Source organism: Micromonospora sp. SYSU B005 (genome assembly GCF_055362685.1).
In genome coordinates this window covers 279,615-381,742 of the sequence record NZ_JAXCFU010000005.1, presented here as the reverse complement: position 1 = coordinate 381,742, position 102,128 = coordinate 279,615, and the positions used below count along the sequence as shown (strand labels likewise).

Below are 102,128 nucleotides of genomic sequence, written 5' to 3'. Positions count from 1 at the left end.
GGGTAGCCACGGCGTGCAGACACCGCGCCACCCTGCCCGTCTCGCCGGTGGAAGTCATGCCACCACGCCGTCCACAACAGACCTTCTCAAACACGCTCTCATGCCCCAGCTTCCGAGAAACGGGGCTTTGGTGAACTCGAGGCCGGCCCCGAGGCCCAGCGGGCTCGCCGAGATCGCGGCCGAGGAGGCGTCGTGAGCGTGTAAACGGGTTCTCGTCGTACCCAACGCCTACTTCCCTCACCGGCGCGGACCGGAGGGGAGGGCCTTCGTGCGTGCCGCGACAAGGGGTCGCGCGGGGGTCAGGTGACGACCGTACGCGGCCCTACGGGGTCCCATGCCGCCTCGGTGCAGGCTGTGCCGCCTGGACCCGTCCGGGACACTCGCGTCCCCTTTGGAGCAGCAGGGCTCGAAGCGCTGTAAGACTTTAGCTACGCAGCACGCGAAGGCGTTGTTGGACCGCGTGCCCGATTTCCGCGCGGCGAGGGGCGCACTACAGTTCCAGGCATGCCGGAGATGGTTCAGCCCGAGGTCAAGTTGATTGCGTGGACCCACTTCCAGGCGCCTGAAGAGGTGCCGTGGTCCACCGACGCAGACGGCGGGCACTAAGCCGGCTGAAACGATGACGGCACCCGCGCCAACGGGTGCCGTCATCAGAAGCGCTCGCGCCAACGAGCGCTGATCGTCAAGCAGCCCCAGCTTTATGTGTGTAGGGAGGAACTAGCTCGACATGACCACCATACGTGGCGGAAAGAGCCGACGTAAGAAGCCCCCTGGAAACCGTGACGTGTCGCCTCGCGGGCTTGCGCTCCTGGTCGCGGCAGTATTCGCCGCCTACCTGGCCCTTCAGCACCCCCACGCCGCAACCCCGGCGCTCGTCGGGGTGGGCGTGCTCACGGTGTTGAACCAGTTTGTGAGCCGAGACCGGGACCAAGACCGCGAGTAGGAGCACAAGAAGCCCTCGGCCACCGGATCAACTCCGGCGGCCGAGGGCTTCTTGCGTGTGCGCAACCCCCACGTCGTGCCGATGTGGTCTTCACCGACATAACCATGGTCCTGCACAAGAAGTTCATCAAGAAGAGCGTCTCCATCCACAACCAGTTGATAGACGGCCCCACCTTTCCTGATCGAGTTCATGCCCAGCGGCATCAGCCGGGTTGCTGGGCCAGGCCGCGTAGTCAACGCCGCGTTGCCGGGCCTCCGGCGGGTTGGGCTCACCGGTCGTATTCATTCGCGCATCGGTCAGTGATAATCACGCTGTGGCACGTCGAGGACGCCAGGCAAAGACGCCCGACGAACAGGCTCGGGCAACGGTTGAAGCTGCTTAAGTTGTCAGGGTCGGGGCTGTACGGGCGGCCACCATCAACCGGGACGGGGCGCTACGCGCCGGCAAGATGAACGTGCTCGCTGTGCTGGGGGCTGCATTGATAGCCGGCACCTGCGCCGTCGTGAACACAGGCGTCGATGGGTACTTCTCTCTTCAGGCGGCCCGTGTGTCGCAGAAACCAATACCCGCCGTTACACCGAGCGCGACGTTGGACGACATGGTTTGGATCCGAGTGTGCCCCGAGGCCGGGTGGAAGATCAGGCCCAGTTCGCAAGCCTGCCCATAGACGAGCCTCACGACCTCTATGCCCGTACAGACAGGGAGGAGCTATGTCGGGCCGGTCGGCGAGGGGGTCCTCCCCCCACACCCCGGTCGGCTGTAACTCACCGTGAACCAGACGCGATCAGTGATGCGCTTGGCCGTTACGTCCTCGGCGGTGGCTGGCGTGGTCGTGGCCGTCGGGCGCCGCCTGGCCGACGTCGTCCTCGCGGGCCTGGCCGTGGCCGATGGCACCGGGACGAGGACCGGGATGGCCTCCTCGGCCGGCGGCAGCGCGGCCTCCTCGGCCGCAGCGGGGCCTGCCTTTATGGGGGCCGGGCAAGGGGGTCAGTCGACCGGCGGGGGCGCGGGTTCGTCGGCCCACGTGAAGCGGAGGCGGGCGGCGGGATCGAACCTGTAGCCCCGGCGGCCGTTCGCAGGAAGGACCGTTACGGCGTTCAACGCCAGACCGAGGAAGCCCCGGCGGTCGGCGACCGAGGCGACGTCCCACGCCTCGCGGGCGAGGACCGGGTCGAGTAGCTGGGAGAGATCCGCCTCGGGCAGGGGGAACTCGGCGAGGTTGCGGCGTAGTCCGGCAACGCGGGCGGTCAGCCGTTCGTGTAGACGCGTCCAGCGCTGGACCGCCTCGGCACCGATGAACTCGCCGCGCAGGTAGCGGGCGTCTTCGAGGTCGACCAGGGCGGCGTTAGCGTCGTCGAGGGCGGCCGTGATGGTGGCGCGCTCCCGGATAACGTCCGGGTCATGGCGGGCTACCCATCGCTCGGCGACGGCGTCGAGCAGCGGGTCGCCGGGTTCGGTCGCGGCGAGGCGGGTGATGAACGCGTCGACCACGGCGCGGTCTACGGCGGTGATAAACGCGGTTGTGTGCGCCGGGCAGGGATGGCCGAGACGGCCCGCCTGACAGACGTAGGACTTGCCGAGGGCCGACATGCGGCGGGTGCATCCCCCGCAGCGGAGGAAGCCGGTCAGGAGGTGGGATATCTGCGCGCGGACGCCTCGGGCGCGGCCGAGCGGGCCGGCGGCGGTCCGGGCTTCCAGGATACGGGCGACCTGCAGTTGCTCGGCGGGGGTGATGATCCCTCGGCCAATCTCGACCGTCTCGCCGGTTTCGGGGTCGCGCCACGGGACGACCTTTCCCGTGTATTTCCCGTCGCGCTTGACGGTCTCGGGCAGCAGCCCGGCGAAAGCGGGAGCCTTCAGCAGTTGCGACATGGTCCCGACGCCCCAGTTTCCGCCGCGCGGCGAGGGGATCGCGCGGGCGTTCAGGTCGCGGGCGATCCTGACTAGCGGCTCGGCGGCGAGGGCACGCTCGGCGATCTCGCGAGCGGTAGGCGCAGTGCGGGGGTCATGATCTAGGCGGCCGTCCTCGGTGATGGCGAGCCCGTAGGGCGGCTGTCCGCCAATCCACCGGCCGAGGCTGCGTAGGTGGGCCTTCGCCGAGGCGACGCGAAGGCCGATGTTCGCGGATTCGCTGCGGGCGACCTCAGAGAGCAGGGCCAGGACTAGCCGGGACTGCTGGTGCGACGTGTCTAGGCCGTCCTGTACGAAGACGATTCGGCCTCCGGCCTTCTCGACGTCGTCGAGGACCTGCCCGACCTGTCCCATGCCCCGCCGGGACAGACGGTCGACCTTCCAGACGACCAGCGTCCCGACGGTGCCGGTCGTGAGGGCGGATATGGCGGCGTCAAACCCGGCGCGGTCTACGGCCTTGTAGCCGGACCGACCCCGGTCGATATGGACCGTGCGGACTTCCAGCCCGTTGCGCTCGCACCAGGCCCGGCAGTCGGCTTCCTGGCGTTCGATAGCGGTCTTTCCCTCACGGTCGAGGGACAGGCGTAGGTACAGGTCGGCGAGGTGTTCGTGGTGGGACATGCCGAGGACGCTAGGGCCCTGGCGGGACTAGATGCAAGCTCCTTTCAGGACTTACAGGAGTCGAGCAGGACGATCTTGCCGCGCAGGTCGGCCAGCGTGACGGCCTTGCCGCCGGTGTTCAGCACACCGATACGGCGCGGAGCGCCCACCCCGGCGAGGGGTGGGCGCTCCGCGTACGTGTGGTTACTGGCCGGCGGGCTTCAGGCAGAGCACCCGGGTGGTCCCGCCGCCCTCGACCGAGACCGAGGGCTGCGACAGATCGGCGCACTTGTCCTTGTTGTCCACCTTCGACACCACGCTGAACGCGCCCGGCTCGCCGCAGTCGGCGGCCACGGCGCTCGTGCCGGACTGCTTCACGCAGGAGCCGACGGCCGGGTCGAAGCCCGTCGACTTGTCGCCGCCGACCTTGCCGAGCAGCGTGAGCAGACCCAGCGGTACGGCGAGGATGAGCACCGCCGCGATCAGCACGGCGGCGAGCACCCGGCCGTTGCGCACCTTCGGCGGGGGCGCCTCGGTCTGCGACTCGGTGGCATCCGGCTTGAACGCGTCGAAGCGGCCCTGCTCCGGCTCGGTGCCGGGCCCGTCCTGCGCCCACGCCGGCGGGGCCTGCTGGGGCGGCGGGAAGGCGTTCGGGCCCGCCGGGCCCTGGCCGGGCACCGCGACCGAGGCGCGTCCCCCGGCGGACGGGCCGAACCGGTCCGGCTCGCCGAACGGCTCCGGCCGGCCGGCCGGGCTGCCGAACGCCGCCTGCTGCCCACCCGGACCGCCGAACGGGTCGGGCTGACCGCCCTGGTTGCCGTACGGATCCTGGTGACCGCCCGGACCGCCGAACGACTCCTGCTGACCGCCGGGACCGTACGGGTCCGGCCGGCCACCCGGGCCGCCGAACGCGTCCTGGCCGCCGGGAGCGCCGTACGGGCTCTGCGGGCCGCCGAACGGGTCACGGGCGGCGTCGGGCTGCTCGCCGCCCGGGTGCACGCCGTTTGCGGGGCGGGTGTTGCCGGGCGGGTCCACGAAGGACGGCACACCGACCGGGAACGACGGCGGCGCGGCGGGCGAGGAGGGTGCTCCGGCGTACCCGTGCGGTCCGTCGGCGTCCTCGGACCGCGACTGCGGGCCGGGGAAGCCGTTGCCGTGCGGCCCGTCCTGGCCGGGGAACCCGGACTCGTCCTGCTCGGGGGCGTCCTCGGGCTCCGGGCGGGCGGGTCGCCCGTACACGCGGGGCTGTGGCGTGGGGCCGCCGGTCGGCAGCGGCTGGTCGGACGGCGGGGTGACCCGGCTGGCCACCGGCACCGACGCGCTCGCCGTGACCGGGCCGCCCTCCGGGGAGGTACGCGGGCCGGGAACGGCGGGCGACTGCGGCTCCTCCGGGCGGGACGCGTTCCAGCCGCCGTCGCCACGCTCCGGCTCGTACCCCTGGGGTTCGGGGCCCGGGTGGTCGGCGGGCGACGACGCGGCCAGCGCGGCGCCCGGCACCCGCTGCTGCTGTGCCGGCAGCGGCACCGCGTTGCCGGGGGAGATGCCCGGCGCGGGCGCGGGCTGGTAGGCCGGGGCGGAGTCCTCGGACCGGCCCCACGCCTCGGCCTGCGGCCACGGCTCGGGCGACGGTGCGGCCGGACGCTCGTCCTGGTTGCCGCCCCAGCCGGCGGGCGCGTCTGACGACGGCGCGGACACGCTCGCGCGGGCCTCGACCGGCGCGGCGGCACCCCAGGCGGGCTGCGCCTGCTCGTCCGACGGCCGCGCGGGTTCGCGCTGCTGCGGTACGGCGGCGCCGTCGCCCCAGCCGCCGGACTGCCGGCCCTGGTTCGGCTCCCAGCCGCCCGGCTGTGCCGCCTCGGCCGGGTTCGCGGCGCGCCCGGCGGCCCAGCCGCCCGAGCGGTCCGGGTCCTCGGTGCGGGCCGGCTCGTCCCAGCCGCCGGACCGGTTCTCGGCCTGCGGGGCGGGCCAGCCGCCGGAACGCTGTCCCTCGTCGTGCTGCGGCCCGCCGGTCGCGCGCCAGCCGCCGCTGTCCTCGGCCGAGCGGTTGTCCTGATCGGACTGCTCCGGAGTGGACCAGGCGTTGTCCGGCCGGGTGGCGCCGGGCACCGAGACGGCTGCGGCGGCCCGGGCGGGCGGGTCGGCCGGCGGCCAGGTGGCGCCGGTCTGCTGACCCGGCGCCCAGGCCGGCTGGCTCTCCCGCGGGGTCCAGCCGCCCGAGCGGTTCGGGTCGTCGGACGCGGCGGGCTGCTCGTCGCGCGGGGTCCAGCCGCCCGAGCGGTTCGGGTCGTCCTGCTGCTGCTGCGCGGCGGCCCAGCCACCGGCGCGACCGGAGGCGTCCTCGTGCTGCCCGCCGGTGGGCGCGAAGCCGCCGGAGCGGTGCGGGTCGTCCGCGGGGGCGGGCGTGACCCAGGTCTCGTTCGGCACGGTGGCCGGTGCGGGCACGTAACCGGTGTCGCGGGCGGCCGGGTCACCGGACGGCGGCCAGCCCTGCTGCTGCTCGCCTGCGTTCCACCCCTGGCGGTTCTGCTCGGCGGCGGCCCAGGGGGCCTGCGACGGCTCGGCCGGGCTGCCTGGCGGCGTGGCGGACCAGGCGGGCGGCGCCTGCTCGGCGCCGCGATCAGGGCCGGGCTGCTCCTGGTTGCCCCAGGCGGGGCCACCGGAACCGGACCAGGCGGGGTTGCCCTGGTCGTTGCCGCCCCAGGCGGGCTGCGGGACCTGGGCGGTCGCCCGCCCGGTCACCGGCTGCCCGGCGGGCGGAGCCCATGCGGGTGGCTGGTCGTCGTTCGCGGCCCAGGCCGGGGCCGGCTGCGCGGGCCGACCGGCCGGCGGGGGCGGTGCCCAGCCGAGGTCGGGTGCGCCGTTGTACCCGTTGTCCTGCTGCGCCGGCTGATCGCCGTACGGCACCGGTCCGCCGGTGCCCGGCGACACCTCGCCCGGCTCCTGGCCGGGGCGGTGCGGAGCCTCGGACGTCATGGGTGCGCCTCCTCCATCACAGGTCGGCCGCCGATGCCGGTCGGGAAAACCGTCGGCACGACTACCGGCGTCGCCGGCGGGTACCGGCCGTGCGGGCTCCCCGCACCGTATCCGGTGGTCGCCCGAGGCCGCTCGGGGGAGCATCAGCGGTCACCGAAAGTCACCGGACGACGTCGATGGGTTTCGCTGTCTCGTATCCGTCCGGAGTCAGCCGGTTGGCGACCGTGCCAACCGTACCGGGCGGTGAAGCGAGGTGGAATCCCGGTGCCGACCGATACCGGTACGCCGAAGACCCGCCCGGAGTCGGGCGGGTCTTCGGACTGGAGGAGGTGAGAAAGGTCTGTGGCGTCAGCTCATGTGACGCTGGGCGATGGCGAGAAGCTCCTCGCGGACCGCGGGCGAGTTGGCGGAACGCAGCGCGTGCTCGATGGCGCGGGCGCGGCGGTTGGCGTCGCGGCGGGTGCGGATTCGCTCGATCATGCTCATCTTGGGTCTCTCCTCCTGGCTATTCGGTTGTCAGCCCCTTGATGTCTCTATTTAAGCGCACCGGGCCCGTCATCGCCATCGATTATTAGGTGAGCTGAACCACGTACCTACGGATCGTAGGTCCACCCACCCCTCGGTCCTATGATTCCGTTCCCAAAACGGTTACGGCCGGTGTGCCGGGCGTTCACCCTCGGCACACCGGCCGTAACCGGAGCGGTAGTTCGTCAGGTCCAGGCGAGCAGCGCCGCCTCCGGGTCGGCCAGGAAGTCCCCGATGTCGCGGAGGAACTTCGAGCCCAGCTCACCGTCGATGATCCGGTGGTCGAAGGACAGGCCCAGCGTGGTCACCAGGCGCGGCTTCACCTTGCCCTTGTGCACCCAGGGCTGCTCCCGTACCGCGCCGAAGGCGAGGATCGCCGACTCACCCGGGGGCAGGATCGGCGTACCGGTGTCGACGCCGAAGACGCCGACGTTGGTGATGGTGAGCGTGCCGCCGGACATGTCCGCCGGGGACGTCTTGCCCGACTTTGCGGTCTGCACGAGTTCCGTCATCGCGTCCGCCAGCTCGCGCAGCGAGAGCCGCCCGGCGTCCTTGATGTTCGGCACGATCAGGCCGCGCTCGGTGGCCGCCGCGATGCCGAGGTTGACGTACTCCTTCACCACGATCTCGTCGCCGGCCCAGGTCGAGTTGACCATCGGGTGCCGCTTGACCGCCAGGAGCACCGCCTTGGCGACCAGCAGCAGCGGCGAGACGCGTACGTCCCGCCACTCGCGCCGGTCGCGCAGCCGGTCCAGCGCCTTCATCGCCCGGGTCACGTCTACGGTCAGGAACTCCGTCACGTGCGGGGCGGTGAACGCCGAGCGGGCCATGTTCTCCGCGGTGAGCTTGCGTACCCCCTTGACCGGGATGCGCTGCTCGCGGTCCGCGCCGAAGCTCGCGGCCGACGCGGCCGGTGCCGCGACCGTCAGCGGCTCGGCCGCCGCCGGAGTCGCGCTCGCCGCCCGCTGTACGTCCTCGCGGGTGATCGAGCCGAGCGGACCCGAGCCGGTGAGCGTGGCCAGGTCGATGCCGAGATCCTTCGCCAGCTTGCGGACCGGCGGCTTGGCGAGCACCGGACCGGAGACCCGGCCGTTGCCGTTGACCGCCGGAGCGGGCGGCGCGGGCGCGACCGGCGCGGGGACGACAGGCGCGGGTGCCACCGGGGCGGCGGCCTGAGCCGGTGCCGCGGCCGGCGCGTCGCCCCCCTTGCGGGGGCGGCGCTTGGCTGGGGCGTTTCGCGGGCCGTAGCCGACCAGCACGGCGGTACGCCCACCCGGGGCCACACCACCGATCAGGCCCGGCTCGACCATGCCCTCGGCGGGCGCGACCTGGACCGCGGCGAGCGACGCCGCAGACGGTGCGGGCAGGTCCGACGCGGGGGTCGCGGTCGTCGACTCCTCGATCGGCCCGGCGTTCGGGTCGGTGTCGATCGCGATGATCGGCACGCCGACCTCGACCGTCGACCCCTCCGGGTGGAAGATCGCCTGCACCCGGCCGGCCCACTTCGCCGGGATCTCGACCGCCGCCTTGGCGGTCTCCACCTCGACGATCGGCTGGTTCAGCTCGATGTCGTCGCCGACCTTGACCAGCCAGGCGAGGATCTCGCCCTCGGTCAGGCCCTCGCCCAGGTCGGGAAGGTTGAACTCCTTGATCCGGGACATGCCGCTCACCAGCCGAACGTGCGGTCGACGGCGTCGAGCACCCGGTCCAGGTCGGGCAGGTACTCCTCCTCCACCCGGGCGGCCGGGTAGGGGGTGTCGAAGCCGGTCACCCGCAGCACCGGGGACTCCAGGGAGTAGAAGCACTCCTCGGTGATCCGGGCCGCGATCTCCGACCCGAGACCCAGGTTGCCCGGGGCCTCGTGCACGACCACGCAGCGGCCGGTGCGCCGCACCGACTCGTACGCGGCGGTCAGGTCCAGCGGCGAGATCGTGCGCAGGTCGATGACCTCCAGCTCGCGACCGTCCTCGGCGGCGGCGGTGGCCGCGTCGAGCGCGGTGCGGACCATCGGGCCGTACGCCAGCACCGTCGCGTCGGCGCCGGGCCGCGCGACCCGGGCCGAGTGCAGCGGGTACGCGTCGGCGATCGGCGCGTCCAGGTCCACCGGACCCTTCTCCCAGTAGCGCCGCTTCGGCTCCAGGAACACGATCGGGTCGTCCGAGGCGATGGCCTGCTGGATCATCACGTACGCGTCCTGCGGGTTCGCGCAGCTCACCACCTTGAGACCGGCGGTGTGTGCGAAGTACGCCTCGGGCGACTCGGAGTGGTGCTCGACCGCCCCGATGCCGCCGCCGAACGGGATGCGGATGACCATCGGGATCCGCACCTTGCCCTGCGAGCGGTAGTGCATCTTCGCCACCTGCGACACGATCTGGTCGTACGCGGGGTAGACGAAGCCGTCGAACTGGATCTCGCAGACCGGCCGGAAGCCGCGGATGGCCAGGCCGACGGCGGTGCCGATGATGCCGGACTCGGCCAGCGGGGTGTCGATCACGCGCTGGTCGCCGAAGTCCTTCTGGAGACCGTCGGTGATCCGGAACACGCCGCCGAGCTTGCCGACGTCCTCGCCCATGATGACGACCTTGGGGTCGTTCTCCAGGGCCCGCCGCAGGCCGGTGTTCAGTGCCTTGCCGAGGGTGAGCGTCTCCGTGGCCATCAGTGCGCGCTCCCCTCGAAGGACTCCATGTACTGCGTGAACCGGGCCCGCTGCTCGTCCAGTTCGGGAGAGCCGTTGGGGTAGACGTGGTCGAACATGGTCACCGGCTGCGGGTCGGGCATGGCGAGCACGCGCTCGCGCAGGTGCACCGACTCGGTGCGGGCCTGCTCGTCGACAGCGGTGAAGAACGACTCGTCGGCGATCTTCTGCTTGGTCAGGAACGCCTTCATCCGGGCGATCGGGTCCTTCGCCTGCCACGCCTCGACCTCGCTGGCGATGCGGTAGCGGGTCGGGTCGTCGGAGGTGGTGTGCGCGCCCATCCGGTAGGTGTACGCCTCGATCAGGCTCGGGCCCTGGCCGTTGCGCGCGTTGTCCAGCGCGTGCCGGGTCACCGCGTACGACGCGAGCACGTCGTTGCCGTCCACCCGGACACCCGGGAAGCCGAACCCGCCGGCCCGCCGGTACAGCGGCACGCGGGTCTGCCGCTCCAGCGGCTCGGAGATGGCGTACTGGTTGTTCTGGCAGAAGAACACCAGCGGGGCGTTGAAGACGCTGGCCCAGACGAACGACTCGTTGACGTCGCCCTGGCTGGTGGCGCCGTCGCCGAAGTAGGCGATGACCGCCTCGCCGTCCTCGCCGCCGGTCTTGCCGTCCATGGCGACACCCATGGCGTACCCGGTCGCGTGCAGGGTCTGCGCCCCGATCACGATCGTGTACATGTTGAACTTGAACTCGTTCGGGTCCCAGCCGCCCTGGTCGACGCCGCGGAACAGGCCCAGCGGCATGATCGGGTCGATGCCGCGGCAGTAGAGCACGCCGTGCTCGCGGTAGGTCGGGAAGGCCATGTCCTGCGTACGCAGCGCCCGGCCGGAGCCGACCTGCGCGGCCTCCTGGCCCAGCAGACTTGCCCACAGTCCCAGCTCGCCCTGGCGCTGCAGAGCGGTGGCCTCGGCGTCCAGCTTGCGGACCAGCACGAGGTCGCGGTACAGCCCGCGGTACTCCTCGTCGGTGAAGTCGACGCGGTACTCGGTCCCGTCCGGGCCGAGCGCGCTCTCGATCCGCTCACCCTCGGGGGTCAGCAGTTGTACGAGTTCCGGTTCACCGGTCGCGGCGGCGCGTCTGGTTCGGGGTGCGGCCCGCTTGCTGCGGGTGGCGGCCCCGGGGTCGCCCTTTGCCATCCGTCTCTCCCTGTCTGTCTGCGCCGGCGCCGGGGATTACCCGAGCCGAGCACCTCGTGCGCCCGCCCGGCTGGTGCCGGGTCGGTCCCTGGCGACCGCGCCTGACCCCGGTAGGGGTTGCCGCGCGGCGTGAGCCGGAGTCGGTCGGGGACAGACCCAGGCCCGGGAGCGCCGGCGCCGTTCCGCACCAGCCGCGGGGTACGCGGAGGTGGCGGCTGCGTTGCCGTCGTGTCTGAATGATTGCAGAGGAGGTGAGCGGGCCCACAGTATGGCCTCCCTCGCCGGTGAGGTTCGATCGGGTTCACGACGGATAAGCGCTTTTGTCCGCAGTGGTGGGTACGGCCGACGCACAAAATGTGTGTCGACACGCGGTTGCGGCTGGTGAACTGAGCGTCACTGGGTCAAGCTTGCGGTGAGCTGTTGCGCGGCATTTGTCCGAATATCCGCGCGTGCTCTTCGTCCATCCGTGCGTGAGGAGTGTGCCGGTGTCCGAACCAGAGGGTCCACCAGGTACGCCCTTCCTCGGCCGGCACCGGGCACTGCCCGCCTCCCCGTACCGCCGGGTCGTGGGCGCCCACCGCGCCACCGGGACCGGCGGTCCCAGCCGCGGCTACCTGCTCACCGTGGCGTTGCTCGCCGGCACCGCGTCGATGCCGATCCTCGCCGCGATCAGCACCGGATCCGCCACCGTCGGCAACAGTGCCCTGCCCGACACCAGCACCCCGTTCCTGCCGACCCCCTCGGTCGGCCCGGTGGTCATCCCGATGCCCCAGGGCACCCAGGCCCCGGCGCCGTCCACGGCCACGCCCGCCGTCGACGTGACCTCGGTGCCCCCGGCGCGACCGGTGCTCCCGGCGGCGCCGGCCCTGCCCGACGACAGCGACCTCGGCTCCCGGCACCGGTCCCGCCCGGTCGCCGCGCCCCCGCCGCCGGCCGCGCCGGTCCGGCCCACCCCGGTCCGCCCGCCGCGCCCGTCGCCGGTGCCCTCACCGTCGCCGTCGCACTCGCCGTCGGACCCGGCCACGCCGACGCCCGAGCCGAGCCCGAGCCCCGAGCCGTCGGTCACGACCGCCGAGCCGACGCCCTCGGCAGGTTCGTCCGAGCCGTCCAGCCCATCGGATCCGTCCGGCCCCGCCGACCCGTCGAGTCCCGCCGATCCGTCGAGTCCTGCTGATCCGTCGGGTCCTGCTGATCCGTCGGGTCCTGCCGGGCCGTCCGCCACCTCTGTTCCGTCCGGCCCGTCGGTGTCCCACACCTCATGATCGACACCACTCCGGCGTAGTGGTGTGGTCCCGCCCGGCCCGATGCAGCCACTTCGCCGAGGTGGTGTGGATCAACGAGGGCAGGGCCGAGGCCATCGGGTCGGTCACCCCGCATGATCGACACCAGTACGGCGTGGTGGTGTGGTCACGAGCGGCTTGATACGGCCACCTCGCCGACGTGGTGCCGATCATGCGAACGGGAATGCCTAGGCCGGGTCGTCGGTGAGGCGGTGGCGGTTCGCCTCGATCCAGGCGTTCAGCGCCTCCGGGTCGTCCGGGTCCACCCCGTCCGCCATGAGCTGCGCCACCGCCGCGGTGGCCGGGCTGCGCCGCTCACCGGTGCTGTAGAGCCGCGCGAACTCCGGGACCATCTCGGTGATCGCCTCGTCCGTCCGGGCGGCCGCCGACTGCGACAGCCCGCGCTGCCGGGCCGCGTACGCCGCCCAGGCGCGCAGCACCCGGGGCAGCATCGCCGCGTCGTCCATGTCCAGCACGGCCCGGCGGTGCACCCAGTCGAGCAGGAACAGCTCGGCCACCATCGGGCTCCACCGCATCGGGTCGGCATCCGGGAAGCTGGCCGCGTGGTCGAGCAGCAGGCCGAGGCAGAAGTGCAGCGAGGCCAGCTCGCCGTCGGCCACCTCGGGCAGCCCGAACCGGGTCGCCTCGGGTGAGTCGAGGAAGGCACGCACCAGGCGGGTGCGCTCCTCGTCGGTGGGCGCCGGCATCACGGCCGGACCGGCCGGCGGCGTCGGCCCCGGGAGTGCGGCCAGCCGGGCGCCCACGAGCGCCCGGTCGGTGGCCAGCGAGCCCTGTGCGGGCAGCTCGGTGAGGTCGTCGGTGACCGCCAGGTGGCGGCTCACCTCGGCGTGCATCCGGGCCGGGTCCTCGGTGCGGAACCAGGTGAACTCGTCCTCGGTGCAGATCTCCCGGGCCTGCTCGACGATCCGTCCGGCCGGGCCGCCGACGAAGACGTCCTTGGTGATGCCGATGTTGTGGTCGACGAGGGCTACCAGGGCGTGCTCCGGGCCGCCCTCCTCCTCGTCGTCGTACGCGAACGTGGCGAGGTAGGAGGTCTGGTCGCCGTACACGTCGCCGTACGCCCAGGCGCCGGTGACGCGCACCCGGCCGAGCTGGCCGGCCCACGACGGGGCGTACGCCCCGGGCCGGACCCGGGCGGCGCCCTCGGCGTCGGGCACCAGCGCGGCGAAGACGGCCCGCAGTGTGGTCGCGGCGGCGCTGCGGCGCCGGGACGTGGCGGCGAGGAAGCCGCTGACGAACTCGCGGACGGCCTGCTCCCGGTCGTGCTCCGCGGCGGCGTAGACGCTGCCCAGCAACGCGGCGCCGAGCATCTCCGCGTCCAGGGCCGAGTCGAGCCTCGTCACGTCGCGCGCGGCGTGCAGCACCGCGTCGTAGGGGGTCTGTGGCGTGGCCATGCATCGACCCTACGCCGCACCGGCCGCCCCCACACCGGTCAGCACGCCGGGTTCAGTGCCGTCCCGCCTCGCGCAGCGCGTCCCGGGCCGTGCCGTAGCGCGCCAGCACCGCCCAGACCGGGTCCAGCACGTACTTCTCGGAAACGCTGCCCACCGACGTGAGCAGGCGTTGCTCCGCCCGCGCCCGGGCCCGCCGGGCCGCCCACCCGATGACCGGCCGGGTCAGCGCCGCGATCAGCAGCCCGGCCAGCAGGCCGCCGAGCAGCAGGACCGTGGGCCAGGGCACCACGCCGAGCGTCGGATGCTCCAGCGGCGGCAGACCGAGCAGGCGCACCGCGTACCCGACGAGCAGCCAGACCAGGCCGGCCAGCGCGGCGAGGGTGACCACCCACTGGAGCGCGCCGACCACCCGCCACCAGGCGGGCCGCCGGTCCATGCCCAGGTCGGTCGCGGCGACCGCGTGGTCGAGCGCGCCCGGCAGGTCGGCCTGCCGGGCCCGGGCCGCGGCGGTCACCGCGGCGGGCCACGGCGCCGGCAGGCCGCTCGCGGACCGCTCGGCCACCGCGCGGATCGCCAGCGTGACGGCGGAGCGCTGCGCGGCTGTCGGATCGGGTACGGAGGTGGCAGCGACCAGGCTCTCCGCCGGCGCGTCCGGGTCCCGCCCGGACAGGTGCAGCCGGCGCAGCGGGTCCGGCCGCAGCTTGCGCCAGCTCCGCAGCAGCGGCCAGCCGGTGTTGCCGACCGCCCGGTGCCGGTACGCGCCCTCGACCGCCGCCGCCACGGTCGGCACCCCGGCCGCCCCGGCGAGTGCCCGGGTCAGCTCCTGAGCCGAGGCGTCACCGGGCCGGGTGCGCGGCGGTTCCGGCCCCACGAGCGGTTCGAGATCGGCCACCACGCCGTCCACGTCGCCGGAGAGCCGGCGCAGCGCGGCCTGCCGTTCGGCGACCGTACGCTCCAGCTCGGTCCGCAGCCCCTCCAGCCCGTTCGGGTCCACCGCGACGGTCGGCAGCAGCGGTACCCCGCCCAGCCCGTCGGCGTCGAGCAGCCGGCGCAGGTCGTCGAGGACCTTCGGCAGCTCGGTGGGGTGCAGCCGGTCGGCCTGGTTGAGCACCACGACCGTGACGTCCTTGTGCCTGTGGAACTCGCGCAGGTAGCTGGTGTGGATCACGCGGTCGGCGTACTTCTGCGGGTCGACCACCCAGACCACCAGGTCGACCAGGCCGAGCAGGCGGTCCACCTCCAGCCGGTGGCCGTGCTGCACCGAGTCGAAGTCGGGCAGGTCGAGCAGGACGAGGCCGTGCAGCCCGGACTCGTCGTCGGCGTCCAGCGGGCTCTCCCGGACGAACCGGTGCCGGGGCAGCACGCCGATCCAGTCGAGCAGGCGGACCGCGCCGTCGAGCGGGCCCCACACGCAGGCGTGCGCGACACCCGTCGTGGGCCGGCGTACGCCCACCGGCGAGAGGTCCAGCCGGGCCAGCGAGTTGAACAGGCTCGACTTGCCGCTGCCGGTCGCACCGGCGAGCGCGACCACCGTGTGGCGGCCGGAGAGCGCGAGCCGGTCACCGGCGCGCTCGACCACCGTGTGCGCGGCGACGAGCTGGGCGTCGGGCACGTGGCCGTCCACCGCGCCGAGGAACCGCTGGATCGCGGTGAGCCGTTCGATCAGGGTGTCCGGGTCGACCCGCTGCTCGCCCCGCATCGCCTCGCGCATCCGTCCCACGATGTTGCTCACGGTGCCTTCCTTGCTCGCGACTGCGGGGCTCGCAGACCCGGCTCACTCCTCGCGCTCACGGTGCCTTCCTTGCTCGCGACTGCGGGGCTCGCAGACCCGGCTCACTCCTCGCGCTCACGGTGCCTTCCTTGCTCGCGACTGCGGGGCTCGCAGGACCGGCTCACTCCTCGCGCTCACGGGCGAACTTCCTGCTCGGGGGCCGGCGGGAACAGGCCGCTGCGGTGCCGGGCCCGCTCGACCTCGACGGCGGCCCAGCGCAGCGCCGCGCCGGCGTTGGCGGCGGGGCGCTCGGCCTCGGTGCGGCTCAGGTAGCGCTCGGCCTCCTCGGCCAGCAGCTTGCCGACCCGGTCGAGCAGGTCGACGCGGGCCTTGCGGGCCAGGTTGCGGACCGCCTGGTCGCCGAAGATCGCCTGGAGCACCGTCTGCCCGGCCACCGCCGTACCGGTGCCCGCGGCCACCTCCAGGCCGGTCGGGATGAACGCGGTGGAGGCGAACACGCCGATCATGACGGCGAGACCGGTGGCGTTCACCGCGTACGCGGCCGTGCGGGCCACGAACCGCCGGTCGCCGCCCTCGACCCGGACCAGCTCCAGCACGCCGCGCTGCCAGTCGCGGACCAGCTGCTCGGCCCGCTCCGGCAGGTCGGCCGAGGGATGGGCCAGGTCCGGCTCCAGCAGCGCCGCACCCGCCGGGTGCGCCTTCCAACCGGTGTACGCGTTCTCCGCCGCCTCGGCCGCCACCCCGCGCAGCAGCGTGACGAGCTGGGACTCGATCGCGGTACGCAGTTCCGCGGCCGGCGCGGGCCGCCCGGTGACCGCCGCGACCACCCGGTCGCGCAGCCGCCCGATGCGGGCCTCCAGCCCGCGGAAGAAGTCGCCGGTGCCGATGAACTCCTGCCAGCGGGCAAGCACCTCACCGCGCAGCAGCCGGCCGTCCCTGAGCCCCTGGTCGACGCTGCGCTCCGCGCTCCGGTACGCGGCCTGGACCCGCTCGTCCAGCGCGTCGGCGGCGCTCACCTGCTCGTCGGCGGCCTCGGCCAGCGCCTCCACCACCGGGTGCAGCGCGGCCAGCGCACCGTCGAGCGTCTGCCGGACCACCGCGGCGCGGGCCTCGGCGTCGGCGGCGAGCCGGGCGAACCAGTCGCTCAGCGGCGCGGTGATCCGGTCCGGCAGCAGGCCCTGCCCGTCCACCCAGGTCTCCGGCAGCACGAACAGCGGGGAGGCGCCCAGCTCCTGCTCGGCGAGCATCTCGGACAGGTGGGCGGCGACCTCGTCGGCTGCCTCCGGGGGGACCCGGTCCAGCACCATCGCCACTGCGGTGCCCCGGGCCCGGGCGCTGCGCAGCAGTTCCCAGGGGACGGCGTCGGCGTACCGGGCGGCGGTGGTGACGAACAGCCAGAGGTCGGCGGCGGCGAGCAGCTGACCGGCGAGCGCCCGGTTGGCGTCGACCACCGAGTCGATGTCGGGCGCGTCGAGGAAGGCCAGGCCGGGCGGCAGCGCCGGCGCGGTGACCAGGTGCAGGGTGCCCGGCTGCTCGCTGGGCTCGGTGGTCCGGGTCAGGCCGGGCAGCAGCTCGCCCTGCCGGAACCAGGCCGCGTCGGTCGGGCTGCACACCAGCACCGGGGAGCGGGTGGTGGGGCGGAGCACGCCCGCCGCGCTGACCCGAGCCTGGACCAGGCTGTTGACGAGCGTCGACTTGCCGGCGCCGGTGGAGCCGCCGACGACCACCAGGAGCGGGGCGTCGAGCCGGGCCAGCCGGGGCAGCAGGTAGTCGTCGAGCTGGTCGGTGAGGCTGGTGGCGGCGTGCCGGGCCGGCTCGGCCGAGGGAAGGGTGAGCGGGAAGCGGGCCGCGTCGATCGCCGCGCGCAGGCCGGTGAGCGCGGCGGGCAGGCCGTCGGCGGCGTGAGCAGGCTGATCGTCGCCCGTGGTGGGCCCGGTGCGGGCTGCGACGGCGGGCGCGCCGGCACGGGTGGCGGAATCGCCATGCGTCGTCACCGCTAAAGCGTGCCCGACCGACGCAAGGTAAGACAACCGGACAGTAGTAACGGTCGGGTTGCGCCGGGTCGGCTCAACCCCGACTTGCGGATTGGCGATCGCGTGGCACTATTGAGTCAAGTTCACTCAACTTGTGGTGCGGTCGCTTCCCGGCGACCCGCCGGGCAGGCCGTCTGACCTGCTCACCCGTTACGAAGCGAGGAAGCGAACATGGCACGTGCGGTCGGCATCGACCTCGGCACGACGAACTCCTGCGTCAGCGTTCTCGAGGGCGGTGAGCCCACCGTCATCGCCAACGCCGAGGGCTCGCGTACGACTCCCTCGATCGTCGCGTTCGCCCGCAACGGCGAGGTGCTCGTCGGTGAGGTCGCCAAGCGCCAGGCGGTGACCAACCCCGACCGGACCATCCGGTCGGTCAAGCGTGAGATCGGCACCAACTGGACCGTCGACATCGACGGCAAGAAGTACACCCCGCAGGAGATCTCGGCGCGCACGCTGATGAAGCTCAAGCGGGACGCCGAGGCGTACCTGGGCGAGCAGATCACCGACGCGGTGATCACCGTCCCGGCCTACTTCAACGACGGGCAGCGCCAGGCCACCAAGGAGGCCGGTGAGATCGCCGGCTTCAACGTGCTGCGGATCGTGAACGAGCCGACCGCGGCGGCCCTGGCGTACGGCCTGGACAAGGGCTCCAAGGAGCAGACCGTCCTGGTCTTCGACCTCGGTGGCGGCACCTTCGACGTGTCGCTGCTGGAGCTGGCCGAGGGCGTGGTGGAGGTCAAGTCCACCAGCGGTGACAACCAGCTCGGTGGTGACGACTGGGACCAGCGGATCATCGACCACCTGGTGAAGACGTTCCGCGGTGAGCACGGCATCGACCTCTCGCAGGACAAGATGGCCATGCAGCGGCTCAAGGAGGCCGCCGAGAAGGCCAAGATCGAGCTGTCCGCCGCCACCACCAGCAACATCAACCTGCCGTACATCACCGCCGGTTCGGCCGGCCCGCTGCACCTGGACGTGACGCTCAGCCGCGCCGAGTTCCAGCGCATGACGCAGGACCTGCTGGACCGCTGCAAGGGCCCGTTCGAGCAGGCCGTCAAGGACGCCGGCATCAAGATCTCCGACGTCGACCACGTCATCCTGGTCGGCGGCTCGACCCGGATGCCGGCCGTGACCGACCTGGTCAAGCAGCTCACCGGCCGCGACCCGAACAAGGGCGTCAACCCGGACGAGGTCGTCGCCGTCGGCGCCGCCCTCCAGGCGGGCGTGCTCAAGGGCGAGGTCAAGGACGTCCTGCTGCTCGACGTGACCCCGCTGAGCCTGGGCATCGAGACCAAGGGCGGCATCTTCACCAAGCTGATCGAGCGCAACACCACCATCCCGACCAAGCGCTCCGAGGTGTTCACCACCGCCGACGACAACCAGCCGTCGGTGCTGATCCAGGTGTTCCAGGGCGAGCGGGACATCGCCGCCTACAACAAGAAGCTCGGCACCTTCGAGCTGACCGGTCTCCCGCCGGCCCCGCGCGGCGTGCCCCAGATCGAGGTCACGTTCGACATCGACGCCAACGGCATCGTGAACGTGCACGCCAAGGACCTGGGCACCGGCAAGGAGCAGAAGATGACGATCACCGGCGGCTCCTCGCTGCCGAAGGACGACATCGAGCGGATGCGCCGGGACGCCGAGGAGCACGCCGACGAGGACAAGCGCCGCCGCGAGGAGGCCGAGACCCGCAACGTCGCCGAGGCGCTCCAGTGGCAGACCGAGAAGTTCCTCGCCGAGAGCGGCGACAAGCTGCCCGGCGAGAACCGCGACCAGCTCAACGAGGCGCTCGGCGAGCTGCGCAGCGCCCTCGGCGGGCAGGACATCGAGAAGATCAAGTCCGCGCACGAGAAGCTGGCGCAGGTCTCCCAGCAGGCGGGCTCGCTGCTCTACGCCCAGCAGCAGGAGGGCGAGCAGACCGCACCGGGTGCGGCCGGGCCGGGTGCCGGCGCGGGTGCGGCCGGTGGCCCGAAGGCCGGTGGCGACGACGACGTGGTCGACGCGGAGATCGTGGACGAGGACAAGAAGTGACATCCGGTCCCGGACACGATTCGCACCGCAGAGGGATGAGGTAACCGCATGACGGACAAGCCACGAGCGGCCGACCCGGGTGCCACCGGGTCGGCGCCGGGCGCCGGCAAGGACACCGGCGACGAACCCCGGGTCGTCATCCGCGACAAGCGCAAGCTCGGCAAGGTGACCGAGCAGCCGGCGAACGACGCCTCGGCGGCCGACGCGGCCGCCGACGCGCCCGCCGAAGGGCTGGTCGAGGAGGCCGAGGTCGTGGTCGACGAGATCGGCGGCGAGGCCGAGGTCAGCGGTCCGACCGTGGTCGACTCGCCCGCCGAGCCGAACGGCGGGCCCGGCACGGACACGCCGCTCGGCGCCGAGCTGGAGTCGCTCCGCACCGACCTGGAGGAGCTCACCCGGGACCTCCAGCGGGTGACTGCGGAGTACGCCAACTACCGCAAGCGGGTCGACCGGGACCGCAACCTGGTCCAGGAGCAGGCCACCGGGGCGGTGCTCACCGCGCTGCTGCCGATCCTCGACGACCTGGACCGGGCCCGCGAGCACGGCGACCTGGTGGGCCCGTTCGGCAGCGTGGCCGAGCAGCTCACCGGCGCGCTCGCGAAGTTCGGCCTGACCGCGTTCGGTGAGCAGGGTGACCCGTTCGACCCGACCCGGCACGAGGCGGTGGCGCACCAGACCTCCGCCGACGTGACGGAGCCGACCTGCGTACAGGTCATGCGCCGTGGTTACCAGCTCGGCGAGCGGCTGCTGCGGCCCGCCATGGTCGCGGTCGCGGACCCGGAGTAGTGCCGACCCGTGACGTCCCGCCCGCCCGCACCGGGCGGGCGGGGCGACCGGGGTTCGACCCGTGGAAGGGGGTGGACCGGTGAGTTCCAAGGACTGGATCGAGAAGGACTACTACGCCGCGTTGGGCGTGGACAAGTCCGCCTCCTCGGACGAGATCAAGAAGGCGTACCGCAAGTTGGCCCGGGAGTCGCACCCGGACCACAACCCCGGCGACACCGGTGCCGAGGAGCGGTTCAAGACCGTCTCCGAGGCGTACGCGGTGCTCGGCGACGAGAAGAAGCGCCGCGAGTACGACGAGATGCGCTCGCTGTTCGGCTCCGGCGCCTTCCGGCGCAGCGCCCGCGGCGCGGGCCAGCCGGGCGGCATGCCGTTCGACGTCTCCGACCTGTTCGGCGGTGGCGCCGGCGGTGGCGACAACCGGTTCAGCGGCGGCGGCTTCACCGACCTGTTCAGCTCGATCTTCTCCGGTGGCGGGGGCGGCGGAGGCCCGGCGCGTCCGCGCGGCCCGGCCCGCGGCCGGGACGTCGAGACCGAGGTGGCGCTCGACTTCGACGACGCGGTACGCGGCGTCACGCTGCCGCTGACGCTGCGCGCACCCGGCGTCTGCGACACCTGCCACGGCAACGGCGCGAAGCCCGGCACCCAGCCGGTGGCCTGCCCGGTCTGCCACGGCGCCGGGGTGACCACCCGCAACCAGGGGTCGTTCAGCTTCTCCGAGCCGTGCCGCAACTGCCAGGGCGTCGGCACGATCGTCGAGGAGAAGTGCCCGGAGTGCCACGGCACCGGCGGTGTCACCAAGACCCGCACGCTGAACGTGCGCTTCCCCGCCGGGGTGGCCGACGGGCAGCGGATCCGCCTGGCCGGCCGGGGCGAGCCCGGCGAGCGGGGCGGTCCGGCAGGCGACCTGTTCGTGCAGGTGAAGGTCCGCCCGGACGAGCTGTTCGGGCGCACCGGGGACGACCTGACCCTGACCGTCCCGATCACGTACGCCGAGGCGGTTCTCGGCACGGACCTGCGCGTGCCGACCCTGGACGGGACGGTGACCCTGCGGGTGCCACCGGGTACGCCCAGCGGGCGGGTGCTGCGCGCCCGCGGCAAGGGCGTCGTACGCAAGGACGGCCGCGCCGGTGACCTGCTGGTCACGCTTGACGTGGTGGTCCCGGCGAAGGTCTCGGACGAGGCGCGGGCGGCGCTGGAGACCTTCGCGGCGCAGACTCCGCCCGCCGCGCGGGAACATCTCGAAGCGCGGGTACGTCGATTCAGTTGACGGCGGCACCGGAGGTGAGCGGGCATGTCGGAGGAGTACGTCGGCTCGGGTGACCCGGCCTACGAGGCCAAGGTCTTGATGATCTCGGTGGCCGCGCGGATGGCGGGGATGCACCCCCAGACGCTGCGCCAGTACGACCGGCTGGGCCTGGTGCAGGCCGGCCGGGCGTCCGGCGGCGGTCGCCGGTACAGCGTCCGGGACGTGGTGCTGCTCCGCGAGGTGCAGCGGCTCAGCCAGGACGACGGGATCAACCTGGCCGGGGTCAAGCGGATCATCGGGCTGGAGCGGCTGCTCGAAGAGGCGCAGCAGCGGGTGGCCCGGCTGGAGGCGGAACTGGACGCCGCGTACCGGCGGATCGCCGAGCTGGAGTCACTCGGCGGCTTCCCCCGCGGCGACCTCGTGCCCACCAACCGGACGTCCACCGCGCTCGTCGTCTGGCGTCCGCGCCGCGCTCCCGACCGCTGACCTCGTACCGGAAGGCCGGTGCGCCCCGCTCCCCCGGGGCTGCGCCGGCCTTCGTCGTTCCCCGGGCGGTCCGCCGCCCGGCTCGGGAAAAGCCGGGGTACGGCAGAGCAGGGTCGACTAGGCTTTCCGCAGGGCAAAAAAGCCTCAAATCGGACTCCGGGCTGGCGGGGGGAGCCATGACGGAACCGGCGAAGAAGGTGGCCGAGCGCGCGGAGGAACGGCTGGAGAAAGTGGCCGAGAACGTCCGCGAGCGGTTCGACAGGGTCACCGAGGGACGCTTCAGCGACAAGGTCAAGGAAGGGCGCTTCGCCGACCAGACGGACCACGGCGTGGACCGGGCGCGGGACGACGAGCGGCGCAAGAAGCAGGGCGGGTCGACCTAGACGGCCTGCCGACGTGCGGGCCGGGATCCACGGGGGATCCCGGCCCGTTCGTGTCCCGCCCCTCGCGGTCGATCATGAAGTTGGCGGAGACAAACCGGACACCAAACACCGCCAAGTTCATGATCGACCAGGCGGGTCGGGTCGAGGTGGCTGGGCGACGCTGATCCGGGGGGTCAGAGGCGGCGGTTCTCGCGGACCAGGCCGCCCTCGCACCAGTCCCGGTAGACGAAGACATCCGGCCGGGCGAGCAGCACCCGGCTGTTGTGCGCCCAGTTGCGCATCAGGTCGTCGCCGGACTTCTCGGCCTGCTCGACCAGCTTGCGGAACCGGCGCTTGGGGTGGGCGCGGAAGTTCGTCCGGATGCCGTCGGCGGCGTAGATGTAGAGGCAGTGCAGCGCGAACCGCCGCGCCGGGCAGCCCTGGTCCATCGCCAGATCGAACAGCGTCTGCACCAGGTGGTCACCGGCGACCAGCAGATCCCAGTCCGGCGGCATCGAGGTCAGCGGCACCGAATCCGGCTGATACGCCCACGACCGAAGCTCGGCGGGCGAGGGATCGACCGGGTTGGCGAAGCCGCGGAACGTCTCTTCCTGCACGCTCACCGGCCGACCTTCCGCTTGCGCTGGCGGGGGCGCAGGCCACCCGCGGACCCTGGCTGCTGGGCCGAAACGTTAACGCGGTTGGACAGAGCAGGGGTAGACCTTCCCGGGATCAATTTGACAACGCCGGGCCGGATCTGCCCTCGGCTGATCCGGCCCGGCCCGGTCAGTCGCCGGAGCCCAGGGGCAGCGGCGCGGGCGGACGAGCGGCGGCGGCGCGGGTGCGCAGCCACTGCTTGAACCACGGGCTGTCCGGCAGGCGGGCGAGCAGCGGCCCGGTCACCACCGTGATCAACACGTACGCGGTGGCGAGCGCGGCGAGCTTCGGCTCCACCGGGTAGACGGCCGCGACGGCCAGCCCGGCGATGACGATGGAGAACTCGCCGCGTGGAGTAAGCGCCAGGCCGGCCCGCCAGCGTCCGGGCTCGGCGATCCCGGCCCGGCGGGCGGCCAGGTAGCCGGTCGCCACCTTCGTCGCCATGGTCACCACTGCGAGCAGCAGCGCGGGCAGCAGCACCGGCGGCATGTCCAGCGGGTTGGTGACCAGCCCGAAGAAGACGAAGAAGACCGCGGCGAACAGGTCACGCAGCGGGGAGAGCAGCTCGGTGGCGTGGTGCGCCACCGGCCCGGACAACGCGATGCCCACCAGGAACGCGCCGACCGCCGCCGACACCTGGAGCTTGGCCGCGACGCCCGCCACCAGCAGGGTCAGGCCGAGCACCCCGAGCAGCAGCGCCTCCGGATCCTTGGCGGAGAGCGCGGCGGAGATCAGGTGGCCGTACCGGATCGCCACGGCCAGCACCACGACGACGGTGAACACCGCGATGGCGAGCGCGATGCCGCCCTTCATCAGGCCGACCCCGGCGAGCAGCGCGGTGACCAGCGGCAGATAGAGGGCCATCGCCAGGTCCTCGATCACCAGGACGGACAGGATCACCGGGGTCTCCCGGTTACCGACCCGGCCCAGGTCACCGAGCACCTTGGCGATCACGCCGGACGACGACACCCACGTGACGCCCGCGAGCACCACCGCCGCCACCCAGCCCCAGCCGAGCAGGAGCGCGAAGGCGAACCCGGGCAGCGCGTTGAACACCGCGTCGATCACGCCGGCCGGCGCGGCGGACCGGAGGTTGCCCACCAGTTCGTTGGCGCTGTACTCCAGGCCGAGCATGACCAGCAGCAGGATCACGCCGATCTCGGCGCCGACCGCGAAGAACTCCTCGCTGGCGTTGAGCGGCAGCAGCCCACCGTGCCCGAACGCCAGGCCGGCGAGCAGGTACAGGGGGATGGGCGACACGCCGAAGCGACGGCTCAGCCGGCCGAGCAGGCCGAGCAGGAGCAGCAGCGCACCGACCTCGATGAGCAGGATTGTGGTTTCGTGCATACGCGTCAGCCGTCCGGATCGGTCTCGGCGAGGATCGCGGTCACGCCGTCGAGCCCCTGACGGGTACCGACCACGACGACCACATCGCCGGCTTCGAACCGGAAGGTGGGATCGGGCGAGACGTTCACGGCGCCCTGACGCAGCACGGCCACGATCGACGCGCTGGTCCGGGTGCGTGCCTTGGTGTCCGCGAGCCGCCTGCCGACGTACTTCGACCCCGCCGGGATGGCGATCTGCTCGGTCAGCAACCCGGCGGCCTGCTCACGCAGACCGGAGAGCTGACCCAGCATCAGCGACGCGCCGAGGATGTCGGCGAGCGCCTCCGCCTCGTCGTCGGTCAGGGGTATGTCGTGTTGGCAGGAGTCGGGATCGTCCGGGTCGTAGAGGACCAGGTCGCGACGGCCATTGCGGTGGGAGACCACGCCGAGCCGGCGGCCGGACTCCGTCATCAGATCATGACGTACGCCGATCCCGGGCAGGGCGGTCTGTTCGACACGTACTCGCACGCCGGTGAGGCTACTCCGGGCACGCACCTGCCGCGTCCGGGGTGGATCGGGTGCCCGGTGGTGCGGGATCAGGGGGCGTCGTCGCGAGCGGTGACATAGGTGCCCTTGCCCTGATGCCCCTCGACCAGACCTTCGGCTTGAAGGATCAACAGCGCCGAGCGGACCGGCTCCGCAGACACCTGGTAGTGCGCGATCAGCTCACGCAGGGAGGGGAGTTTGTCGCCGGGGCCGTACTCGCCCGAAGCGATCTTGTCTCTGATGTCCTGCGCGATTCTCTGACGGTCCGAAACTCGGGGCATGGCGGCAACTCCTGGTAGGCCCCAAGATCTTCCCACGAGTCAGACCGGTCAGCCAACACTTCGCGTGCTAAGCATGCTCACTCCTTGTCATGCAATGCTTTGCATTGTATGTTCCTCGTGCGGATGCCTTCGGCGGAACGCCTGGTAGGCAAACCGGCCCTCCGGTTGGCACCCGTGGTCGGCGCGACTGGTCGTGCGCGGCCAGTCGTGTCGCCTCACCCGTCTCCTTTGGTCTCCAAGAAGGGACAGTGTCGTGCGCAATCTCCTGCGAATACGTCCGAAGCGGCGGAGCCTGACCCCGCCCAACTCCGCGCCGGTCGGCGCCTACCGCTCCGCGTCGTACCTTCCGCTGCGGCCCTGGCAGGTGCGGGGCCGCCGCTTCACGACGTGCCGTCGAGGGCTGGACCCGGCCGAGGTCGCGGCGTTCCTGGATCGCGCCGCCGGGGATCTCGCCGCCGCGTACGCCGAAGTCGCCCGGAGTCGTGAGGAGACGGCCCGGATCAAGGGTGCGTTGCGCGAGTGGCAGTCCCGGCAGGCCCCGTCGATGCGTGACCTGGCCGGGCGGCCGTGACCGGGCGGTACGTGATCCATCTGCCGGTGCGCGCGGCCGATCTGGCCCGGGCGAAGATGCTCGGCCGCACGGCCGGGCGGTCGTTGGCGTTCCTCGCGGTGGTGGAGTTGGGCGGGATCACCGTCTCGGCCGAGGACGACCAGGCCGTACGCCATTGGGTGTTCTGCGACCGCAAGCTGGACGGCGGCCGGCGTTGCGTGCTGCGCGCCGACCACGAGACCCCCTGCCTGGCGCGCCTGCCACGTCGCTGAGATCTTGGTACGAAACGGCCCCTCCAAGGGCCTTTTCGTACCAAGATCTCTCCGGCCGGACCGGATGAGGGTGACTCAGGTCACAGGGGTGGAGTTGAGCGGAATAGACTCAACTCTGGTTGTGTCATGTCCAGTGGACACGCCGATCCGGGGGAGCCCATGAACACGGAACGTCTCACCACCAAGAGCCGCGAGGCCATCACCGGTGCCGTCGCGCTGGCGAACCAGCGCGGTCACGCCACCGTGGAGCCCTGGCACCTGCTGCTGTCACTGCTGGACACCGAGGGCTCGACCGCCGCGGGCCTGCTGCGCGCCGTCGGGGCCGACCCCGCCGAGCTGCGCCGCGTCGCCCAGCGGTCGGTCGACGCGCTGCCTGCCGCACGCGGGTCGAGCATCGCCGAGCCGACCCTGGCCCGCGAGTTCGTCAACGCCATCGGCGCCGCCGAGCAGATCGCGCGGCCGCTGGGCGACGAGTACACCTCCACCGAGCACCTGCTGGCCGGGCTGGCCCGGGTCGGCGGCGCGGTCTCGGTCGCGCTGAAGAACTCCGGCGCCACCGAGGAGAACCTGGTCGCCGCGTTCCCGACCGTCCGGGGCGGCGACCGCCGGGTGACCACCGCCGACCCGGAGCAGACCTACCAGGCCCTCGCCAAGTACGGCGTGGACCTCACCGCCAGCGCCCGCGACGGCAAGATCGACCCGGTGATCGGCCGGGACTCGGAGATCCGCCGGGTGATCCAGGTGCTGTCCCGGCGTACGAAGAACAACCCGGTGTTGATCGGCGAGCCGGGCGTCGGCAAGACCGCGATCGTGGAGGGCCTGGCCCAGCGCATCGTGGCCGGCGACGTGCCGGAGTCGCTGCGGGACAAGAAGCTCGTCTCGCTCGACCTCGGCGCGATGGTCGCCGGCGCGTCGTACCGCGGTCAGTTCGAGGAGCGGCTGAAGTCCGTGCTGGAGGAGATCAAGAACTCCGACGGCAAGGTCATCACGTTCCTGGACGAGCTGCACACCGTGGTCGGCGCCGGCAAGGGCGAGGGCTCGATGGACGCCGGCAACATGCTCAAGCCGATGCTGGCGCGCGGCGAGCTGCGGATGGTCGGCGCGACCACGCTCGACGAGTACCGCGAGCACATCGAGAAGGACCCGGCCCTGGAGCGCCGCTTCCAGCCGGTGCTGGTCGGCGAGCCGACCATCGAGGACACCATCGGCATCCTGCGCGGGCTCAAGGAGCGCTACGAGGTGCACCACGGCGTACGGATCACCGACGCCGCGCTCGTCGCCGCCGCCGCGCTCTCCGACCGGTACATCACCGACCGGTTCCTGCCGGACAAGGCGATCGACTTGGTGGACGAGTCCGCGTCCCGGCTGCGCATGGAGATCGACTCGCGCCCGGTCGAGGTGGACGAGATCGAGCGGGCGGTACGCCGGCTGGAGATCGAGGAGATGGCGCTGGCGAAGGAGCCGGACGCCGCGTCCGCCGAGCGCCTGGAACGGCTGCGCAAGGAGCTGGCCGACAAGCGCGAGCAGCTCACCGCGCTCTCCGAGCGCTGGCAGACCGAGAAGAGCCACATCACCAAGCTCTCCACCGCCAAGGAGGAGCTGGAGCGCCTCGGCGGCGAGGCCGAGCGGGCCGAGCGCGACGGCGAGCTGGAACGCGCCGCCGAGCTGCGGTACGGCCGGATCCCCGCGCTGCGGACCGAGCTGAAGCAGGCCGAGGAGGAGCTGGCCCGGCTCCAGGCCGACGGCGCGATGCTCAAGGAGGAGGTCGGCGCGGACGACATCGCCGCAGTGGTCGCCTCCTGGACCGGCATCCCCGCCGGTCGGCTGCTCGAAGGCGAGACCGCCAAGCTGCTGCGGATGGAGGAGTCGCTGCGCGGCCGCGTGGTCGGCCAGGCCGAGGCGGTCGGCGCGGTCTCCGACGCGGTCCGCCGCGCCCGGGCCGGCGTCGCCGACCCGGACCGCCCCACCGGCAGCTTCCTGTTCCTCGGCCCGACCGGCGTCGGCAAGACCGAGCTCGCAAAGGCGCTCGCCGAGTTCCTCTTCGACGACGAGCGGGCCATGGTCCGCATCGACATGAGCGAGTACGGCGAGAAGCACTCGGTGGCCCGCCTGGTCGGTGCCCCGCCCGGGTACGTCGGGTACGAGGAGGGCGGCCAGCTCACCGAGGCGGTGCGCCGCCGGCCGTACTCGGTGATCCTGCTGGACGAGGTGGAGAAGGCGCACCCGGACGTCTTCGACGTGCTGCTCCAGGTGCTGGACGACGGCCGGCTCACCGACGGTCAGGGCCGTACCGTGGACTTCCGCAACGCGATCCTGATCCTCACCTCGAACCTGGGCTCGTCGGTGATCAGCGACCTGACGCTGACCGAGAACGAGCGCCGGGAGGGCGTGCTCGCGGTGGTCCGGTCGCACTTCAAGCCGGAGTTCCTCAACCGGCTCGACGACATCGTGGTGTTCGCCGCGCTCCAGGGCGAGGACCTGCGGTCGATCGTGGACATCCAGCTCGACCGGATGCGCCGCCGACTGGCGGACCGCCGGCTGGGCCTGGAGATCACCGAAGCGGCCCGCACGTGGCTGGCCGAGCACGGGTACGACCCGATCTACGGTGCCCGCCCGCTGCGCCGGCTGGTGCAGTCGGCGATCGGCGACCAGCTCGCCAAGGCGCTGCTGGCCGGTGAGATCCGCGACGGCGACACGGTCCGCGTCGACCTGTCCGACTCCAAGGAGTCCCTGGCGGTCACCGCCGCCTGACCCGTCCCATCCGCGAAGGCCCGGCCGTCCCCGGCCGGGCCTTCGCCGTCCCCGGCCGCGCCGGCCCGCGTGCCGCTGGTGCTGCGTGCTGCGGGTGTTAACAAGGGGCCCTTCCTCTACCGGAGGCGTTAATAGGGGGCCCTTCCTTGTGGTTGGAGGGGGTGGTGGGGTGGGCACATAGTGGGGCATGAGCGGGAGCTGGGAACGGGAACTGGACGCGGCCGTGCGGGAACTCGACCGCGCGGACACCCTCGCCTTCGGCGGGGTGGGGCTGGCGGGGCAGATCCTGCCCGCGACCGAGGCGTACCGGACGCTGGAACAGGGGCTGCGGGAGCACCCGGAGGCGGCCCGTAAGCGGGTCGACAGGTTGCTCCGCAAGGGCTCGCCGGCCGGCCGGGCGTACGCGGCCACGTTGCTGGAGGGGGTCGACCCGGCCGCCGGGCGGGACGCCTGGGCGCGGCTGCGCGGCGACGACGGCGAGTTCACCACGTTCTCCGGCTGCCTCATGGGCCGCGCCAAGCTGGGCGAATACGCCACCGACCGGCTCGCCGGTGCCGAAGGTAGCTGAGCGCACACTCAGCGAACGGGACTTCAGAAGGCGTGCGTGCGGTTGTTACCGTTCCCGCCGAGCGCGTTGGGGGAGGCGGCAGTGAACGGTTCGTTGGCGTACGTGGTGACCACGCTGGGGTGCCTCGTCGGGGTGGCCGGTGTGGTGATCGCCGTGATCGCGGTACGGAAGTCCCGGTCGGCGTCCCGCCCGAAGACGAAGGCGGCGCCGGGTGACCCGTTCCGGGACCGGGACGCCGACGCGCTGCGGGGTGACCCGCGTGCCCTCAAGCCCGGCGACATCGTCGAGATCCGCACGGTGCCGTACACCGTGCGCGGCTCGGTGCACCTGGTCGAGGGCGGCTGGAGCTGGGCGGAGCATCTGCTCGACGACGCGGGCGGCGTGAAGCGCTGGCTCTCCGTCGAGAGCGACCCGGACCTGGAGATGGTGCTCTGGACCAGCGAGCCGGGGGCCACCGTGACGCCTGGCGCCCCGACGCTGGAGATCGCCGGCCGCCGCTACAACTGGGACGAGTCGGGTCAGGCCCGCTACACCGCGACCGAGGGCACCGGCCTCGACCCGCACGGCACCATGCGCTACTACGACTACCAGGCGCCCGGCGGCGCACGGCTGTCGTTCGAGGCGTACGGGGAGGCCGGCTGGGAGGTCAACCTCGGCGAGGAGCTGCGCCGCGCCGAGGTGATGATCTACCCGCAGGGTGGCCCGGAGACGGTGCGCTGACGTGCTCGTCTGTCTGGACGCGCCGTACGTCGACACCAGCGCCGCCGATCTGAGCCTGGCCCTGGGCGGCCCGGAGCTGCCGGCGCTGGCCGTACGCGACATCGACCTGCCCGGCCTGCCCCGGCTGCGGCTGCGCCTGCTCGGCGCCTCCCACCAGGTGGTGCTCGGCACGCTCACCGAGACGGTCGCCTGCCTGCCCGGCCGCCCGCCGCACCTGCCGGGCACGCTGCACGACGAGACGGCCGGCTACCGGTTCCTCGCCACTGTGCTCCGGCCGGAGGGCGACGGCCTGCGTACCCGGGTCGCGGCGCTGCGCGCCGAGCTGGCCGAGGACCCGTACGCGCTGATCGGGGTCTTTCCCGGCGACGAGGACGCGGTCACCGCGCTCTCCGTGCGGCCCGGCCCGCCGGACGGCGCGCTCGCCTGGCGCACCTGGCACGCCTACCCGCAGACCAACGAGCTGGTCCTGACCGAGACGGTGGTGGAGGAGCTGTGACGTACCGACGGTGGTTCGTGGTGGGCGTGGCGGTCGCCGTCATCGGCGCGCTCATCGCCGCCTTCACGATCTTCTACGGCAACTTCTCGCCCCGCGGCTACGTGGAGGACAACTTCTCCCGCGCCACCGGGCGGGACATCGGCTCGAACGCGATCGCGTACACCTCGAACAAGGCGCCGAGCGAGGTGTCCAAGCAGATCACCGACGCCTGGAAGCCGGCCGACCAGTACGTCGACGGCAGCGGCGTCTACCTGCGCTACGACGACGACTCGGTGGTGATCCTCCCGCTCGCCGTCGGCTCGGTGATCCTGCTGGAGAGGATGACCACCGCCTACCCGCGGTACCACAGCGTCGTCGGCAACAGCTGGGGCTGGGGCCGAGGCAGCACGGTCCGGGGCGGCGGCCCCGGCTCCGGCAAGTAGCCCTGTCGATCCCCTCACCCTGGAGTCCTCTGTGCAGCATCTCGTCACCGACCTGCTGGTCACCCTCGCGTACGGCGCGGTCGGCGTCGTCCTGATGGCGATCGGCTACGTCCTGGTCGATCTGGCCACCCCCGGCAAGCTCCACGAGCTGATCTGGGCCGAGCGCAACCGCAACGCGGCGCTGCTGCTCTCGTCGAACCTGCTCGGGGTGGGCACGATCGTGGTCGCCGCGATCGTCGCCAGCGACGACGACTTCACGCTGGGGCTGGTCGGCGCCGCCGCGTACGGCATCCTCGGTCTGGTGATCATGGCGGCGGCGTTCGTGCTGCTCGACGTGGCCACCCCGGGCAAGCTCGGTGAGCTGCTCGTGGACCCGGAGCCGCACCCGGCGGTCTGGGTCTCCGCCACCGTGCACCTCGCCACCGGTGCGATCATCGCGGCCGCGATCATCTGATGAGCGGCAAGCCCGCCAAGCACCAGGTGGGGAAGGACAAGCGCACCCAGACGGTGATCTGGTCCGTGGTCGTGGGGGTCGTAGTCCTCGTCTGCGCCATCGGCGCGTTCGGCGGCGACTCGGACACCTCAGTCCCCGCGCCGGCCGCCGACGAGCGCTCCGGCACCGTGCCGATCCTCCGGGCCGCCGCCGACAGCCAGGGCATCTGCTACGGCTGGGAACTGCTCGACGTGTACGACGAGGTGAGCGTCGGCTCCAACCTCGGCGACGGCACCACAGTCGTCGACGCTCCCGGCTGCACCCGCTGGATCGCGGTCTCCGCGAACGTCAGGTACACCTCGTCCAGCAGCGAGTCGGAGGACTCCGCCACGATCCGGATCAAGGGCTCGGAGGACATCGAGTTCGCCGACCTCGCCGCGATCGAGACCCGGCTGGGCCGCTTCGGGCTGGACGAGGACGCGTTCGTCGACGACCCGGGCTGGGCCGTCACCCGGGCCGCCACGATCCTGCCGCTGCTCGCCGCCGAGCGCGGGCTCGCCGAGCCGGCCGCGACGCCCACCGCCGCGCCGTCGACAGCCGCCGCCCCGCTGCCGGACGCCGGAAACGACTTCTGGCGGGACCGCTGGATCTACGTGCTCAGCTCGGTCGGCCTGTTCCTGCTCGCCGCGCTGTTCCTCGCCGTGGGCGTGCGACAGCGCCGCAACCACCGGGTACGGGTGCCCGCGCAGCGCGCCGGGGCGGGAGCCGCCGGACGTACCCGGAGCAGACGGTGACCGCCGACGTGGCCGCACGGCCGCGGTGGCGCCTGGCCCGCTCGGCGGTCCTGCTCGCGGTCTTCGTGTGCGCGGCCTGCGGCCTGGTGTACGAGCTGGCGCTGGTCGCGCTCGGCAGCTACCTGATCGGCGACACGGTCGGCCAAGCGTCGATCGTCCTCGGCGTGATGGTCTTCGCGATGGGCGTCGGCGCGCTGGTGGCGAAGCCGTTGCAGTCCCGGGCGGTGGTCTCGTTCGCGGTGATCGAGCTGACGCTGGCGCTGCTCGGCGGCCTGTCCGTGCTCGGCCTCTACGCCGCGTTCGCCTGGCTCGACCTGTACGGCCCGGCGCTCGTCGGCACCGCGTTCGTGCTCGGCCTGCTGATCGGCGCGGAGATCCCGCTGCTGATGGTGATGCTGCAACGCATCCGGGAGCAGTCGGCGGGCAGCGCGGTGGCCGACCTGTTCGCCGCCGACTACGTGGGCGCGCTGCTCGGCGGGCTGGCGTTCCCGTTCCTCCTGATCCCGGTCTTCGGCCAGCTCAAGGGCGCGCTCGTGGTGGGCGCGGTGAACGCGGTCGCCGGCGTGGTGCTCGTCTTCACCGTGTTCCGCGCCGAACTAAGCCGCCGGGCGCGGGCCGCGCTGGGCGCGGCCACCGTCGTGGTCGGCCTGCTCCTCGGGTACGCGTGGGTGACCGCCCACGACTTCGAGGTGACCGCGCGTCAACAGCTCTACCGCGATCCGGTGGTGCACGCCGAGCGCAGCCGCTACCAGGAGATCGTGCTGACCCGCTCGGTGCGCGAGCCCGGCCACTCCGACACCGACCTGCGGCTGTTCCTCAACGGCGACCTGCAGTTCAGCTCGATCGACGAGTACCGCTACCACGAGGCGCTCGTGCACCCGGCGATGCGCGGGGCGCACGGCGACGTGCTGGTGCTCGGCGCCGGCGACGGGCTGGCCGCGCGGGAACTCCTCAAGTACCCGGACGTGCGCTCGGTGACGCTCGTCGACCTCGACCCCGCAGTGGTCGAGCTGGCCCGCCGCGAGCCGCAGCTGCGCGAGCTGAACCGGGAGTCGCTCACCGACCCCCGGGTACGGGTGCTCAACCTGGACGCGTTCGCGTGGCTGCGTACCGCCACGGACCGCTTCGACGTGGTGATCGCCGACCTGCCCGACCCGGACGAGACGGCCACCGCGAAGCTCTACACGATCGAGTTCTACACGTTGATCCGGCCGGTGCTGGCCCCCGGCGGGCGGCTCGTCGTGCAGTCCGGGTCGCCCTACTTCGCGCCCCGGTCGTACTGGTCGATCGAGCGGTCGATCCGCGAGGCGGGCTTCGCCACCGTGCCGTACCACGTCGACGTGCCGAGCTTCGGCGACTGGGGGTTCGTGCTCGCCGCGCCGGGTGACGTCGCGCCCGAACTGGCGTTGCCGGACGATCCCCCGCCGCTGCGTTTCCTCACCCCCGCGGTGCTGGCCGCCGCCGGCACGTTCCCCGCCGACCGGGCCCGGATCGACGTGCCCGCCTCCACGCTGTTGCGCCCGAAGGTGCTGGACTACGCCCGCGAGGAGTGGCGCGGCTACTAGGTTGCAAGGCATGCCAGGACCGTCACGCCACCGGCCGGGGATCGGCTGGCTGGTCCGGCTGCTACCGACCCGGGCGCTGGGCGCGGCCTCCTACCTTCAGGCGTTCGTGCTCTCCGGCGTGGTCACCGTGCTGGTCGTGCGGGCGTATCTCCAAGCCACCGGCTATCCGCAGATCGGCGGTGGCGGGCTGCACATCGCGCACGTGCTCTGGGGCGGCCTGCTGCTCGCCGTCGGCCTGGGCGTCACGCTGGTCTACCTCGGCGACGGCGCCCGGACGGCCGGAGCGGTGGTCGGCGGCATCGGGTTCGGCCTGTTCATCGACGAGGTGGGCAAGTTCGTCACCACCGGCACGGACTACTTCTACGCGCCAGCCGCCGCCATCATCTACGTCGCGTTCGCGCTGCTGGTCCTGCTCACCCAGGCGGTACGCGGACGCACCGGCCGGTCCCGGCTGACCCCGGCCGAACGCACCGCCAACGCGCTGGACGTGGTGCTCAGCGGCCTGCCCGGCGGGCTCACCGACCGGCGGCGGGTCGCCGTGCTGCGTCTGGTGCAGGGCACCGGACCGGCCACCGAGGCGGCGGTGGCGCAACTGCTGGACGCGGTGCCCCGCCGGGAGCCGCCGCCGGTGCGGATCTGGCAGCGCGCCGCGGACGGCGTCCGGCGTCTCGCCGCCTGGGCTGCCGGACGCCGCTGGCTGGTCTGGCCGGTGGTGGTCTACCTGGTGCTGGAACCGATGGCCGTGGTGCTGGCGGTGGTTCTCGACGGGGTGACCGGCGAGCTGGACCAGGAACACGAGTGGGGCGCGGTACTCGGCGTCACCGTCGCCGCGCTGGTCACCGCCGTCCTGAGTCTGCGGGCGGCGTGGCTGATGCGGCGCGACCGGACCGAGGCGTTCCGGTTCTTCAAGCTGGCGCTCCTGGTCGACCTGCTGTTCGGCCAGGTCTTCAACTTCACCGTGAACCAGTTCGGCGCGGTCTCCGCCGTCGCGCTCGATCTCGCGCTGCTCGGCGTGGTCACCGCCGAGCACCGCCGGTTGCGGCGCGCCGCCGAGAGGTGAGCCATTCCGGCGTGCTGACCTGGTGGAAGATCGCTACGGTGGGCATCTGATCCAGGAAGGGAGAATCATGGTCGATGCTCCGGGCACCCCGCCCCGCACGCGTCCCGGCGTGGTGACGCTCTCCAGTTGGCTGCTCATCCTCGTCGCCGCGATCCAGGTGCTGAACCTGATCGTGGCACTCGCAGTCGTCGGCAAGATCCGCGATGTTCTCGCCGACGCCTACGCGGGCACCTCGGCCGAGTCGGCCGCCGACATCGCGTACGCGTTCAGCATCATCACGGCGGTCGTGTCGCTGCTGATCGCGGCCGGCCTCGTCGTCCTCGCGCTGTTGAACAACCGGGGCAAGAACGGCTCCCGGATCACCACCTGGGTGCTGGGCGGCATCCTGTTCTGCTGCACCGGCGGCGGGCTGCTGACCGGTCTCACCGGCGGCATGACGGGCGGCGGCAACACCACCGGTGACGTGCCCAGCTCGGAGGAGATCCAGCGCCGGCTGGAGGACGCGCTGCCGTCCTGGTACACGCCGGTCAACCTGTTGCTGGGCCTGGTCGCGCTGCTCGCCCTGCTGGTCGCGCTGATCCTGCTGGCGCTGCCGCAGGCGAACGAGTTCTTCCGCAAGCCCAAGGCCGGCTGGGAGTCGCCGGTGCCCGGTGGCGCCTACCCGGCGTACCCGTCGCACCCGGGCCAGCCGGGCGACCCGGCGTACCCGGCGTACCCGCCGACTCCCGGCGCGCCGCCGTCGGCGCCCGGTGGTCAGCCGCCGTCCGCCGGTGGTCAGCCGCCGTCCGCGCCGGGCGGTCAGCCGGGTGAGCGCCGCGATCCGGAGCCGCCATCCGGAAGTTGACGTCCGGATTGCAGCGACGCCGACGATCCCTCCGAGTAGGTTGCAAGCCGACGCCTACCGGAGGGATCAGTCGTGTCGTACCCCGAACGGGCCGCACCCCGCCGGCCCGGCACGGTCGTCGCCGCGGCGGCGCTGCTGCTGGCGATGGCGGTCGGCGCCGTGGCGTACGCGGTGGTCAACCTGGCCGTCGGCGGCGGCACGGTGGACCGGTTCCGCGACGCGGCGGCGGAACGGACCGGCGCGAGCGGTGGCGACATCGACCAGGTGGCCGGCCTGCTACGCGGCTCCACAGTGCTGGCCGCCGTGCTCGGCGTGCTCGCCGGGCTGCTGCTCGTCGGGCTCGCACTCGGCCTGCTCGCCGGCCGCTCCGGCGCCCGCACGGCGACCTGGGTGGTGGCCGGGACCGGCCTGCTCTGCGGTTGCTGCGGGCTGGCGGTGCTGGTCGGCCAGCGCGCCGCCCCGCTGCGGCTCGGCGCGGACGACCGGATCACCGCCGAGCTGCTGGGCCTCGTCGGCGACGCCTACCCGTCCTGGTGGATCCCGGTGAACGCGGCGGTGTCGGTGGCGCAGATCCTCGGCTATCTGGTGGTCGCCGCGCTGCTCACGTTGCCGCCGTCCGGTGCGTTCCTGCGCCGCCGCACCGCGCCGCTGCGGCTGTCCGGCTACGGCGCGACGGTGTCCGGCGCGACCGCCCCCGGGCCGACGCCCTGGGGACCACCACCCGGCCTGAACCCGCCCGCCTCCGCGCCGCCCGCCTCCGGCCCGTCGCCGTACGAGCGGCCCGTGCCGCCCCCGTCCGCACCGCCCGCGCCGCCGCCGGGTGGGTTCCCGCCACCTCCGGAGGACCGCCGATGACAGGTGACACCGACCCCTCCCGGCGCCGTGCCCTGGTCACCGGCGCCAGCCTCGGCATCGGCGAGGCGTTCGCCCGCCGGCTGGCCGCGGACGGCTGGGACCTCGTCCTGGTGGCCCGGGACGCCGCCCGGCTCGACGCGCTGGCGGCCGAGCTGACCGGCCGGCACGGCGGCGACGCCGAGACGATCGCCGCCGATCTGTCCACCGAGGACGGCTGCGCGGCGGTCGAGCAGCGGCTGACCGCCGGTACGCCGATCGAGTTGCTCGTCAACAACGCCGGCATCAGTCTGAACACGTCGTTCGTCCGGTCGTCGGTGGCGGACGAGGCGCGGCTGGTGCGGCTCAACGTGCTCGCGGTGCTGCGTCTGACCCACGCCGCTCTGGGCCCGATGACCGAACGAGGGCACGGGGCAGTGATAAATGTCTCTTCCGTTGCGGGCTTCGGTGTCCCCATGCCGGGATCCACGTACTCGGCCAGCAAGGCGTGGGTGACGAATTTCAGTGAATCGATCGGCCAGTCCGTCGCGCCGCTGGGTGTGCGCGTGATGGCGCTCTGTCCCGGCTACACACGAACCGGAAATCACGAACGCGCGGGCATCGACATGTCGCGCCTGCCCGCCTGGGCCTGGCTGCGCGCCGACGATGTGGTCGCCGAAGGGCTGCTTGACCTGCATAAAGGTAAGTTCGTGAGTGTCCCGGACTGGAAGTACAAGGTGGCGGTGGCCGGGCTGCGGTACGCGCCGAAGCGCCTGTTGCGCGGCTTCCGGCGGGACACCCGGGGTGCGGTCGGCCGGCAGCGCGGTTGACCGGCGGTGGCCCGTGGGCGGGCCGCTTCGGCGGCCGACCGGGATGGACGGTCGCACAGCGTAGCCGCTCATCGCCACCCGTCGGTCGCCCGCAGGGTTGACCAGGGCGGACCCGAAACACGGCGCTCAGACTTGCGAAGTACGCTCTGGGGCCATGGGCGACCACGACGACCTGCGCAAATTCATCACTGACCTCGCTGTGGTGCACGGCCGGGTGGTGCTCTCGTCGGGCCGCGAGGCGGACTGGTACGTGGATCTGCGCCGCGTCACGCTCCATCACGAAGCGGCTCCGTTGATCGGTCGGGTCATGCGTGACCTCACCGCCGACTGGTCGTACGACGCGGTCGGCGGCCTGACCCTGGGCGCCGATCCGGTGGCCGCCGCCATGCTGCACGCCTCGGCGGGCACCGGCCGCGCGGTCGACGCCTTCGTCGTCCGCAAGGAGGGCAAGGCCCACGGTCTCCAGCGCCGGATCGAGGGGCCGGACGTCTCCGGGCGACGGGTGCTCGCGGTCGAGGACACCTCCACCACCGGTGGAAGTGTGTTGACGGCCGTCGAGGCATTGCGTGAGGCAGGGGCCGAGGTGGTGGGTGTGGCGGTTATTGTTGATCGAGGTGCCGGCGACACGGTGCGAGCCGCCGGATTGCCCTATCGGGCGGCCTATACGTTGGCTGACCTCGGCCTTGTGGCGTAAAAGTTTGCCGATTCGGATCTGCTGATATGCAGGCGGATCGATGCTGCTGGTGGAAGGATGGAATACGTGGGAACTGCGTTGGCTGAAATGACCATGCCTCAGATCTCGCCGCTTGCCGGCGAGCCGATCGAACGCGCCGACGCCGAGCGGCTTGCGGGGGTCCTCAAGGCCCTTGCTGACCCCGCCCGGCTGCGGCTGCTCAGCCTGATCCAGTCGGCTCCCGAGGGGGAGGCGTGCGTGTGTGACCTCACCGCGCCGCTCGGCCTCTCGCAGCCGACGGTCAGCCACCACCTGCGAATCCTCACCGAGGCCGGCTTGCTGGAGCGGGAGAAGCGCGGGGTCTGGGCGTACTACCGGCTGGTGCCGTCCGCGATCGCCACGATCGCGGATCTGCTCACCCCGCCGCGGAAGCGGGCCACCAAGAAGGCTCGCTGAAACCTCCGGGCCGGCCCGACCGAGGGTCGTCCCGACCGGGTGACCGGTGGCGTGCGAGGGGTGGCGCCATCAGCGCACGGTGACGGCTGTCGTCGTCCGTGTGACCCGGCTGGAGCAGTGATGTCGAAGGCCGGTCCTCGTCCGAGGGCCGGCCTTCGGTGTCCGTACGACGTGCTCAGCGCCGGTGCTGACCGCCGTGCCCGTCACCGTGCCCGGGCCGGTGCTCCTCAATGCCCTCCCGGGCCGCCTCCACAGTGCCGGCCACCGTCGCCGCGGTGATGACGGCGACCGCCTCGCCGCGCTTGCGCGCCCGCCGGTCGCGGAGGAACTCGAAGAAGATCGGCAGCACCGAGATCACGATGATCAGCGCGACCACCGGCAGGATGTACCTGTCGATCTTGTCGCCGATGGCGTCGTAGATCTGCCGGGCCAGCAGGTAGCCGACCAGCAGGATGCCGTCCACCCAGAGGATCGCGCCCACCACGTTCCACACGAAGAACTGGCGGGCCGGCATGCCGAGCACCCCGGCCACCGGGTTGAGGAACGTCCGCACGATCGGGATGAACCGGGCCAGCACCACGGCCTTCGCCGGGCCGAACTTCTGGAAGTAGTACTCCGCCTTCTCCACGTACTCCCGCTTGAACAGCCGGGAGTTGGGCTTCTCGAACATGCGGCGGCCGTACCGGGCGCCGAGCCAGTGCCCGAGCTGGGCTCCGACGATGGCGCAGATCGGACCGCCGATCAGCAGACCGGCCAGGGACAGGCGGGTGCCGTCGCCGAAGATGGCGTCGGCCACCGGTGAGGCGGCCACCCCGGCCAGGAACAGCAGCGAGTCACCGGGGAAGAAGAAGCCGACCAGCAGCCCCGTCTCGGCGAAGAGGATCACCCAGACGCCGATCATGCCGAAGGTGTGGATGAGGTCCTTCGGGTCGAGCGGGTTCAGTGCCACGCTCTCGGAGAACATCCGGGTCTTCTCTGCTGTGTCCACGGCCACACAGGGTACCCCGGCCCGGTCCGGCATATCGGCCGGACCGGGCGTCGTCGTCAGAGGCGGGGGTCCACCGGCTCGGACTCGCAGGCGAGGATCGCGAACACCAGCTCGTGGCGGCGCCAGAGCGGAGCGTCCTCGGCCAGCGCGTCCAGGGCGGCCAGGCCCAGACCGTGCTCCCGCAGGGCGAGCCCGCGCTTGCGCCCCAGCGACCGGCGGCGCAACGCGGCGAGCTGCGCCGCCTCGGTGTACCCGGGACCGTAGATGATCCGCAGGTACTCCCGCCCCCGGCACTTGATCCCCGGCTGGAGCAGCGAGCCCTTCGGCGAACGAGCGTTCAGGCCCGCGTAAGGCTTGACCACCATGCCCTCGCCGCCGGCCGCGGTGAGCGCCAGCCACCACTCGGTGGCGTCGGCCACCGCCGACTCGTCGGCCAGGTCCACCACCCGCCGCCGGGTCGGGGTGAAGAACTCCGGGTCGGCGGCGCAGAGCCGGTCGGCCAGCGCCAGGTGCCAGCCGTGGTCGCGGTCGGCGTAACTCACCCCGGCCCCGGCGAGCACCGCGAACGGCGCCAGCGTCACCCCGCGCAGCCCGTCCGTCGGCCGGACGTACGCCCGGTAGGCAGCCGAGTAGGCGGTGATTTCGGCGGCCCGCCCGGCCATCCGGTCGCGCAGCCCGGCCACCGGCAGCCCGCGCCCGGCGGCGGTGTCCAGCGCGGCGAGCACCGCCGGCAGCGCGGCCCGCCCGGCCGCGCCGACCCCGGCGTACTGCTCGCGGATCAGCCCGCCCGCCTTCGCCGACCAGGGCAGCAGCTCGGCGTCGAGCAGCAGCCAGTCGGTGCCCAGCTCGGCCCAGAGGCCGACGCTGGTGACCGCGGCGCGCACCCGGGCCAGCAGCTCGCCGTCGAGCGGCGGGTCGAAGAACGGCCTGCCGGTACGGGTGTGCACCACCCCGCCGCCGAAGCGGCCCGGCTCCCGTTCCACGAGCACCACCGCCCGTGACCCCATGTGCTTCTCCTCGCAGACCACCCGGTCGACGCCCGCCGCGCGGTAGTCGGCGAACGCCTCGGCCGGGTGCTCCAGGAAACCGTCCACGCTCGACGTGGAGCAGGGCGCCATGGTCGGCGGCAGCCACACCAGCCGGCCCGGGTCGACCGCGAACCGGCTCATCACCTCCAGCGCGGCGGCGGCGTTCTCGGCCGGCACTGTGAGCGACCCGTACGCGTGGCTGAGGTGCCGCCGTCCGGTCACGTCGGCCAGGTCCAGCACGGTGTCCGGCCGCGACGGCGTGACCGGGACCAGCGGGCGGGCCGGGGCGTACCACTCCTTCACCGCCGGGACCGCGACCAGCTCCTTCTCCGGGTAGCGCAGCGCGGTGAGCTGCCCGCCGAACACGCAACCGGTGTCCAGGCAGATGGTGTTGTTCACCCACTCCGGCTCGGGCGTCGGCGTGTGCCCGTACACGACCATCGCCGAACCGCGGTAGTCCCGCGCCCACGGGTAGCGCACCGGCAGGCCGTACTCGTCGGTCTCGCCGGTGGTCTCGCCGTAGAGCGCGAACGACCGCACCCGGCCGGACGCCCGTCCCTGGTACGCCTCCTTCAGCCCGGCGTGCGCCACCACGAGCCGGCCGCCGTCGAGCACGTAGTGGCTGACCAGCCCGTCGATGAACGTCTCCACCCCGGTGACGAACTCCGGCGGCTCGGCGGCGAGCTGCTCCATCGTCTCGGCCAGGCCGTGGGTCAGCTTGACGTCCCGGCCGCGCAGCTTGCGCAGCAGCTTCTGCTCGTGGTTGCCCGGCACGCAGATCGCGTGGCCGGCCGCCACCATGCCCATCACCAGGCGGAGCACGCCGGGCGAGTCCGGGCCGCGGTCCACCAGGTCACCGACGAACACCGCGGTACGCCCCGACGGGTGCGCCGCGTCCACCGGGCGGCCCGCGTCGTCGCGCCGCAGCACGTAGCCGAGCCGGGACAGCAGCGCCTCCAGTTCGGTACGGCAGCCGTGCACGTCCCCGACCACGTCGAACGGACCGGTCAGCTCGCGCCGGTCGTTGAACAGCTTCTCGTAGCGGATCTCCGCGGCGTCGATCTCCTCCACCCCGCGCAGCACGTGCACCTTGCGGAAGCCCTCGCGGGCCAGTCGCCCGTACGACTGCCGCAGGTCACGGCGCATCCGGTTCAGTACCTGCCGGCCGTGCGTGCGGTCGGCGCGCGCCTCCGTACGCTCCCAGGCCACCGCCTCCGGCACGTCCAGCACGATCGCCACCGGCAGCACGTCGTGCTCCCGGGCCACCCGGATCAGCCCGGCGCGGGCGTGCGGCTGGAGGTTCGTCGCGTCGACCACGGTGAGCAGGCCGCGCCGCAGCCGGATGGCGGCGACGTGGTGCAGCGCGTCGAACGCGTCGGCGGACGCGGACTGGTCGTTCTCGTCGTCGGCCACCAGGCCGCGGAACGTGTCCGAGGAGAGCACCTGGCTGGGCGCGAAGTGCCGCCGGGCGAATGTGGACTTGCCGGAGCCGGAGACGCCGACGAGCGCCACCAGTGCCAGCTCGGGGATGTCCAGGACGGTCATCGGTTCGTCGCCTCCTTCCGGTCGTTGTTGTCGTTCCGGTTGTTCCGGTCGGCCCGGTCGCGCCGGCCGGTGCTTTCGTCGCGGTCGGCGCGGGTGAGCACCGCCATCTGGGTCGGCGTGCCGACCTCCGGGTCGTCCTCGCCGACGCCCCCGAGCACCGCCGTGTAGCCGTGCGCCGCCGCCACCCGGTCCACCCAGGCGGCGAACTCGGCCCGGGTCCACTCGAACCGGTGGTCCGCGTGCCGGAGCCGGCCCGGCTCGAGCCCCTCGTAGCGCACGTTGTACTCCACGTTCGGGGTGGTCACCACCACCGTGCCCGGCCGGGCGTGACCGAACACCGCGTCCTCCAGCGCCGGCAGGCGCGGCGGGTCGAGGTGCTCGACGACCTCCATCAGCACCGCCGCGTCGTACCCCCGGAGCCGGTCGTCCCGGTAGGTGAGCGCGGACTGCCACAGCCGGATCCGGTCCCGCTGCCGCTCCGGAAGACGGTCCAGGCGCAGCCGCCGGGCCGCCAGGCCGAGCGACCGGTCCGACACGTCGACGCCCACCACCTCGGTGAACCGCCGGTCGGCGACCAGCGCGGTGAGCAGCGCGCCCCCACCGCAGCCCAGGTCCAGCACCCGGCTCGCACCGCTGTCCCGCAGCGCGGCGAGCACCGCCTCCCGACGCCGTACCGCAAGGGAGGCCCGGCGGACGTCCTCCGCCGTTCCGGCCCCGCCGCCCGACGACTCGGCCGGCTCTCCGGTCGACGGCTCGATGCTGTCGTCGGCGGGCGGCTCGTCGGCCAGCCGCAGCTCGGTCAGCCGGGCCATCGCCTCGCCCGCGAGCGCACGGCGGTGCGCCAGGTAGCGACGCGTGATCAGGCCCCGCTCCGGATGACCGGCCAGCCAGCCGGCGCCGGCGCGCAGCAGCTTGTCCACCTCGTCCGGCGCCACCCAGTAGTGCTTTGCGTCGTCCAGCACCGGCAGCAGCACGTACAGGTGGTTGAGGGCGTCCGCGAGCCGCAGCGTGCCGGTCAGCGTCAGGTCGACGTAGCGGCTGTCGCCCCATTCCGGGTACGTCTCGTCGAGTGGGATCGGAGTGGCAGTCACGGTCCAGCCCAGCGGGGCGAAGATCCGTACCGCCAGCTCGGCGCCACCCCGGCAGCGCAGCACCGGCACCCCTACGGTCAGCGGGATCGCGCTCGCGGCCAGCTCGGGACGGTCACGCGACTCGCCGCGCAGGGCGGAGCGGAACACCTTCGACAGCGCCGACGAGAGGAGGCTGGACGCCGCGTACGGCCGGTCGTTGACGTACTGCCCGAGCGCGAAGCCCTCCGGCGCGCGGTTCTTCCGGCCGCCGCCCAGCTTGAGCGGATCGACCTCGACCAGCAACGCCGCCGTGCAGCGCGCCTCGTCCGCCTCCGGGTAGAACACATGCGCGGAACCGGCGGGCAGGTCGAAGGTCTGCACGCGGTCCGGATGCTTCACCAGGAGGTGGCCGAGGTCGGTCGCCGGGCGGTGGGTCGTGGTGAGGGTCAGTAGCACTTGTCGATGATCTCGTTCTTCTGTGTTTTTTGTCGTGGGGGTTTCCGGGGGAGCCCGACCCGCTCCGGGCGGTCAGGCTTGATCCCTGCGCGGGTCGGGCTCCCCCGGAAACCTGACGTGGTCCCCGTCGCGTCGACCTGTGCTGCCTGGTGGTTCGGCCTAGATGTGGAGGTGCCCCGCCGACCGGGTGGTCGGCGGGGCACCGTTTGTGCTTCGGGTCAGGCGACGAAGCGGGTCTTGCGGCGGCGGGTCAGCACGTAGCCGACCGCACCGGCGGCGAGCAGCAGCGCGCCGATGCCGGCGATCAGGCCGGTGGAGGAACCGGTGATCGGCAGCGTGCCGCCGTCACCGCCGCCCTGGCCACCGTCGCCCGGGTTACCGGGCGTGCCGGGGGTGCCGCCGGCCGGGTTGATGACGATCGCGGCGGTGTCGTTCTTGCCGTTCGGGTCGCCGGAGAGCTTCGTGGTGAAGCTGCCCGCCGCGTTCGCGGTCACCGTGTCGATGCGCAGGCGGAACTCGTACGGGTTCTTCATGCCCTTGGGGCTCTCGGTGACCTGGCAGGCGTACTCCTTGGCCCCCGGCTCACCCCAGTTCGCGGTCCACGGGTCCCACTCCTTCGTGGGCAGGAACGGCACGCAGTCGTACGGCGCCTCGACGACGGTCGTGCCGGCCGGGACGGTGACGCGGACCGGCAGGTCCTCCAGGCGGATGCCCGGGGTGCCCTGGCCCAGGTACTCCAGCGTGGCCGGACCCAGGTTGGTGAAGCTCGGCGCGACAGTGACGACGTCGCCCTTCTTCCCGGTGGCGGTGGCGCCCTCGGCGGCGAGGTCGGCCGGGTTGTCACCGGTGACCTTCACGGTCGCGACGGTGAAGTTGTTCATCTGGTCCAGGTCGGTCTGCGGCACCCGCGCGGCCTGCACCGACTTCTCGACCAGGCGCAGCTCGGGGCCCGTGCCGGGCTTGACCTCGTCCAGCCAGTCCTCGAACGCCTGGTCGAAGTCGTCGGTGGTCCACCAGTCGAGGTAGACCGGGAACCGGGCGCCGGTACGCGTCTCCGGGCGCAGCGTGATCGGCAGGTCCTCGGAGAGCTTGTACGACCGGCCCGGCTCGATCTTCGTGTCGAAGGCGCAGAAGGCGTAGAACCCGTCCTCCTGGGCCCGGCAGTTGGAGAAGTTCCCGCCGTACGACGCGAGCCAGTCGGCCTGCACGACGAGCACCGCTCCGTCGACGGTGGTGTCGCCGCCGTTGCGGACGACGCCGGGCACGGCGGCGCGGCCACCCGGGGCACCGCTCGCCTCGACGGTCGGGTCGCTCACCAGGTCGACGCCCTCGGCGATGGTGACGCCGGCCGTACCGGTGGCCGTCTTGCCGCCCGACGTGACGCTGATCTTCAGTGCGCCCTTCTGGCCCGGCTCGGCGGTGTCCTTGCCGTTGACCAGGTAGTCGAACCAGGGCTCGTCGCCGTCGGCAAGGTCCGCCTCGCAGTGCATCTTGGTGGAGGAGACGTCGCAGGTCCAGTCCCACGCCGGCTCGACAGTGGCGAAGGCCGAGACCGCGGAGAAGTCGATGTCGATCGTGGTGCGGCCGAACTTGGGCTCCGACTCGCCGTCGGACATGTGCGCGAAGAGCGAGCCGTAACCCAGGTGGCCCGGGGCGACGAGCAGGTCGTGCGTGACGACCTCGAACGGCGCGTCCGCCGCGAGGGCGGGGGTGGCGGAGGCGGCGACGAACGCGCCTGCGACGCCCAACCCGGCGAACCAGCGCCGGGTGGAGTTGCTGAGCATGTGGGGGGTCCTCCCGTGGGGTGATCAGGTGGAGCCCACGGAGCTTAAAGATTCCTTAAAGGATCGCGTTGTCCCACATCATGAATATTGACCGAACGGATGATCGGCGCCACCGCAATGTTCCACCTGCCCGGAACCGTCCATCAATCGGACACCGGGAGGTGCAGTGACGTACGAGGAGTTCGCCGACGCGCGGTTGGGCGCCCTGCTGCGGTACGCGGTCATGCTGACCGGGGATCCGCACCAGGCCCAGGATCTGGTGCAGGAGACCCTGGTCCGGGTCCAGCTCAACTGGCGGCGGGTGGCCCGCACCGACGCCCCGGAGCGGTACGTGCGCCGGATGCTCACCAACCAGTTCATCGACTGGCGGCGCGGATCGTGGGCGCGGCGGGTGCTGCTGCGCGGCGCGGCGGACGAATCGGTGCCCGCGCCGGCCGACCACGCCCAGTCCGCGGCGGACCGGGACCAGATCCGGGACTGGCTGTCCCGGTTGCCCCGGCGTCAGCGCGCCGCGCTGGTGCTGCGCTACTACGAGGACCTGCCGGACGGGGAGATCGCCGAGATCCTCGGCTGCGCCGTCGGCACCGTCCGGTCCAGCATCTCGCGTGCGCTGGCCACCCTCCGAGCCGAACTCGTGGAGGTCTCCTGATGATCGAGGACGAGCTGCGGGCCGCGTTCGCCCGCCTCGAGGAGTCGACCCCGCCCGTCGGCCCGATCCGGGCCGCCGTCGACCGGGCGGTGATCAGTCGCCGTCGGCGTCGTCGGCGCGTACGCCTGGCCGGCACGGCGCTGGCGGTCGCCGCCGTCGCACTCGTCGGTTTCACAGCGATGGCGCCCCGGCCGCCGGCGCCCACGGCGGCGCCCGCCACCTCCACGCCGGTGCCGGAGCCCGGCGGCGCGCTGAACCTGCTGCTGCTCGGCGTCGACCAGGCCGCCGGCAGCCGGCGCGCCGATTCGGTCCTGCTGGTGCACCTGCCGGCCGACCGGAGCCGGCTCTACCTCGTGTCGTTCCCGCGTGACCTGCTGGTGCCGGTGCCGCCGAACGGCGGGACGGAGAAGCTCAACGCGACGTTCTCCCGCGCCGCCGGGTCGGGCACCGACCTGGCCGCCGGCTACCGGGCGACCCGCGAGGCGGTCGCCCGGCTGACCGGGGTACGCGTCGACGCCGGCGCGGTGCTCACGTACCCGGGGGCGCGTGAGCTGACCGACGCGGTCGGCGGCGTGCCGGTCTGCCTGCCGGCGCCGGTGCGTTCGGTGCACACCGAGCGGCGTTTCCCGGCCGGATGTCAGCGGCTCGACGGCGCGGCGGCGGTCGACCTGCTGCGGCAGCGGTACGGCCTGCGCGACGGTGGGCTGGACCGGGACCGCAACGCGGCCCGCTACGCCGCCGGCCTGCTGCGCCAACTGCGGGAGCAGGGCACGGCGACCGATCCGGCGCAGCTCGGCCGGCTGCTTTTGCGGGTCGGATCGGCCGTCACGGTCGATACCGGCGACCTGTCGCTGCCGGCGTTGGTGGGCGCGACCAGCCGGGCCGGTGGCGCCGAGCCGGTCGCGCTGAGTCTTCCGGTGCGCATCGCAGAGGAGAAGGGGCACGGATTCGAGCCGGACCCGGCGCTCAGCCCCGGGTTCCTGGACGCGCTGCGGGCCGACCGGCTGGCGGAGTGGGCCGCCGCCCACCCGGCCCAGGCCACCGCTCTGCGGTGACCCGGCGCCGGGTCAGCGGTAGTCGTCCTCGTCGGCGGTGACGACGCGGGCCTGCTCCATGGCGTCCCAGTCGTCGACCTCCATGCCCCGGTGCGGCTCGCCGTCCGTCTCGTCGGTCACCGTGGTGGCCTGCTCGACCGCGTCGGCCGGCTCGGCCTCCAGATCCCGCTCCTCCGGGGCGAGGTGGTCACTGGGGGCGAAGTCCTCGTCGGGCTGACCCATCGTCCCTCCCTGTTCTCCGTGCGGGCATCGTCCCCACCACCGTACGGGCTGCTCCGGGCCCTCGCTGGGTGGCGGGCGGAACGGCGGAGTCGGCGATTGTCCCGCTCCCGGCGCACGGCCGGTGCCAGGATGGGAGGCATGGGCTTCCTGATCCGACTGGCGATCACCGCGGTCGCGTTGTGGATCGCGACCCTGATCGTGCCCGGAGTGGAGGTGAGCGGCCGCAACACCGGCAGCAACGTGCTCACCCTGATCGTGGTGGCACTGGTCTTCGGTGTCGTGAACGCGGTGCTCAAGCCGCTCATCAAGGTGTTCGGCTGCGTGTTCTACCTGCTCACGCTCGGCCTGTTCGCGCTCGTGGTGAACGCGCTGCTGTTCCTGCTGACCGACTGGATCGCCGGGGTGCTGAAGCTCCCGTTCCACGTGGACGGCTTCTGGGCCGCCTTCTGGGGCGCCATCGTGGTCGCGGTGGTGAGCTGGCTGATCAGCGTCGTCGTACCGGACCGGCTGGAGAATCGGTGAGCGGCGTCCGGGCCGGTTGTGCCCCCCTCACGCTCCTGCGGGATACTGCCCGCGGTGGACAGCGCGGTCCGGCGCAACCGTGGACGTGAGCGACCGGAACGGTCGCGCCCATGGAAGACAGCGGCCTGCACGGCCGAGAGCGGTAAGTAAGGAGCGTTCGACATGCCCATCGCTTCCCCCGAGGCTTACGCGGAGATGCTGGACCGGGCCAAGGCCGGCCGGTACGCGTACCCCGCGATCAACGTGACCTCCTCGCAGACGCTGAACGCGGCGCTCAAGGGCTTCGCCGATGCGGAGAGCGACGGCATCATTCAGGTCTCCACCGGTGGCGCGGAGTACCTGTCCGGCCCGTCCGTGAAGGACATGGTGACCGGCGCGGTGGCGTTCGCCGCGTACGCGCACGAGGTCGCCAAGAAGTACCCGGTGAACATCGCGCTGCACACCGACCACTGCCCGAAGGACAAGCTGGACAAGTTCGTCCGGCCGCTCATGGCCATCTCGCAGGAGCGCGTCAAGAACGGCCAGGAGCCGCTGTTCCAGTCGCACATGTGGGACGGCTCGGCCGTGCCGGTGGCGGAGAACCTGGAGATCGCCGAGCAGCTCCTCGCCGAGGCCGCCAAGGGCAAGATCGTCCTCGAGATCGAGGTCGGCGTCGTCGGCGGCGAGGAGGACGGCGTCGAGAACGCCATCAACGACAAGCTCTACACCACCGTCGAGGACGGCCTGGCCATGGTCGACGCGCTCGGCCTGGGCGAGAAGGGCCGCTACATGGCGGCGCTGACCTTCGGCAACGTGCACGGCGTCTACAAGCCGGGCAACGTCAAGCTGCGCCCCTCGGTGCTGCACGACATCCAGGTGGCGGTGGGCGCCAAGTACGGCAAGGACAAGCCGCTGAGCCTGGTCTTCCACGGCGGCTCCGGCTCGCTGCTGTCGGAGATCCGGGAGGCGCTGGACTACGGCGTGGTGAAGATGAACATCGACACCGACACCCAGTACACCTTCACCCGTCCGGTCGCGGACCACATGTTCCGCAACTACGACGGCGTGCTGAAGGTCGACGGCGAGGTCGGCAACAAGAAGATGTACGACCCGCGCGTCTGGGGCAAGGCCGCCGAGGCCGGCATGGCCGCCCGCGTGGTCGAGGCCTGCGAGCACCTGCGCTCCACCGGCACCACCATGAAGTGACCCTATGCGTGTAAGGAAGGGCCCCTTATCAACCGCTGTGGTTGATAAGGGGCCCTTCCTCTACCGGAGGCGTTAAAAAGGGGCCCTTCCTTTCACTGCGTCAGCACCCGGACGGCGTCGCGGACGTCGTCGGTCAGGTGGATCGTGTGCGACAGGTCGCCGAACGGGGACGCGGCGAACAGCGGCCGCAGCAGCGACTCCACCGGCAGCTCGGTGGTCCAGTACGTGCGGTCCAGGAAGACGTACGCCCCGCTCGCCCCGTCGGTGCCGTAGAACGTCTTGGTGGCCGCCTGGAACACCTCCTGCACGGTGCCGGCCTTGCCGGGTGCGAACACGATCCCGCCCCGGGCCAGCCGCAGGATGGTGTCCTCCCGGATGGCGTTGGAGAAGTACTTCGCGATCCGGCCCGCGAACAGGTTCGCCGGCTCGTGGCCGTACAGCCAGGTGGGGATGGCCAGCCCGCCGGACCGGGCCCACTCGGTGCCGGGCGCCGACGGGCGGGGCGAGGGCAGCGACGTGCCGTCCGCGTACCGCTTGCGTACCGCCAGCGCCGCCGCCGTGTACCGGTCGTGGTCGGTGAAGTCCGGCGCGACGGCGAGCACGTCGATCGCGGCGGACAGCTCCTCGGCCGGCCAGGCCGCGAGGAACGCGCCGAGGTTCGCCGCCTCCATCACGCCCGGACCACCGCCGGTGACCACCAGGCGGTCGGCCCGCGCCAGCTCCCAGCCCAGCACCGCGGCCATCCGGTACGCGACGCTGCCGCGCGGCACCGCATGCCCGCCCATCACCCCCACCACCGACTGCGGCCCGTGCGCGGCCAGCCACGACCGGGTGGCGTCGGCCAGTGCGTTGTCCACACCGTGGTCGTGCAGTCGCTGCCCGAGCGCCTCGCGTACGTCGGGCAGCGCGCCGCCGTGCGCCCGGAAGTGCGCGTACACCCGGGTGTCGTACATCTCGGCGAACCCGCCCTCGGCGAACCCGGCGGCCAGCTCGTCGGCGGTGTAGAGGTGCGACGGCTGGGTCGGGTAGGGCAGCCCGGAGAACGGCGGGACCACGTTGGCGCCCCGGCGGACCAGGTCCGCGCCCACCTCGCGGCCGGCGAACCGGCAGCCCACGAAGAGCGTGCCGGTGACGTCGACGTCGCGCAGGTCGGGGATCGGATCGAGGTCGAGGCGCAGGCCCTGCACGGTCAGGCCGGCCAGGGTTCCCCCGGCCAGCCGCTGCTCGAACGCGGTGCGGGTCTCGATCTCGTTGACGTGGGGTGCGTGCGGCTCGATGACGTCCGCGGGTGGTGGGGTCGGCACCAGGCCATCCTGCCCCCGCACGGCAAGTGCCGAAACCGGGGCGGGGAACGACAGGAGCCCGGCGGGCACGCCGCCGGGCTCCTGCGTAACCGGGTCCTGGGGAGGCTCCGGATCTGTATTTGTAGTGCAAGAACCACGGCGGCGGCATGGGCCGCGGGTACGTGTGCTCCCGCCGCAGGCGTGACGAAACCCTCAGCCGTTCAGCCAACCGTCCGGGCGGGGCCCCTCGCGTACCCGAGGGCGAAGCGGGTTGAATGGGGCGATGCAGAACCTGTTGCCTGAGCCACCGGCCACCCTGCTCCCGGTCCACGAGGAGGCCGACGCCGCATTGGCGGCGGCGGCCGAGCAGGGCACCGACGAGGCGTACGCCGAGGTCGCGGCCCGTTTCCCGACCTACAGTGCGGCCTGGGCCGCGCTGGCCGGCCGCGCGCTCGCCGCGGGTCAGGTCGTCACGGCGTACGCGTACGCCCGCACCGGCTACCACCGGGGCCTGGACCAGCTGCGCCGCAGCGGCTGGAAGGGCCACGGCCCGGTGCCCTGGTCGCACAAGCCCAACCGGGGCTTCCTCCGCTGCCTCTACGTGCTGTCCCGCGCCGCGGGGGAGATCGGCGAGGCGGACGAGGCGGCCCGGTGCGCCCAGTTCCTCCGCGACTGCGACCCGGCCGCCGGAGACGCGCTCTCCGGCGACTGACCACTGCCGCGACGGCCGGTCCCGACCCGGGCACCGGCCGTCGCGCCCGTCCTACAGCCCTTCCGCCACCGACGCGGCGATCTTCAGCCAGGCGTCCCGGGTGGCGGAGGAGAGCTGCCCGTACCGCAGCGGCTCGCCGGTGTCGATGAGCCGCTCGTACGGCGCCAGCAGCACCGCCCGGGTCCGCGCCGCGAAGTGGGCCTGGATCGCGGGCAGGTCGATCTCCTTGCGCGACGGCGGCATCGAGACCACTGTGACCGCCTGCCGGACCAGCCGCTGCCGGCCGCTCTGCTCCAGGTGGTCGAGCATCCGCGCGGCGGTCTCGGCCGAGTCGTTACGAGCCGACATGGTGACCACGAGCTGGTCGGTGGCGTCCATCGCGGCCTGCCAGTTCTGCGCCCGGACGTTGTTCCCGGTGTCCACGAAGATCAGCTTGTAGAAGCGGCTGACCACCTCGCGGATCTCCGCGAACGCGGCGGCGGTGAGCATCTCGCCGCCGGTCGCCGACTCGTCCGAGGCGAGCACGTCGAACATGCCCTCGCCCTGCGAGCGGACGTACTGCGACAGGTCGCCCACCCGGCCGTGCGGCCCCTGGAACTGGGCCAGGTCGCGCAGCATGTCCCGCACCGTACGGGCGTGGAAGTCCTGCTGGGCCCGCATGCCGAGAGTGCCCTGGGTCTCGTTGTTGTCCCAGGCCAGCACGTATCCGCCGCGCTTCTGCCCGAACGTCATGGCGAGCAGCAGGATCGCCACCGTCTTGCCGGCGCCGCCCTTCGGGTTGACGACTGTCACCTGGCGCAGCCCGCCGAAGTTGCGGCGGACCATCTCGATGTCGCGCTTCATCTCCTGCTCGTGCCGCCCGGGCGCGAGCCGGACCAGCCCGATCTTGTTCACCACCGCGCGTACGCCCATGGTGGCCACCGGGTCGACCGGCCGGGCCTGGCGGCGGCGGGCGAAGTCCTCGGCGGTCGGGGGCACCGCCTGCTGCGGCGTCCAGCCCTGCTCCGGGTGGGGCGCGCCCGGCTGAGGCGGCGGTGGCGGCACCACCGGGCCGGACACCGGCGCCTGCGGCGGCATCGGGCCGCCCGGCTGCGGCGCGCCGGCCTGGGGCGTCCAGCCGGGCGGCGGGTACCAGCCGGGCTGACCAGGTTGCGGCTGGTACGCGGACGGCGGATAGCCGTTGCCGTACGGGGACGGCTGCGCCGGCACGCCCGGCGACGGCGGGAACGGCCCGAGGCGGGGCGTCTGCTCGGGCGCGCCCGGCCCTGCCGGTCCCGTACCGGAGTCCGGCGACGGCTGCGTCCCGGCGACAGTGGCGCGGCCGGACGCGATGCCGTCCTCGGGGAGGGCGTCAGGCGGCGGGGGCGGTGCCACGGTGGCCCGGCCGGAGGCGGCGCCGCCGGCGGAGAGTGCCTCGGGCGGGGGCGGCGCCACGATGGCGCGGCCGGACGCGTTGCCGTCGGCCTCCGCTGACTCGGACGGCGGAGCCGCTGCCTCGGTGGGGAGCGGGTCCGGCGTGGTGGCGGAGTCCGACCCGGCCCGCTGTGGCGGCTGTGCCCACGGCGAGGTGGCCCGTCCGTTCCCGGTGCCCTCGCCGGCGGTAGCCGTTCCGGCAGTGCCGGAGGTGGGCGTGGTCGCCGGGGCGGGCGCCGCCTGCGTACCGGGCACCGCCGGTGAGCTGGATGCCGCCGGTTCCGGCTGGGCCGGTGACGGGGCGGAGGTCGCCCGGTCGAGCGTGAACGGCAGGTCCATGTCGACCGCGGGCGCCTGGGGCGCCGGGACGTCCGCGGCCGGCGGCGTGGGAGCGTCGGCGGGCGGGAGCGGCCAGGGCACCGACGCCCACGGCGGGATCGTGGCCGCCGCCGCGTCGGTCTCCTCCGGCGGCCAGAGCGGCTCGACGTCCCGCTGCGGCACCTGCGGCCGGCCCGGTACGTGGGCCCGGTCGTCGTTCTCGTGCACCACGGTTCCTCCCCATTCCTTCCGCCGAGGATAGGCGGTCCGGCCAGCGCCGCGAGCCGGGTGGGGATCGACCGAGGTCAGCCCGTCCAGACCGCCCAGGCGCCCGGCTCGGTCCACCAGGAGCGCTTACGGCTCAGTTCGCCCTCGACGCCGTCGTCGAGGAACGGCACCTTCTCGTCGCGGGGCACCACCGCCACCGCGCGTCCCCGCGCCCGGCGTACCTCCAGCCGGACCTTCTTCCGGCCCAACGCCGACCGGGTCACCACCGGTACGGCGACGCCCACCGTCACCCGCCCGTCGGCCGGATCCGGGCCGCCCAGCAGGTCCACCTCACCGAGGCGCGCGTACCCGCCCGCGTTGCCGATCGCGCACGCGGTGATCGGCTCCGAACCGTCGCTGAGCACCGTGCCGTCGACCTCGACCCGGGCCCGCCAGTGCAGCGGACGGCCCGCGTCGTCGGCGGCGCCGAGCAGCGCGCCGTCCAGCGTCACCGAGCCGCCGTCGTTGCGCAGCAGGTCGAGCCGCCGGGCGGTGCCGTCCAGCACCGCGGCGGCCACACCCGCCGGATCCCGGGGCAGCCCGAGCTGCGCGGCCAGGTCCCGCGCCGTCCCGGACCGGGCCGGATCGAGCGGGAGTACGCCGACAGGGGGCAGGTCGGGCACCGTACGGTCGTCGGCGAGGTCCGCGGGACGGCGGCTCGGCGGCGGAGCGTACCGGCGCACCAGCCGGCGCAGGACGGCGCGCAACTGACCGTCACTCGCCGTGGCGACGATCAGCCGGGTCTTGCCGTCGGAGTCCGGCCAGGTCAGGCCGTCGGCGCGCGGCGGGCCGTCGAGGCGGGCCAGCACCTCGTCGATCTCGGCGTCCGACCGGGCGGTCACGGTGGTCACCCGGGCACCCCGGGCGGTCAGCTCGTCCGCGCAGGCCAGCACCGGTACGCGCGGCGTCTCGCAGCGCTCCTCGCCGGTCTCGGCGGCGGTGTCGTCCGCGCCGCCGCAGCAGGCGCCGCCGCTGCCGCAGCCACCACCGGGAGCGTCCCGCTCCGAGCCGAGGGTGAGCAGCACCACGTCGTACACGAAGGAGCCTCCTGCTTCTCGACCAACCCCTGCTGGTCCCGCCGTCACTACTTGTTAGCCTGACACCCCGGGCTCGCTGACCGGTCGCCACCTGGCACCCGAGCCTTCTGGAGGCGAGAAGATGCCAGCGATCGTGCTGCTCGGCGCCCAGTGGGGCGACGAGGGCAAGGGCAAGGTTACCGACCTGCTGGGTGAGCGGGTCGACTACGTCGTGCGCTACTCCGGCGGCAACAACGCAGGCCACACGGTGATCACGCCGGACGGCCAGAAGTACGCGCTGCACCTCATGCCGTCCGGGGCGCTGTCACCGAGCGCGATGATCGTGATCGGCAACGGCGTGGTGGTCGACCCGAAGGTGCTGCTGCAGGAGATCGACGGGCTCGCCGAGCGCGGCGTGGACGTGTCCCGCCTGCGCATCTCCGGCGACGCGCACCTGATCATGCCGCACCACCGGGCGCTGGACCGGGTGGTCGAGCGCTACCTGGGCAGCTCCCGCATCGGCACCACCGGCCGGGGCATCGGCCCCGCGTACGGCGACAAGGTCGCCCGGATGGGCATCCGGCTCCAGGACCTGCTCGACCCGGGCATCCTGCGCAAGAAGCTTGAGCTGGCGCTCCGCGAGAAGAACCAACTCCTGTTCAAGGTCTACAACCGCAAGGCGATCGACGTCGAGGAGACCGTCGAGGAGTACCTCCAGTACGCCGAGCGGCTGCGCCCGTACATCGCCGAGACCCGGGTGATGCTCTGGGACGCGCTCGACCGCGGCGAGACCGTGCTGCTGGAGGGCGCCCAGGCCACCATGCTCGACATGGACCACGGCACCTACCCGTTCGTCACCTCGTCGAACCCGACGGCCGGTGGGGCGTGCGTGGGCGCGGGCATCCCGCCGACCGCGATCACCAAGGTCATCGCGGTGAGCAAGGCGTACACGACGCGGGTGGGTTCCGGCCCGTTCCCGACCGAGCTGTTCGACGACAACGGGCAGCACCTGCGCAAGGTCGGCCACGAGTACGGCACCACCACCGGCCGGGAGCGCCGCTGCGGCTGGTTCGACGCCGTGGTGGCCCGGTACGCGTGCCGCCTCAACGGCGTCACCGACCTGGTGGTCACGAAGCTGGACGTGCTGACCGGCCTCGCCAAGGTGCCGATCTGCGTCGGGTACGAGATCAACGGTGAGCGTTTCGACGACATGCCGATGACGCAGACCGACTTCCACCACGCCACGCCGATCTACGAAGAGCTCGACGGCTGGTGGGAGGACATCACCAAGGCGCGGACCGAGGACGAGCTCCCGGAGAACGCCCGCCGCTACATCGCCCGCATCGAGGAACTGACCGGCACCCGGGTGAGCGTGGTCGGAGTAGGCCCAGGCCGAGAGGAAAACGTCCTCCGCCACCCCCTCCTCCCTTAACCCCCTCCCACCCCACCCACCCACCCTCCGCCCGCCACCCACCCCGGACCACCCCGTTGATCATGAAGTTAGCGGCCGTTTTGTAGATCCACATCGCCGCTAACTTCATGATCGACGGGGCGAGGGCGAGGGTTGTCCACAGGGCGGGGTGGGTTGTCCACAGGGGCTTCGCGTGGGTGGGGTGCGCGGGGACGCTCGGTGGGTGGAACGGGCTTGGGTGATCCGGCAGATCGCGAGTGACCAGGGTGGCGTCGTCACCCGTGCGCAGGCGCTCCGGGCCGGCTACAGCCGGCACGAGATCGACAACCTCCTCACCTCGCGTCGGTGGCGGCGGCTAGCCCGCGCGACGTACGCCGTCGAGCGCACCGGGCCCGACGGCGTGGAACGGCGGCGGCAGATCCGGGCGGCGGTCCTGTCGCTGGGCCCGGAGGCGCACGCCGTCCTCGGCACCGCTGCCGAGCTGCACGGGATCGCGGGGCTGCCGAGGACGGGCGCGATTCACGTCGCGGTCCCGGGTCGCGCGGCCCGGCCGTCCCGCGTCAGGGATCCTGCCGTGACGCTGCACCAGTTCGAGCATCCCGAGCAGGCGCTGACGACCGTCGACGGCATTCCGGTGACGGCTCCCACGCACACGCTTGCGGAACTCGTCCTCCGGGTGCGTCGCTACGTCGCGGTGGCCCTGCTCGACTCGGCGCTCAATCAGGGGCGGATCACCGAGGAGGAGTTCGGTGCCATCCCCGTCCTGATCGCGGGGCGGCGGGGCGTGGTGCATGCGCGTCGTCACCTGGCTGAGGCGAACGGCGCCGCCCAGTCGCCGCTGGAGACGCGTACCCGGCTGCGGTGCGTCGACGGAGGCATCCCGCCGGACGCCCTTCAGATCGAGGTACGCGACGCCGACGGTTATCTGCTCGGCGTCGGCGACATGGGCTGGCGGGCTGCCCGGGTGATCGCGGAGGCGGACGGAAGTGGTCCGCACTCCACGCCCGATGCGCTCTTCGACGACCGGCAGCGGCAGAACCGCCTGACCAACGCCGGCTGGACCGTCCTCAGGTTCACCTGGCCCGACACCCTCCGCCCCGACTACATCCCCCAGGTCGTCCGCGCGGCGCTGGCCGCAAGGACCCGGCGTTGACCATGAAGTTGACGGCGATGTCGATCTCACATCCTGCCGTCAACTTCATGATCGACGGGGTGGGGTGGGGTGGTCAGTAGGATGCCGGTCGTGCGCGTACTTCTTGTGGGTGGTGGTGGGCGGGAGCACGCTCTCGCGCTCGGACTCGCCGGTGACCCGGCTGTCGAGGCGCTCGTCGCGGCTCCGGGGAATCCGGGGATCGCCGCGGTGGCCGAGCTTCGGGAGGTGACACCCACCGACCCGGCGGCAGTGGCGGCCCTCGCCGTCGAGGTCGCGGCCGACCTGGTGGTCATCGGGCCGGAGGCGCCGCTGGTAGCGGGCGTCGCCGACGCGGTACGCGCCAAGGGCATCGCGGTGTTCGGCCCGAGCGCGGAGGCGGCCCGGCTGGAGGGCTCGAAGACGTTCGCCAAGGACGTGATGACCGCCGCCGGTGTGCCGACCGCCCGCGCGTACACCTGCGAGGACGCGGCTGCGGTGGCGCACGCGCTGGACGAGTTCGGCGCGCCGTACGTGGTGAAGGACGACGGGCTCGCCGCCGGCAAGGGCGTGGTGGTCACCGACGACCGGGCTGCCGCCGAGCGGCACGCGGCGGAGTGCGGCCGGGTGGTGATCGAGGAGTACCTGTCCGGTCCCGAGGTCTCCCTGTTCGTGGTGACCGACGGCGAGGCGGCGGTGCCGCTGCTGCCGGCGCAGGACTTCAAGCGGGTCGGCGACGGCGACACCGGGCCGAACACGGGCGGGATGGGCGCGTACGCGCCGCTGCCGTGGGCCCCGCCGAACCTGGTCGACGACGTGATGCGCGACGTGGTGCACCCGACGCTGGCGGAGCTGCGCCGCCGGGGCACCCCGTTCGCCGGGCTGCTCTACGTGGGCCTGGCGATCACCCCGTCCGGCCCGCGTGTCATCGAGTTCAACGCGCGTTTCGGCGACCCGGAGACGCAGGTCGTGCTCGCCCTGCTGGAGACGCCGCTGGGCGGGCTGCTGCACGCCGCCGCCACCGGCACGCTCGGCGCGCACCCGCCGCTGCGGTGGCGCGACGGCGCGGCGGTCACCGTCGTGGTGGCGGCCGACGGCTATCCGGCGGGCCCGCGTACCGGTGATGTGATCACCGGCGCGGACCGCGCCGGGATCATCCACGCCGGCACCCGCCGGGACGCCGACGGCACGTTGCGGTCCGCCGGCGGCCGGGTCCTCTGCGGTACGGCGACCGGGCCGGACCTGGCTGCCGCTCGCGACGCCGCCTACGCCCTGGTACGCGACGTGGAGCTGGCCGGTTCCCACCACCGCACCGACATCGCGGCGGCGGCGGTGGACGGCCGGATCACGATCCCGGGCTGACCGTCCCGCGCCGGCGGCCGGCCATCCGGTTGAGCACGTTCGCCGTGGCCCGCTCGATGCGTGGGTCGCGGTGTCCCTGCCGGTCCAGGGCCAGCGTCCAGCCGAGCGTGCCGCTGGCGAACACCACGGCGCCGCGTGCCGTCTCGTAGACGTGGCTGCTCTGGAGTCGCCGGCCGCCCTGCTGCGCCGGGTACGGCGACGAGCTGAGCGTGGTCCCGGCGGGCCGGGCGAGGGCGGCGTGCAGCCCGTCCGCCTCGCCCGCGACCACGCCCGGGATGCGGTCGCCGTCGGCGACGCCGGTGCCGGACCACACCCAGTTGTCGGCACCGCGCACCACGAGCGGCTGCGGGGTCAGCACGATGCCGTTGTACTGCACGCCGAGCAGCGCCTGTTCCGGCCGGTCGAGGTCGCGCCACGTCACAGTCGGGTCGCCGGTGCCGGCGCCCGGGTCGGGGAGCGTCTTGGCGCACTCGACGACGCGTTCGGGGCGGCCGTCGGCGGCGGGCCGGACGCGGGCGTGCCAGTAGACGCTGTTCGCGCCGAGGAACGCGAGGCTGGTGCCCCCGTCCAGGCCGACCTCGGTGGCGCGGCGCATCTCGGCCGACCAGTACTCGTCGTGCCCGCAGAACACCAGGCCCCGGTACCGGGCCGGGTCGAGTCGCCCGGAGTGCAGGTCGAAGCTGGTGGCGTAGCTGACGTCGTAGAGGTTGCGTTCCAGCCACCGGACCGCTGCCTCGTCGCGGTCGAAGTGGGTGGGCCGGCCCGCGTCGGCGTACGGGCGGTCGAACGAGACAGCGCGTGCCCGCAGCGCCGGGTCGCGCCGCCCGTCGGTCCGGTAGCCGTTGTAGAGGCTCTTGCCGACCCGCCGGTCGCGCGGCCACTGGTTGTACGCCTGCCAGGTGGTCACCGGCAGCACCACGCAGAGCGCGGCCGGGCGCCTGTCGTCGCGCACCACGAACGGCGTGCACGCCCGCCAGCCGCCGGCCGAGGTGAAGACCGCCTGGTAGAGGCCGGAGGTCCAGCCGTGCGGGACGGGCAGGCGCCAGGACACCGGCCACCGGCAGTCGAGCGCACCGGTGTCCGGGTCGGCGACCGGTACCGGTTGCGGCTCGCCGCGCAGCTCGGGGCTGGTCAGCATCGTGCGGGCGCCCGCGCCGTCGTACCAGCCGATGCGGTGCACGCTGATCCGGAACCGGCCGCCCGGGTTGACGGCGACGTGGAAATCGATCACCCCGCCGGGGGCGACGCTCGTCGTCGAGGCGTACCCCTGGATCTGACGCCGCCGGTCGTCGGCGGCCCGGCCGCCGTGCTCGGGCCACCACGGCTCACCGGCGGCGCGGTTCTCCCGCTCGACGGGCGGAACCGGCCAGCGGGTGGGTGGGTCGTCGGGCCGGCCGTGGACCGGGTCGAACGAGCCGAGCGCGGCGGCGGACGCGCCGCCGACGAGGAGGCCGAGCGCGGTACGCCGCCGAAACCGGTCCATTGTGGTGCTCCCCGTTCCCCGTCCGGTCGGGAGACAAGGTAGCACCGGCGGCCGGCGCTGTCTGTCCGTTGTTGATCAATCGAAGTAGCGGCGCAGCTCCCGGGTGAGCACCTTGCCGGTGGCGTTGCGCGGCAGGTACTTGACGAACACCACGTCACGGGGCACGGAGAAGCGGGCCAGGTAGCGCCGGACGTACTCGCGGACCGCCTCCGGGTCGAGCGTCTCGCCGGCCCGCAGCGCCAGGAACGCGGCCAGCCGCTGACCGTAGTCGGGATCCGGTACGCCGATCACCGCGACCTCGCGGACCTGCGGCAACCGGGCGATCAGGTCCTCCACCTCGGACGGGAAGACGTTCTCGCCACCCGAGACGATCATGTCGTCGGCGCGGCCGTCGACGAAGAGCAGTCCGTCGGCGTTGAGCCGGCCCAGGTCGCCGGTGTCGAGCAGACCGTCGCGGCTCTCCCGGCCGGCGCCCGAGGTGTAGCCCTCGAACAGCATCTCGTTGCCGACGAAGATCCGCCCGACCTCGCCGTCGCGGACCGGCCGGCCGGTCTCGTCCAGGATGGCCAGCCGGGTGCCGTGCGGCGGCCGGCCCGCGGTGGTGGGCGCGGCGCGCAGTTCGGGCGGGCCGGCGATGGAGGCCCAGGAGACCTCGGTCGAGCCGTAGAGGTTGTAGAGCACGTCGCCGTACCGGTCCATGAAGGCGGTGGCCAGGTTGCCGGGCAGCGCGGATCCGCTGACCGCCACCACCTTGAGCGGCGGCCGGGGCTGCGGCGGCGCGACCTCCATCAGCCGTTGCAGCATCACCGGTACGGCGAACATCGCGTCGCACCGCTGGTCGACGAGCGCGGCGAGCGTGGCGGCCGGGTCGAAGCGCCGGTGCAGTACGACCGTGGCGCGCAGCGCGAACGAGACCTGGAGTGCGGCGTACCCCCAGGTGTGGAAGATCGGCGCGGCGATCATCACGGTGTTCTTCGCGTGCAGCGGGATCCTGTCGATGATGGACACCAGCGGGCCGAAGCCGTGCGGGGTGGGCCGGCGGGCGCCCTTGGGTGCGCCGGTGGTGCCGGAGGTCAGCACTATGGTGCGGCCGTCGCGCTCCGGCGGCTGGAGCTTCTCCCCGGGTACGGCGGCGGCGATCAGCTCCTCCTGCCCCCGCTCGTCGACCCGGTGCAGCTCGGCCGGGAGGCCGAGGACGCGCTCGGTGAACTCGCCGTCGTGCACCAGGACGCGCAGGCCCTGTTCCTCGGCCACAGTCACCAGTTGCGCGGCGGACAGGCCGGTGTTGACCAGGACGGCGTCCGCGCCGAGCAGCATCGCTGCGACTATCGCCTCGATCAGGCCGTGGTGGTTGCGGCAGAGCACGCCCACCCGGTCGCCGGTCTGCACGCCGAGGTGGGAGCGCAGCGACCGGGCCAGCCGCTCGGAGCGGTCGAGCAGTTCCTGGTACGTCATGGTGGCGCCCTGCTCGTCGACCACAGCGACGCGGCCGGGGTCGCGGGCGGCGGCCTGGCGCAGCTCCCCGGCGAGGCTCCAGCCCCACCGGCGCAGCGCGTTGAGCTGGGAGACCACGCGGATCGGTCCGCCCGGGGCGAGCAGTCCACGTCGGGTCAGCGTGGCGGCGATGAACGGCAGGTCCAAGGCGCAACTCCTTCGCGTTCGTGGTTCGTCGACCAGGCTCCGGACGGTCGGGCGTCCGGTTCGGCATGATCTTGTGCCCGATCGCGGTTCGGGTCGGCCCGGGAGCGGCGGCCCGGCCCGCGACGGCACGAGGCGTCACGGGTCGGGCCGCGGCCCGCCGGCGGTCAGCGGATCTGCATCCCGGAGATGGCCCGGGAGATGACCAGCCGCTGGATCTCGGAGGTGCCCTCGAAGATGGTGTAGATCTTGGCGTCCCGGTACCACCGCTCCACCGGGTGGTCGCGCAGGAAGCCGGCGCCGCCGAGGAGCTGGACCGCCTTGTCGGTCACCGAGACGGCCACCTCGCCGGCCTTGAGCTTGGACATCGAGCCCTCACCGGCGGTGAACGGCCGGTTGTTGCGGCCCATCCAGGAGGCGCGCCAGACCAGCAGCCGGGCCGCGTCGATCTCCATCTTCATGTCGGCGAGCGCGAACGCGACCGCCTGGTTGGCGATGATGGGGCGTCCGAACTGGACCCGCTCCTTGGCGTAGTCCAAGGCGTACTCGTAGGCGGCGCGGGCCACGCCGAGCGCCTGCGCGCCGACTGTCGGGCGGGACAGCTCGAACGTCCGCATCGCCGCCTGACCGGAGGCGCGCTGCCCGGACCGGGCACGGGCCAGACGCTCGTCGAGCGCGTCCTTGCCGCCGAGCAGGCAGCGGCCGGGCACCCGGACGTCGTCGAGGAAGACGTCCGCGGTGTGCGAGGCGCGCAGCCCCAGCTTGCGCAGCTTGCGGGTGGCGGTCAGACCGGGAGTGCCAGGGGGTACGACGAACGCGGCCTGGCCGCGCGAGCCCAGCTCGGGCTCGATCGAGGCGGTCACGACGTGCACCCCGGCGATGCCGCCGTTCGTGGCGTACGCCTTCTGGCCGTTGAGCACCCACTCGTCGGTGGCCTCGTCGTAGACGGCGCGGGTACGCATCGAGCCGACGTCGGACCCGGCCTCCGGCTCGCTCGTGCAGAACGCGGCCACGGCCGGGGAGTCGACGTCGCCGAAGCACTGCGGCACCCACTCGACGAGCTGCTCGGGGGTGCCGGCGCCGTAGATCGCGGCGACCGCGAGGGAGGTGCCGAAGATGCTCAGGCCGATGCCGGCGTCACCCCAGAAGAGTTCCTCGCTGGCGATCGGCAGGGAGAGGCCGGTGGGGTCGGCCCAGCAGGTGGCGAGGAACTCGAACCCGTACAGGCCGACCTTCGCGGCCTCCTGGATGATCGGCCAGGGGGTCTCCTCCCGGGCGTCCCACTCGGCCGCGGCCGGGCGCACGACCTCGGCGGCGAAGCCGTGCACCCAGTCGCGAAGGTCCCGCTGTTCCTCGTTCAGGTCGAGCGAGAACTCGGCCATGTCAGGCCTTGGGGATGTCGAACAGGTTGGCGATGTTGGCGGCCAGGCCCAGGTCGCCCTTGGCCTTCAGCTTGCCGGTCATGAACATCATCACCGGGTTGGCGCCACCGGAGACGATCTTCAGGAACTCGACCGGGCCCATGGTGAGGCTCAGCTTCGGGTCGCGGGTCGCGGTCTCCGAGACGGTGCAGGTGCCGTTCTCGATGACGATCTCGTAGGTGTCGGTGCCACCGTCCGGACGGCCGGTGATGTTCCAGTGGATGACCGCGTTCGTGGCACCGGCGCGGTCGGCGCGGAACAGCGTGGGCATCCGGTTGAAGACCTCGCTGAGGATCTTGCCGCGCGAGTCGCCGGACATGATCTCGTTGATCTTGGCGTCCGGCGTGGACTTGACCAGCTGCGCGAATTCCTTCGGGCCGACGTTCGCGAAGTTGGCCGGGTCGAAGTCAGTCATGGGGGATTGCACCTCTCGGGCGGGGCCACTTTGGTTACTCTGGCGTAACCTTACGCACGGGTAGGTATGCTCGCAAGGGTGTCCAGCACGCCGACCTTCAAGCGCCTCCCACGCGCCGTACGCGAGCAGCAGATGCTCGACGCGGCGGTGAAGGTGTTCTCCCGCCGCGGCTTCCACGCCGCCAGCATGGACGAGATCGCCGACGACGCCGGCATCTCCAAGCCGATGGTGTACGCCTACCTCGGCACCAAGGAGGAACTCTTCATCGCCTGCCTGCACCGGGAGAGCACCCGGATGATGGAGGCGATCGCCGGCGCCGCCGCCCCCGACCTGCCCGCCGACGAGCGGCTCTGGCGCGGGCTGCGCGCGTTCTTCGGCTTCGTCGGCGCACACCGCGACGGCTGGGCGGTGCTCTACCGGCAGGCCCGCGGCTCCCAGCCGTTCGCCGCCGAACTCGCCGCCATGCGTGACCGGCTGGTCGAGGTGGTCGCCGGGATGCTCGACCACGCGCTGCGCGCCTCCGGCCGCGAGGTCGGCGCCACCGACCTGGAGGTGGTCGCGTACGGGCTGGTCGGTGCCAGCGAGTCGCTCGCCGACTGGCTGGCCGACCACCCCGAGGCGGACGCGGGGAAGACCGCGACGCGGATGATGAACGTGGCCTGGCTCGGCGCCGACCAGCTCCTGCGCGGCGTCACCTGGCACCCGCCTACGGCGTAAGGAAGGGCCCCTTCTTAACGCCTCCGGTAGTACAAGGGCCCCCTTTTAACAGTCGCGCCGGGCGGCAGCCCGCTGGCGCGCCCGCCGCCGGCCCCAGCGGACGGCCTCGAACAGGCCGGTGACCGCCAGCGAGATGGCGACGCCGGCGAGCAGCCCGGACAGCGGGTTGTGCTCGAACGCCAGGCCACCGAAGTAGCCGAGCAGCCCGCAGTAGACCCCCCAGGTGGTGCACGCCAGGCCGTCGTACAGCAGGAACGTGCGCGCCGGGTAGCGGACCGCGCCCATGGTCAGCGTGACCGCGGTGCGGCCGCCGGGGACGTACCGGGCGGTGGTCAGGATCATCCCGCCGCGCCTGTCGACCGCCCGGCGGGCCCACTCCGAACTGGCCCGCCGCCTGCTGTCCGCCGGGAAGCGGGCCAGCCGGTGCGCGCCGCCGCCGCGCCCGATCGCGTACGAGACGTGGTCGCCGACGAGCGCGCCGAACGCGGCGGTCAGGATCACCAGCACCAGGTTCGGTTCGCCGCCGGCCGCGAAGACCCCGGCGGTGATCACCACCGTCTCGCCGGGGACCGCCGGGAAGAACGCGTCGACGGCGGTGACCGCGATGATCACCAGATACACCCACGGCGACGTCACCGTGTGGTGCAGCAGGTCGAGCACGTCCCCCATGCACCCATGCTCGGTGGTGCGGTGTTAAGCAGGGGCCCTTCCCATACAAAAGGCGTCAACAAGGGGCCCTTCCTTCTCCTCGGCCGTCGGCCCGCGCGACGTGAGCACCACCGGCGCCCCCAGCGCCTCCGAGACCGCAGCCGGCCAGTCGGCGGGCGACTCGTCCAGCACCGGCCGGGCCCGCATCAGCCGCTCGGTGAGCGCCGCCTGCCGGTCCAGGTCACCGGCCGGCCCCGGGACGAGCCGGTCCAGGCCCTCGTACCGGCGGCAGATCCGCAGCTCCGGACCGGCCAGGTCGAGGTGGGTGAGCGCCAGCCCGTCGACGCCACCGGCGACCTCCAGCGCGTACCGGTGGGCGACCGCGTCGAAGTGCCCGAACCGGAACCGGCCCTGCCAGGGGTTCGTCCCGTTGTGGCGGTCGGCGAACGGCAGCGCCGCGTCCTCGGTGACCAGCGGCCCGGGACCGTGCCGGGTGGTGGTGGTCCGCAGCACACCGAGCCGCTGCGCGGTACCGGCCATCCCCGCCTCGGCGAGCAGCGTCTCGGCGTTGGCGAACGTCGTGGTGCTCCACGTCGTGTACGGGTGGAAGCCGTGCCACTCGTCCAGCAGCACCCCCTGGGCGCCCTCGAACACGCAGGTGCCCTCGCGCAGCGCGGATGCCAGCCAGGTCCGGTCGACGATCGCGACCCGGCGTGCGAAGGCCGCGTACGCGGGCAGGCAGTCCTCCACCGGCGGCGCGTCGAGCGGTCCCAGCTCGGCGGTGAGCCGGTCCCGTAGCGCGGTCAGCCGCCGGCGCAGCACCGCCGGGCGGCGGCAGTCCGCCACCCGGGGTGCCTCGTCGGGGTGGGCGAGGCCGTACGCGACCGCCTCGCCCACCCCGAGCCCGCAGGAGCCGTGCCGGTCGGCTCCCCGGGCGATCTCCCGGGCGCGATTCGCGGCCCGGTGGTACGGGGTGGCGAGCAGCGCCTCCCCGTCCACTGTCAGACGGTCGAGCGCGTCGGGCACGCCGACCGACGCGAGGTGGTCGGCCTCGGCGGCCAGCGCCAGCGGGTCCACCACCACGTGCCGCGCCAGGTGTGTCCGTACGCCCGGACGGAACGTCCCGGCGCCGAGCTGCGCGAACGTGTGGTGCCTTCCGTCGCGCAGGACGACGTTGTGCGCCGCCTGCGCGCCCCCGTTGAACCGGATCACCGTGTGGACCTGCCGGGTGGCGCAGAGCAGGTCCACCACTGTGCCCTTGCCGGCGTCGCCGTAGCCGAGGTCGACCACCATCACGTGGTTCACAGCCGGGTGACCCCGCTTGCGCCGTCGGCCGGGCTGAACGGCAGCGTCGCCACCGCGCGCCGGTCGGAGCCGAGCCGGGCGAGCGCCTTCGAGACGGTACGGGTGGCGGTGGAGCCGGCCCGGTCCAGGTCGCGCAGCCCGGCGTCCAGGTCGATGGCCTGCTCGCCGAGGCCGACGGTGAGCGCGATCGTCTCGCAGACCGCGTCCAGGTCGTCCAGCTCGACCGCGTTCTGCCCGAGCAGGCCGCGCCAGAAGTCCAGCACCTTGCGGTTGCCCGCGTAGTGGCTGCCGGCGGGCAGCAGGTAGTAGGTGTCCCAGCGCGCGGTCACCTCGTCCACCATCTGCCGGACCGGCACGTCCTCGCGCAGGTCGTCGCCGATCAGCCGGCTCACCTCAGCGGTCTTCACCGCCGGGTACGCCAGTTCGTCGCCGATGATGAACAGGTAGCCGCGCCGGCCGCGCTTGTCCCAGCTGTCGGTGGCCGTGTGCCGGGCCATGAAGTACAGCGCCAGCTCGTACGACTCCATCATCTGGCCGCCACCGCCGCCCTCCAGCACGATCCGGCCGAGGTCGTCGTCCATCCGGTTGTCGGACTCGAACTGCCCGATCTGCAACGGCACCCGGTCGCAGGTGGCGTCGCCGATCGCGCCGAACATGACCTGCGGGTCCTTCGCGTACCCCTGGCGCAGCAGCAGGCCGAGCAGCTGCGGCAGCTTGCTCTGCAGCACCCGGGGCACGTGCCCCATCGAGCCGGTGACGTCGAACAGCACGGCGATCGGCGTCGACTGCGGGTGCTCGGCGGAGTCGCGGCTCTCCCGCAGCGCGTCGCGCGGGTCGAGCGCCGGGTGCACCTTCCGTGCGCCGCTGTCGCTGTAGGAGAACGCGCTCTTGCCGGTGCGGCGCCGGTAACGGTCGGCGGCGTCGTACACGTCGGTGGACCAGATTCCACTGCCCATGGCAGCCTCCCTACGGGTTGAGGGTGAAGGGTCGGAAGGTGCGCGGCCCGTACAGCCGGTGCAGCACCTCGTCCAGTTCGCGCAGCAGCCGCCAGGCGTCGTCCGGCCGGGTGGCGAGCGCGGTGCCCTGGCAGCCGTCGGCGAAGGCGCGCAGCTCGCGGGGCGCGCGGTCACCCATCAGCCAGGTCATGCAGCGGGCGGCCATCGCGATGTCGGTGCCCGGCCCGCACTGCCGCTTCGCGGCGACCTCCGGCGGATACCAGTCCTCGTGGCCGGGCACCAGCGCCGGCACGAGCCCGCCCGGCTCGGCCGAGAAGCACCAGTCGACGAGCACCAGGCCGTGCGCGTCCGGCTCGATCAGCACGTGCCGGGGCAGCACCGCGCCGTGCACCACGCCGGCCCGGTGGGCCAGGCCGAGCGCCACGAGCAGCCGCCGCCACATCCAGGCCGCGTCGCGCGGGTCCAGCCCGTCCGGGTACGCGCGGCGCACGTCGTCGAGGCTGCGCAGTCCGGGTACGGTCACCAGCTCGTTGACCTGCCGTTGCACTCCGGTCGACGGGTCGCGCGCCGGGTAGGAGTCGACGAGCCGGGGCACGTACGCGAGGTGCTTGGCGTCGCCGCGCTCGGCGATGCGGCGCAACGCGCGTGCCTCGCGGGCCATCAGGTCGTTGTCGCCGGGGTGCCGGGCCACTTTGAGCAGGCGTCCGTCGCCGTGGTCGTGCAGGTCGGCGACGTCGCCGACGTACATCGGGGCGGGGGTGCGCCACCGGGTGGTGACGGTGACCAGCGCTTCGGCGGCGGCGGCGCGTACCCCGGGGTCGGCCGCGCCCAGCCGGTCGGGGTGCAGCGCGCCGACCAGCTCGCGGTAGCGGCGGGCCGGCTCCTGCGTACCGAACAGGTCGGCGTCGGTACGCGCGGCGGTGACCAGCCGGATCGCCTCCTCGGTCCTCACCGCACCGTCTCCTCCCGGGCGGGGCGCAGCAGCGCCGGGTGCAGCAGCCGGGCGTCTCCGGCGCGGTAGAGCTTGGCCCGGGGGCCGCCGCGCGTGCCGCCGCGTTCGGTGCTGGCGCCGGTGCTCTCCACGAAGCCGGGCACCGAGAGCACCTTGCGGTGGAAGTTGCCGGCGTGCAGCGGGTGGCCCCAGACCGTCTCGTAGACCTCCCGCAGTTCGGTGATCGTGAACTCGGGGGCGAGGAACCGGGTGGCCAGCGGCGTGTACTCCAGCTTGGAGCGGGCGCGCTCCAGGCCGTCGGAGATGATCCGGCCGTGGTCGAAGGCGAGCTGCCGGCTGGTGAGCGCGGTGACCGGCAGCCAGATCGCCTCGTCGGCGTCGGTGTCGGCGACCGGGTCGGGCAGGTCGGGGGCGAACGCCAGGTGGGCGACCGAGACCACGCGCATGCGGGGGTCGCGGTCGGGGGCGCCGTAGCTGCCGAGCTGTTCCAGGTGCACCCGGCGTAGCCGCTCGCCGCCGAGGCCGGTCTCCTCGGCCAGCTCGCGCCGGGCGCCCGCGGCGAGGTCCTCGTCCGGCTGGACGAAGCCGCCGGGCAGCGCCCAGTGCCCCTCGTAGGGTGGCGCGCCGCGGCGGATCAGCAGCAGGTGCAGCGCGCCCTCGCGGATGGTCAGGGCGACCACGTCGACGGTGACCGCGACCGCCGGGTAGTCCCGGGGGTCGTACCCGGCGAGGAACTCCTGCTCGTTCACGGTCACTCACTCTCTCAGGTTGAGAACAACTCAATCTGAGAACAACTTAGCGCCGAAAAGAGGGGACGGCAAGTCCCCTCTTTCGCTCAGCGCACCGAACCGGTCAGATGTGGCCTTCCGTCCCGGGCGCTGTGCAGTGCGAAGTCCCAGCCCGCGCCGGTCGCCGAGGCGCTGAACGCCACAGTCGACGGCAACGGCACCGGCAGCTTGAACGACACGTCCACCGTGTACGCCTCGGGCAGCCGGGGCTCCAGCGCGGCCAGGCAGCGGGCCTTGCTCCACATGCCGTGCGCGATCGGGCGCGGGAAGCCGAACAGCCGCGCGCCCAGCTTCGAGGTGTGGATCGGGTTGTGGTCGCCGGAGACGCGCGCGTAGTCCGTACCGACCCGTGGGGCCACCCGCCACCGGGCCGAGGCGGCGGGCGGTGCCGGGCGGTCACCCCGGTCGCGCCGCGGGCCGCCGCCGGACGCGCGCTCCTTCCCGAGGTACGTGGACACGCCGCGCCACACCTCCTCGCCGCCGATCGAGCCGACCAGCACCACGTCGAGCTGGCGGCCCCGCTCGTGCGGGCGCAGGTTCTCCGCGTACGTGTGGAAGTCGACGCTCTCGCCGGCCTCGACCGGACGGTGCACGGTGATCCGGTTGGCCACGTGCACCACGCCGGTGAGCGGGATCGGGAAGCCGGGGCTCGTCATCAGCCGCAGCGACAGCGGGAACCCGAGCACGTGCAGGTACGTCGCCGGCAGCCGGTCGGTCAGCCGGAACCCGCACACCCGGTCGTAGTCCGCCAGATGCCGCTGATCCACAGCGACCCCACCGACGGCGAGTTCCAGCCCCGGCACGTCCGCCCCGCGCCGCCCCCCGACCCCCGGCACCACTCCCAGCAGCGCCCGCCGATAGAGCGCCCCACTGGCAGGCAGCCGCTCCAGCGCGACCCGCCGCCGCCCCTCCGGCCCCACCGCTTCACCCCGTCGATCATGAGGTTGGCTGCCTTGTGGATCTCCAGAAGTGCCGTCAACTTCATGATCGTCGGAGGAGGGGCGGGCCTGCGTGCGGGCTAGGGCGGCGGCTCGGGCTGCGGTCAGGTCTCGGGTGGGGCCCTCGATCAGGTCGTGCAGGGTCAGGTCGTCGTCCTCGTGGTCACGGGGTGCCATCACGCCCCCAGCAGGCTCTGGCCGCAGACCCGGACCACGTTGCCGCTCACCGCGCCGCTCGCCGGCCAGGAGAGCCACCCGATCGTCTCGGCCACGTCCACCGGCAGGCCGCCCTGGGCCATGCTGTTCATCCGCCGTCCCGCCTCCCTGATGGTCAGCGGGATACGTGCGGTCAGCCGGGTCTCGATGAAGCCCGGCGCCACGGCGTTCAGGCTGATCCCGCGCTCGCGCAGCACCGGGGAGAGCGAGTCCACCAGACCGATCACGCCGGCCTTGCTCGTCGCGTAGTTGGTCTGCCCCCGGTTGCCGGCGATCCCGGCGATCGACGAGACCGACACGATCCGGCCGCCGGCCGGGATCAGGTCGCGTTCCAGCAGCACGTCGTTGATGCGCTCCTGGCTGGACAGGTTCACGTCGATCACCGAGTCCCACCGGTCGGCGTCCATCCGGCCCAGCGTCTTGTCCCGGGTGATGCCCGCGTTGTGCACCACCACGTCGACCCGGCCGTGCCGGGACGCCAGGTGCTCCGCCAGCCGGGTCGGCGCATCCGGAGCGGTCAGGTCGAGCTGCACCGCGCTGCCGCCGATCTCGTTCGCGACGGCGGCCAGCTCGTCCCCGGCCGCCGGGATGTCCAGCGCCACCACCTGCGCGCCGTCGCGGGCCAGCACCTTCGCCAGCGCCGCGCCGATGCCCCGGGCCGCGCCGGTCACCAGCACCACCTGCCCGTCGAGCGGCCGGTCCCAGTCGGCCGGCGCGACGGCGGTGCCGGTGCCGACCCGGATCACCTGGCCCGAGACGTACGCGGACCGGCCGGAGAGCAGGAACCGGAGCGTGGACTCCAGGCTCACCGGGGTACCGGCGTCACCCTCGCGTGTCACGTAGACCAGCTGGGCGGTCACGCCCCGGCCGAACTCCTTGCCGATGCTGCGGGTCAGGCCCTCCAGCGCACGCTGGGCGGTAGCCTCCCGAGGGGAGCCGCACTCGGCCGGCGGGGTGCCAAGCACGATCACCCGGCCGCTCGGCACCAGCGAACGGGCCTGCGGGTGGAAGAAGTCGTAGAGCTGGCGCAGCCCGGTGGAGTCGGTGATGCCGCTGGCGTCGTACACCAGGGCCGCGAAGCGGCGGTCGGCGTCGTGGGCGGCGACCGGATCGGCCAGCTCGACCCCGGCGGCGGTCAGGATCTTGCCGGCCGGCTCGGCGATCCGGCCGCCGGCCGAGGAGCCGAGCAGGACCGGCCCGGGAACGAGCGGGTCGCCCGGCGTGTGCCGGCGCAGTCGGGGCGGGTCGGGCAGCCCGAGGCGCTTGACCAGCGCGCGACCGGCCCCCGTCTGGACGAAGCTCGCGTACCTGTCGGTCATAGGCGTAGCCTACTGGCGAGTAGGGTTCGGGCAACAGTTTCGAGGGAGGCCGATCGTGCAGAGTGTCCGGCGGGTCGCGGTCATCGGGGGCAACCGCATCCCCTTCGCCCGGTCCAACTCGCGCTACGCGCACGCGTCGAACGCGGACATGCTCGGTGCGGCGCTCGACGGGCTGGTCGCCCGGTTCGGGCTGGCCGGCGAGCGGGTCGGCGAGGTGGTGGCTGGCGCGGTGCTCAAGCACTCCCGCGACTTCAACCTCACCCGTGAGGTGGTGCTCGGCTCCCGGCTCGACCCGCACACCCCCGCGTACGACATCCAGCAGGCCTGCGGCACCGGGCTGGAGGCGGCCATCCTGGTCGCCAACAAGATCGCCCTCGGGCAGATCGAGGTCGGCATCGCCGGTGGCGTCGACACCACCTCGGACGCGCCGCTCGCCGTCAACGAGGACATGCGGCGCACGCTGATCCAGCTCAACTCGGCCCGTACGCTCGGCGAACGGCTCAAGATCGCGGCGAAGCTGCGCCCGCACCAGCCGTTCAAGCCGGAGATCCCGCGCAACGCCGAGCCGCGTACCGGACTGTCGATGGGTGAGCACGCGGCCCGCACGGCGCTGCGCTGGAACGTCGACCGGACCGCGCAGGACGAACTCGCGCTGCGCTCGCACCAGCGGCTCGCCGCCGCGTACGACAAGGGGTTCTTCGACGACCTGATGACCCCCTACCTGGGGCTGACCCGCGACCAGAACCTGCGCCCGGACACGAGCCTGGAGAAGCTCGGCTCGCTCAAGCCGGTCTTCGGCGCCTCCGGTGCGGACGCCGAGCGGGCCACCATGACCGCCGGCAACTCCTCGCCGCTCACCGACGGCGCATCGACGGTGCTGCTCGCGTCCGAGGAGTGGGCCAAGGCGCACAACCTGCCGGTGCTGGCCTGGTTCTCCTGGTCCGAGACCGCCGCCGTCGACTTCGTGCACGGCGACGAGGGCCTGTTGATGGCCCCCGCGTACGCGGTGCCCCGGATGCTGGCCCGCGCCGGGCTGAGCCTCCAGGACTTCGACTTCTACGAGATCCACGAGGCGTTCGCCTCGCAGGTGCTGGCGACGCTGGCGGCCTGGGAGTCGCCGGAGTTCTGCAAGGAGCGCCTGGGCCTGGACGCCCCGCTCGGCTCGATCGACAGGGACAAGCTGAACGTCAACGGCTCGTCGCTGGCGGCCGGGCACCCGTTCGCCGCCACCGGCGGCCGGATCGTCGCCACGCTCGCCAAGCTGCTGGATCAGAAGGGGAGCGGGCGCGGCCTGATCTCCATCTGTGCGGCAGGCGGGCAGGGCGTGACAGCGATCCTGGAGCGCTGACGACGGCGTCCCGCCCGGTTCTCTACCGGGCGGGCAACCCGCCTGCCGGCCCGTTCCGTCCCCTGGGCATGAGGCGAACGAGGAGCGGCGCCCCGTGACCGGGCGTGACGAGGAGTTCCGCGACTACGTGACCGCCCGGCTGGAGCCGCTGCGCCGCACGGCGTACCTGCTCTGCCGGGACTGGCACACGGCGGACGACCTGGTGTCGATCACGCTGGGCAAGCTCTACCGCAACTGGCGGCGGGCGCTCGGCGCGAACAACATCGACGCGTACGTCCGGGGGATGCTCACCAACGCTTGGCTGGACGAGCGGCGCCGCCCGTGGCGGCGGGAACACAGCACCGACGAGGTGCCGGACCGGGCGGACCTGGCGGCCGGGGAGCCGTCGGTCGGTGAGCGGGAGATGCTGCTGGACCTGCTGGGCCGGCTCGCGCCGCGGCGACGGGCGGTGGTGGTGCTCCGGTTCTACTGCGACCTGTCCGTCGAGGAGACCGCGCAGATCCTGGGCGTCAGCACCGGAACCGTGAAGAGTCAGGCCGCCCGTGCGCTGGAGACGCTGCGGCTGCTCGCCTCGCACCATTCGGCAGTGGAGAGCGGGAGGCAGAGATGACGTACCGGCAGATCTTCGACGAGGCGATCGGCGACGCGCCGCCGACGGCGGTGGACGTGGACGCCCTGGTGGCGCGGGAAGGGCGGCGTCGGCGGCGACGCCTGGGCGCGTACGCCTCGGCGACAGCGGTGCTGGCACTGGCGCTCGGCGCCGGCGTGGTCGTGCAGCCGGGTGCGTCAGGTGGTCCGGCGCCCGCCTACTCGGCCGCGTCGGCCACCGCCCGGACCCAGCCGGAGCGCCTGCGGTCGGCGATGCTGGCAGCGCTCGACCGGGAGGCCCCGGGCCTGCGGTGGGTGCGGGGCGCCGATCCGGTCACCGACCACAAGACCTGGAACGGCCCGCTCACCGACGACCCTCAGTGGTCGGTGAAACCGTTCCGGTGGGAGTCCATGACCGGCTGGTTCGGGGTGGGTGTCGCTGCCCGGGGCACCGTTCGGTCGTACCTGGCGGTCAACGTCGGGCGGCCGCTTCCGGGTCAGGCGATCGGCCCGGACGAGTGCAGGGAGAGCATGATCGATTGCCGGTCCTTCACCGGGCCCAACGGCGAGCGGGTGCTGACGTACGACGTGGAGGGCTACCGTGCGCCACCCGCGTCGCCACGGCAGCGGGTCGCCGTCCGGTACGCGCACGTCGAACGGACCGACGGCACCCAGGTGACAGTGCAGGCGCACTCGTCGAGCGACCGGCACCTGCTGACGGCCGAGGAGATGGCGGCGGTCGGGCTGGACCCGGAGATCCGGCTGGGCTGACGGCGTGTCCCGGTCCGGCCCGCCCACAGGCCGGACCGGGTACCGGCGTCGCCGGGGCCGGCCCGGGCGTCGTGAAAGACTGAGGTACGTGACGACGATCCCGAACGTGCTCGCCAACCGGTACGCCTCGCCCGAACTGGTCGCCCTCTGGTCGCCGGAGGAGAAGGTCCGGATGGAGCGCCGGCTCTGGCTGGCGGTGCTCAAGGCCCAGCGTGACCTCGGCGTGCCGGTGCCGGACGGGGTCGTCGAGGCGTACGAGCGGGTGGTCGACGACGTCGACCTGGCCTCGATCGCGGCGCGCGAGCGGGTCACCCGGCACGACGTGAAGGCCCGGATCGAGGAGTTCAGCGCGCTCGCCGGGCACGAGCACGTGCACAAGGGGATGACCTCCCGCGACCTCACCGAGAACGTCGAGCAGCTCCAGATCCGTGCCTCGCTGGAGCTGATCCGGGACCGGGTGGTCGCCACGCTGGCCCGGCTGGGCCGGCACGCGGGCGAGTACTCGGCCCTGGTCATGACCGGCCGGTCGCACAACGTCGCCGCGCAGGCCACCACGCTGGGCAAGCGCTTCGCGTCGGCGGCGGAGGAACTGCTGATCGCGTACGAGCGGCTGGAGGACCTGATCGGCTGGTTCCCGCTGCGGGGGATCAAGGGGCCGGTGGGCACCGCCGCCGACCAGCTCGACCTGTTCGACGGCGACGCCGGCAAGGTGGCCGAGCTGGAGCGCCGGGTGGCCGAGCATCTGGGGTTCAGCCGAGTGCTGGACAGCGTCGGCCAGGTCTACCCGCGTTCGATCGACATGGCGGTCGTCGCCGCGCTGGCCCAGGTGGCCGCCGCGCCGTCGTCGCTGGCCACCACGATCCGGCTCATGGTCGGCCAGGAACTGGTCACCGAGGGCTTCAAGCCGGGCCAGGTCGGGTCCAGCGCGATGCCGCACAAGATGAACACGCGCTCGTCGGAGCGGGTGAACGGCTTCGCGGTGATCATCCGGGGTTACCTGTCGATGGTCGGCGAGCTGGCCGGTGACCAGTGGAACGAGGGTGACGTCTCCTGCTCGGTGGTGCGCCGGGTCGCGCTGCCCGACGCCTTCTTCGCCGCCGACGGGCTGTTCCAGACGTTCCTCACCGTGCTGGACGAGTTCGGCCCGTACCCGGCGGTGATCAACCGGGAGCTGGAGCGCTTCCTGCCGTTCCTCGCCACCACGAAGATCCTGGTGGCAGCAGTGCGCCGGGGTGTCGGCCGGGAGGTCGCGCACGAGGTGATCAAGGAGCACGCGGTCGCCGTGGCGCTGGCGATGCGGGAGAAGGGCGCGGCCGAGAACGACCTGTTCGACCGCCTGGCCGCGGACGGCCGGCTGGGCCTGACCCGGGCCGAGATCGACACCCTGGTCGCCGACCGCAACGCCTTCGTAGGCGCCGCCACCGACCAGGTCACTCGGGTGACCGCAAGAATCACCAAGGTGGTGGAATCCCACCCCGAGGCGGCGGCCTACTCCCCGCCCCCCATCCTCTGACCTCTTCTTCCGGTCGATCATGAAGTTGGCGGCACTCAAGGAGATCATTCCTGCCGTCAACTTCATGATCGACGCGGCAGAGGCGGCCGGCAGAGAGGCGGGCAGAGAGGGCGGGCAGAGGGGGTCAGGGGCCGGTGGGGGTTTCGGCGGCGGAGCTCAGGTTAGGGGCGGACGCCGGTTCGGCGATGCCGCCGGGGGCGGAGGCGATCTCCGGGTCGTGGGCGGTCTCGGCCGCGATCGCCGGCTGGTCCGGCGGCATGACGTCCGGCATCTTCGGCGCGACGATCACCGCAGTGCCGTACGCACAGATCTCCATCCACATCTCGCCGCAGTCCCGGCTGTCGAAGCGCATGCCGATCACCGCGTTCGCGCCCAGGCGGCGCGCCTCCTCGCCGAGGCGGGCCACCGAGTCGGTACGCCACCGGGTCAGGTTGTCCGGCGCCATCGGGTCGTAGGCGCCACCGCGCAGGTTCTTGACCCCCTCGCGGTACGGGTTGCGGGTCCTCGCCATCGAGGAGACCACTTCGCCGAGGATCTGGCGGATCTCGTAGCCGGGCAGTTGATCCGTCGTCACGACCAGCACACTTCCGATGCTGTCAGTCCTCGGCCGGATGGTTCGCGAGCCGTGTTCAGCTGATCGGATGCTGAAAAACGGCGCGGCGCGGACGGTCGGGCCGCACCCGACCGATCCGCGCCGCATCGGCATCAACCGTCAGACACCGGCCGTCGAGGTGATCCAGGCCCGGTTGTACGCAACACTGCCGTAGTTCTGGATGCTCTGGCCGTCGGCGGTGGAGGCGACGCCGACCTGCCGGCCGTTGTAGAACTGCGGGCCGCCCGAGTCGCCCCGCCACGCGTTGCCGTTGATCCGGGTGCTCCGGATCGCCTGGCCGCCGTACGCGTCGGTGGCGCTGTTGCTGGTCACCTGGACGCTGGCGGTCTTGAGCTGCGACGACGCGCTGCAGCCGCTGTAGCAGGTCATGCCCCAGCCGTAGATGGTGTTCGTCGAGCCGACCGGCGGGTTGCTGCTCGCCAGCGACACGGCGGAGGTGCTGACCGTGCTGGACAGGCGCAGCAGGGCCAGGTCGTAGCGGGTGTAGGAGGCGCTCACGGTGCGGGTGACGCCGCCGGAGGCGCGGTAGACGCTGCCGACCCGGACCGACATGGTGCCGCTGACGCAGTGCCGGGCGGTGAGCACCCACTGGGGCGCGATCACGCTGCCGGAGCAGGTGAACGAGCCGTTGCTGAACACGGCGGCGGCCCACGGGGCGGACGAGACGGTGCCGCCACCGATGATCGGCTGCGGGCCGGCCGGCGCGGCGGTGGCGCCGGAGGCGGTGGCCAGGACGCCGGCCAGCGCGGTGGTCAGCACGGCGAGCAGGGGACGGAGGCGCATGTCGGGGCTCCTTCTGCGCGGACGCCCGGGGGTGCCGGGCGGGGGGTGACACCCGCCGGATGGGGTGGGCCGGCGAGGGACGTCGATCTAACTCATCGACGTCTGACGATGCATGCTACGGCCGCGCTGCCCTCTGTCACAAGATGCGGATCGAATCAGGCCGATGGCGTGACGCGCGCCGCGTGCCCCGCGCGCCCGCTGTCGGATACCGGTCCAAGGTGGGGTGTTTCGCGGCAGAATGCCTGCTGGGAGGTGTTGCTGAGGGGTGGCCACGAGCACGGAGCGCAACGAATTCGCATCGACGCCGCAACGAACGGGCAACGGTGCCCGTCCGGTGCCGCCGGCGGGGCCGATCAGTGCCGGAACTGCCCCCGGCCGGTGCGGGCCGGGCGGTATCTGCCAGGTAGGCTGGCTGCGCTCGCCCGATTGTTGGGCCGGCACCCAACTGCGTACACAGTCAGGAGTGCCCAGTGCCTCGCGTCGTAGTCGACGTCATGCTCAAGCCCGAGATCCTCGATCCGCAGGGCCAGGCCGTCGCAAACGCGCTGCCCCGCCTCGGCGTCAGTGACGTCGCCTCGGTTCGGATCGGCAGGCGGATCGAGATCGAGTTCACCGGCGAACCGGACCTGGACCGGGCCCGGGAGATCGCCGACAAGCTGCTGGCCAACCCGGTCATCGAGGACTTCACCGTCCGCGTGGTCACCGCCGACGAGACCGCGGGCGCGCAGTCGTGACCGCCCGGGTCGGTGTGGTCACCTTCCCCGGCTCGCTCGACGACGGGGACGCGGCCCGGGCCGTACGGATCGCCGGCGCCGAGGCGGTCCGGCTCTGGCACGGCGACCCGGACCTGCACGGGGTGGACGCTGTCGTCCTGCCCGGCGGCTTCTCCTACGGCGACTACCTGCGCTGCGGCGCCATCGCCCGGTTCGCCCCGGTGATGGAGACGATCGTCCAGGCCGCGCGCGGTGGCCTGCCGGTGCTCGGCATCTGCAACGGCTTCCAGATCCTCTGCGAGGCCCATCTGTTGCCCGGTGCGCTCACCCGCAACCAGCACCTGCACTTCCGCAACCGGGACCAGGTCCTGCGGATCGAGAGCACCGGCACCGCCTGGACGAACGCGTTCCAGCCGGGCCAGGAGGTGCTCATCCCGGTCAAGAACGGCGAGGGCTGCTACGTCGCCGACCCCGCGACGCTCGACCGGCTGGAGGGCGAGGGCCGCGTCGTCGCCCGCTACGTCGGCGGCAACCCCAACGGATCGCAGCGCGACATCGCGGCGATCACCAACGAGGCCGGCAACGTCGTCGGCATCATGCCGCACCCCGAGCACGCGGTGGAGGCGCTCACCGGCCCCTCCCTGGACGGCCTCGGCTTCTTCACCTCGGTGCTCAAGCATCTGGTGGGAGCGCCGGCGTGATGGTGGCCGGGAACATCGGGCGGCTCACCCGCCGCACCGGCGGCGAGCGCAGCAAGGAGACGTCATGACCACCCATCCGGACCCGGCCCTGCGCGAGGCGCAGGGCGTGGTGCCGCAGGCCGGCCCGAACGACGACTGGGCGCTGGGCGTGGACACCGTTCCCCGGGCCGCCGACTCGCCGGAGGAGCTTCAGCCGTACGCCGAGCTGGGCCTCCGCGACGACGAGTACGACCGGATCCGGCACATCCTCGGCCGCCGTCCGACCCAGGCCGAGCTGGCCATGTACTCGATCATGTGGAGCGAGCACTGCTCCTACAAGTCGAGCAAGGTGCACCTGCGCCAGTTCGGCGAGAAGGCGCCGCCGAGTGACCGGCTGCTCGCCGGCATCGGCGAGAACGCCGGCGTGGTCCGGGTCTCCGACGAGCTGGCGGTGACCTTCAAGGTCGAGTCGCACAACCACCCGAGCTTCGTCGAGCCGTACCAGGGCGCGGCGACCGGCGTCGGCGGCATCGTCCGCGACATCCTCGCCATGGGCGCCCGCCCGGTGGCCGTGATGGACCCGCTGCGCTTCGGCGCGGCCGACCACCCGGACACCGCCCGGGTGCTGCCCGGCGTGGTCGCCGGCGTCGGCGGCTACGGCAACTGCCTGGGCCTGCCCAACATCGGCGGCGAGGTCGTCTTCGACCCCTGCTACCAGGGCAACCCGCTCGTAAACGCGCTCTGCCTGGGCGTGCTGCCGGTCGACCGGCTGCAGAAGAAGGACGCCACCGGCCCCGGCAACATCGTGGTGCTGATGGGCGCCAAGACCGGCCGCGACGGCATCGGCGGCGTGTCGGTGCTCGCCAGCGCCACCTTCGACGAGGGCAGCGAGCAGCGCCGCCCGTCCGTGCAGGTGGGCGACCCCTTCATGGAGAAGCTGCTCATCGAGGCGTGCCTGGAGCTGTACGACGCCGAACTGGTCGTCGGCATCCAGGACCTCGGCGGCGCCGGCCTGACCTGCGCCCTCACCGAGACCGCCGCCTCCGCCGGCACCGGCATGCGGGTCTGGCTGGAGCGCGTGCCGCTGCGCGAGCCGTCGATGGAGCCGCACGAGATCCTGGCCAGCGAGTCCCAGGAGCGGATGCTGCTCGTCGTCTCGCCGGACAAGCTCGACGCGGTGCTGAAGACCGCCGAGAAGTGGGGCGTCTGGGCCACCGCCATCGGCGAGGTCACCGCGCCGTCCGCGGACGGCCAGCCGGGCCGCCTGGTCATCACCTGGCGCGACCAGCTCGTGGTGGACGTGCCGCCGGGCTCGCTCGTCGACGACGGTCCGGTGTACGCCCGGCCGATGCGCGAGCCGGCCGACCTGATCCTGCTCCAGGCCGACCGCGCCGAGACGCTGCCCCGGCCGAGCACCCCGGAGGCGCTCCGGGAGACCGTGCTGCGCATGATCGCGTCGCCGAACCTGGCCGACAAGACCTGGGTGACCGAGCAGTACGACAGGTACGTGCTCGGCAACACCGTGCTCGCCCAGCCGGAGGACTCCGGCGTGATCCGGATCGACGAGCGCAGCGGCCTCGGTGTCGCGCTCTCCGTCGACGGCAACGGCCGGTACGCCCGCCTCGACCCGTACCACGGGACGAAGCTGGCGCTCGCCGAGGCGTACCGGAACGTGGCGGTGACCGGCGCGAAGCCGATCGCGGTGACCAACTGCCTGAACTTCGGCTCGCCGGAGGACCCGGGCGTGATGTGGCAGTTCGCCGAGGCCGTGCGCGGCCTGGCGGACGGCTGCCTGGAGCTGGGCATCCCGGTGACCGGCGGCAACGTCAGCTTCTACAACCAGACCGGCGCCGCCGCCATCCACCCGACCCCTGTGGTCGGTGTGCTGGGCGTGCTCGACGACGTCGCCGACCGGGTGCCGATGGGTTTCGTGCCGCGTCCGGCCGGCGACCACGACCAGCTGTTCCTGCTGGGCGAGACGCACGTCGAGCTGTCCGGCTCGGAGTGGGCCTGGGTGACGCACGAGCACCTGGGCGGCATCCCGCCGCAGGTCGACCTGGCCCGTGAGCGGCAGCTCGCCGAGCTGATGGCCGAGGCGGCCCGGGTCGGGCACCTCAGCTCCGCGCACGACCTGTCCGACGGCGGTCTGGCGCAGAGCCTCGTCGAGTCGGCCCTGCGCCGTGGCGTGGGCGCCCGGGTCGTGGTGCCGGAGCACTTCGCCGGTGGCTCGATGCCGTTCGTCTTCCTGTTCAGCGAGTCCGCCGGCCGCGTGCTGGTGTCGGTGCCGCGCGGCCACGAGAAGGCGTTCACCGCCCTGTGCGCCGAGCGCGGCGTGCCGTGGGAGTTCATCGGCGTCACCGACCCGGCCTCCGGCGCGCTGGAGGTGCACGGCCAGTTCCGGATCGGCCTGGACGAGCTGCGCGAGGCGCACACCGGTACGCTCCCGCGCCTGTTCGGCGCCGCCGAGGCGGCCCGGGTGGAGGTGGAGGCGACCCGTACCGGGACCACCACTGTGCTTCCGGCCACCGCCGAGCAGCCGGTCGGCGTGGACCCGGCCGCTGTCGACGCCGAGCCGATCGCCGAGGCCGGCCGGGACATCCCGGCGGCCGACGCCGAGGCGTCCGCACCCGCCGCCGCGACGGAGCCCGAGGCGCCCGCTGCGGCGTCCGACGAGGCCGAGCCGGCCGACGGTACGGCGACGCCGGCAGTCGACGGAACCCCGGACCGGGACGAGTCGGCGCCCGCCGACGGGTCCGACGGTCCGGCTCCCGGTGAGCCGGCGCCGGGTCAGCGCTGAGGCGCTGGCCTTGGCCGTCTTCGCCCAACCCGGCTCCGGTGCCCGGTTCGACTGGGGACTGACCGGGGCGGCGGAACTCGGCCGGGTCTGTGCCGCCCTGGTGGTGGTGGACGTGTTGTCGTTCACCACCGCCGTGGAGGTGGCGGTGAGCCGCGGCATGCGGGTGCACCCGTTCCCGTGGGGTGAGCAGGCCGCCGACTACGCGCGCCGGGTGGGGGCCGTGGCCGCCGTGGGCCGCCGGAAGACGACTGCGGAGCACCAGTGGTCGCTGTCCCCGGCGGCGCTGCGGGCCGCGCCGGTCGTCGCCGACCTGGTGCTGCCGTCACCGAACGGCTCGGCGATCAGCGCCGCCGCCAGCGCCACCGGAGTGCCGGTGGTCGCGGCGTGCCTGCGTAACGCACCCGCCGTCGGGCGCTGGCTCCTGGCCGAGGGGTACGGCTCGAAGGACGCACCCGTGGGCGTGGTGGCGGCCGGGGAGCGCTGGCCCGACGGGTCGCTCCGGCCGTGCGTGGAGGACCAGCTGGGTGCGGCCTGCGTGCTCGACGCGCTCGCCGGGGTGCCGGGCGGGCTCTCGGTGGAGGCCGCGATGGCGCTCGCCGCGCTGGCGAGCACGCCGGACGTGCCGGCGGCGGTCCGGGGCTGCGTCTCCGGGCGGGAACTCGCCGAGGGCGGCTTCGCCGAGGACGTCACGGTAGCGACCGAGGTGGGCGTCTCCGACGTGGTGCCGGTGCTCCGCCAGGGCTACTTCGCCCCCGCCTGAGCACCGCTTCCGCTCCCGTCCTGCGGGGCCCGCTGACGACTGTGGCCGCCCGCTGTTCGCGGGCGGCCACAGTTCTCACATCTGCTGTCTGTCAGTCGTCCAGCCAGTCGAGGCGTCGTCCGCTCCGGTCCGCCTGACCGTCCGGGCGGGCGCGACCCGCCTGCGCCGGGTCGTTGGGGTAGCCGTTGTCGTAGCCGCCCCCGCGCTGCTGCGGCGGCTCCTGGCCGTAACCGCCCTGCTGGCCGTAACCACCCTGCGGGGCCTGACCGTAGCCGTCGCCGTACCCGCCGGCCTGCTGGCCGTAGCCGCCGGGCTGGTGACCGCCGTCGTAACCGCCACCGGTGTTGCCGTACCCGCCGGCCGGCGCGTCGCCGTATCCGCCCTGTTGACGGGTGCTGTCGTAGCCGCCTGTCGCGCCGCTGTCGTAACCCCCGGCGCCCTTGTCGTAGCCGCCCTGCGACCGGCTGTCGTAGCCACCGGCGGGGTTGTCGTAGCCGCCTGCGGGCGCGTCGCCGTATCCGCCCTGCTGGCGGGTGCTGTCGTAGCCGCCGGTCGGCGCGTCGCCGTAGCCGCCGGCCGGGCGACCGCCGCCGTAGGCCGGGGCGTCGCCGTACCCGCCGGCCGGGTTGTCGCCGTAGCCACCGCCCGCGGCGTTGCCGTAGGCGCCGGTCGGCTCGCCGTATCCGCCCTGCGGGCGGGTGCTGTCGTAACCGCCGGTCGCGCCGTTGTCGTAGCCACCCGACGCGCCGCCGTAGCCACCGGCCGCGCCGTAACCGTCGCCCTGCTCCGGGCCACGGCCGTACGGGGCCGCGCCGGCCTGGTCGTAGCCGCGGTCCTGCTCCGGCTGGTAGGTGCTGGTCGGGTACGGGTCGGCCGCCGGCGCGTACTGCGTGCTGTCACCGGTGTAGCGGCCGGTGGGCTCGTCGAAGCGCTCGTTGCCGTAGCCGCCGCCCTGGGCCGCGTATCCGGCCGCGCCCGCCGCCGCACCTGCCGCGTAGTCCGGGCTGCCGTAGCCGGCACCGGAGGACGGGCCGTTACCGTAGCCGCCGCCCGAGGAGGGCGCGTTGCCGTAGCCGCCCGCGCCGCCGTAACCGGCCTGGCCCGCTGCGTCGTCGCCGTAGCCGTAGCCACCCTGGCCGCCGCCTGCGCCGTACGCCGGGCCGGGCGGCGCACCGTACGGGTCCGGCGGGACGTCGTCCACGACCGGCCGCTGGAGCATGGTGGGGGCGTCGCTGATCGAGGGGCCGCCGACCATCGTCGCGGCCGGCCCGGCGCCCATCCCGTTCACCACCCGGGTCTGGTCGTCGGTGCCGTGGTAGGCGCCCCGGGCTGCCGGGATCGCACCGGCCCCGCCGGGTCCACCCGGACCGGCCGGCCCACCAGGACCGTCGCCGTCACCGTCGTCGCCCTCGTTCTTGCGACGCATGTAGAGCAGCACGATGGTGCCCACGCCGACGGCGACGAACAGGCCGCCGAGCAGGATGAGCAGCCAGGAGCCGAAGCCGCCGGAGTCCTCGTTCGCGGCCGGCTGCTGCGCGGCGGGCGCCTCGGCCGACGGGGTGTCGGTGGCCTCCTCGTCGAGCGGCTCCTCGGACGGCGGGGCGGACTCACTCGCCGACGGGGTGGCGCTCGGGCTCGCCGACGCCTTCAGCTGGATGCTGAGCCGGACGCCGGTCACCGACTGGCCGGCGTTCGCGTTTATCGACCGGGCGACCGGCGAGGCGCCGTCGGTGGAGGCGCCGAGGTCGATCCGGCCGGGTGCGATCGGGTTGGACTCGGAGCCGCTGAAGCTGAAGTTGCCGTTGCCGCTGGTGTTGGTGCGGCGTTCCTTGCCCGCGCTGTCGCGGAGCATGACGAGGGCGCCCTCGATCGGATCGCCGTCGGCGTTGACCACCTTGCCGGACACCGTCTTGACCGTCTGCGGCTGCTGCGGCGCTTCCGGACCCTTCACCGTCATGTTGCGGGAGTCGCCACCCTGGTCGCCGCCGGCTCGTGCGGAAACCCGGACCTGCCCGGCCTTGTTGGTACCCGGTGCAAGGTTGTCGGCGGTCAGCGTGACGTTGAACTCTGCACTTCCCTGTGCGGGAATGGCCTGCGCTGGCACCCGGCACTGACCCTGACACCGCAGCCCGTCGAATACATCGACGCTGACGCTGAAGACGCTCGGCGTGTCGTTGTTGTTCGTGACGGTGAACTTCATGGGCGTCGATTGACCGCTGGACAGGGCGTCTGTCGACAGGCTGGTGATCTGCACGCCCGGGTTCTCCGCGAAGGCGGGAGCTGCGGGGACGGTGAGCAGGGCGCCGAAGACCAGCGCTACGACCACACCGGCCCGCTGCTTCCAGGCACGTCGGTGTGTTGACACGTCCACCGCCTTCCGGGTCTGATCGCCCCGCCGGCCGTTCGGCCGAGGTTGATCACTCACGGTACGAATAACGCCGTCGGCAACTATGCCTTGTCTGACCGGATCATCTCTACCCAGGGCCGCCGTCGGGCGGCCTTCTGCCGGGTCGTATCGTCCCGTCGTGTCCTCTCCGCACGCTTATTCCGAAGCGGTACTCGCCGCCCTGGCGGCGCTGGACGAGGGGCGTACGCCCGAACGGCCGGTACTCCGGGAGGCGGTCCGGACCCTCTTGGCTGCCCTCGCGGATCGCGCCCCCGGCCGATCGGTGGAGGTGCGCGTCCCACCCTACGGTGCGGTGCAGTGCGTGAGTGGTCCACGACACACCCGCGGTACGCCGCCGAACGTGGTGGAGATGGATCCGGCGACCTGGCTGGCAGTCGCCACCGGACGCCGGGGGTGGGCGGAAACGGTCACTGAGGGTCGCATCCGGGTTTCCGGAAACCGGGCTGACCTCTCCCCGTACCTCCCGATTTGAACGCCGGCCAGCGGAAACCCTGCTCACGCTGAGCGTAGACTCCGTGACTGTCGGTGTCGACTGCTGGTCGCGTACACTGAGATCCGACGACGGTCCCGGCCCATGCGTGCGGAGCTGCCCCCTGACTCCGCCAGGCCAGTCCAGACCCCACTGCGAGGGAGCGGCAGGTGCCCCGAGGCGATGGCCGGCTGAGCCACGACCTTGACCCCCAGCGACCCGGCCCACAGGACGCGTGTGGCGTCTTCGGCGTCTGGGCGCCGGGTGAAGAGGTCGCCAACCTCACCTACTTCGGGCTCTACGCCCTCCAGCACCGCGGTCAGGAGGCCGCGGGCATCGCGGTGAGTGACGGCTCCGGCGTCGTGGTCTACAAGGACCTCGGCCTGGTCGCCCAGGTGTTCGACGAGCCGACGCTGGCGAGCCTGCGCGGGCACGTCGCGATCGGGCACGCGCGCTACTCCACCACCGGCGGCTCGACCTGGGAGAACGCCCAGCCGACCATCCGCGCCACGACCGCCGGCACCACCATCGCGCTGGCGCACAACGGCAACCTGGTCAACACCGCCGAGTTGCAGCGCGAGGCCGCCGTGCGGGGGCTCGACTCGGACGGCTCGACGAACGACACCTCGCTGGTCACCATGCTGCTGGCGAGCCGGCCCGACCTGTCGGTCGAGGCGGCCGCGCTGGAGGTGCTGCCGCAGCTGCGCGGCGCGTTCAGCTTCGTCTTCATGGACGAGTCGACGCTCTACGCGGCGCGTGACGCGCACGGCGTACGCCCGCTGGTGCTCGGCCGGCTCGAACGCGGCTGGGTGGTGGCGAGCGAGACCGCCGCGCTGGACATCGTCGGCGCGAGCGTGGTCCGCGAGGTCGAGCCGGGCGAGCTGATCGCCATCGACGAGAACGGGCTGCGGTCCAGCCGGTTCGCCTCGCCCGAGCCCAAGGGCTGCCTCTTCGAGTACGTGTACATCGCCCGGCCGGACGCCACCATCGCCGGCCGCAACGTGCACGCCGCGCGGGTGCAGATCGGCCGCCAGCTCGCCAAGGAGCACCCGGTCGAGGCCGACCTGGTGATCCCGGTGCCGGAGTCCGGCACGCCGGCCGCGATCGGCTACGCCGAGGAATCCGGCATCACCTACGGCCAGGGCCTGATGAAGAACCCGTACGTCGGGCGCACGTTCATCCAGCCCTCGCAGACGCTGCGCGCGCTCGGAGTCCGGCTGAAGCTGAACCCGCTGCGGCAGAACGTCCGCGGCAAGCGCCTGGTCGTGGTGGACGACTCGATCGTGCGGGGCACCACCCAGCGGGCGATCGTCCGGCTGCTGCGCGAGGCGGGCGCGCTGGAGGTCCACGTCCGGATCTCCTCGCCGCCGGTGAGCTGGCCCTGCTTCTACGGCATCGACTTCGCCACCCGCGCCGAGCTGCTCGCGAACGGGCTCGACAACGACGGCATCCGGCGGTCCATCGGCGCCGACTCGCTCGGTTACGTATCGCTGCCCGGTCTCATCGCCGCGACCGAGCAGCCGAAGAGCCGGCTCTGCCGGGCGTGCTTCGATGGGGAGTACCCGATCGAACTGCCGGCCGGGAACCTGATCGGCAAGCACGTGCTCGAAGGAGTGGGACGCCGGGTCGCCGCCGAGGCGGCCGGGCCGACCGGTCCGCTCGTCGCCACACCGACCCATCACCCGTAGCACCACCGACGCGGGTCCGGCCGCTCCGGGCTCGCGGGAACCACAAAGGGGAGAACCGTGACGCACGTGTCCGAGCGCAGCGGCGCAGGATCCAGCCCGACGGGCGCCGGCGGCGACCGCCAGCCCTGGTCGGCGGGGTCCAGCCGGACGCAGCGCAAACGCTCGGTCTCGTACGCCGACGCCGGGGTGTCGATCGAGGCGGGCGACCGCGCTGTCGAGCTGCTCAAGTCCAAGGTCAAGGAGACCCGGCGTCCCGAGGTCATGGGTGACTTGGGCGGCTTCGCCGGCCTGTTCCGGCTGGACACGAAGAAGTACAAGAACCCGATCCTGGCGTCCTCGACCGACGGCGTGGGCACCAAGCTGGTGATCGCCCAGCAGCTCGACATCCACGACACGGTCGGCATCGACCTGGTCGCGATGGTCGTCGACGACCTGGTGGCCTGCGGCGCCGAGCCGCTGTTCCTGCTCGACTACATCGCCACCGGTGAGGTCGTGCCGGACAAGGTCGCCGAGATCGGCGCCGGCATCGCGGACGGCTGCCGGTACGCCGGCTGCGCGCTGCTTGGTGGCGAGACCGCCGAGCACCCGGGCGTGCTGCGCCCCGACGAGTACGACATCTCGGCCACCGGCGTCGGCGTGGTGGAGGAGAGCGAGATCCTCAGCCCGGACCGGGTCGAGGTGGGCGACGTGGTGATCGCCATGCGCTCGTCCGGCCTGCACTCCAACGGCTACTCCCTGGTCCGGCACGTGCTGCTCGGCGCCGGCCGGATGCGGCTGGACGTGGTGATCGACGACTTCGGCCGTCAGCGGACGCTGGGCGAGGAACTGCTCACCCCGACCAAGATCTACGCCCAGGACTGCCTCAAGCTGATCGCCGAGGCCGAGGTGCGGGCGCTGGCCCACGTCACCGGCGGCGGCATCCCCGGCAACCTGGTCCGGGTGCTGCCCGAGCACGTCGACGCCGTGGTGAACCGCTCCACCTGGAAGCCGCAGCCGATCTTCGACCTGATCCAGTCCAAGGGCCGGATCGAGGACCCGGAGATGGAGGCCACGTTCAACATGGGCGTCGGCATGTTCGCGATCGTCTCCGCCGAGGACGCCGACCGCGCGCTGGCCACCCTGACCGGCCGGGGCGTGGACGCCTGGCAGGCCGGCGAGATCATCGAGGGGTCCGGCAACGTGCAGATGGTCGGACAGCACACCCGAGGCTGATCACCCTGCGCCGATCGGCCGGGCACTTTATCGGGGGTTCACCCGAGCGGTCGCCGCGGCCTAGCCTGGAGGTTCGGTTTTCAGGCAGGCGGGGGAGGTGCTGATGGCTGCGCGCACACCCGAAGGGATGCGGGGCATCGCCGCCGTCCCGTCGTACGTGGTGATGCAGCCGACGACACTGTGCAACCTCGACTGCGCCTACTGCTACCTGCCCTTCCGGGCGGTCGACAGGCGGATGCCGGTGGCTGTCGCCGAGGCGGTGGCGGCGTCGGTGAACCCGTGGGCGGCGGGCGGTCGCTTCTCCGTGGTCTGGCACGGGGGCGAGCCGCTCGCGGCCGGCCGGGAGCACCTGGCCGCGCTGCTGGCGCCGTTCGGGCCGGACGTCGAGCACCACGTGCAGACGAACGCCACGCTGATCGACGACGCGTGGTGCGCGTTCTTCGCCGAGCACCGGGTGCGGGTCAGCGTCAGCGTGGACGGGCCGCGGGCGCGCAACGGCGAGCGGGTCACCCGGGGCGGGCGGCCCGCGTACGACCGGATCGTGGCGGGTGTGGCGGCGCTGCGCCGCCACGGCCTGCCGTTCTCGGCGCTCGCGGTGGTGTCGCGGCCGGAGCCGGGCCTGGCGACCGAGCTGTACGACTACTTCCTCGACCTGGGCTGCGACGTGCTCGGCGTCAACATCGAGGAGACCGAGGGCGTCAACACCCGGACGAACGCGCGCGACGAGGGCGCGGTCACCGGGTTCTGGGCCGAGCTGGTGGCGGCCTGGCGCCGGGATCCCCGGATCCACCTGCGTGAGGTGGAGTGGTCGCTGCGGTACGCGGGCGCGGTCCTGGCCGGCACCGCCGACGACCTGCTGCCCCGCAGCCTCGACCCGATCCCGACGGTCGGGCACGACGGCTCGGTGGTGGTGCTCTCGCCGGAGCTGGCCGGCTTCACCGACCCCCGGTACGGCGACTTCGCCAGCGGGAACGTGCTCACCACGCCGCTGGGGGACATCCTCGCCGGCGCGGCCGGTACGCCGTGGGTGGGCGAGTTCCTCGCCGGCGTTGAGGCGTGCCGGGCGTCCTGCCCGTACTTCGGGTTCTGCGGCGGTGGGCACGCCGCCAACCGTTACTTCGAGCTGGGGCGTTTCGACGGTACGGAGACCGAGCACTGCCGTAACAGCAAGATCCGCCTACTGGAGGGAGTGTTGGAGCATGCCCGAGACCATCAGTGACACCGACCGGGAGGCGGTCGCCGACCGGGTGCGGGACGCCGCTGCGGGGCTTACCGCTCTGCTCCACGAGGCGGAGGCGGCGCGGCTGCTGCGGGCGGAGGTGTCGGGTGGTGACGGCGCCGACGCGGTCTGCGCGTGGAACCACTTCGAGAACATCCCGACGTTCTACAACTGGAACAACCGGCCGCGCTGAGGGGACGGTTCCGCGATCAAGGACCTGCCGGCGCGTCGGAGCGGGGCGCCCCGGAGCGCCGGCAGGTCCCTGATCGTCGGTCGTACGCCGGCTCAGCAGAGCACATGCGTGAGCACGCGGGGGTTACCGCGTGCTCAGATGTGACCGGAGGTCAGCGGGTCGGACGAGCCCAGGTGTCCGGGTCGTCGTCCGCGTGGTCCTCGTCATCGTCGTCGACATACTCTTTGTAGTCGTCGTCGAAGTTGTGCTCAGACTTTCCACTACCCGCCAGTTCGCGCTGCAAGGCGGTTAGGTCGGTGTTCGGGGAGTGGTACTTCAACTCCCGGGCCACCTTCGTCTGCTTGGCCTTAGCACGGCCGCGCCCCATGGCTCGACCCCCTCGCACAGAATGCGGGGCAGCCCGAAGGCGGGCCCCGATGACGTCAGGCATCTCTCGTGGCTCTTACGGTACATGGGGATGCCATCGTTCGGCACCTCGGGTCACCGTCGACCGGACCTGCGCGTCGCGGTGGTCCAGCTGTCACAAAGTGTACCGGGTAAGGGGTAAGCCCCGGGGCTGGCCGTGACACCGGACATACCGGTACGAACAAGCCCGAGGATCAGCTTAACGCGCACCGCCTCCGGGGGAGGAGCGTCGCCCCGCCCCCGGAGGTGAGCTTCACCGCAGATGGATCGTCCGCAGCCGGCCGACGTCGGCCATCCGCCGCTCGGCGAGCCGGTCCGCGGCGACCGCCGGCGGCACGCCCTCGTCGTCGGCGAGCTGGAGGATCTGCCGGGTCGTGTCGAAGATCCGGGTCGCGCGCAGCTTGGCGCGGTCGAAGTTGAAGCCCTCGATCTCGTCGGCCACCTGGATCACGCCGCCGGCGTTGACCACGTAGTCCGGCGTGTAGAGGATGCCCCGGTCGGCGAGCACCTTCTCGATGCCCGGGTGGGCGAGCTGGTTGTTCGCCGCCCCGGTGACCACCTTCGCCCGCAGCACCGGCACGGTGTCGTCGTTCAGCGCGCCGCCGAGCGCGCACGGGGCGTACACGTCGATGTCGGAGGCGACGAGCGCCGCGGTGTCGTCGACCAGGGTGACCTGCGGGTGGGTGGTGCGCGCCCACTCCAGGGCGCGCGGGCTGACGTCGGTCGCCACGACCTCGGCGCCGTCGTCGAGCAGGTGGGCGGTCAGGTACTTGCCGACCTTGCCCAGCCCGGCCACGCCGACCCGGCGGCCCGCGAGCGTCGGGCTGCCCCAGACGTGCTCGGCAGCGGCCCGCATGCCCTGGAACACGCCCCAGGCGGTGAGGATCGAGGAGTCGCCCGCGCCGCCGTGCTCCACGCTGCGGCCGGTCACGTAGCGGGTCTCCCGGGCGATCACGTCCATGTCCGCCACGTAGGTGCCCACGTCGCAGGCGGTGTAGTAGCGGCCGTTGAGCGACTCGACGAAGCGGCCGTACGCGCGCAGCAGCGCCTCGCTCTTGATCTGGTCGGGGTCACCCCAGATGACCGCCTTGCCGCCACCGAGGTCGAGGTTCGCCAGGGCGTTCTTGTAGGCCATGCCGCGCGAGAGGTCGAGCACGTCGGCGAGGGCCTCGTCCTCGCTGGCGTACGGGTAGAACCGGGTGCCGCCGAGCGCGGGGCCCAGCGCGGTCGAGTAGATCCCGATGATCGCCTTCAGGCCGGACTGCTTGTCCTGGCAGAACACGACCTGCTCATGCCCCGTGGAGACGGGGTCGTCGGTACTGGCGAATACGCCCATGGCTGACTCCTGTGTCGGTGTGCGCCCTTGTGGGGCGCGGAACCCGGGTGGCACGCCGGCGGGATGCTGCCGGTGTCGTTGAGCCTAATATCGGCCCGAACCGTACTGTCGCGCATGTCACGCCACGGGCCCGAGGGCGGCGGCGGGCGGTCCCGTCTCGTGGGAGGATCGCGCCGTGCCGTCGCTCTTCGCTTCATACCTGCGCGTGTACGAGCCGCTCACCGCCTTCGACCGGGATCGGCAGTCGTACTGGCGCCGGTACGTCAGCGAGGGCCGTGCGATAGCTCCGCTGGAGGGGCCGGTACGGCAGCGGACCGCGGTGATCGAGGCGCTCGGCGCCGGCTGGACCCGGTTGCCCGACCTGCCCGACGAGGCGTACGTCCTGGAGTCCGACGACGCGCTGCTGGTCTGCCCGTGGAACCTGCGTATCCGGGTCGCCGAGGCGGCGCTGAGCGCCCGCGACGGCGTGCCCTCGGTGCTCGCCGACGCGTTCGTGCCGCCGGTGCTCGCCGGGCAGGCCAAGGCCGTGGTGGAGGACTGGCGCAGCGGCGCCCGGGTGCTGGAGCACGGGGTGCCCCGGGTGCACGAGCAGATCGCCACCTGGGGCGTGCCGCTGCGCTGGTTCGTGCTGTTCGAGGCCGGCGAGCGGCACCTGGTCACCGATCCGGGGCGGCGGGCGCTGCGCTACCGCACCGAGATCTCGAAGGCGCGCCGCCGGGCGTCCCGCGCGCTGTCGGTGCTGCGCAAGTCGATCGGCGAGGCGCCGATCACCGAGGCGGTCGAGGAGGCGGCCCGGTGGCTGGAGGAGTTCCACCCGCGCTCGGTGGTCGAGCTGGACTACGGCGGACTGGTGCAACTGCTGCCGGACGAGACGCTCGAAGCCGACGACTCGACCGATCTGGTGGCCGCCGGACTGTCCGGACTGGGCCGGGGCGAGGCCGAGGAGGCGTCCGCCGCGTACGACAAACTGGTCGCCCGCTGGCGCGCGGTGCAGCTGCTCGAACGGTGCAACTGACGCCCGGTTTGCCCTGCTAAGTGGCCTTGGACACGAGAGTGTCTCGTAACTGATGCGTCACGAACCGTGATCATGAGTCCGAATAAGGTACTTTCTGCGGCATAAAAGTCGTAAAAATCGGGCATGGTTCATCCGTCCGTCTAGGGACCTTCAGCCGTTCGGCCCATGTCGGACATCGGGGACTAGCCGGACCATGGGAGACGCGTCGGCCGGCGGGACCCCGGCCGATGTCTATACATGTGGAGGAGTGACCCCGATGGCATCGCGAACGCACGAACCTGAGCCGCTACTCACACCGGCCGAGGTGGCGTCGATGTTCCGTGTCGACCCGAAAACGGTGACCCGGTGGGCCAAGGCTGGCAAGCTCAGCGCCATCCGGACCCTCGGCGGTCACCGCCGCTACCGCGAGTCGGAGGTTCGGGCCCTGCTGCAGGGACAGATCCCCCAGCAGCGCCAGGGAGACTGACGAACCGGCGTTCTCCGGCGTTCCGATCAAGGGCGGTGCCGTCGCGGCGCCGCCCTTTGTCGCGTCCGGGGGCCGCTCAGTCCAGCACGATCCGCAGCCCCACCGTGCCACGCTCACCCCGGCGCAGCCGGCTACCGAGCAGGCTCAGCCGCCCGATCAGCCGGTACTTCTGCTTGAGCAGCCCTCGCACCCGGTTCGTGCTCTCCGGGTCGGCGATCGTCGCGTGGCCCGGCACCGCCTCACCGTGCGGCCGGCCGCGCACGTCGCACGGCGCCACGGTGACCCGGCCGTCGCGCCGGATGCGCTTCACCTTGCCGGAGTCGGCCACCGTCCACACCGCGAGCCCGTCGCCGTCGCGTACCGCCCACACCGGCGTCGGCACCGCCCGGCCGTCCTTGCGGAACGTGGTGAGCAGGACGTACTTCTCCGCAGCCAGGCGGTCCAGGTCGGTCACGCCGCCAAGGATACGGCGGTCAGGGTGCCGCCGACCGCCGGATAGCGTGCTCTCATGACCGGGGAACCCGAGATCGGCGACGTGTTCGGCGAGATGATCCGCGACGCGTACGCGGTCGCCACCGGGATCGGCCCGCGCCCGATGGCCGGCGGCCGCCTCCCGCGCCCGGTCATCGAGATCATCGAGCGCGACGACGGGCTGATCAACGGCGCGCCCGCCGGGCACTACCTGGACCCGCCGCAGCGGTGGCAGCCGCACGACCACCGGGCCGTGGACCGGGTACGCGGACGCGTGCTCGACGTCGGCGTCGGCGCCGGCCGGATCGCGCTGCACCTCCAGGAGCGCGGCGTGCCGGTCACCGGGCTGGACACGTCGCTCGGCGCGCTGCGGGTCAGCCGGCACCGGGGCGTACGCGACCTGGTGCACGGCACCGTCGACGAGCACGCCGCCGACGGCCACCGGTACGACACGTTCCTGCTGCTCGGCAACAACCTGGGACTGTTCGAGGGGCGGGAACGCGCCCCGGCGATGCTCGCCGCGCTCGCCGCGCTGGCCCGCCCCGGTGCCCGGGTGATCGCCCACGGCACCGACCCGTACGGGACCACCGACCCGGTACACACCGCCTACCACGAGCGCAACCGGCAGCGGGGCCGGATCGGCGGGCAACTGCGGCTGCGGCTGCGCTACCGGCTGCTCGGCACCGACTGGTTCGACTACCTGGTCTGCTCGCCGGAGGAGTTCGCCGAGCTGGTCCACGGTTCACCCTGGCGACTGGCCGACGTGGACGACACCGACCACCCCTACTACCTCGCCACACTGACGCTGCGGTGAGCGGGGGAGCCGCCGGGATCCGGCGGCTCCCCCCGCACCACTCAGACCTGGACGGTGGGGGTGGTCTGCTCCGGGGGCAGCCCGCCGTCGCCGTCGACCACCTCGTCCGGCGTGCCGTCCTCGTCGATGTCCACCATGGTGATGTCCACCTTGCCGTCACCGTCGGTGTCGAACTGGAACAGGTCGGCCTTGCCGTCGCCGTCGGTGTCCACCACCCACACGTCGGTCTTGCCGTCGTTGTTGGTGTCCGCGCGGAGCAGGTCCACCCGCTCGTCGCCGCGGGTCTCGACCGTCTCGGTGTTCTCCGCGCTCTCCGGTGCCTGGCTCATCTCGTTCCTTCCTTCGGCGTTGACGGCCGTCCTTACCCCGTCCGCTCCGCCCCCACGCATCCCGGCGGCCCGGCCCTGCATAGGGTCGCATGCAGGAACGAGCGGACGGGCCCGGCGGCGGAGACCCCGCGCGCCCCCGCCGCGGCGAGGGGACACCGATGAGTGGTCGTTTTGTGGTCGTCGGGGCCGGCACCATGGGCCTCGGCATCGCGTACGTGGCGGCCGGCGCCGGGTACGCGGTCGAACTGGTCGAGGTCGACCCCGCCCGGGGCGCCGAGGCCGTGCACCGGCTCGGCGAGCTGTGGGACCGAGGGGTGCAGCGCGGCAAGCTGACCGAGGAGGCCGCCACCGCCAACCGTGAGCGCGTCACGCTCCGGGCCGGGCTCGCCGAGGTGGCCGAGGGCGCCGACGTGATCGTGGAGGCGGTGCCCGAGCGGCTCGACCTCAAGCGCGCCGTCCTGCGCGAGGCGGAGAGCCGCCGGCCCGCGCTGCTGGGCAGCAACACGTCCAGCATCCCGATCGCCGAACTGGCCGCCGGGCTGGACCGGCCCGCCGACTTCGTCGGGTTGCACTTCTTCAATCCGGTGTGGGCGATGGCGCTGCTCGAGGTCGTGGTCGGCCCGGCCACCGCGCTGGAGACCACCGAGGCGGCCGTCGCGCTCGCCGCCCGGCTGGGCAAGGACCCCGTCGTCGTACGCGACATGCCCGGCTTCGCCACCTCCCGCCTCGGCGTCACGCTCGGCCTGGAGGCGATCCGGATGGTGGCCGACGAGGTGGCGAGCCCGGCCGACATCGACAAGGCGATGGTGCTCGGCTACCGGCACCCGATCGGCCCGCTGGAGCTGACCGACCTGGTCGGGCTGGACGTGCGGCTCGACATCGCGCGCACGCTCCAGGCCGCGTACGGCGACCGCTTCGCGCCGCCGCCGCTGCTCGTCGAGATGGTGGCCGCCGGGAGGCTGGGCAAGAAGTCGGGGCAGGGCTTCTACACGTGGAAGGACGGCCAGAAGAAATGAGTGGGCTGCGGATCGAGGAGCTGCCGGACCGGCTCGTGGTCACCCTGGACCGGCCGGAGAAGCGCAACGCCATCGACGCCGACCTGGTGGGCGAGCTGCACGCGGTCTGCGCCGACCTGGAGGCGCGTCCCCGGCTGCTGCTGCTCACCGGCGGGACGGCGGGCATCTTCGCCGGTGGCGCCGACATCGCCCAGCTCCGCGAGCGCGGCCGGCTGGACGCGCTGGCCGCCATCAACCAGGGCGTCTTCGCCCGCATCCGGGCACTGCCGATGCCCACCGTGGCCGCAGTCGACGGCCCGGCGCTGGGCGGCGGCGCCGAGCTGGCGTACGCATGCGATCTCCGGGTGTGCACGGACCGCGCGGTGTTCGGCCAGCCCGAGGTGCGGCTGGGCATCCTGGCCGGCGCGGGCGCGACCTACCGGCTGCCGGCGCTGATCGGTGAGGCCCGGGCCAAGGAGCTGCTGTTCACCGGCCGGCGGGTGGACGCCGAGGAGGCGCTGCGGATCGGGCTGGTGAACCGGGTGGTGGCCGACCCGGAAGAGCTGCTGCCCACCGCGCACGGCCTGCTCGACGAGATGGCGAAGGGTTCCGCGCTGGCGCTGCGGCTGACCAAGATGGCGGTGGACGCCCCGGCGGCCGCGCACCCGCAGCTCGACCTGCTGAGCCAGGCGGTGCTCTTCGAGGACGAGGAGAAGCACCGGCGGATGACCGAGTTCCTGGACCGGCGCCGGGCCCGCTGAGCCCGGGAGAGACGACGAGGGCCGCACCGGTGTCTCCGGTGCGGCCCTACGCGTCGGTACGCGTCAGTGCTTGATGTCGACTCCCGCGTCGTCCAGCGCGGTGATCGCCGGCGCGGACTCGGCGAAGCCGATGAGCAGCAGCGCCTCCGGTCCGAACGCCTTGATCTCCTTGGCGGTGCCGCCGAAGTCGACAGGCGTCTTCGGGTCGGCCGGCGGCTCGTAGGTCAGCAGCTTGATCCGGTCCGCGCCGATGCCGGCCTTCTCCAGCTCCGAGCGGACGTTCTCCTGGAGGCCCTCACCGTACGAGTCCTTACGGGCCAGGATCGCGATCTTGCGCGGCCCGTCCCGGAGCATCACGTCGGCCAGCGCACGGCCCTGCAGGCTGTCCGGCGGCGCGGTACGGAAGTAGAGGCCGTTGTCGTCCACGGCGCTCAGGCCCGCGTCGGTGTTCGACGGGGAGAACAGGATCCGCCCGGCGGCGACCACGTCCGGCAGCACGGCCCGGGAGATGCCGGAGCCGCCCGCGCCGATGATGACCTGCACGCCCTTGCTGACGTGCGAGGCGACGGTGGCCTTGGCGACCGCCGGGTTGGTGCCGTCGTCGCCCTCGATCCACTTCACCGGCTCGCCGAGCACACCACCGGCGGCGTTCACCTCACGGATCGCGAGCGCCGCGCCGGCCGCCAGCGGCGGGTTCGCCAGCGCCAGGTCACCGGTCTTCGGCAGCAGCCCGCCGAGGACCAGCGGGGCGTCCTTCGCCTTCCCGTCGCGCAGCTTGCGCCCACGCGGCGGGGCCTTCGTGCTGGCCCCCGACTCCTCACCGGCGCCGACGAACTCGGTCTTGCTGTCGTCGATCTTCTGGTTGTCGAAGTGCATGGTGCCGTAGCTCGCGGTGGCCGGCTCGCCGGTGTCGGTGAACCCGGCGCGGGTCAGCGACACGCCCCGGTACTCGATGTCCCGGCCCGCACGGGCGAGCTCCAGGCAGGCCGCCACGTCGTCGCAGCGTTCACCGCCGGTGGTCACCCCGACGATCTGCTTGGCGATCTCGGCCGGAGCGGTGGTGCCGGCGAGCTGGGCGGCCAGCGCGCTGATCACCACCGCGTCGTACGACTCGGCGGAGTAGAGGAAGTCACCCAGCTTCGGGTCTACGGCGAGTAGTCGTTCCTTGAAGCTCTCGGCAAGCGGAGTGAGGGGCGTGGTGCCCTTCATCCCGTTCACCAGGTCCGCCCGGTCCTTGAGTTCCGCGGCGTACGAATTGAGCATGTTGCCGTCGGTGCCGTAGAGGCGTACCTGGGTGGCAGGCGTCTCCTCCGGCTCGTCGCTCCCGCAGGCGCTCGTGGCGAGCAGAAGCGCCGCGCAGGCCATGGACAGGGCCGCGCGCGACGTGCGTGTTCTCAGCATGGTCGTCCTTCCTCCGGCGAAGGTCCGCTGCGCACCTTAGCGTGCTCACGCGGCACGCGGGACTGTGGAGTCGGCTCCGTCGGCACCCCGACTGCGGGTATCACTCTGCGTGGTCGACGAGCCGTTTCCGGGTCACCGCTTGACCCCCGGCGATACTGTTCCGCGGGTGAACGACGAAGCACAGCAGACGCTCGACGACGCGACCGCCGTGCTCCGTTCCGCCCTCGCCGGCGACGGCGCCGGCGTGGTGGGCACGTTCGACGCGGTGGTGGACCGCTCCGGCCTCGCCGGGGCGTACGGAGTGGCGTGGTGCCTCGCCGCCACCATGCTCGGCGACGACGCCCCGGGCGGCGGCGCCGCCCTCGACTTCCCCGGCATCGACCAGGCCGACTACGACACCCGCTGGGTGGCCCGTTTCGTCAGCGCGTGCGCCAACGACGACGCGGACACCGGCGAGGCGCTGTTCGGGGCGGCGGCCGCCGACGGCCTGCTGCCCGACTGCCTGCTCACGCTCGCCGGGTCGACAATCGCCACGCTGCGCAGCCGCTCGGACTGAGCCCGGCGCGCGGCCCGGCACCCCGGCTGTGGTAGCTCTGGGTGCATGTCCGAGGCGATGCTCAGCAAGGTGCGCAAGCTCCTCGCCCAGGCGGAGGACCCGGCCTGCACACCCGCCGAGTCGTCCGCCTTCATGGCGAAGGCCACCGAGCTGATCGCCCGCTACGGCGTCGACCGGGCGCTGCTCGCCGCCCGCGACCCGGCTGCCGACCCGGTCGGTGACCGGACCGTCGAGGTGATCGCGCCGTACGCCCGGGACAAGGCCGGTCTGCTCGCGGCGGTCGCCGAACCGTTGCGCTGCCGATGCGTACGCCGCCGGCACGGCAACGGTTTCGTCATGCACCTGTTCGGCTTCGCCAGCGACCTGGAACGGGTCGAGCTGCTGTTCACCTCGCTGCTCGTGCAGGCCGCGCACGGGCTCGCCGGTGCCGTCGTACCGGCCGGGGAGCATCCGGCCGCGTTCCGGCGCACCTGGCTGGCCGGGTTCGCGTACGTCGTCGCGGAACGACTGCGCGCTGCCGAGAGCAAGGCGGTGGCGGAGTCGGGTGGACCCTCCACGGCTCTGGTGCTCGCCGACCGCTCCGATCGGGTCCAGCGCCGGGTCGCCGAGGCGTACCCCCGGTTGCGCACCGCCCCGCGACGGCGGCTGGCGGGCGGTGGCTTCGGTTCCGGCGCGGACGCCGGCCGCCGGGCCGACCTCGGTGGCACCGGCGTGGCCGGCACCGGCGCGGCGCCCGGTATCGCCGGCTGACCGATCTCAGGCGGTACGGGCGACCGTTGCCAGGTAGCGGCAGAGCAGTTCGTGCCAGCCCGCGGTGAGCGCCTCGCGGTAGCCCTCGGCCGCCGTGCCGTGCCTGTCGAAGTAGCGGTGCTCGACGTCCACCCGGGTCTGCTCCGGACCGTCGGCGTGGAACAGGACCTCCACCTCGCTGGCCCGCGCCGGGTCCGGCACCGGCACCCGGTCCGGGCCGATCTGCCAGGTGAACACCAGGCGCCGCGGCGGATCCCAGGTCAGCACGCGGCCCCAGTCGTTGCGGAAGCCGTACGGGCCGATCTCGTAGAGCATGCCGCCGGCCCGGGGCTCGATGCCGAGCGCAGCGAGCGCCTCCGGGCCGGACCAGGTGTATTCACGCACCCACCAGTCGGCGAGCGCGCCGGTGAAGACGGCGTACGCCCGCTCGGCGGACGCCGGGACGAGCAGGCTGCTGCGGAGGGAGAAGCGATCGGATTCCTGCCGGACCTCATCCGGATCGGCCATCTCCTGTCCCATAGGTCCGGACCATACCGGCTCATGTCTCGGTGTGCAGCTTCCGTTCCGCCCGCTTCCGGACACCGGGAACACCGGTTCCCGACAGCGCTGAGTGGTGGGACAGGCGCTCTGCGCAAGGCCCGTGGCGGTGCTTTCGGCAGGTCAGGGCGGGCTTCCGGGCGGTAGGAGAGGCGACGGGTGCGGTGCCGGAAGCGGGTAAGCGCCGCCGACCGGACCGATGGGAGAGCGGGCAGGCGGCGTAACTGGCGGGACAGGCCGGACAGGCCCTCCGGCAGGCCGGCCAGAGCGTCTGGGAGGCGATCCAGGGCAGCCCCACCCAGAACCGCAGCCCCCCGAAACCCTGACCACCCCGCCGCCGGCCCTCCCGCGCTCGCCACCCACACACCCACCCACCACCGCGGGGCCGGGGGCGGTCGAGCTTGTTTAGATGTTTCTCTAGGTTGACAGGATTCTAAATAGAAGGCAGGGTGGAGACTGCTTCGATAAACATCGAGACAGGGAGTCAGCCATGTCCCGCGTCCAACTCGCCCTGCGCGTCTCCGACCTCGAAGGCTCCGTGGCCTTCTACAGCAAGCTGTTCGGCGTCGAGCCGGCCAAGCGCCGCCCCGGCTACGCCAACTTCGCGGTGGAGAACCCGCCGCTGAAGCTCGTACTCCTCGAAGGTGAGCCCGGCCTGCCGACGGTGATGGACCACCTCGGGGTCGAGGTGGCCACCACCGAGGAGGTCAACGCCGCGACCAGCCGGCTCACCGAGTCCGGCCTGATCACGCTGGAGGAGAACGACACCGAGTGCTGCTACGCGCTCCAGGACAAGGTCTGGGTGCGCGGCCCCGGCGACGAGCCGTGGGAGGTCTACACGGTCAAGGCCGACTCGCCGCAGCTGGAGAAGGTGACCGAGAGCGCCTGCTGCACCTCGGCCGCGGCGGAGCAGCCCGCCGCGGTCTGACCCGGATACGGGAGGGATCCCCACCGGCGGGGATCCCTCCCGCCGGTGGGGATCCGCCGTTGCGGGGAAGAACCGGGAGTAGCGCAACCGTCCGGCATGAGGCCCACACGAGTTCTGTGCCGCGTGAGTGTCGAGCCCTAGCGGGACCGGACCACGGCCGTGACCTCGACCTCGAGTACAGCGCCCGGCAGGAAGAGCTTGCTGACCTCGACAGTCGTGCTCGCCGGCGGCGGTGTGCCCGGGAAGAGCCGGCGCCGGACGGCCGCGTACGCGGGCAGGTCAGCCAGGTCCGTCATGAACGTGCGGATGTGCAGCACGTCGTCGAAGGACGCGCCGTGCGCCGCGAGCACGCCGCCCACGATCTCGAAGATCCGTTCGGCCTGGGTGCCGGGGTCTCCGGGGGCCACCACCTCGCCGTCGTCGTCGACGGCGACCTGTCCGGCGAGCATCAGCAGCGCGCCGCCGCCGACATCGATCCGGGCGACGTGCGCGAAGCGGTCGCCGAACGGGGCCGCGACGGATGCGGGGTTGTCCAGGGTGAGGCGCATCAGCATCCCTTCACGAGTCGGCTGAGACGAGGGAGGAGAGATCCGCGTCCTGGTCGGGCGCGGCCTGCATCAGGTCCAGGGCGGCATCGAGCAGGGGAGCCGCCCCCGGGAGGCGCAGCGCCAGGCGCGCATCCTTCGCCGCCAACGCGACTGCGAACGAGGCGCCCGGCGCGGTGACCCGTCCGACCGCGCCGGCGAGGGCCCCACGGCCGAGCACGTCGAGGGCGGTCTGCCTGTCGACACCGAGCGCCGCGGCGACAGCGAGCGCGTCGTGCAGCGCGGCGACCGCCGTCACCAGGCCCGTGTTCGCGACGAGCTTGACGGCGGCGCCCGCCCCGATCGGGCCGCAGTGACGGACAGAACCGAGCTGTTCCAGCACCGGAGCCGCCCTCTCCACGGTATCGGCGGGGCCGCCCGCGAAGATCGCCAGCGTGCCGCCCCGGGCGGCGTCGACGCTGCCGCCGACGGGGGCGTCGAGGAGTGAGACGCCCGCGGGAAGCCGACCGGCCACTGCTCGGACTTCGTCCGGCCCGATCGTCGACATCTGCACCACGACCGTCCCGGGCCGGAGCGCGGTGGCGGCGCCGTCCGGCCCGAACAGCACCGTCTCGACCGCGGCGGCGTCGGTGAGCATGACGACGACGACGTCGGCTCCGTCGACCGCGGCGGACGGGCTCGCGGCCACCGTCGCGCCGACCGCGGCGAGCGGCTCCGAACGCTCCGGGCTGCGGTTCCACACACTGACCCGGTTGCCGCCGGCTAGGAGGCGGCGCGCGATCGGCGTACCCATGTGTCCGGTCCCGAGGACCGCGATGATCTTCACGCGGTAACGCTAGGCCGATGGAAGCAATGCGGCCAACGAATGTCTCGCATAGATGCCATGCGTGACTAACATGCCTGCCATGGAGACTCAGCTGCTGGAGGTGTTCCGCACCGTCGCGCAGCACGGCTCGATCACGACCGCCGCCCGCGCCCTCAGCTTCACCCAGTCGGCTGTCTCCCGGCAGATCGCCGCGCTGGAGGCCGACATCGGCGCTCGGCTCTTCGACCGGCTGCCCCGCGGCGTCGCCCTCACCGAGGAGGGGCGAGAGCTGCTCCCGCACGCCGAGGCGGTCCTCGACCGGCTCGCCGCGGCCCGGCGTGACCTCGACGACCTGCGCGGGCTCGGCCGAGGGCGGCTGCGTGTGGGCGCCTTCCCGACCGCTGTCGCGGCTCTCGTACCCCGGGCGATGGCGTCGTTCCGCTCGGACCACCCCGAGATCTCGCTGTCGCTGGTCGAGGGCGTGACGCCGCAACTGCTGGAGCGCCTGCTCGCGGAGGAGGCGGATGTGGCAGTGGTCAGCACCTCGCCCACGGGCGAGCTGGACCGCGACCGATTCGACCTGCGACATCTGCTCGACGAGCGGCTCCTGGTCGCGGTCGCGCGTGACCACCGGCTCGCGCGCCGCCGCTCGGTGCGCCTGGCGGACCTCGCTCAGGAGGCGTTCGTCGTGGGCTCGGCCACCGCGGAGAACAGCCTGCTCCGCGCAAGCCTGCCCAGCGGTTTCTCGCCACGCATCGACATCGTCGCGGCCGAGTGGACCGGCAAGCTGGGATGCGTCGCCGCCGGGTTGGGGGTGGCTCTGGTTCCGGCCCTGGCGGTACGCGGAACCCCGCCGGACATCGCCCTTTTACGCCTGCATCCGGACGACGAGTCGGTACGGCAGATATTCGCGGCGACCGTACGGGGCAGGACGCCGCCGCCGGCGGTCACGCACTTTCTCGAGCATCTGCGGGTGGAGGCGGCCCACCTGGGGTGAAAAGCAGAACGCCGACCTGCGTTCCCGCTGGTCGGCGCTCCTGTAGCCCGGCGAAAGGCTATGTGGCCAGGGGCGGGGTCGAACCGCCGACCTTCCGATTTTCAGTCGGACGCTCGTACCAACTGAGCTACCTGGCCGTGGTGCTCGGCACATGCTACCGCACGGGCCGATACGCAGAACGCCGCGCATCGAGCTGCGCGGCGTCAGCGCTTGCGGTCCTGACGGGACTTGAACCCGCGACCTCCGCCTTGACAGGGCGGCGAGCACTCCAACTGCTCCACAGGACCTGGCTGGTGTTGCATCCGGCGTGAGCCGGACCGTGCCCCCAACGGGATTCGAACCCGTGCTACCGCCTTGAAAGGGCGGCGTCCTGGGCCGCTAGACGATGAGGGCGGCCCCGCCATCATTGCACACTCGCAACTTCAAGCGGACTTGCTCCCATCCGGCCCCGCCGGAGGCAGGAGAAGCATATGTCATGCCTGCGCGGACGACAAAACCGGTATCGGGATGGCCGTGGTGCCGGGTAGAACCGCAGGTCAGCGGGGCAGGGCGATGCCGTACCGCCGCTTGATGTCCGGGATCAGGTGCCGGCACGCGGCCATCGTCTGGGCCCGGTCGCCGCCTGCGTCGTGCATCAGCACCACCGAACCGTGCCGGGTGGCGCCCTTCACCCGCTTGATGATCGTCTTGGCCGGTGGGTGGTCCCAGTCCTGCGGGTCCACGCTCCAGTGCAGCGGGCGCAGGCCCATCTGCTTGGCGATCACGACCTCCTCGGCCGTCCAGCGGCCGCCGGGCTGCCGGAACCAGGTGATCGGCGC

Annotated in this window: 97 protein-coding genes, 3 tRNA genes and 1 pseudogene (1 of these 101 only partly in view); 54 read left to right on the top strand and 47 right to left on the bottom strand. The window is 72.7% G+C overall.

Features of this window, described 5'->3' with window-relative positions; translation table 11 throughout:
• Nucleotides 1–513: 513 nt before the first annotated feature.
• Nucleotides 514–600, top strand: a pseudogene (gene thyX / locus SM452_RS15525) (FAD-dependent thymidylate synthase); the annotation flags it as partial.
• A 1,330-nt stretch (nucleotides 601–1,930) separates the two neighbouring features.
• On the opposite strand, the gene SM452_RS15520 reads toward thyX, so the two are convergent.
• The 6 genes from SM452_RS15520 to pdhA form a co-directional block, all read right to left on the bottom strand.
• Nucleotides 1,931–3,475 carry a recombinase family protein gene (locus SM452_RS15520; RefSeq protein WP_355512217.1) on the bottom strand — a complete coding sequence of 515 codons (1,545 nt, stop codon included), beginning with the start codon at nucleotides 3,473–3,475 and terminating at the stop codon, nucleotides 1,931–1,933.
• 183 nt (nucleotides 3,476–3,658) lie between these two features.
• A complete protein-coding gene (locus SM452_RS15515; protein ID WP_463840141.1) occupies nucleotides 3,659–6,427 on the bottom strand; it encodes an LppU/SCO3897 family protein in 2,769 nt (922 codons plus the stop codon).
• A 348-nt stretch (nucleotides 6,428–6,775) separates the two neighbouring features.
• Nucleotides 6,776–6,913, bottom strand: coding sequence for a hypothetical protein (locus tag SM452_RS15510; RefSeq protein ID WP_013283356.1), 138 nt, complete (start codon nucleotides 6,911–6,913; stop codon nucleotides 6,776–6,778).
• A gap of 224 nt (nucleotides 6,914–7,137) precedes the next feature.
• Nucleotides 7,138–8,613 (bottom strand): dihydrolipoamide acetyltransferase family protein, encoded by a 1,476-nt coding sequence (locus SM452_RS15505; protein WP_463840153.1) that lies wholly within the window; start codon nucleotides 8,611–8,613, stop codon nucleotides 7,138–7,140.
• Between the two features lie 5 nt (nucleotides 8,614–8,618).
• A complete protein-coding gene (locus SM452_RS15500) occupies nucleotides 8,619–9,608 on the bottom strand; it encodes an alpha-ketoacid dehydrogenase subunit beta (protein WP_013283358.1) in 990 nt (329 codons plus the stop codon).
• A complete protein-coding gene (gene pdhA, locus SM452_RS15495) occupies nucleotides 9,608–10,786 on the bottom strand; it encodes a pyruvate dehydrogenase (acetyl-transferring) E1 component subunit alpha (RefSeq protein ID WP_013473399.1) in 1,179 nt (392 codons plus the stop codon). The genes SM452_RS15500 and pdhA overlap by 1 nt, the downstream gene beginning before the upstream one ends.
• A gap of 485 nt (nucleotides 10,787–11,271) precedes the next feature.
• Between pdhA and SM452_RS15490 the strand changes: the two genes are divergently transcribed.
• Nucleotides 11,272–12,048, top strand: coding sequence for a hypothetical protein (locus SM452_RS15490; protein WP_463840140.1), 777 nt, complete (start codon nucleotides 11,272–11,274; stop codon nucleotides 12,046–12,048).
• A 206-nt stretch (nucleotides 12,049–12,254) separates the two neighbouring features.
• Here SM452_RS15490 and SM452_RS15485 read toward each other — a convergent pair whose 3' ends face one another.
• The 3 genes from SM452_RS15485 to SM452_RS15475 form a co-directional block, all read right to left on the bottom strand.
• Nucleotides 12,255–13,481 carry a hypothetical protein gene (locus SM452_RS15485; RefSeq protein ID WP_463840139.1) on the bottom strand — a complete coding sequence of 409 codons (1,227 nt, stop codon included), beginning with the start codon at nucleotides 13,479–13,481 and terminating at the stop codon, nucleotides 12,255–12,257.
• Between the two features lie 52 nt (nucleotides 13,482–13,533).
• Nucleotides 13,534–15,192, bottom strand: a complete 1,659-nt coding sequence (locus SM452_RS15480) for a GTPase (protein ID WP_463840152.1) — start codon at nucleotides 15,190–15,192, stop codon at nucleotides 13,534–13,536.
• A 194-nt stretch (nucleotides 15,193–15,386) separates the two neighbouring features.
• Nucleotides 15,387–17,207, bottom strand: a complete 1,821-nt coding sequence (locus SM452_RS15475; protein WP_463840138.1) for a GTPase family protein — start codon at nucleotides 17,205–17,207, stop codon at nucleotides 15,387–15,389.
• 210 nt (nucleotides 17,208–17,417) lie between these two features.
• Here SM452_RS15475 and dnaK point away from each other — a divergent pair, with 210 nt between their 5' ends.
• The 5 genes from dnaK (at nucleotide 17,418) to SM452_RS15450 (ending at nucleotide 22,181) form a co-directional block, all read left to right on the top strand.
• Nucleotides 17,418–19,280 (top strand): molecular chaperone DnaK, encoded by a 1,863-nt coding sequence (gene dnaK / locus SM452_RS15470; RefSeq protein ID WP_013473404.1) that lies wholly within the window; start codon nucleotides 17,418–17,420, stop codon nucleotides 19,278–19,280.
• A gap of 48 nt (nucleotides 19,281–19,328) precedes the next feature.
• Nucleotides 19,329–20,066: a nucleotide exchange factor GrpE gene (gene grpE, locus SM452_RS15465; protein ID WP_194800190.1), complete on the top strand. Its 738-nt coding sequence runs from the start codon at nucleotides 19,329–19,331 to the stop codon at nucleotides 20,064–20,066.
• Nucleotides 20,067–20,145: 79 nt separating this feature from the next.
• Nucleotides 20,146–21,333 carry a molecular chaperone DnaJ gene (gene dnaJ / locus SM452_RS15460; protein ID WP_463840137.1) on the top strand — a complete coding sequence of 396 codons (1,188 nt, stop codon included), beginning with the start codon at nucleotides 20,146–20,148 and terminating at the stop codon, nucleotides 21,331–21,333.
• A gap of 24 nt (nucleotides 21,334–21,357) precedes the next feature.
• Nucleotides 21,358–21,798 carry a heat shock protein transcriptional repressor HspR gene (locus SM452_RS15455; RefSeq protein WP_120572381.1) on the top strand — a complete coding sequence of 147 codons (441 nt, stop codon included), beginning with the start codon at nucleotides 21,358–21,360 and terminating at the stop codon, nucleotides 21,796–21,798.
• 176 nt (nucleotides 21,799–21,974) lie between these two features.
• On the top strand, nucleotides 21,975–22,181 hold the full coding sequence (locus SM452_RS15450; RefSeq protein WP_013283368.1) for a hypothetical protein: 207 nt from the start codon (nucleotides 21,975–21,977) through the stop codon (nucleotides 22,179–22,181).
• A gap of 173 nt (nucleotides 22,182–22,354) precedes the next feature.
• On the opposite strand, the gene SM452_RS15445 is transcribed toward SM452_RS15450, so the two are convergent.
• The 4 genes from SM452_RS15445 to SM452_RS15430 all read right to left on the bottom strand — a co-directional run bounded on the left by SM452_RS15445 (nucleotide 22,355) and on the right by SM452_RS15430 (nucleotide 24,969).
• Nucleotides 22,355–22,783, bottom strand: coding sequence for a hypothetical protein (locus SM452_RS15445; protein ID WP_463840136.1), 429 nt, complete (start codon nucleotides 22,781–22,783; stop codon nucleotides 22,355–22,357).
• A gap of 163 nt (nucleotides 22,784–22,946) precedes the next feature.
• The gene (locus SM452_RS15440) at nucleotides 22,947–24,164 is read right to left on the bottom strand and encodes a cation:proton antiporter (RefSeq protein WP_194800188.1); all 1,218 of its coding nucleotides are present in this window, start codon (nucleotides 24,162–24,164) and stop codon (nucleotides 22,947–22,949) included.
• 5 nt (nucleotides 24,165–24,169) lie between these two features.
• A complete protein-coding gene (locus tag SM452_RS15435; RefSeq protein ID WP_047892103.1) occupies nucleotides 24,170–24,670 on the bottom strand; it encodes a cation:proton antiporter regulatory subunit in 501 nt (166 codons plus the stop codon).
• Nucleotides 24,671–24,738: 68 nt separating this feature from the next.
• Nucleotides 24,739–24,969 carry a winged helix-turn-helix domain-containing protein gene (locus tag SM452_RS15430; RefSeq protein ID WP_120572379.1) on the bottom strand — a complete coding sequence of 77 codons (231 nt, stop codon included), beginning with the start codon at nucleotides 24,967–24,969 and terminating at the stop codon, nucleotides 24,739–24,741.
• 253 nt (nucleotides 24,970–25,222) lie between these two features.
• On the opposite strand from SM452_RS15430, the gene SM452_RS15425 reads away from it, so the two are divergent.
• The 16 genes from SM452_RS15425 to SM452_RS15350 all read left to right on the top strand — a co-directional run bounded on the left by SM452_RS15425 (nucleotide 25,223) and on the right by SM452_RS15350 (nucleotide 38,234).
• On the top strand, nucleotides 25,223–25,540 hold the full coding sequence (locus tag SM452_RS15425; protein WP_194800187.1) for a DivIVA domain-containing protein: 318 nt from the start codon (nucleotides 25,223–25,225) through the stop codon (nucleotides 25,538–25,540).
• The gene (locus tag SM452_RS15420; RefSeq protein ID WP_120572377.1) at nucleotides 25,537–25,791 is read left to right on the top strand and encodes a hypothetical protein; all 255 of its coding nucleotides are present in this window, start codon (nucleotides 25,537–25,539) and stop codon (nucleotides 25,789–25,791) included. Before SM452_RS15425 ends, SM452_RS15420 begins: the two co-directional genes overlap by 4 nt.
• A 159-nt stretch (nucleotides 25,792–25,950) precedes the next feature.
• Nucleotides 25,951–28,542, top strand: a complete 2,592-nt coding sequence (gene clpB / locus SM452_RS15415; protein WP_355512230.1) for an ATP-dependent chaperone ClpB — start codon at nucleotides 25,951–25,953, stop codon at nucleotides 28,540–28,542.
• A 187-nt stretch (nucleotides 28,543–28,729) separates the two neighbouring features.
• Complete coding sequence (locus SM452_RS15410) at nucleotides 28,730–29,110, top strand: hypothetical protein (protein ID WP_355512232.1); 381 nt, start codon at nucleotides 28,730–28,732, stop codon at nucleotides 29,108–29,110.
• Nucleotides 29,111–29,191: 81 nt separating this feature from the next.
• Nucleotides 29,192–29,830, top strand: a complete 639-nt coding sequence (locus tag SM452_RS15405; protein ID WP_262012802.1) for a DUF4178 domain-containing protein — start codon at nucleotides 29,192–29,194, stop codon at nucleotides 29,828–29,830.
• 1 nt (nucleotide 29,831) lies between these two features.
• Nucleotides 29,832–30,326, top strand: coding sequence for a DUF2617 family protein (locus tag SM452_RS15400; protein WP_120572373.1), 495 nt, complete (start codon nucleotides 29,832–29,834; stop codon nucleotides 30,324–30,326).
• Entirely contained in the window at nucleotides 30,323–30,748 is a 426-nt protein-coding gene (locus SM452_RS15395) for a DUF4247 domain-containing protein (protein WP_262012800.1), read from the top strand. Before SM452_RS15400 ends, SM452_RS15395 begins: the two co-directional genes overlap by 4 nt.
• 31 nt (nucleotides 30,749–30,779) lie before the next feature.
• Nucleotides 30,780–31,202 (top strand): DUF350 domain-containing protein, encoded by a 423-nt coding sequence (locus SM452_RS15390; protein ID WP_463840135.1) that lies wholly within the window; start codon nucleotides 30,780–30,782, stop codon nucleotides 31,200–31,202.
• Nucleotides 31,202–31,975, top strand: coding sequence for a hypothetical protein (locus tag SM452_RS15385; RefSeq protein WP_463840134.1), 774 nt, complete (start codon nucleotides 31,202–31,204; stop codon nucleotides 31,973–31,975). The genes SM452_RS15390 and SM452_RS15385 overlap by 1 nt, the downstream gene beginning before the upstream one ends.
• Nucleotides 31,972–33,540 (top strand): polyamine aminopropyltransferase, encoded by a 1,569-nt coding sequence (locus tag SM452_RS15380; RefSeq protein WP_366618727.1) that lies wholly within the window; start codon nucleotides 31,972–31,974, stop codon nucleotides 33,538–33,540. The genes SM452_RS15385 and SM452_RS15380 overlap by 4 nt, the downstream gene beginning before the upstream one ends.
• A gap of 10 nt (nucleotides 33,541–33,550) precedes the next feature.
• Complete coding sequence (locus SM452_RS15375; RefSeq protein ID WP_355512239.1) at nucleotides 33,551–34,600, top strand: hypothetical protein; 1,050 nt, start codon at nucleotides 33,551–33,553, stop codon at nucleotides 34,598–34,600.
• A gap of 67 nt (nucleotides 34,601–34,667) precedes the next feature.
• Nucleotides 34,668–35,444 carry a hypothetical protein gene (locus SM452_RS15370; protein WP_463840133.1) on the top strand — a complete coding sequence of 259 codons (777 nt, stop codon included), beginning with the start codon at nucleotides 34,668–34,670 and terminating at the stop codon, nucleotides 35,442–35,444.
• Between the two features lie 72 nt (nucleotides 35,445–35,516).
• Nucleotides 35,517–36,299, top strand: coding sequence for a hypothetical protein (locus SM452_RS15365; RefSeq protein ID WP_262012795.1), 783 nt, complete (start codon nucleotides 35,517–35,519; stop codon nucleotides 36,297–36,299).
• Nucleotides 36,296–37,105, top strand: coding sequence for an SDR family NAD(P)-dependent oxidoreductase (locus tag SM452_RS15360; RefSeq protein ID WP_262012794.1), 810 nt, complete (start codon nucleotides 36,296–36,298; stop codon nucleotides 37,103–37,105). Before SM452_RS15365 ends, SM452_RS15360 begins: the two co-directional genes overlap by 4 nt.
• Before the next feature lie 154 nt (nucleotides 37,106–37,259).
• Nucleotides 37,260–37,799, top strand: coding sequence for an orotate phosphoribosyltransferase (pyrE, locus tag SM452_RS15355; RefSeq protein ID WP_262012793.1), 540 nt, complete (start codon nucleotides 37,260–37,262; stop codon nucleotides 37,797–37,799).
• A gap of 57 nt (nucleotides 37,800–37,856) precedes the next feature.
• Complete coding sequence (locus tag SM452_RS15350) at nucleotides 37,857–38,234, top strand: ArsR/SmtB family transcription factor (protein ID WP_007454255.1); 378 nt, start codon at nucleotides 37,857–37,859, stop codon at nucleotides 38,232–38,234.
• A gap of 175 nt (nucleotides 38,235–38,409) precedes the next feature.
• Here SM452_RS15350 and SM452_RS15345 read toward each other — a convergent pair whose 3' ends face one another.
• From SM452_RS15345 to SM452_RS15330, 4 genes are all read right to left on the bottom strand, one after another.
• Complete coding sequence (locus SM452_RS15345; protein ID WP_355512243.1) at nucleotides 38,410–39,255, bottom strand: DedA family protein; 846 nt, start codon at nucleotides 39,253–39,255, stop codon at nucleotides 38,410–38,412.
• Between the two features lie 23 nt (nucleotides 39,256–39,278).
• On the bottom strand, nucleotides 39,279–41,795 hold the full coding sequence (locus SM452_RS15340; RefSeq protein ID WP_463840132.1) for a polynucleotide kinase-phosphatase: 2,517 nt from the start codon (nucleotides 41,793–41,795) through the stop codon (nucleotides 39,279–39,281).
• Nucleotides 41,792–43,321, bottom strand: coding sequence for a 3' terminal RNA ribose 2'-O-methyltransferase Hen1 (locus SM452_RS15335; RefSeq protein ID WP_355512247.1), 1,530 nt, complete (start codon nucleotides 43,319–43,321; stop codon nucleotides 41,792–41,794). Before SM452_RS15335 ends, SM452_RS15340 begins: the two co-directional genes overlap by 4 nt.
• A 218-nt stretch (nucleotides 43,322–43,539) precedes the next feature.
• Nucleotides 43,540–45,105 (bottom strand): LPXTG cell wall anchor domain-containing protein, encoded by a 1,566-nt coding sequence (locus tag SM452_RS15330; RefSeq protein WP_463840131.1) that lies wholly within the window; start codon nucleotides 45,103–45,105, stop codon nucleotides 43,540–43,542.
• 166 nt (nucleotides 45,106–45,271) lie between these two features.
• Between SM452_RS15330 and SM452_RS15325 the strand changes: the two genes are divergently transcribed.
• A complete protein-coding gene (locus SM452_RS15325) occupies nucleotides 45,272–45,754 on the top strand; it encodes a SigE family RNA polymerase sigma factor (protein ID WP_262012788.1) in 483 nt (160 codons plus the stop codon).
• On the top strand, nucleotides 45,754–46,809 hold the full coding sequence (locus tag SM452_RS15320) for an LCP family protein (protein WP_355512251.1): 1,056 nt from the start codon (nucleotides 45,754–45,756) through the stop codon (nucleotides 46,807–46,809). The genes SM452_RS15325 and SM452_RS15320 overlap by 1 nt, the downstream gene beginning before the upstream one ends.
• Before the next feature lie 12 nt (nucleotides 46,810–46,821).
• Here SM452_RS15320 and SM452_RS15315 read toward each other — a convergent pair whose 3' ends face one another.
• Nucleotides 46,822–47,031, bottom strand: a complete 210-nt coding sequence (locus SM452_RS15315) for a hypothetical protein (RefSeq protein WP_120572362.1) — start codon at nucleotides 47,029–47,031, stop codon at nucleotides 46,822–46,824.
• A gap of 138 nt (nucleotides 47,032–47,169) precedes the next feature.
• Here SM452_RS15315 and SM452_RS15310 point away from each other — a divergent pair, with 138 nt between their 5' ends.
• Nucleotides 47,170–47,553 (top strand): phage holin family protein, encoded by a 384-nt coding sequence (locus SM452_RS15310; RefSeq protein ID WP_135242722.1) that lies wholly within the window; start codon nucleotides 47,170–47,172, stop codon nucleotides 47,551–47,553.
• A 162-nt stretch (nucleotides 47,554–47,715) separates the two neighbouring features.
• The gene (gene fbaA / locus SM452_RS15305; RefSeq protein ID WP_355512253.1) at nucleotides 47,716–48,738 is read left to right on the top strand and encodes a class II fructose-bisphosphate aldolase; all 1,023 of its coding nucleotides are present in this window, start codon (nucleotides 47,716–47,718) and stop codon (nucleotides 48,736–48,738) included.
• Nucleotides 48,739–48,830: 92 nt separating this feature from the next.
• Here the strand turns inward: fbaA and SM452_RS15300 are convergent, their stop codons facing one another.
• Entirely contained in the window at nucleotides 48,831–50,042 is a 1,212-nt protein-coding gene (locus tag SM452_RS15300) for an LOG family protein (protein WP_262012786.1), read from the bottom strand.
• A 262-nt stretch (nucleotides 50,043–50,304) separates the two neighbouring features.
• Between SM452_RS15300 and SM452_RS15295 the strand changes: the two genes are divergently transcribed.
• Complete coding sequence (locus SM452_RS15295) at nucleotides 50,305–50,733, top strand: DUF3151 domain-containing protein (RefSeq protein WP_135242725.1); 429 nt, start codon at nucleotides 50,305–50,307, stop codon at nucleotides 50,731–50,733.
• A gap of 51 nt (nucleotides 50,734–50,784) precedes the next feature.
• On the opposite strand, the gene SM452_RS15290 is transcribed toward SM452_RS15295, so the two are convergent.
• Nucleotides 50,785–52,695 (bottom strand): MinD/ParA family ATP-binding protein, encoded by a 1,911-nt coding sequence (locus SM452_RS15290; RefSeq protein WP_463840130.1) that lies wholly within the window; start codon nucleotides 52,693–52,695, stop codon nucleotides 50,785–50,787.
• Between the two features lie 74 nt (nucleotides 52,696–52,769).
• On the bottom strand, nucleotides 52,770–53,768 hold the full coding sequence (locus SM452_RS15285; RefSeq protein ID WP_357209571.1) for a diacylglycerol kinase family protein: 999 nt from the start codon (nucleotides 53,766–53,768) through the stop codon (nucleotides 52,770–52,772).
• 121 nt (nucleotides 53,769–53,889) lie between these two features.
• Between SM452_RS15285 and SM452_RS15280 the strand changes: the two genes are divergently transcribed.
• The 3 genes from SM452_RS15280 (at nucleotide 53,890) to purD (ending at nucleotide 57,649) form a co-directional block, all read left to right on the top strand.
• On the top strand, nucleotides 53,890–55,179 hold the full coding sequence (locus SM452_RS15280; protein WP_013473426.1) for an adenylosuccinate synthase: 1,290 nt from the start codon (nucleotides 53,890–53,892) through the stop codon (nucleotides 55,177–55,179).
• Nucleotides 55,180–55,381: 202 nt separating this feature from the next.
• Nucleotides 55,382–56,311: a type IV toxin-antitoxin system AbiEi family antitoxin domain-containing protein gene (locus tag SM452_RS15275; protein WP_463840129.1), complete on the top strand. Its 930-nt coding sequence runs from the start codon at nucleotides 55,382–55,384 to the stop codon at nucleotides 56,309–56,311.
• A 90-nt stretch (nucleotides 56,312–56,401) separates the two neighbouring features.
• Entirely contained in the window at nucleotides 56,402–57,649 is a 1,248-nt protein-coding gene (gene purD / locus SM452_RS15270; protein ID WP_463840128.1) for a phosphoribosylamine--glycine ligase, read from the top strand.
• On the opposite strand, the gene SM452_RS15265 is transcribed toward purD, so the two are convergent.
• The 4 genes from SM452_RS15265 to SM452_RS15250 all read right to left on the bottom strand — a co-directional run bounded on the left by SM452_RS15265 (nucleotide 57,633) and on the right by SM452_RS15250 (nucleotide 62,606).
• Nucleotides 57,633–59,132 (bottom strand): N,N-dimethylformamidase beta subunit family domain-containing protein, encoded by a 1,500-nt coding sequence (locus SM452_RS15265; RefSeq protein ID WP_355512263.1) that lies wholly within the window; start codon nucleotides 59,130–59,132, stop codon nucleotides 57,633–57,635. The genes purD and SM452_RS15265 overlap by 17 nt on opposite strands.
• Nucleotides 59,133–59,207: 75 nt before the next feature.
• Nucleotides 59,208–60,773: an AMP-binding protein gene (locus SM452_RS15260; protein ID WP_262012781.1), complete on the bottom strand. Its 1,566-nt coding sequence runs from the start codon at nucleotides 60,771–60,773 to the stop codon at nucleotides 59,208–59,210.
• Nucleotides 60,774–60,937: 164 nt separating this feature from the next.
• Nucleotides 60,938–62,152 carry an acyl-CoA dehydrogenase family protein gene (locus SM452_RS15255; RefSeq protein ID WP_355512265.1) on the bottom strand — a complete coding sequence of 405 codons (1,215 nt, stop codon included), beginning with the start codon at nucleotides 62,150–62,152 and terminating at the stop codon, nucleotides 60,938–60,940.
• A 1-nt stretch (nucleotide 62,153) separates the two neighbouring features.
• The gene (locus SM452_RS15250; protein ID WP_262012779.1) at nucleotides 62,154–62,606 is read right to left on the bottom strand and encodes an SCP2 sterol-binding domain-containing protein; all 453 of its coding nucleotides are present in this window, start codon (nucleotides 62,604–62,606) and stop codon (nucleotides 62,154–62,156) included.
• 78 nt (nucleotides 62,607–62,684) lie between these two features.
• On the opposite strand from SM452_RS15250, the gene SM452_RS15245 reads away from it, so the two are divergent.
• Complete coding sequence (locus SM452_RS15245) at nucleotides 62,685–63,323, top strand: TetR/AcrR family transcriptional regulator (RefSeq protein WP_262012778.1); 639 nt, start codon at nucleotides 62,685–62,687, stop codon at nucleotides 63,321–63,323.
• A gap of 45 nt (nucleotides 63,324–63,368) precedes the next feature.
• Here the strand turns inward: SM452_RS15245 and SM452_RS15240 are convergent, their stop codons facing one another.
• The 7 genes from SM452_RS15240 to SM452_RS15210 form a co-directional block, all read right to left on the bottom strand.
• Nucleotides 63,369–63,992 (bottom strand): DedA family protein, encoded by a 624-nt coding sequence (locus SM452_RS15240; RefSeq protein WP_463840127.1) that lies wholly within the window; start codon nucleotides 63,990–63,992, stop codon nucleotides 63,369–63,371.
• A 24-nt stretch (nucleotides 63,993–64,016) separates the two neighbouring features.
• Nucleotides 64,017–65,276, bottom strand: a complete 1,260-nt coding sequence (locus SM452_RS15235; protein ID WP_463840126.1) for an adenylosuccinate synthetase — start codon at nucleotides 65,274–65,276, stop codon at nucleotides 64,017–64,019.
• On the bottom strand, nucleotides 65,273–66,232 hold the full coding sequence (locus SM452_RS15230) for a hypothetical protein (protein WP_402810663.1): 960 nt from the start codon (nucleotides 66,230–66,232) through the stop codon (nucleotides 65,273–65,275). Before SM452_RS15230 ends, SM452_RS15235 begins: the two co-directional genes overlap by 4 nt.
• A gap of 10 nt (nucleotides 66,233–66,242) precedes the next feature.
• On the bottom strand, nucleotides 66,243–67,184 hold the full coding sequence (locus SM452_RS15225) for a BUD32 family EKC/KEOPS complex subunit (protein ID WP_463840125.1): 942 nt from the start codon (nucleotides 67,182–67,184) through the stop codon (nucleotides 66,243–66,245).
• Nucleotides 67,181–67,939, bottom strand: coding sequence for an NUDIX hydrolase (locus tag SM452_RS15220; protein WP_262012770.1), 759 nt, complete (start codon nucleotides 67,937–67,939; stop codon nucleotides 67,181–67,183). Before SM452_RS15220 ends, SM452_RS15225 begins: the two co-directional genes overlap by 4 nt.
• 80 nt (nucleotides 67,940–68,019) lie before the next feature.
• The gene (locus tag SM452_RS15215) at nucleotides 68,020–69,087 is read right to left on the bottom strand and encodes a MaoC/PaaZ C-terminal domain-containing protein (RefSeq protein ID WP_262013014.1); all 1,068 of its coding nucleotides are present in this window, start codon (nucleotides 69,085–69,087) and stop codon (nucleotides 68,020–68,022) included.
• On the bottom strand, nucleotides 69,087–70,445 hold the full coding sequence (locus tag SM452_RS15210; RefSeq protein ID WP_355514059.1) for a 3-oxoacyl-ACP reductase: 1,359 nt from the start codon (nucleotides 70,443–70,445) through the stop codon (nucleotides 69,087–69,089). The genes SM452_RS15215 and SM452_RS15210 overlap by 1 nt, the downstream gene beginning before the upstream one ends.
• Before the next feature lie 55 nt (nucleotides 70,446–70,500).
• On the opposite strand from SM452_RS15210, the gene SM452_RS15205 reads away from it, so the two are divergent.
• From SM452_RS15205 to purB, 4 genes are all read left to right on the top strand, one after another.
• Nucleotides 70,501–71,793 (top strand): acetyl-CoA C-acetyltransferase, encoded by a 1,293-nt coding sequence (locus SM452_RS15205; protein WP_262012768.1) that lies wholly within the window; start codon nucleotides 70,501–70,503, stop codon nucleotides 71,791–71,793.
• Nucleotides 71,794–71,887: 94 nt separating this feature from the next.
• The gene (locus tag SM452_RS15200; RefSeq protein ID WP_269703086.1) at nucleotides 71,888–72,403 is read left to right on the top strand and encodes a SigE family RNA polymerase sigma factor; all 516 of its coding nucleotides are present in this window, start codon (nucleotides 71,888–71,890) and stop codon (nucleotides 72,401–72,403) included.
• Nucleotides 72,400–73,152 (top strand): hypothetical protein, encoded by a 753-nt coding sequence (locus tag SM452_RS15195; protein WP_355514065.1) that lies wholly within the window; start codon nucleotides 72,400–72,402, stop codon nucleotides 73,150–73,152. The genes SM452_RS15200 and SM452_RS15195 overlap by 4 nt, the downstream gene beginning before the upstream one ends.
• Nucleotides 73,153–73,240: 88 nt before the next feature.
• Nucleotides 73,241–74,665 (top strand): adenylosuccinate lyase, encoded by a 1,425-nt coding sequence (gene purB / locus SM452_RS15190; protein WP_262012765.1) that lies wholly within the window; start codon nucleotides 73,241–73,243, stop codon nucleotides 74,663–74,665.
• A gap of 124 nt (nucleotides 74,666–74,789) precedes the next feature.
• Here the strand turns inward: purB and SM452_RS15185 are convergent, their stop codons facing one another.
• Nucleotides 74,790–75,365: a YbjQ family protein gene (locus tag SM452_RS15185; protein WP_463840124.1), complete on the bottom strand. Its 576-nt coding sequence runs from the start codon at nucleotides 75,363–75,365 to the stop codon at nucleotides 74,790–74,792.
• 12 nt (nucleotides 75,366–75,377) lie between these two features.
• A complete protein-coding gene (locus tag SM452_RS15180) occupies nucleotides 75,378–76,061 on the bottom strand; it encodes a S1 family peptidase (protein WP_463840123.1) in 684 nt (227 codons plus the stop codon).
• Between the two features lie 470 nt (nucleotides 76,062–76,531).
• Here SM452_RS15180 and purS point away from each other — a divergent pair, with 470 nt between their 5' ends.
• The 4 genes from purS to SM452_RS15160 all read left to right on the top strand — a co-directional run bounded on the left by purS (nucleotide 76,532) and on the right by SM452_RS15160 (nucleotide 81,011).
• The gene (purS, locus tag SM452_RS15175) at nucleotides 76,532–76,795 is read left to right on the top strand and encodes a phosphoribosylformylglycinamidine synthase subunit PurS (protein WP_013473439.1); all 264 of its coding nucleotides are present in this window, start codon (nucleotides 76,532–76,534) and stop codon (nucleotides 76,793–76,795) included.
• Complete coding sequence (gene purQ / locus SM452_RS15170; RefSeq protein WP_018785472.1) at nucleotides 76,792–77,475, top strand: phosphoribosylformylglycinamidine synthase subunit PurQ; 684 nt, start codon at nucleotides 76,792–76,794, stop codon at nucleotides 77,473–77,475. The genes purS and purQ overlap by 4 nt, the downstream gene beginning before the upstream one ends.
• A 64-nt stretch (nucleotides 77,476–77,539) precedes the next feature.
• Nucleotides 77,540–80,251, top strand: coding sequence for a phosphoribosylformylglycinamidine synthase subunit PurL (gene purL, locus SM452_RS15165; RefSeq protein WP_355514071.1), 2,712 nt, complete (start codon nucleotides 77,540–77,542; stop codon nucleotides 80,249–80,251).
• A gap of 10 nt (nucleotides 80,252–80,261) precedes the next feature.
• Nucleotides 80,262–81,011, top strand: a complete 750-nt coding sequence (locus SM452_RS15160) for a 2-phosphosulfolactate phosphatase (RefSeq protein WP_194802214.1) — start codon at nucleotides 80,262–80,264, stop codon at nucleotides 81,009–81,011.
• Nucleotides 81,012–81,102: 91 nt separating this feature from the next.
• Here SM452_RS15160 and SM452_RS15155 read toward each other — a convergent pair whose 3' ends face one another.
• On the bottom strand, nucleotides 81,103–83,376 hold the full coding sequence (locus tag SM452_RS15155) for a carboxypeptidase-like regulatory domain-containing protein (RefSeq protein ID WP_463840122.1): 2,274 nt from the start codon (nucleotides 83,374–83,376) through the stop codon (nucleotides 81,103–81,105).
• A gap of 160 nt (nucleotides 83,377–83,536) precedes the next feature.
• Between SM452_RS15155 and SM452_RS15150 the strand changes: the two genes are divergently transcribed.
• From SM452_RS15150 to amcA, 5 genes are all read left to right on the top strand, one after another.
• Nucleotides 83,537–83,890: a sterol carrier family protein gene (locus SM452_RS15150; protein WP_262015986.1), complete on the top strand. Its 354-nt coding sequence runs from the start codon at nucleotides 83,537–83,539 to the stop codon at nucleotides 83,888–83,890.
• Nucleotides 83,891–84,057: 167 nt separating this feature from the next.
• Nucleotides 84,058–85,575 (top strand): amidophosphoribosyltransferase, encoded by a 1,518-nt coding sequence (gene purF / locus SM452_RS15145; protein WP_013283425.1) that lies wholly within the window; start codon nucleotides 84,058–84,060, stop codon nucleotides 85,573–85,575.
• Nucleotides 85,576–85,632: 57 nt separating this feature from the next.
• Nucleotides 85,633–86,787, top strand: a complete 1,155-nt coding sequence (gene purM / locus SM452_RS15140; protein WP_135242749.1) for a phosphoribosylformylglycinamidine cyclo-ligase — start codon at nucleotides 85,633–85,635, stop codon at nucleotides 86,785–86,787.
• A gap of 127 nt (nucleotides 86,788–86,914) precedes the next feature.
• A complete protein-coding gene (gene amcB, locus SM452_RS15135; RefSeq protein ID WP_262015992.1) occupies nucleotides 86,915–88,006 on the top strand; it encodes a cyclophane-forming radical SAM peptide maturase AmcB in 1,092 nt (363 codons plus the stop codon).
• Nucleotides 87,987–88,199 (top strand): multiple cyclophane-containing RiPP AmcA, encoded by a 213-nt coding sequence (amcA, locus tag SM452_RS15130; protein WP_135242751.1) that lies wholly within the window; start codon nucleotides 87,987–87,989, stop codon nucleotides 88,197–88,199. The genes amcB and amcA overlap by 20 nt, the downstream gene beginning before the upstream one ends.
• 151 nt (nucleotides 88,200–88,350) lie before the next feature.
• Here amcA and SM452_RS15125 read toward each other — a convergent pair whose 3' ends face one another.
• Both SM452_RS15125 and SM452_RS15120 read right to left on the bottom strand, forming a co-directional pair.
• Nucleotides 88,351–88,566 (bottom strand): DUF3073 domain-containing protein, encoded by a 216-nt coding sequence (locus SM452_RS15125; RefSeq protein ID WP_013283429.1) that lies wholly within the window; start codon nucleotides 88,564–88,566, stop codon nucleotides 88,351–88,353.
• Between the two features lie 291 nt (nucleotides 88,567–88,857).
• A complete protein-coding gene (locus SM452_RS15120) occupies nucleotides 88,858–89,940 on the bottom strand; it encodes a Glu/Leu/Phe/Val family dehydrogenase (RefSeq protein ID WP_355514082.1) in 1,083 nt (360 codons plus the stop codon).
• Nucleotides 89,941–90,115: 175 nt separating this feature from the next.
• Between SM452_RS15120 and SM452_RS15115 the strand changes: the two genes are divergently transcribed.
• Together SM452_RS15115 and SM452_RS15110 are read left to right on the top strand one after the other, a co-directional pair.
• Entirely contained in the window at nucleotides 90,116–90,955 is an 840-nt protein-coding gene (locus tag SM452_RS15115; protein WP_135242753.1) for a hypothetical protein, read from the top strand.
• Between the two features lie 256 nt (nucleotides 90,956–91,211).
• Nucleotides 91,212–91,421: a BldC family transcriptional regulator gene (locus SM452_RS15110; RefSeq protein WP_007073996.1), complete on the top strand. Its 210-nt coding sequence runs from the start codon at nucleotides 91,212–91,214 to the stop codon at nucleotides 91,419–91,421.
• A 76-nt stretch (nucleotides 91,422–91,497) separates the two neighbouring features.
• Here the strand turns inward: SM452_RS15110 and SM452_RS15105 are convergent, their stop codons facing one another.
• Complete coding sequence (locus tag SM452_RS15105) at nucleotides 91,498–91,875, bottom strand: PPOX class F420-dependent oxidoreductase (protein WP_262015983.1); 378 nt, start codon at nucleotides 91,873–91,875, stop codon at nucleotides 91,498–91,500.
• 54 nt (nucleotides 91,876–91,929) lie between these two features.
• On the opposite strand from SM452_RS15105, the gene SM452_RS15100 reads away from it, so the two are divergent.
• Nucleotides 91,930–92,706 (top strand): class I SAM-dependent methyltransferase, encoded by a 777-nt coding sequence (locus tag SM452_RS15100; protein WP_262015982.1) that lies wholly within the window; start codon nucleotides 91,930–91,932, stop codon nucleotides 92,704–92,706.
• A 41-nt stretch (nucleotides 92,707–92,747) separates the two neighbouring features.
• On the opposite strand, the gene SM452_RS15095 is transcribed toward SM452_RS15100, so the two are convergent.
• Nucleotides 92,748–93,035, bottom strand: coding sequence for a hypothetical protein (locus SM452_RS15095; protein WP_043327533.1), 288 nt, complete (start codon nucleotides 93,033–93,035; stop codon nucleotides 92,748–92,750).
• Nucleotides 93,036–93,193: 158 nt separating this feature from the next.
• Between SM452_RS15095 and SM452_RS15090 the strand changes: the two genes are divergently transcribed.
• Together SM452_RS15090 and SM452_RS15085 are read left to right on the top strand one after the other, a co-directional pair.
• Complete coding sequence (locus SM452_RS15090; RefSeq protein ID WP_463840121.1) at nucleotides 93,194–94,051, top strand: 3-hydroxyacyl-CoA dehydrogenase family protein; 858 nt, start codon at nucleotides 93,194–93,196, stop codon at nucleotides 94,049–94,051.
• Nucleotides 94,048–94,791: an enoyl-CoA hydratase/isomerase family protein gene (locus SM452_RS15085; protein WP_262015980.1), complete on the top strand. Its 744-nt coding sequence runs from the start codon at nucleotides 94,048–94,050 to the stop codon at nucleotides 94,789–94,791. Before SM452_RS15090 ends, SM452_RS15085 begins: the two co-directional genes overlap by 4 nt.
• A gap of 63 nt (nucleotides 94,792–94,854) precedes the next feature.
• Here the strand turns inward: SM452_RS15085 and SM452_RS15080 are convergent, their stop codons facing one another.
• Nucleotides 94,855–96,192, bottom strand: coding sequence for an ABC transporter substrate-binding protein (locus SM452_RS15080; protein ID WP_262015979.1), 1,338 nt, complete (start codon nucleotides 96,190–96,192; stop codon nucleotides 94,855–94,857).
• 166 nt (nucleotides 96,193–96,358) lie between these two features.
• On the opposite strand from SM452_RS15080, the gene SM452_RS15075 reads away from it, so the two are divergent.
• Both SM452_RS15075 and SM452_RS15070 read left to right on the top strand, forming a co-directional pair.
• Nucleotides 96,359–96,748 carry a hypothetical protein gene (locus SM452_RS15075; protein ID WP_260032910.1) on the top strand — a complete coding sequence of 130 codons (390 nt, stop codon included), beginning with the start codon at nucleotides 96,359–96,361 and terminating at the stop codon, nucleotides 96,746–96,748.
• Between the two features lie 45 nt (nucleotides 96,749–96,793).
• A complete protein-coding gene (locus SM452_RS15070; RefSeq protein WP_262015978.1) occupies nucleotides 96,794–97,498 on the top strand; it encodes a DUF2786 domain-containing protein in 705 nt (234 codons plus the stop codon).
• 6 nt (nucleotides 97,499–97,504) lie between these two features.
• On the opposite strand, the gene SM452_RS15065 is transcribed toward SM452_RS15070, so the two are convergent.
• Nucleotides 97,505–98,017, bottom strand: a complete 513-nt coding sequence (locus tag SM452_RS15065) for an SRPBCC family protein (RefSeq protein ID WP_262015977.1) — start codon at nucleotides 98,015–98,017, stop codon at nucleotides 97,505–97,507.
• Nucleotides 98,018–98,525: 508 nt separating this feature from the next.
• On the opposite strand from SM452_RS15065, the gene SM452_RS15060 reads away from it, so the two are divergent.
• Entirely contained in the window at nucleotides 98,526–98,963 is a 438-nt protein-coding gene (locus tag SM452_RS15060) for an ArsI/CadI family heavy metal resistance metalloenzyme (RefSeq protein WP_355513450.1), read from the top strand.
• Nucleotides 98,964–99,100: 137 nt separating this feature from the next.
• Here the strand turns inward: SM452_RS15060 and SM452_RS15055 are convergent, their stop codons facing one another.
• A complete protein-coding gene (locus tag SM452_RS15055) occupies nucleotides 99,101–99,511 on the bottom strand; it encodes a RidA family protein (protein WP_262015972.1) in 411 nt (136 codons plus the stop codon).
• Nucleotides 99,512–99,521: 10 nt separating this feature from the next.
• On the bottom strand, nucleotides 99,522–100,334 hold the full coding sequence (locus SM452_RS15050) for an NAD(P)-dependent oxidoreductase (RefSeq protein ID WP_463840120.1): 813 nt from the start codon (nucleotides 100,332–100,334) through the stop codon (nucleotides 99,522–99,524).
• Nucleotides 100,335–100,413: 79 nt separating this feature from the next.
• Here SM452_RS15050 and SM452_RS15045 point away from each other — a divergent pair, with 79 nt between their 5' ends.
• Entirely contained in the window at nucleotides 100,414–101,310 is an 897-nt protein-coding gene (locus SM452_RS15045) for a LysR family transcriptional regulator (protein ID WP_463840119.1), read from the top strand.
• A gap of 63 nt (nucleotides 101,311–101,373) precedes the next feature.
• Here the strand turns inward: SM452_RS15045 and SM452_RS15040 are convergent.
• From SM452_RS15040 to SM452_RS15025, 4 genes are all read right to left on the bottom strand, one after another.
• Nucleotides 101,374–101,447: transfer RNA gene (locus SM452_RS15040), tRNA-Phe, on the bottom strand.
• A 76-nt stretch (nucleotides 101,448–101,523) separates the two neighbouring features.
• A tRNA-Asp gene (locus tag SM452_RS15035) sits at nucleotides 101,524–101,597 on the bottom strand.
• 33 nt (nucleotides 101,598–101,630) lie between these two features.
• A tRNA-Glu gene (locus SM452_RS15030) sits at nucleotides 101,631–101,703 on the bottom strand.
• A 143-nt stretch (nucleotides 101,704–101,846) separates the two neighbouring features.
• Nucleotides 101,847–102,128: the 3' end of a polysaccharide deacetylase family protein gene (locus tag SM452_RS15025; RefSeq protein WP_262015969.1), read on the bottom strand. It continues 507 nt past the right edge of the window; the window shows 282 of its 789 coding nt (coding positions 508–789); its start codon lies beyond the right edge, outside the window — the gene reads right to left on this strand; its stop codon occupies nucleotides 101,847–101,849.

Coding starts and splice junctions, on each gene's coding strand:
- SM452_RS15520 (WP_355512217.1), bottom strand. CDS start 3,475: ATGTCCCACCACGAACACCTCGCCGACCTGTACCTACGCCTGTCCCTC.
- SM452_RS15515 (WP_463840141.1), bottom strand. CDS start 6,427: ATGACGTCCGAGGCTCCGCACCGCCCCGGCCAGGAGCCGGGCGAGGTG.
- SM452_RS15510 (WP_013283356.1), bottom strand. CDS start 6,913: ATGAGCATGATCGAGCGAATCCGCACCCGCCGCGACGCCAACCGCCGC.
- SM452_RS15505 (WP_463840153.1), bottom strand. CDS start 8,613: ATGTCCCGGATCAAGGAGTTCAACCTTCCCGACCTGGGCGAGGGCCTG.
- SM452_RS15500 (WP_013283358.1), bottom strand. CDS start 9,608: ATGGCCACGGAGACGCTCACCCTCGGCAAGGCACTGAACACCGGCCTG.
- pdhA (WP_013473399.1), bottom strand. CDS start 10,786: ATGGCAAAGGGCGACCCCGGGGCCGCCACCCGCAGCAAGCGGGCCGCA.
- SM452_RS15485 (WP_463840139.1), bottom strand. CDS start 13,481: ATGGCCACGCCACAGACCCCCTACGACGCGGTGCTGCACGCCGCGCGC.
- SM452_RS15480 (WP_463840152.1), bottom strand. CDS start 15,192: ATGCGCGAGGCGATGCGGGGCGAGCAGCGGGTCGACCCGGACACCCTG.
- dnaK (WP_013473404.1), top strand. CDS start 17,418: ATGGCACGTGCGGTCGGCATCGACCTCGGCACGACGAACTCCTGCGTC.
- grpE (WP_194800190.1), top strand. CDS start 19,329: ATGACGGACAAGCCACGAGCGGCCGACCCGGGTGCCACCGGGTCGGCG.
- SM452_RS15455 (WP_120572381.1), top strand. CDS start 21,358: ATGTCGGAGGAGTACGTCGGCTCGGGTGACCCGGCCTACGAGGCCAAG.
- SM452_RS15450 (WP_013283368.1), top strand. CDS start 21,975: ATGACGGAACCGGCGAAGAAGGTGGCCGAGCGCGCGGAGGAACGGCTG.
- SM452_RS15440 (WP_194800188.1), bottom strand. CDS start 24,164: ATGCACGAAACCACAATCCTGCTCATCGAGGTCGGTGCGCTGCTGCTC.
- SM452_RS15430 (WP_120572379.1), bottom strand. CDS start 24,969: ATGCCCCGAGTTTCGGACCGTCAGAGAATCGCGCAGGACATCAGAGAC.
- clpB (WP_355512230.1), top strand. CDS start 25,951: ATGAACACGGAACGTCTCACCACCAAGAGCCGCGAGGCCATCACCGGT.
- SM452_RS15410 (WP_355512232.1), top strand. CDS start 28,730: ATGAGCGGGAGCTGGGAACGGGAACTGGACGCGGCCGTGCGGGAACTC.
- SM452_RS15385 (WP_463840134.1), top strand. CDS start 31,202: ATGAGCGGCAAGCCCGCCAAGCACCAGGTGGGGAAGGACAAGCGCACC.
- SM452_RS15375 (WP_355512239.1), top strand. CDS start 33,551: ATGCCAGGACCGTCACGCCACCGGCCGGGGATCGGCTGGCTGGTCCGG.
- SM452_RS15370 (WP_463840133.1), top strand. CDS start 34,668: ATGGTCGATGCTCCGGGCACCCCGCCCCGCACGCGTCCCGGCGTGGTG.
- SM452_RS15360 (WP_262012794.1), top strand. CDS start 36,296: ATGACAGGTGACACCGACCCCTCCCGGCGCCGTGCCCTGGTCACCGGC.
- pyrE (WP_262012793.1), top strand. CDS start 37,260: ATGGGCGACCACGACGACCTGCGCAAATTCATCACTGACCTCGCTGTG.
- SM452_RS15350 (WP_007454255.1), top strand. CDS start 37,857: ATGGAATACGTGGGAACTGCGTTGGCTGAAATGACCATGCCTCAGATC.
- SM452_RS15345 (WP_355512243.1), bottom strand. CDS start 39,255: ATGCCGGACCGGGCCGGGGTACCCTGTGTGGCCGTGGACACAGCAGAG.
- SM452_RS15340 (WP_463840132.1), bottom strand. CDS start 41,795: ATGACCGTCCTGGACATCCCCGAGCTGGCACTGGTGGCGCTCGTCGGC.
- SM452_RS15330 (WP_463840131.1), bottom strand. CDS start 45,105: ATGCTCAGCAACTCCACCCGGCGCTGGTTCGCCGGGTTGGGCGTCGCA.
- SM452_RS15320 (WP_355512251.1), top strand. CDS start 45,754: ATGATCGAGGACGAGCTGCGGGCCGCGTTCGCCCGCCTCGAGGAGTCG.
- SM452_RS15315 (WP_120572362.1), bottom strand. CDS start 47,031: ATGGGTCAGCCCGACGAGGACTTCGCCCCCAGTGACCACCTCGCCCCG.
- SM452_RS15310 (WP_135242722.1), top strand. CDS start 47,170: ATGGGCTTCCTGATCCGACTGGCGATCACCGCGGTCGCGTTGTGGATC.
- fbaA (WP_355512253.1), top strand. CDS start 47,716: ATGCCCATCGCTTCCCCCGAGGCTTACGCGGAGATGCTGGACCGGGCC.
- SM452_RS15295 (WP_135242725.1), top strand. CDS start 50,305: ATGCAGAACCTGTTGCCTGAGCCACCGGCCACCCTGCTCCCGGTCCAC.
- SM452_RS15280 (WP_013473426.1), top strand. CDS start 53,890: ATGCCAGCGATCGTGCTGCTCGGCGCCCAGTGGGGCGACGAGGGCAAG.
- SM452_RS15265 (WP_355512263.1), bottom strand. CDS start 59,132: ATGGACCGGTTTCGGCGGCGTACCGCGCTCGGCCTCCTCGTCGGCGGC.
- SM452_RS15255 (WP_355512265.1), bottom strand. CDS start 62,152: ATGGCCGAGTTCTCGCTCGACCTGAACGAGGAACAGCGGGACCTTCGC.
- SM452_RS15250 (WP_262012779.1), bottom strand. CDS start 62,606: ATGACTGACTTCGACCCGGCCAACTTCGCGAACGTCGGCCCGAAGGAA.
- SM452_RS15240 (WP_463840127.1), bottom strand. CDS start 63,992: ATGGGGGACGTGCTCGACCTGCTGCACCACACGGTGACGTCGCCGTGG.
- SM452_RS15230 (WP_402810663.1), bottom strand. CDS start 66,232: ATGGGCAGTGGAATCTGGTCCACCGACGTGTACGACGCCGCCGACCGT.
- SM452_RS15215 (WP_262013014.1), bottom strand. CDS start 69,087: ATGGCACCCCGTGACCACGAGGACGACGACCTGACCCTGCACGACCTG.
- SM452_RS15210 (WP_355514059.1), bottom strand. CDS start 70,445: ATGACCGACAGGTACGCGAGCTTCGTCCAGACGGGGGCCGGTCGCGCG.
- SM452_RS15195 (WP_355514065.1), top strand. CDS start 72,400: ATGACGTACCGGCAGATCTTCGACGAGGCGATCGGCGACGCGCCGCCG.
- SM452_RS15185 (WP_463840124.1), bottom strand. CDS start 75,365: ATGCGGCGCGGATCGGTCGGGTGCGGCCCGACCGTCCGCGCCGCGCCG.
- SM452_RS15180 (WP_463840123.1), bottom strand. CDS start 76,061: ATGCGCCTCCGTCCCCTGCTCGCCGTGCTGACCACCGCGCTGGCCGGC.
- purL (WP_355514071.1), top strand. CDS start 77,540: ATGACCACCCATCCGGACCCGGCCCTGCGCGAGGCGCAGGGCGTGGTG.
- amcB (WP_262015992.1), top strand. CDS start 86,915: ATGCGGGGCATCGCCGCCGTCCCGTCGTACGTGGTGATGCAGCCGACG.
- amcA (WP_135242751.1), top strand. CDS start 87,987: ATGCCCGAGACCATCAGTGACACCGACCGGGAGGCGGTCGCCGACCGG.
- SM452_RS15125 (WP_013283429.1), bottom strand. CDS start 88,566: ATGGGGCGCGGCCGTGCTAAGGCCAAGCAGACGAAGGTGGCCCGGGAG.
- SM452_RS15120 (WP_355514082.1), bottom strand. CDS start 89,940: ATGGGCGTATTCGCCAGTACCGACGACCCCGTCTCCACGGGGCATGAG.
- SM452_RS15110 (WP_007073996.1), top strand. CDS start 91,212: ATGGCATCGCGAACGCACGAACCTGAGCCGCTACTCACACCGGCCGAG.
- SM452_RS15100 (WP_262015982.1), top strand. CDS start 91,930: ATGACCGGGGAACCCGAGATCGGCGACGTGTTCGGCGAGATGATCCGC.
- SM452_RS15095 (WP_043327533.1), bottom strand. CDS start 93,035: ATGAGCCAGGCACCGGAGAGCGCGGAGAACACCGAGACGGTCGAGACC.
- SM452_RS15090 (WP_463840121.1), top strand. CDS start 93,194: ATGAGTGGTCGTTTTGTGGTCGTCGGGGCCGGCACCATGGGCCTCGGC.
- SM452_RS15085 (WP_262015980.1), top strand. CDS start 94,048: ATGAGTGGGCTGCGGATCGAGGAGCTGCCGGACCGGCTCGTGGTCACC.
- SM452_RS15080 (WP_262015979.1), bottom strand. CDS start 96,192: ATGCTGAGAACACGCACGTCGCGCGCGGCCCTGTCCATGGCCTGCGCG.
- SM452_RS15070 (WP_262015978.1), top strand. CDS start 96,794: ATGTCCGAGGCGATGCTCAGCAAGGTGCGCAAGCTCCTCGCCCAGGCG.
- SM452_RS15065 (WP_262015977.1), bottom strand. CDS start 98,017: ATGGGACAGGAGATGGCCGATCCGGATGAGGTCCGGCAGGAATCCGAT.
- SM452_RS15060 (WP_355513450.1), top strand. CDS start 98,526: ATGTCCCGCGTCCAACTCGCCCTGCGCGTCTCCGACCTCGAAGGCTCC.
- SM452_RS15055 (WP_262015972.1), bottom strand. CDS start 99,511: ATGCGCCTCACCCTGGACAACCCCGCATCCGTCGCGGCCCCGTTCGGC.
- SM452_RS15045 (WP_463840119.1), top strand. CDS start 100,414: ATGGAGACTCAGCTGCTGGAGGTGTTCCGCACCGTCGCGCAGCACGGC.